The sequence below is a fragment of the Desulfosarcina alkanivorans genome (genome assembly GCF_009688945.1).
Taxonomy (GTDB): domain Bacteria; phylum Desulfobacterota; class Desulfobacteria; order Desulfobacterales; family Desulfosarcinaceae; genus Desulfosarcina; species Desulfosarcina alkanivorans.
Genome location: NZ_AP021874.1, coordinates 5,122,073 through 5,235,769 on the forward strand (window position 1 = coordinate 5,122,073; position 113,697 = coordinate 5,235,769).

Genomic DNA, 113,697 nt, shown 5'->3' on the forward strand with positions numbered 1-113,697 from the left:
CGCCACCAGGCAGGCGTCGTGGGCGGCAAATTTGTCCGACAGCCAGCGGGTGCGGTACCACACCGGCAGGTTGTCCCACAGCAGCCGGTAGCGTTCGCCGGGCACGGCGGCGATGCCGCCGGCCACGCGCGCCTTCATTTCGTCGAGCAGTCCGGTGTAGTAGTCGACCACGGTCCGGGTGCCGCGCAGGGTGACGATCAGGGCCAGGTGGAAAAAGGCGTCGAAGGCGCTCATGGGCGCCGGCCGGTGGACCGTGGTGTCCAGTACCTGCTGCCAGAGCCGCTGGCCGGCGATGGAGAGCCGGCCCACCTCGGCCAGGCGGTCGTGGTCGAAGGGTTTGCCGCAATGGGTTTCCAGGAAGGTGATGTACTCGTGCAACTGGTCACGCACGTAGCTGTGGGCCGCGATGCTGTATTGCCCGTGGACGACGGGCGTGTCCAGGATGAACAAGGGCACCTTGAAATAGCGGGCCTGCACCTCGTACCACTTGAGCACCGTGCCGCAGATGTTGTTGCAGCACACCAGCATGTCCGGACGGGGCAGCCCGCCGATGGGGCCGCCGTCCACGGTGGCGCAGGCGATGTCGGCCCGGGCGTAGGAGCACAGGTCGCTGGCGTAGCCCATCGCTTCGGCCTTTTCGCACAGGTCGACGCCCATCTTGGCGGCGCCGATCATGGCGCCGTGGTTTTCCGGGTAAACCGGGATCACGTCCATGGCGATGAGCGGTTCCACCGGCCCGCCGCTGGTGATCCAGGCCACTTTCCTGTTGTTCTGCCCGGCGGTCTTGGCGTCGATGTAGTAATGGGTCATGATCTCTTTCATGCGCCCCACCGACTTGATCTTGCGTTTTTCCTTTTCGGGGTCGACGGGTTTTTGCGGATCGTTCATTAGGTTCTCCTGTATCTCACCGGGATGACAACAGCGTATGTTCTTGATGATGATGAACAAGTAAAAAGCATCTTCGACGGCTTCGTAAGAAGCCTGAAATCAAGTCTTGCGGGCCGCGATAGCGAGCTTGAGCGAGCGAACGGCACATCGATCATTATTCTTTCTGCGAACATTCATGTTCCATCCCTAAAAACGAGGCGTACATGCAAGTACTCCGCAGTGACGAGGGATGACGCGTAACGCAGATATCGGGTTTCTTACGAAGCCGTTATATTTACAGCATTTCCATGAACGCCTCACACCGGGTCTGCAACTGTCCCAGTGAAATCGCCTGCTCTTCCAGCTCCACCAGTAAACTGGGGATGCCGGCATCGTCGAGCATGGATTTGAGATAGGGGTAGTCAAACGCATGCGGATCGCAGAATTTGAGGAAAATGAAGATGACCCCGTCGGCCCGGTGCGCCCTGGCCAGACGCACCAGCTCATCGCCCCGGCTGGTGATGCCGCTGTGCTTGGCCGGGCAGACGGCCCGCCGGGCGTAGCGTTCGGCAATGGCCGCAACGGGGTCTTTGTCGGTATCGATCGTGCCGGTCAGGCCCCGCGAACCGGTGCACAGATCGTCCCCCACCACGCTGCCGCCGGCCGACGCGATGGTGCTGTACACGTCGGGCAGGTTGCAGACCCCGCCGGAGAGGAAGATGCGCCTGGCGGCGGGATTGTCCGATGACGGGCCCAGTCGGTCCACCACCCGGGTCAGGTTGTCGAGAAAGTCCCTGCGGTCCATCACCATGGATGCGCGCACAATGGTGTGAACGTCACTGCCCGAAATGGCTTCCGGCCGCTCGGCGCGCAGGGTATACAGCCGCTGCATGGTTGTGCGGATGCCATTATAGATGTCAATGGCCTGCCGCAGACCGGCATCGCTGATGGGCCTGTCCAGCAAGGCCTCCAGCTCGGACCGGGCGTTGGCCATCACGGTGGTCATGTATTGCCGGGCGCTGGCGGTGTCGAGTTTGACCGGCAGGACCACATCCAGGTGAAAGCCGGTCTTGGCATTCATGCGCCAGATGTCCGACAGCCGCTGGATGGAGTCGCAGGTGTGCGGAAAGACGGCGCCGTCGAGGAAATCGAGCTGACCGTCCAGGGCATCTTCCAGGGCGCCGCGCACCAGGCTGCAGCTGTAGGCCTGAAGATGGGCATCGGCCCTGGAGATGCCGCCGCTGCCGCCGACAATGCGATAGGCCAGGGCGCTGCCGGCCAGGATCAGTTCTTCGGGGGCATAGGAGCACAGGGTGCCGACCACCTTGCCGCCGGTTTTCTGCCTCCATTTTCGTGCGTAGGCTTTGGGATCGGCGGCAATAGCTCTCAACGCTTGGATTGCGTCCACATCATTCTCCTGACTGTTTCAGTTGGGGTCGTTTTCCATCTTACAGATGTCGGCCGCATCACCCAGCTTCTCGATCTCCTCGGCGGCCAGCTCGGCAAAGGCCACCTTGCCCACCAGGGTCAGGGGCAGTGCGGTCCTGAATTCGATTTCCCGGGGGCAGCTCCAGACGATCAGGTCCCGGCGGCAAAAGTCGATCAGTTCCTTTTCCTTCGCCGGCCCGGCTTGGTCCGGCGCCTTAAGGACCACAAAGGCCTTGACCCGCTCCACCTGTTTCGGGTCCGGAACCCCGATGACACAGGCGTCGAGCACATCCGGGTGCTGGTACAGCCGTTCCTCCACCTGGGCCGGATAGACATTCATGCCCGAGGACTTGATCATGCGCTTCTGCCGCAGGCGGAAGTAAAAAAAACCGTCGGCGTCCATGGTGCCGATGTCCCCGGTGTGCAGCCAGACCCGGCCGTCCGGGTGGGTCTGCAGGGTTTTGGCCGTTTCTTCGGGGTTGTCGAGGTAGCCCATCATCACCGCCGGCCCGTGCAGGCAGATCTCGCCCTCTTCGCCGGGGGGCAGTTCTGCGGTGGTTCCGGCGCCGACGATCTTGGCTTCCATGTCCGGGAAAGGAATGCCGACACTGTTTTCGCGGTATTCGGTCATGGGCATGGCCATGATGGCGGTCACCGCCTCGGTCAGCCCGAAGCCTTCGCGCAACTGGGTGCGGCCGCCCTGCTGATGGACAATCGCTTCGAAGCGCTCCTTGACGCAGCGCGGCAGGGTGTCGGCGCCGGAAAAGGATGCCTTGATGCAGCTCAGGTCGGTTTTCCGGAAAAGCGGGTTGCGGTTGAGGGCCTCATACAGCGTGGGCACGCCGATGATGAAATTGGGGCGCTTGGACCGAATCAGCCGGGCCACGGTCTCCGGCGTGAACTGGGGCACCATGATGCTTTTGGCGCCGCCCATGAAGGCGGCATTGATGCAGACGCCCAGGCCGAATCCGTGGAACACGGGCAGAATCGCCAGGATGGCATCGCCCTGGGACAGATTGCCCCAGGCAGAGACCTGCATGCCCTCGCAGATGAAATTGCGGTTGGAGAGCATGATCCCCTTGGGCTTTCCGGTGGTGCCGCCGCTGTAGAGAATCACCGCCAGGTCTTCGAAGCCCGCATCGCTTTTGGGGGCCGGCGGATGGCTGGCAGCCATCATGGCCTTCCACCAGATCACCCGGGCCTCCGGCGGCACGGTGGCGATTTTTCTGCCCTTGGTGAGGTTGAAGCCCAGGCGCTTGAGCCAGCCCAGGTAGTCGGGAATGCGCGCCAGGATCAGTTTTTCCAGCCCCGTCTTTTCGCGGATCTCGGCAAATTTCCCGTAAAAAGCATCCAGGGTCAGGGCGAAACGGCTTCGGCTCAGGTTGAGGGTGAAGGCGACCTCCGTGGCCGTGGAGAGGGGATGGATCATGCTGGCGACACCGCCCAGCTTGTTGACGGCGTAAAAGCAGACCACGGCCTGGGGGCAGGTGGGCATGGCGATGGTCATGCGGTCGCCCGGCTTCAGGCCCAGGGCAGCCAGGGCATCGGCACAGTGATCGATCTCGTCGGCAAACTGCCGGTAGGTGGCGGTGGTGCCGAAAAAGTCCCAGGCCAGTGCATCCGGGCAGCGCGCGACGGTGCGGACCAGCGCTTCGTACATGGTGACCCGGGGGTAATCGATGGTGTGGGGAATGTCCGCGTAGTATGCGAGCCAGGGTTTGTCAGGGGTCATCACCGTTTCTCCTTCCCACCTGTCCAGAAATGTCCAGTTTGTCCGCTGCCTGTGTTGTGCTCAAAACGATGGTCTTGGATGGTTAACCCTGCGAGCGCCAGGGGGGCTTCCTGTGGAACGCCTGCGTGATTTTATTCCCCGTGCCGCATCGCAGCCCTTCTGCCCGTTTCCGGGGGGCTCAGGGCCCCTATTATTTCGGATCAGGGTCGGTGTTGCATGTATTGTTCTTAGTATCGAACGGTGGTCGACATGTCAACCGATAGTTGCAAGACTGACCGAATGATGATAACAAAGCGGGTATTATGGTAAACGATACCCTTAACAGACTCAAGCGGCAGGAACGGCAAATCCGGGAAGACCTGATCATCGATGCCGCCCGGTCGGTATTCGGCACCAAAACATACGATCAGGTCAGCATGAACGAAATCGCCAAGGCGGCCGGCATCGCCAAATCCTCCATCTATACCTATTTCCCCAATCAGGAAGCCCTGTTTGTGGAAACCGCCTTCCGGGATACCCAAAAATTCATCGCGTTGCTCCAACAACGGGTACAGAAGACGGATCGGATTTCCCTGAGCGCATTCATCAACGACTACCTGGATCATAATATCGAAAATGACGCCCATTGGCGCATGATCACGCATTTCGCCCTGCACGGGAACATCGGCGAGGCATCGGCCCGAAAGCTCAACCGGATATCCATCCAGGTCATGGACCTGCTGGAGACCGTGATGCAGAAGATCGGCTGCCAGGGAGATACCCGGCTGTTGGCCCATACCCTGTTCGCTGCCCTGAGCGGCATCATGATCAGTTTCCGCAAGTATCCGGGACGTTCCGAAGCGGAACGCATCGCCCATATGAAGCGCATTGCCGGCATGGTGGAACAGATGCTGCTGATTTTTATTCAAGAAAAGGGAATCGCCCCATGAAGCAACGGCTGCCCGGCCGGATGCCCCTGATGAAAAGCCGCGATGTCCGGGAAGGCATCAGCGCCTTTATCGAACGGCGGGAGGCCTCCTTTACCGGCGAACAGGGACAGTTGACGGCCGGCGAGGATCCTGTTACTGACTTTTACCCGGTGCCGGTTGCCCCGGGTCCCTGTCAGGCGCTGGGGCGACGCGGCTGACAACGGTGATGGTCTCTTTTGAAGGACGTGCCTATGTTCGGCATTCACGATTTTCCTTTGTTTTTAATTTCCTGCATCCTGCTCAACATCACGCCCGGCCAGGATACCCTGTACATCATCGGCCGCAGCGTGGCCCAGGGCCGGCAGGCCGGCGTCATGTCGGTGCTGGGCATCATGACCGGCGTGCTGGTCCACACCCTGCTGGCGGCCCTGGGGCTGAGTGTGATCCTGGCGACATCGTCGCTGGCATTCGCCGTTATCAAGTATGCCGGCGCCGCCTACCTGGTCTGGATCGGTATCGGATTCATCATCACCCGCCACGACGGCGCATCCCTGCCCGATGCGCCGGCCTCGACGCCCGATCCCCGCAAAATTTTCCGGCAGGGCGTGCTCACCAATGTGCTCAATCCCAAGGTGGCGCTTTTTTTTCTCTCTTTTCTCCCCCAGTTCGTTTCCGCTCAGACGGATCTGGTATTTCTGCCGTTTATGGTCCTGGGCCTGGTTTTTTTCACCACGGGAAGTCTCTGGTGCCTGTTTCTGGTTTACGGCGCTGCATGGCTGTCGGCACGTTTCCGCGGTCGGTCATCCGCCGGTGGTGCGCTCAAAAAAATCACCGGCGCCCTGTTCATCGGCCTCGGCATCCGGCTGGCCCTGTCCCAGGCCCGATAGCCGCTCTGGTGAACGACACCAGGTCATCAACCCACACCAAAGAGATTTTAATCATGCCGGACACTTTATTTGCGACCCTTCTTGAAACGCTCGGCGGTGCATCGCAGCGCACCCCCCTCCAACTGCCAGAAGACTGGATGCAGGGGCGTGCCGGATACGGCGGGCTGGTGGGCGCCCTGGCCCTCAAATCCATGCGGGGGCACGTTGCCGCAGAGCGCCGGGTGCGCAGTCTGCTGACCTCGTTTGTCGGCCCGGTCGGCCCGGGTGATTTTTCGATTCACACCCGGGTGCTGCGTTCGGGCAGGGCGGTCACCCATGTGGAGGCGACACTGGTCCAGCAGGACGCGGTGCGATGTGTGGCCCTGGGCAGCTTCGGCGGCGACCGGGACTCCGCCATCCACATCGACCCGGCGCCGCGGCCGGAAATGGCCGCTCCGGATCAGGCGCTTGAACTGCCCTATATCGAGGGGCTGACGCCGGCCTTCACCCGTCACTTCTCCTATCGGTGGGCACTGGGGGAGTTGCCGTTTTCCGGCAGGGGGGGGCACGAGATCGGCGGATGGATCCAGTTTCGCGAGCCGACCGATTGCCTCACCGAAGAATGGCTGGTGGCCCTGGCCGATGCCTGGCCCACGCCGGTATTGTCCATGCTGTCCGCCCCGGCGTCGGCCAGCACCGTCACCTGGGAGATGGGGTTCGTCCACCTGGACCGGCAGGCCTGCACGCCCAATGACTGGTGGGGGTATCACGCAACGGCGGCCAGTGCGGAAAACGGCTATGTTCATGAGCAGGGCGCCGTCTGGGACCCGGACGGGCGCCTGGCGGCGTACAGTCGGCAGACGTCTACTGTTTTTGCCTGAAACAGGTTTTTCATTCGAATAAGGGTCATGGAGTTCATCGTAATTACTTGAAGATATTTAAAAAATTCCCATAACCCAAAAAACAAATCCCCAACCAATCCCAATTTCCAATGTCCCAAACTACAAACAACTGCTGGTCTTGTTTAGGATTTGGCAGTTGTATTTTGGAACTTATTTGAAATTGGGTGCTTGTAATTTGTTAATTGTGTGGTGCCGCATGGTCTGATCACCGTCTCCGGTTTTCGGACTTCGGACTCCAGTTCTCAGGCCCCGGAAAATCCGTGCCGGCGGGCCAGCCGCTCAAACATCTGGGTCAGGCCGGCGCCCAGTGAGAAGACGGAGCCGATGTCCAGATTGCGGTCGGCGGTTTCGTCGAAGAAAATATTGAGGCTCGAGCCGAGCCCTTCGTCCACGCGCCAGTAGCAGATCATGACGGGAACCTTGGGCAGGGGGTGCAGCACCACGGAGATGTCGGACTGAAACTGCCGTTCCACCTGCCTGCCGGAAAACAGGTGGACCACATCGTCGAACAGGTCGGTGTAGGTGTCGGCCACCTGTTTCATGGCTTCCTCGCAGCGTTTTTGAAAAAGCGGGTAGCGGTCCTTGCCGTTTTTCAGCTCACGGAAGGAGGCCCATCGGCCGGTCGGGGCAACGCCCAGACCGTTGATCACGTAATCGAAAAAAGGGGCTGCCACCCAGGGGTTGACGTGAATGTCCGAAAAGAGGTTGCCCTGTCGGTCGACGCTGAAATCCTTGCCGAGGATTTTCAGGGTCAGCCGGCCGTTGTTAAATCGGCCACCGGTTCGCCCGGCCGCGGCCAGCAGATCGACGCCGGCCATTTTTTGTTTCACCATTGCCAGGAACGCCTCCCGGTTGGCGTCGAGGGTGTTGACTTCGTCGGGCGCTCCGGAAAAGCGGTCGACAACATCAGGGGCCAGTCGGGGGCATTGGTCAATTTTTTTCTGGCCCCGGTACACGGCTCCGGCAAAGGCCAGACAGGTTTTTTCACCGCAGTCACGGCAGTTGGATTTGTCCAGCAGTTTGAAGATTTCCATGGCATTTTTCGGTGCGGGCATCGACAACCTCCCCATTTTCAGTCATGCAAAGTGTGGGTCAACATAGCCGTACTATAACGACAGACCCGTGGTCTGTCATCCCTTCATCGATGCCCATCGGGGCAACGGGCCGCGACGCCGGGGTAAACGGATGACTTGGCATCCATCGATATCAGGAGAACAACCATGAGTGTCTGCGTCGAGGGAAACATTCTCGAAGAACTGCTCAAGCTTCTGAAGCTGGAGAAAATCGAGGAGAACATCTTCCGGGGCCAGAGCCAGGACCTGGGCTTCGGCAACGTATTCGGCGGCCAGGTATTAGGACAGGCCCTGTCCGCCGCGTCCCAGACCGTTCCCGACGGTCGGTATGCCCACAGCCTTCACGGGTATTTCATGCGGGCCGGCGATGCCGGCAAGCCGATCGTTTACACGGTGGACTGCATCCGGGACGGCAAAAGCTTCACCACCCGGCGGGTGGTGGCCGTGCAGAAGGGGCGCGCCATTTTTTCCATGGCCGCTTCCTTCCAGATCGAGGAACCGGGCTTCGACCACCAGGATGAAATGCCTGCGGTCATGGGGCCCGACGGGCTGGAGCCGGAGAGGGAGACGGCCCGCAAGCTGGCCGAGCACATACCCCCGGGCATCCGGGAAAAAATCCTGTGCGCCAAACCCATTGAAATCCGCCACGTCAATCCGGTCAATCCATTCAGGCCGGAAAAACGGACGCCGGAAAAGTATGTCTGGTTCCGCGCCATCGGACCCATGCCCGGAGAGATGGCCGTTCACCAGTACCTGCTGGCCTATGCCTCGGATTTCAACCTGGTGGGCACCAGCCTTTACCCCCACGGGCACACCTTCTGGGAACCGGAGATGCAGATGGCCAGCCTGGACCATGCCATGTGGTTCCATCGGGATTTTCGCATGGACGACTGGCTGCTCTACGCCATGCAGAGCCCCAGCGCATCCCGGGCCCGGGGGTTGGCCATCGGTCGTATCTTCACCCGGGACGGCCGGCTGGTGGCCACCGTTTCCCAGGAAGGCCTGGTGCGCTATCGGCCGCGTAAATAGCGGTTGACAGCCATGGCGCCGGTCTGAAATAATCGATCTTACAAGGTGCCCCGCATGGGGTGTAATAGGGAATCCCGTGAAATTCGGGAACGGTCCCGCCGCTGTAATCCCGCTTCGACGCTGATTCGAAAACTTTTTCGGCAATGAGAATGCCACTGCCCCCCCATGGCGGGCGGGAAGGCTGCCGCAAAAGGCGGGGAAGTCAGAAGACCTGCCTTGTAACGATCATCCCTGCGTTGCGGTGATTCAACTTCAGGGGTGAGAATGATACGGCCTCCGGCCGTTTCAGATTCAGGCAGAGGGTGCCGAAAACGGGTGCAGCCTTTTGAACCGGCAGGTTCACAAGGCTGTTTTGTTTCGAAGCGGTGTCATGGTCCGGTATAACGCCCGGGGCAGTGTCGCGGGCTTTTTCAAAATGCTCACATGCACTGAATATGCTGCGCTGTTTCATCAGCCGGCGCCTTTCCCTTGAACGCGATCCAGGGCCATGCGAACCCCTTCGCGGCACTGTGCGGGACCGTTTAGGAATCGTGGGATTGCCTTTCAACAACCGGAAGCGATCGCGACATGCAATGTCGAGGTGACTTCTGTCAAAAAAAGGAGATTCCGATGTCGAAGGTGTATCGCACAAAGGACGCAGGCATGGCAGATGCCCCGGATTACGTGATCCGGGACGGCAGGCTTTACCGGACGGTCCACCACCCGGCCGGCTGGTCGGATGCGGCCGATTTTGAGATCCGCAGCGACGGCAAGATCTATGCGCTGGGGGAAGGCGGCGAACACGCCCCTGTCTATGAGTTCAGGGAGATTATGCTTTACCGGACAGCGAGCCACCCGGACGGGCCGGGGACGCATCCGGACTATTATATCTTCGATTAATTCCTGAACGGCGGATTCGTAAGAAACCGGTACCTGCGCTGGGGCCGTGTTTCAGGTCCTTGGCAGTCGTCCTGACGCCTGCGGATAGAAACACGGTCCTGCCTCCATCGAGAGCCCGAAACCTATTTTCCGGGATTGCTTCCTCCCTGCATGCCGGCCCCCTTTATTTTGGGGGGGCTTTCGGCATGGGCGGCACCAGCAGGGACGGATCGAGGCGGGTTTCGAACCAGTTCATGCCCCAGTGCAGGTGGGGACCGGTGACGCGGCCGGTGGCGCCCACCTGGGCGATGACGTCGCCCTGTCCGACCGGATGCCCTTCCTTGACCAGAATTTTATGCAGGTGCATGTAGACCGTTGAAATACCGTGGCCGTGGTCGACGATCAGGGTGCCGCCGGAGTAGAACATGTCCTCGTGGGCCATGCTCACCACGCCGTCGGCCGGTGCCTTCACCGGCGTGCCGGTGGGCGCGGCAATGTCCACGCCGTAGTGGGGCCTTTTGGGCTTGCCGTTGAGGATCCGCTGGCTGCCATACACACCGCTGATCCTGCCGGTCACCGGCCAGATGAACGTCTGGGCAAAATCGGTTCGGGGCTCGTCCTTTTTACGGACTTTTTTAACCAGGGCGATATCCGCGTAGATGCGTTCCAGGTCCTCGGGCGACGGGCTGACCTTGCGCGGGGGCAGCCCGTCGATGCGCTGGATCCGGTAGGTGCGTTTTTCGATATGAACCGGGTGTTTTTCAACCGTTCCCGAGGACGCATGAAGTTCGATCTCAGACGCGAGCGCCGCGTCCCGGGCAAAACCGATGACGAAAAGGCCCTCCGGAGAGACCCGGACCGATTTGCCCTGGTAAACGACGGTGGCGCCGGGATCGGTTTTACCGATGGCCATGCCGCCTTGAACCAGGTTTCCCTCCAGTGTCAGCGCCCGGGCCGGCAGCGGCAGGCAAAGGATGGCGATGATGATGCCGATAAGGTGTCGTTGCATGAGCAGCAGCCTGTCTGTTGAATGGTTGGTTTTCATTTCGGTGGCGATGAATTCCCTTTAACGGAAAACCGGCGCCGGTTTCGCAGCCGGTCGCAACCTGTTGAATCGGCAGTTGAAGGAAACACTTTAACATGTGTATAGGGTACTATCAACTGAACTGACGACGTGCAGCATACACGGACTGTCATCAAGATAATAGGGGCGGGCCGGCAACCGGCCCGGACCCTTCGCTGCCATTCGGGAGGGGCATGATGCGACAACGACGGCTTGGCAACAGTGGTCTTCACGTATCCGTCATCGGTCTGGGGTGCTGGGGCATGTCCCATGCCTATGGACCGGCCGAGGAGCGGGAATCGCTGGCCACGCTGGAGAAGGCCCTGGACCTGGGGATCAACTTTCTGGATACCGCCGACGTGTATGGCCACGGACACAATGAACGGCTGATCGCCCGTGTGCTCAAAACCCGCCGCCCGGAAGCGGTGGTTGCCACCAAGTTCGGTTTCGTGGGCGAGGAGCACGGCGCCGTGGGCGTCTGCGGCCGGCCCGACTATGTCAGGACCGCTTGTGAAGGAAGCCTGAAACGGCTGGGCATCGATGTCATCGATCTTTACTACCTGCCCCGTCGGGACCCCGGGGTGCCCATCGAAGAGACAGTGGGGGCCATGCAGCGCAACCGGAGCCTGATCGACCGCCTGAACCGCCTCTCCCGAACTTGCGGCCACTCGCCGGCCCAGCTGGCCCTGGCCTGGCTGCTGGCCAGGGATCCGTCCATCGTTCCCATTCCCGGGATGAAGCGCAGGCCCTACCTGACGGAAAACGCGGCCGCCGCCGACCTCCGTCTGCGGCCGGAGACCCTGGCGGCCCTGGATGCGCTGGGCGAGGGGGTGGCCGGTGAGCGCCACAATGCGCAGAACCTGCGATTCGTCGAGAAGTGACGGTTTTTTAATGCCCATTGTTACCCGGCCAATTTGTCGGAGCAGTATTCAAGGCCCATGGGCGGGGTGCTATTTCTCACTCCTGGCATGGTTGGCCTTGAACCGGTTCAGGGCCACGGCGCTGCCGACGATCAGCAGGCCGCCGGTCCAGAACCGCCACGAGGCCGGATCCCCTAAAAAGGCGATGCCCACGATGGCGGTGAAGATCACCTCGCTGGACATGAACACGCCGCCCTCCCATCCCCGGCAATAGAAAAATCCCTGATTCATGGACAGCTGCGCGACGACCGAGGAAAATACGATGCCCAGGACCATGGCCCAGTCCATGGCGGTTGCGGGAATCAGGGGGGCCATGGCAAATTGGGGCAGCGTCACCAGCATGCCCATGGTGCAAAAGTATAGATAGATGATCACCGGGCCGTTTTTCTCACGCAGGGTTTTGATCAGGGTCACGGTGAGGCCGGCAAAGGCGCTGCCGGCAAGGGCCATGGCCTGGCCGGCCAGATTGCCGGACAGGCTGAAATCGAAGAGCACGCCGATGCCGACGATCACCATGACAATGCATCCGATTCCCTCCCTGGAGATGCGTTCCCCGTAAATCAGGCGGGCAAACACGGCGGAAAAGGCCGGAAAGGCGTAAAAGATCACCAGGGCCGTGGACACCGGCAACAGGCGGATGGCCGTGACGACGCACAGAAAGGCCGCCGAACCGGTGAATCCCCGGATGATCAGCAGCCGGGTATTATGGCCCCGATAGGCATTGCCGTGCCTGCCGAAAATCAGCAGCAGTACCACCACCCCGCCAAAGAACCGATAAAAACCGATGTGCCAGATGGTGTAAGCCGGGCCGATCTGTTTGACGATCAGGTTGAGCAGGGTGAACAGCAGGGCGGCGGCCAGCATGAACAGGGGGCCGGCGACGGCGGCATCCAGCTTGACCTGTCGGGACGGGGCGGGTTGTGGCATCGGATCGCCTTTTCAATGCGGGTTGATCACTCATGAGAGTAGTATGGCAGATTTCACAAAGTCTCAATAGCAAACATGGGGATGGGATTGGGGGATTAAGGGGGTTGGAACGGATGGCTGTTCGCTCAGCGGTCCTCATGTGGACGGGCACCCGTGTCGGGCATCCGTGGTTTCAGGCTGGTGGGCAGCAGCATGGGGACGGTTCGCTGGTAGGTGCGGTAGGCATCGCCGAAACAGTCCACCAGGTCCCGCTCCTCCATGGTGGCGCCGATGACGATCCAGACCGTCCAGAGGCCATTGTGCAGCAGCCGGTCCATTGTGAACACCGGGCCCGCCCAGATGATCACCAGGCTGAAGAGATAAAGGGGGTGGCGTACCCAGCGGTAGGGGCCGCGGACGGCAAACGGGGTGGCGGTTGCCGGTTTGTCGCTGTCGAACGCCTGCATGGCCGGCCTGACGCCCAGGGCATCGAATTCTCCCAACGACCGGGAACCCCACCAGGCGCCGGCACCGGCCGCCAGGAACAGTGCCAGCATGGCCCATCGGACCGTCCCTCCCGGGTGCCACCAGGTCAGGCCCACCGGCTGCCACAGGCCGACCACCATCAACAGGCAGCCGCCGGATGCTGCCGCATAGAGGGCGCCGTGAAAATCGGCGCGGACGGTTCGCGTCAGCCAGAGGCGAAAATTGCGCCGGACCATGATGCTGTGCTGGATGAAAAACAGGAGACACAAAAGCGTGTCGAGCATCAGGCCGCCGGCTATGCCGAGGCCCAGGTTTACAAGTACCGGCGGCCCCATGAGTAGAAAAGCCAGCCATGCCAGCATACCGCCGCCGCCCAGTACATAGGCCGCCGCCACCAGCAGGAGGGCTCCCGGTTTTTTTGAAATCAGCTGCCCGCCGGCCCCGTGGGCGGCCTGGGCCTCGTCTACGGCCGACAGCTTGCAGGAGGTGTCTTTTTCATGAACCATGGCGGGTTTTCCCCGGCGCCCGTCCAGAAATGATCAATTGGCCCGATATCTGCTTTTTGCCAAAAATTTCATTCCCGGAATATCGTTTATATGCCTGTGGTGAAAATTTTCGCATGCTTTGATCCCGACCCAATTTGCCTATTTCTGGACAGACACTCACGGTAGGAGGTCGGACCGATTGCCTGAACAGGTTTCTTTTTTCAGATGATAACCCCGAACATGCCGTTGTTCAAACCAAAATGATCGGCCATGCTCTTTTCAGCACCTTGATCTTATGGCATGATGAACCTGTTTTAGCTGCCGTCCTTCCCGATTTTTAGCGAACCAATCGGCACCAGATGTCCAACTGCAAAAGGAGCGCTACCATGGCCGACGCATCCCCACACCCCCTGTTCCGGTTTCGCTGGCTGATTTTTTCCATCCTGGCCCTGGCGTATTTCTTCGTTTACTTTCATCGCCTCTCTCTGTCGGTCGTGGCCGACAGCCTGGTCGCGGATTTCAACGTTTCGGCCGGTACCATGGGGCTGCTGGGCTCCATTTACTTCTACTGCTATGCGGCCATGCAGTTGCCGGCAGGACTGCTTTCAGATTCCGTGGGGCCGCGGCGGACGGTCACCGGGTTCCTGGTGGCCGCATCCATCGGCAGCATCCTTTTCGGGATGGCCCCCAACATCGAAACCGCCTTCGTGGGGCGGATCCTGGTGGGGTTCGGGGTCTCCATGGTCTTCATCCCCACCATGAAGATTCTCTCCCAGTGGTACTACCCCCACGAGTTCGCTTCCATGGCCGGTATTCTCAACGCCGTGGGCGGGGCGGGCGTCATGGCGGCCACCTGGCTGCTGGCCATGATGACGGTGGCCTTCGGCTGGCGGATCTCCTTTGAATTGATCGGCGGGTGTACTTTCGTCATCGCGCTGCTGGTGTGGCTGATCATCCGTGACCGGCCCCAGGACAAGGGCTGGCCCGCCATTGCCGACCTGGCCGGTAAAGCCGGCGCCCCCGCAGCACCGGTGCAGACGATTCCCCTGCTGGCGGGGATGCGGCAGGTCGTCGGCACTGTGCACTTCTGGCCCCTGGCCCTGTGGTTTTTTTTCGACTGTGGTATTTTTTTCGGATTCGGGGGGTTGTGGGGCGGGCCGTACCTGATGCACGTGTACGGGCTGTCCCGGGAGGCGGCCGGCGCCGTACTGAGCATGATCGCCTGGGGCATGATCATCGGCAGCCCCCTGCTGGGCCTGGTCTCCGACCGTGTTTTCAAGAGCCGAAAAAAACCCTTTATCGGCTGTACCGCGGTGCTGGTGGTCGAGCTGGGCGTGCTCTACCTTTTCCCCACCGGCCTGTCGCTGCCCCTGCTGTACGTGGCTTTTTTCATTTTTGCCGTGTGCGCGTCCTCCATCGTGGTGATCGGGTTCACGGCGACCAAGGAACTTTTTCCCGTAGAGATTGCCGGCACCTCCGTCGGCACGGTCAACCTCTTTCCCTTCCTCGGCGGCGCAGTCTATATGCCCATGCTGGGAAAGATCCTCGATGCCTACCCGCGAGACCCTTCCGGTGCCTACGCGCTGGAGGGGTATACCACCATGCTGCTGGTCCTGCTGATCTCCGCGGTCGTCGCTTTAGGGTGCGCATTGACCATGAAGGAGACGTATAAAGGGTAGGAGGCGCCGCCGCCCGTGCCGGGCCACGGGACGGCAAGGCTGCCATCGGATGACGGACCGGGAAAGAACGATGCGTCGGACGCCGTCTTTCCCGGTGGTTGCGATCAGGTGGCGCTCGGATTACAAGGGCAGGTGCAGATAGGCAAACACGCCGGTCATCTTCAGCCCCATGTAGAACATCACCACCACGAACAGGGTTTTGAGCTGTTTACCCGGCAGCAGGTGGGCGGCCCGGGCCCCGACCATGGCCATGGGGATGCTGCAGCCTGCCAGCAGAAGCCACTGGAGCCAGTTCAGGTAGCCGGTGGAATACGGCGGCAGACCATCCACGCCCAACCCATTGATCAGGTACGATATGGCCCCGCCCACGGCCGTGAAGATCATCAGGGCCGTTGATGTACCCACCGCCCGGTGCATGTCGAACTTCAGGAAAAAGACCAGGATCGGGATGATCAGCACGCCGCCGCCGATACCGATGATCCCGGAAACCACCCCCAGCGGCAGTCCCCACAGGATGTAGGGCAGGATGTCGGCCACCGGCCGGTCTTCAACGGCTGGCGGTTTGGCGGTGACCATGCGAATGGCGCCGAGGATGATGGCCAGGCCGAAGGCGACGGTGAGCACCCTGCCGGGCAGATGCGAGGCGATCCAGGCGCCGCCGAAGGCCCCGACGGCCCCGGTGAGGCCCAGAACGATGCCGGCCTTCCAGGCCACGGCGCCTTTTTTGTGGTGGGTGGCCGCACCGCTGATGGCGGTGGGCAGGACCACCAGCAGATTGGTGCCGAAGGCGATCCGGATGGCGATGGTCGGATCGACCCCGATGGCCTTCAGAGCCCAGAATTGAACCGGCACCATGATGAAACAGCCCCCGACACCGAGCAGGCCGGAGGCAAACCCCACGACGGCGCCGGTGGCCAGCAGGGCGATGATATGCATCGTTTCAAATGTCATTTTTTCTCCTTTTCCAAGTGGTTGTCGTTAGCGCGGGTGATGGTCGATTGGAAAAGAGAAAGTCCCTACCTGCCGTGCCACCAGCATTGACAGGGTTTTCTTTTATTGGTTTTTCGCTTTTGCATGGGGCCTGTTTCTGCCTGCCATGAACGTTTGCCACGGCGGCGGGGTTATGAAAATTTTAGAGTATATGCCTATAATCAGGGGGTGTCAAATTCATTTCCGGGACTTTAACGGCAGCGGGTGAATGGAAGGGCTTCCGGGGGAAGCACACCAGCGGGGAACGGGCCCGGCAGCGTACAGACGATGTCCCCGTCGGCAGCGTCCGTGGATATCAACGTTGGATGCCGATCAGAAATTGCTCAGGGGCATCAGGCCATAGGTGGCTCTGGCCCGGTCGCAAAGCGGATTGAAGGTGTTGTTTTCCCCTGCAGATAAAAACTGTCGACAGGTCGTCGGTCGCCGATCATAGATCGCACAGTGGACGGACATGCCGATGATACCGATCAGGGCCGCGCAGCGGATCGGCCTTTTCTCCGTGCCCTTCATGGCCGATCGCGTTCCATTGAGCGCAAAGACCAGGTGAAAAGGAACAACACCGCCCCGAAAATTGTCCGTTTCATGGCAGTCGAAGGAGACCCGGAAAAGGGCGCAGCAGGCGCCGCACCGCATGCATGGATTCATGGGTTACCATCTGATTGTGAGGGGGTATGGCTCGCAGTCGTACCAACTGCCGCCGAAATCAGGTGGTGACCCGGGACGTCAGGGGATTGGGGTCAGGCCGATTCGGATGTATCGTTGCCTATGTGCACCAGGAACGATAGGACATGTCGTGCGCGAAAGCAACCGGTTTCACCGCCGTCGCGGTGATCGGGGCCGGTCGGTCTGAAAGGACGCGATATGCAAATCCATCAATACTTATGGCAGGTAATCCTCCCGAACCGGCGAAAAGACCTCGATGACGACCGAGTCCGCCAGCGCGGTGACCGAATGTTCGACGCCGCCGGGCAGGCACCAGCTGTCGCCGGCTTCCACATCCAGCACTTCGCCGCCGGCGTTGAAGCGCAGCCGGCCGGAAATCATGATCCCGGTCTGTTCGTGGGGATGGGAATGGGCCGGGATAACGGCACCCTCGGCTAATTTGAACCGACCCATCAGGGTCTTGTCTCCGTGGACCAGGGTCGTTAACTCAACACCATCCAGCAGTTGCCGTGACGTTCCGCTGTCTTTTTTTCGAAACATGGATAATCTCCCATCGCGTAATAACGATCATTGTTGACGTTTCATGACGGGTTAGCGCAGGCCGCGGTAAGGAATGCGCATGCTGAGCCGAATTTTAACGGCGTATGGCCGAGCGCAGCAGGTTTGCAACACCCTGTTAAAGCAGCCCGCGGTAGTTTCCACCGTCGACCAACAGGTTCTGGCCGGTAATGTAGCGGGCCTGCATGCTGGCCAGAAAGGCGGCGGCCGCCCCGAAATCGGACGGGTCTCCGATGGTCTGGGTGGGATTGGCCAGCATCATTTCCCGGATGATGTCGTCAGGCGATTTATTCTCCTGGTCGGCACGGTGCCGGGCCAGCTGGTCGATTCGCGATGTCTTGTGGGTGCCCGGGAGAAGCGCATTGACAGTGATGCCGTCGGGGCCCAGTTCCGTTGCGATGGTTTTCAGAAAACCGGTCAGTCCGGCCCGGGCCATGTTGGACAGCAGCAGCGTGCCGATGGGCTGCTTGACGGAGATTGAGGTGACGGCAATGATCCGGCCCCAGCCGGCGGCCTTCATGGCCGGCGTCACGCCATGAATCAGATGTACGGCGCTCATCAAGGTGAGGTTGAGGGCTTTTTCATACTCCCCGATGGCGGTGCTGGCGTAGGTTCCCGGCGGGGGGCCGCCGGCGTTGGTCACCAGTATTTCCGGTTCTCCCATGGATTGGCGGACGTTTTCCAGCAGGCGGTTGATCGCCCCGGTTTTGCCCACATCGGCCCCAAAGCCCAGCACCTGCGATCCGGTTCGGGACGAAATGGTTTCGGCAGCCTGTTTGACCGCGTCGCTGTCGCGGGAGCAGATCGCCACCCGGCATCCCTCCGCGGCCAGCTGTTCCGCACACCCCCGCCCCAGCCCCCGGCTGGCGGCGGTCACCAGGGCAATTTTGCCACCTATTCCAAGATCCATATTGATACCTCCTTGATCGTGCAGGGTGAACAGTAATTCCCCGGGGCCCGCATCCGGAGAGCTGTCGAAAGGAGCAGCATTTCCGATGGGGTTTTCCCGGCAGGATCCCATGCGATCCGGGGAGAACGATGTCCTCCATTTTTCAAAGGACCGGATGGACAGTGGGCGAAGTTTATTTTGGACCCCGCCTGAAATCAAGCCCTTTTGCTTTGTGGATGCGCGCCTTTAAAATTATGTGGGATCATGAGTTGCCGTGTGCCGGGATGCCGTTTCAACCCGGCGGCGCAATCCATCCCGTTTTTCGGAACCGTTGGGAGAATGCGGTCACGGACCGTCCTTCCCAAAAGGGAATGATCTTATCCTTGACACGCTTTTGGTTTTTTGCGGAGATGCCAAAGGCGGTTTCAACATGCTGCCGTCTGGCCAGAATCAGGGGCCCGCGATCATTCCGACCGGAGGCATACACGAAGCGCTCCGGGGATAGGAACCGTCGCCCGACGCAGATATGGGTCGAAGCAGGGCGTTTTGAAATGGCCTCGCACGCCAGGCCAATCAGCAATTGTCATACATCCTGATGATTTCTCCGTTGCCGCTGCCCAGGACGCTTTTTACATAGCCATTAACCACTTTTTTCATCGGGATGGGGTTGTGCCCCGGAAAATAGGATTCATACTTCTCCACGGCATCCTCGACGAGTCCCGATGAGACGACGTTGATACGCATACCGTTTTGCAACTCCAGGGAGACGGCTTTGACAAAACTGTGAATGCCGCCGTTGACCATCGCGGCACTGGTGGTCATGGCCACGGGATGGTCGGCCAGGATGCCGGTGGACAGCGTAAACGAACCTCCCGGGTTCACATAATCCCTGCCGATTCTAACCATGTTGACCTGGCCCATCAGTTTGCTTTTCAGCCCGATATGGAAATCGTCTTCGGTCATGGCGGCAAACTCGGCCCATTTTGCGTCTCCGGCAATACAAACCACCGCATCGACCTTCCCGATGGTTTCAAACATGGTTTTTATCGACCGGCTGTCTGTCATGTCGACGATCACATCGCCTGACTGTCTTGCGCCGACGATCACCTCGTGATTTTTCGAAAAATGTGCACTGACCTTCCTGCCAATGGTACCCTTGCCTCCGATGATCACAATTTTCATGATATCCCCTTTGGTGTAATTCGTTTCTTAATTGCTTGACGGGCAAGATAGGCCTGTTAAAATCATTTGTCCAATGAATAGTTTTGATATAAACAATCAAAAAATGTGATTATTATGAATCTGCAGACGGATTATTTGAGAACGTTCATTGCCCTGGCCGAGACCAGAGGATTCACCAGGGCGGGGCGCCAGGTCAATCGGTCGCAATCTGCCGTAAGCATGCAGATCAAGCGGCTTGAGGACGAAATCGGAAAGAAGTTGTTTGAACGAATCGGCAAGACCGTCAAACTGACTGCCGAAGGCAACATTCTGATCAAACATGCCATGAGAATTATAAAGGAGCATGACGATGCCGTTCGGGCCTTGTCCAAACCCGACCTGGAGGGGTTCGTCCGGTTTGGTTCGCCGGAGCATTACACCATCGGCGTGCTGCCGAAGCTGCTGGCGCGTTTCGCCGCGGCCTATCCGGATGTGGTCGTCGAAATGCGATGTGAAAACAGCGATGAAATCAAAGCAGATATCGAGCGGGGAGAGCTGGACGTCGGCATCTGCACCCAGATCAGCGATGGCGGGCAGGTGATCTCCCATGACCCGGTGGTATGGGTGGCCGATCCGGGATTTGTCATGCAACGCCACCAGACGGTATCCATTGCGGTCTTTGAAGAGGGCTGCATCTTCCGGACCTGGGCATTGGAGGCATTGGAAAAATCCGGGATCAGCTACCGGATCGTCTATGTGAGCCGCAGCATATCGGGGCTCATCGATTCGGTAAGAGCCGGGCTTGCCGTGGCTCCGATCATTCGCAGCAACGCGCCGGCCGATTTGAAAATTGTCGGGCTGGAAAATGGCCTGCCCGTATTGCCGGTCTCAAACATCGTTCTTCATAAAACCAAAAAGGTGGCATCGGAAATTATAGAATGCTTTTCCGAGCACATTATCCAGTCCTTCGGAGAAAAAGCCCAAGCCTTGCCGTAAGCGTCAACAGGGGGCCGCATCGGCTTGGCTCTGAACGGCCCCCGGTTGTGTTTGCCGCCGCAATCGTCTAATTAGAAGGCATGGACAGTTCCCAGATCAAGCGGTTGTTCCCCGACGTCGATCCGGCCTCGGTCTCCCTGGTCGATGTGCTGGCCGATTTTCACGAGGGAATCATGATCACCGATGCCGAAGGCGTCGTCCTTTACATGAACGCCGCCCAGGCCCGCATCGATGACCTGGAGATCGATGCCGCCGTCGGCAAAAAGGTGACGGACCTGTATCGCGTGGACGAAGGCTTCAGCCCCACCATGGCCTGCCTGAAGGCCGGGGCGGCCGTAAAGAACCTGGCCTGCTACTACCGCACCCACCTGGGGCGGGTGGTCAATTCCATCCACAACATTTACCCGATTACCTCGGGGAAACGGGTGGTCGGCACCATCTGCTACATTACCGATTACCGCAATATCGAGAACACCTTCGATACGGTGATGCAGTCGACCCCGCCCCGCTCCGTGCCCACTTACGGGATCGCCCAGCCCGTGGATGCGGCCAAACCGAAAAAAAACGGGACCCGCTACACTTTCAGGGATATCGTCGGCCGGTCGCCGGATTTGCTCACGGCTGTCAAAGCGGCCAAACTTTCCGCAGAATCGCCGTCCCCCATTCTCATTTATGGAGAGACCGGCACCGGCAAGGAGCTTTTCGCCCAGGCCGTCCACAACCGCAGTCCCAGGAAAACACATCCCTACATGGCCATCAACTGCGCCGCCATCCCCGAGAACCTGCTTGAGGGGATCCTGTTCGGCACCTCCGCCGGCGCCTTTACCGGTGCCATCGACAAGCCCGGCCTGTTCGAGAAGGCTGCCGGCGGCACCCTGCTGCTGGACGAAATCAACTCCATGCCGCTGACCCTGCAGGCCAAACTGCTGCGTTTTCTCCAGGAACGCAAAATCCGGCGCATCGGTGCCATGGGGGAGATCGATGTGGATCTGAAGATCATCAGCTCGATCAATGTCCCGCCCCACCGGGCCATCGAATCGGGAGGGCTGCGGTCCGACCTGTTCTACCGCCTGGCCGTGGTGTTCATCCAGATACCGCCGCTGAGGCAGCGCATGGGCGACCTGAACCGGCTCGTCCTGCATTTCCTGGCCCGCAAGAACCGGAAACTGGGCAAACAGGTCTCCGGCATCGACATGAAAGTGATGGAGGCTTTCGAACAATACGCCTGGCCGGGCAATGTCCGGGAACTGGAGCATGTCATCGAGGGTGCCATGAACCTGGCCGGGGCGGCAAAGGTGATCGAACTGAGCCACCTTTCCGTACCATTGGATAAAAAAGGCGGCGGTCATGCCCTGCCGCAGCAGGCGCCCGGGGGATCGCGCGGCCGGATCCGACTGCGATTGCCGGCGGCCCGTGAAGGAGAAACCCCAGGGGGGAAAACCCTTGCGGAGATGAAGACCGACCAGGAGATGGTTTCGATCGTCAGCGCCTTGCAGGAAACCCGGGGCAACGCCGCCCGGGCAGCCCGTAAACTGGGAATCTCCCCCCAGTTGATGAATTACAAGCTCAAGCGGTTCAACATCGACCGCAAAGACTATCGATGACCGGAACGGCCCTCCTTCTTCGGCAAAAATAAAATTTTTTTTATAAAAACCCGCAATATTTTTTTCTTTACATACAAAATATTTTATTTTTGCCTGTCCCTATTTCTCGCCGTTAAACACTAATAGTACCTTAAAACAATATATTGTGTCGATTTGCATTCATGCCAAAAAGCGATGGCATATCATTTGCTGAATGTAGTTAATTGTTTGGCGAGACACCTTTTTCCCATGTACGCTTTACAGCTGAGTAATCCACAGGAGGACGCGTGAAAACCAATCAATTGCTTTATCTGAGTCAGGACGATGTGGCCAACGTCGGCCTCACCATGGCGGAGATCGTCGATGCCGTCGAAAGGGGATTTGCCGAAATGGGGCACGGCCGCGTGGAGATGCCGCCCAAGCCGGGAATTCACCCGGGCGAAGGAGGAGACAACTTCATCCACGCCATGCCGGCCTATATTCCGGCCATGCAGTCGGCCGGCGTCAAATGGGTCAGCGGCTATCCCGGCAACCATGCCAAGGGGCTGCCCTATATCACCGGTCTGCTGATCCTCAACGATCCGGATACGGGCATTCCCAAGGCGGTGATGGATTGCGCCTGGATCACCGCCATGCGCACCGGCGCGGCCTCGGCCGTTTCAGCCAGGTATCTGGCCCGGCCCGCCTCCTCGACTATCGGCATCCTGGCCTGCGGTGTCCAGGGGCATACCAACCTTGAAGCCATGAATGTCCTTTTTCCGCTGGAGAAGGTATTCGCCTTCGATCCCAACAAAGATAACGCCAGTGACCTTGCGGATTTTGCCCGCCAGCTGGGACTGAACGTCGAAATCGTCGACGATCCCAAAAAGGCGGTCGCCGGCTGCGACATCGTGGTCACTTCGGGGCCGATTCTGAAAGTGCCCCATGCCACCATCCAGGCCGGATGGGTGGATCCGGGCACCTTTGTCTCCCTGGTGGATTTCGATTCCTTTTTCTCCCGGGAGGCGTTGGGCGAGGCGGCCAAGTGGACCACGGACCACATCGGTCAGTACAACTACTACAAAGATGCGGGCGGCTATTTTCAGGACTGCCCCGAGATTTATGCCGAACTGGGCGAATTGGTGACCGGAGGAAAAACCGGGCGCGAAAATGCGGACGAAATCACCATGGCCGCCAATCTGGGGCTGGCCATGGACGACATGGCCGTGGCGCCCCTGATTTTCCAGCGGGCCGTCGAGAAAAGCATCGGCACCTGGCTGCCCCTGTGATTCGGCTGGCAGCGATACACGCTTAAAAAATCTTCCAAAGGAGGAGAACCATAATGGGAATGACAACCGATGAATTATACTTCAAACCGCGCCTTCAGGTCGTCAGCGAAGACCAGATCGCCCAGATCCATATGGCCACCCTGGACGTGCTGGAGCGCACCGGCGTCAAGATCACCCACCCCAAGGCCCTGGAAATCCTTGCAGGTGCCGGTGCCGCCGTCAACGGCGACCGGGTCAGGATTCCCGCCTGGCTGGTGGAAGACGCCATTCGCAAGGCGCCGTCGCGCATCGTGTTGGGCACGCGTACCGGCGAACGCAACGTGTTCCTGGAACGGGACAAAAGCTATTTCGGTCCCAGCCTGGACTGCGTCGACTACCAGGATCCCAGGACCCACAAACGTTCACGGTTCATCAGCGAGCACGTCAAAACCACGGCGGCCCTGTGCGACGCCCTTCCCCACTTCCAGTGGTGCATGACCATCGGCATGGCCGATGATGTGCCCGCCGACATCGCCGACCGGATCATTGCCCGCAACGTGTTCGAAAACTGCGTCAAACCGCTGGTGTTCTGCTGCAAGGACACCAACAGCATTAAAGACACCTACGAGATGGCCCTGCTGCTGTGCGGCGGCAGGGAGGCGTTCGACGCGGCCCCCACCATCGTGCATTATTCGGAACCCATTTCACCCCTGGTCTATTTTGACCCGGCCATCGAGAAGGTCATGTACTGCGCCGAGAAGGGCATCCCGCTGATCAACTTCCCGGCGCCCCAGTGCTGCGGCAGTTCTCCGGCCACCTTCGCCGGCGCCCTGGTCCAGGCCAGCGCCGAGTCCCTCAGCGGCCTGGTGGTGCATCAACTGGTCAACCCCGGTGCGCCTTTCATCTACGGGGCGTTCACCACCATCATGGACATGCGTTCCACTATTTTCTCATACGGTGCCGTGGAGATGAGCCTGATGACCGCGGCCATGGCCCAGATGGCCCAGAGTTATGGCCTGCCCTTTTTCGGCACGGCCGGCGCCACCGACGCCAAGTTCTGCGACGCCCAGGCCGGTGCCGAGGCGGCCCTGCAGATCCTTTCCGCCGCCGCCGCCGGTTCGGGCCTGGTCCACGACTGCAGCAGCTGGATGGATCACGGCTCCGTGGCCTCGCCGGAATTCATGGTGCTGGTGCACGACATCGTCGATTCGGTCGATCACTACATGCAGGGCATCCCGGTTACCGAAGAGACCCTGGCCCTGGACGTCATCCACCGGGTGGGGCCGGGTGGGCACTACCTCCAGGACCCCCACACCCTCAAGCATTTCAAGACGATCAAATATTCCGACATCTTCGAACGCATGGTCTACGATCAATGGAAGACAGCCGGTGCCAAAACGTTTGAACAGCGGCTCCAGGCGGAAACCTTGAAGAAGATGGAACACCGGCCGGAACCGCTGCCTGCTGATACCATCAAGCTGCTGGACGAGATGCAGGCCGGCTGGGAATAAGAGGTCTTTTTAAAATCAGAACCGCCAATTCACACAGGAGAAAACATCATGACCACCCAGGACATTTTCAACGCCGTGCTGGCCTTTGACGAGGCCACGGTAACGGCCAGAACCCAGGCGGAAATCGACGCCGGCACGGCCATCGACACCATATTGAACGACGGCCTGATCAGCGCCATGGACGAGGTGGGCGAGCGCTTCAGTGCCGGCGAACTCTTCGTGCCCGAGATGCTCATGGCGGCCCAGGCCATGAAGGCCGGCCTGGGGCTGCTCAAGCCCCACCTGGCCGAGGGCCAGGGCCAGAGCAAGGGGGTCGTGGTCATCGGCACGGTCAAGGGCGACCTGCACGACATCGGCAAGAACCTGGTGGCCATGATGATGGAAGGCGCCGGGTTCGAGGTGGTGGACCTGGGGGTGGACGTGGACAGCGAGGCCTTTGTCCGGACGGCGGCGGAAAAGAAGGCCGACGTGATCGCCCTGTCGGCCCTGCTGACCACCACCATGCCGTCCATGGAGAGCACGGTCAAGGCGGTGAAAGAGGCCGGCATGGCGACCCGGACGATCATCGGGGGCGCCCCGGTGACCCAGGCCTTCGCCGACCAGATCGGCGCCGACGGATACAGCGCCGACGCCCCGGGGGCGGTCAAGCTGGTCAAGCAGCTGGTGGCGTAACCGCAGGCTTCAGGCTGAAGACCGATAGGAGCGGCTTCCAGCCGCGAATCTTGAACCGTTAACGATGGGTTTGTCGGCCGTAAGAAAAAAGAAGAACCAATGGGGATACTATCGTGCGTGTGACGGTTTCAGGTATCATCGCCGTGCTGCTGGCCGCCTCCTGCTGGGCCCTTTCCGGGATCTTCGTCAAGCTGATTCTGGCCGGGGCGGGAATCTCCTCGCTGGCCCTGGCGTTCTGGCGCGATACGATCTCCTTTGGCGCTTTTTTCTTATGGGGGCTCGCTGCCCGGCGGGACCGCATGTCGATCCGGCGGGCTGACTGGCCGGTGATGGCCGGTATGGGCATCTGCCTGGGCGTATTCCACGTGGTCCTGAACCTGGGCTATCAGCTCAACGGCGCCGCCGTCACCACGGTGCAGCAGGCGGCCATGCCGGCCATCGTACTGATCGTTGCCCGAATGGTCTGGAAAGAGCCGCTGACCGGACCCAACCTCTTTTCCTTGTTCCTGATTGCATCGGGAACCGTTCTGATATCCGGGCTTCTGCAGGCCGGGGCACCGGATGTCAGCGCGGCCGGTATCGCGGTGGGCTTTTTCGTTCCGGCCCTGTATGCCGGGTGGAGCCTTTTCGGCAAGGCGCTGCGCAGCGGGTACAGCCCCGTGGCGACCCTTGCCTGGGCCTTCGGCATCGCCGCCCTGGTGCTGCTGCCCTGCCAGGCCGTTACGGGCAGCCTGATGCCCCCTCCTGCGCCTGCCCGCACCTTCCTGTGGTTTGCCGGTCTGACCGGCATCTCCACGGTTTTCGCTTTTTTCGCCTATACCTTCGCCCTGGGGCGCCTGCCAGCCGGCATCGCCTCCATCCTGGTGATGTCGGAAATCGCTTTCGCCGTTGTCTATGCCCGCATCTTTTTAGGTGAGGTCCTCGACGCCATCGAGATCCTGGGCGCAGGCGTCGTGGTGGGCGGTGTCCTGGTGCTGCTGGCGCCGAAGGTGGCGGCCATGTCCGCTAACCCGGCCGCGAAACGTCCACCCGCTTCGGGTTCTAACTGACAAAATCGTTCCGTTTTGAGCGGAAAAGCTTTTCCCTGAGGCGTCTGTATTCCACCAGGGCCCCCAGCGCCCGGGCGGCCCGCTCCGGGCTTGGCAGCACCGGCACACCTTTATCCTGGAGCCCCGATATAAACTGATTTTCCCGGGTCAGAAAAGAAAAACCCAGCACCGGCTTGTCATGGGATGTCATCAGGGCGGCCATGGACGCACACTGTTCGTCGACGATCTTTAACACCTGGTCGTCAATCTCTTCCTCCGGAACGCTCAGGCCGGCCAGGGCCCGGCGGATCATGGCCGCCGAGGCCAGGAAATAGACGAGCATGCTGTCCGCCCCCTCTTCTTCCAGAAGGATCCTGGGGATGGCCTGGAAAAAATCGAGCGGGTTCTTGGTATAGGTCAGGTCCACGGGATTGTTCACACTGCCGGTGTGGGGAACATACGGTCCGAGCTTCTCCAGGGTCACCGTGGACAGGGCGGGCAGTTCGATGCCGGATCGGTCGCAGGCGTCGGCAGCGGCCGCGCCGGGTCCGCCGGAATGGGTCTGGATCACGGCGCGGTTTCCCTTCGGCACGGGACAGGCGCCCAGGGCATAGCAGAAATCGAACATCTCTTCCACGGACCGGGCCCGGATGATGCCGCTCTGTTTGAATACGCCGTCATAGAGCCGGTCCGGGCCGGCAAGGGATCCGGTGTGGGAAAGGCAGGCTTTTTTGCCGTTCTCCGACCCCCCCACGTAAAAGGCCACAATGGGTTTGGTCCGGGAAACCTCCCGGGCCGCTTCGATGAACGCCCGCCCCCTGCGAATGGACTCGATATACAGGGCAATGGCGCGGGTATTCGGACAGGCGCCCAGGTACCGGATGCAGTCCACCATATCGATATCGGCCTCGTTGCCCAGGCTGAAACCCGTACTGAACCCCCGTCCGAAGCGGGTGCCCAGGTAATCGAACATCTGGGTGATGAAGCTGCCGCTCTGGGAGGCCATGCCGATGAAGCCGGGCCGGCAGGTGGAGGGAATGAAGGTGGCGTTCAATTTCATGTGGGCGTTGACCACGCCGATGCAGTTGGGACCGGTGAACCGGATATGGTATTTCCGGGCAATGGCCTTGATCTCTTCCTGCCTGGCCATTCCCTCCGTCCCCACCTCGCTGAACCCGGCCGTCACGATGACGGCACGGCGAATCCCCTTTTGCCCGCAGGCACGCAGGGTTTCGGCGACGATTCTGGTCGGCAGGACAATATAGGCCATGTCCGGCACCCGGGGCAGATCACCAACCCGGGGATAGGCCTCAATGTCCATGACCCGCTTCTCTTCAGGGTGGACCGGAAAGATCCGGCCTTCATATCCATCGCCGAGGATGGCGTTGAGGATGCTGGATCCCATGGCGGAAAAATTATTCGAAGCCCCGAAAAAGGCAATGCTCTCGGGGCAGGCGATCTTGTACAGCGGGCTTTGGGTAATCGTGGACATCAACACCGTTTTTCTCCTTCCAGAACAATCAGGGCGTCCACCGCCGTGACGGCGCCGTCCGGGGAAATGATCAGGGGATTGATATCGATCTCACCGATTTCAGGTCGTTTTATGCCGAGGTGTCCCAGGGACGTGAGAATCCGGCAGAGGGTGTCCGAATCGGCCGGAGCCTGGCCCCGGAACGCATCCAGCATGGCCCGGTATCGTAAATCCCGGATCATGTCCATCGCTTCGACCTCGTCAAAGGGGGCCACCCTGAACACCGTATCTGCAATCACCTCGGTCATGACCCCGCCGAACCCCAGCATGACGCAGGCGCCGAACTGGGGATCCCGGCTCAGCCCCGCCACCAGTTCCCGGCTGCCGGCAACCATTTCCTGAACCAGAATGCCCTCTATGGGGGCATTTATCTTTTCACGGATCCGGCCAAAGGCCTGCCCCACCTCATCCGGTCCCGACAGGCCCAGTTCGATGCAGTCCAGTTCGCTTTTGTGCATCAGGTCCCTGGCACAGGGCTTGAGCGCCACGGGATATCCAATCTCTTGCGCAGCCGTTTCGGCCTCCTGGATATTTTGGACCAGTGCTTCCCGGGTAACAGGGATGCCCCACTCTTCCAGCACCTGTTTGGAGGTATGTTCGGATAATGAGGTCCACCCCTTTTCAACTGCCCTGTCGATGGGATCCATAGGTTTTCCCGTCCTTTGATCTGACAACATTCAACTATATGTCCATGTCCCGGATGGCTTTCAGCCCCCGGATCATGGCAGCCATATCTTCTTTTCCCACAGCCTTTTCAATCTCTTTTTCAAGGGCTGCCCCCGTGGCCAACAATTCAGGGGACAGTGTCCGGGCCCTGGGGGTCAGATTCAATACATTCAGGCGGCCGTCCGTGGGATTGGCGGCTTTGGTGACCAGATCCATGCGTTCCAAGCGTCGGATCATGGTCACGGCAGCGGCCTTGCCCATGCCCGCCCGCCGGGCGAATTCTCCCAGGCTGATTCCGTCCTCCTGCCAGAGCACCCCAAGGGCCATTGCCTGCTGAGCCGTAAACCCCAAGGGTTCAAAAGCCCGGTTATAGTAGGCGACCATCCGGCGGACAGCCCGGGTGGCAAACGAACAGATAAAATATTGTGGCTGATGGTTTTTCATTAGTATGCGAACGTTCGCTAACAAACTAAAATTTCTCTGTCAAGTTGAATTTTCTTCAAATGGGCGTGCCCTGATCAGTTTCCCTGTTACCCCTTTTGATGTTTGCTGTAAAAAATCCTCTATGGGCCTTGCTGCCCGTTCTGTTTTTTTCTTCATCGATTCACATCGAATTTACGGACACCAAACTGAACGGCAGCGTTGTCCTTTCATCCTGCTCCTTTGCGATACCTCAACCGGTGTCTGGATGATTTTTCTCCGAGAAAATATAAAATAGCGTTTAGCGTTCGCCATCGTTGCCATGGTCGTGTACGGAAACGATGGCGAACGCTATAAAAAACCCATCTTTACTTTGCCACCATCAGGGCAGTATCAGTCCGTCTGCTTCCACGGAGGCGGTTGCGCCCGCCGGAACGCTGAAGGTCCCATTGCTGCCAATCCAGATCCAATCGCCATCAGAACCGTCTATCGAACCACTGATAGCGCCGTATTCAAACGTCAGCGCAGATGCGGGGGACGCAACCCACACCGTCACGCCCCAGATGTTGTCGCCGGCCACGGCATCAGAAGGCTCGTGCCCGCCGGTATTCCAGGGACCGTCATCGTACAGCATGGGGAAAGGCCCAGTCCATGAACCGTCCAGGGTCAGGATCCGTGTGGTCGAATTAAAGCTGAACGAGCCTTTCCAGGCATACCCCGGGTCTGTGATCGGACTGCTGGTGTCGTCTATCCTGAAATTAACCAGAACATGCCCTGAAGGCGGTGCAAAACCGGCTGTGATGGTCACCTCATCGGCCACACTGTCTTCGGTGCCGTCGTTTACGATCAATTCAACAATATATTCTCCTGCCGTATCAGCGGTGAAACTCGGCTGGCTGGCCGTCTCATCGAGAATAACCGCGGCACTGCCCGTGGGAATACTGACCATTGTCCAGTCATACTCAATCGTGTCACCATCCGGGTCGCTGCTGGCTGTGCCGTCTAGGGTCACGACATCACCGATATTGACGGTCCGGTCCGATCCGGCAATGGCCTCCGGTGGTTGATTGGCTTCTCCAGATGAATTGTCGGAGGAATTGCTGCTTCCACATGAGATCAACCCAATAAAAAGACAACTGGTCAAGAACAGAGCTAAGCCTCGGCGCATTACCCACTCCTTTCAGAAAGATGAACCATTACAGACAAAAAGCCTGAATCAATACCAATATTCAGGTATTGAGGCTGGCAGGAGAAAATGATTATAAAATTATATGAGAAAAAACAACTGAATATGAGATAAACTCAAAAATATCCGGAGCGGTATGTGAATGTAAATATTAGATAGTGTCGATCCAAAAACACCAATGATTAACACGTTCAGCGATCAAAAAAATTGGTGTTACTTCTCATCATCAAGTCATTCTTCATCGTGAGAAGAAATTTAGAACAGAAGTTCGTATGGGCCGTTTTGCGACACACGAATCCAGCAAAATACGAGTGTGCCGGCACCATCCGCAATCTGGTTTGGCGCAAAGAGCTTAAAGAAAACGTCCACTACGTCAAGTCAACGTCCCATCCTTCAGGACAAACTCAGCGCGGTGTGGGCATGGATATATCGACCGAATCACAACATCTGAGAGGAAAAGGCCAACCACTATATGTTGTGGTTGGCCAAGTCTTCCAAAATTATTCAAATAGTAGATATCTACATTGAGCCCTGTTCGGCTTCGTTCAGACAATCCGCATATCTCTGGTCGTATCCAAAGCAAATGGACGCGGCCTATTTTAAACTCAAGACCTCTGTGTGCCCAAAGCGATTTTTAGATTTTGTCCAGGGGACTCCTGACACCATCGAAATTGACGGATGCAACGTGGGTATAGAGCATGGTCGTTTTCAGGCTGCTATGCCCAAGCAGTTCCTGAATGGTTCGAATATCCGTGCCGTTTTCAAGTAAATGGGTCGCAAAACTGTGGCAAAGCGTTTGGACGATGACCCTTTTGGAAATGGATGTCCTTCTTACAGCTTTCCGTAGGTTTCTCTGCAAATTGCTGAGGTATAGGTGATAGCGCCGAATAATTTTTGTCCGGGGATCCATAGACAGCGATTTCGAGGGGAAGACCCACTGCCATTGCCATTCTTTGCCGGCGTTTGGGTATTTCCTTTCAAGAGCATATAGAAGATATACGCCTGGAATTTCGTTTTTTCGGTCTTGCAGATAAATGTCCCATACACGTTGTAGATGGCGATGAAGATCCGCGCGAACCGATTCCGGTAAGAGGGTTTCCCTATCCTTGCCTCCTTTTCCATTGATTATCGATACCCGATTCCTTTTGAAATCAATATCCTTTATTCGAAGGCCAAGGCATTCCTGCAGACGAAGTCCCCCACCGTAAATGACTTTGGCCATAAGCTGATTGGCACCCTTCATCTGTTTGATCACCGTGCGAACCTCATTTTGGGTCAGCACAACGGGCAATCTTTTCTTTCTACGAGCGCGCATTGTGTTATCGAGATCTTCGATCTCTTTTTCGAGAATATGGCGATAGAAAAATAAAATTGCATTGAAAGCCTGGTTCTGGGTGGACGGTGATACGTGGCGATCTGCTGCAAGATGGGTAAGAAAATCTTTAACGTCCTTACAGGTAAGGTCTTCCGGCGATTTTGGCATAACGAAACGGAAACAGGATCGCAACCATGTGAGGTAGGTTCTTTCGGTATTTATTGATAGCTGTTTGAGTCTGATCATTCGGACCATATCATCGGCATTGAGTTTCCATTTCTCTTTTGATGAGGCATCTTGTAATTCTGGTGCAATCAATTTTCGCCTACGGAAAAAGAAAAATAGTTGTATGGCTTCGCCTGCCTGCTCTACCTGCCATTGCTTACAATTTTTTGATAGTTGGGTTAGAAAAGTACTGATATCCTGGTCGTTTATGTAGGTTTCTGCAGGCTTGTCATGGTAGTGATAGAGCTGTTGGACCCACTTCACGTAATAATGGATTTTTTTTGTTGGATCACTTTCTGGGTGGACAAATACCGCTTGAATTCCTGAATCATATTCACCTCCATTTAGTGTTGTAATGCTCACCGCAAAATACGATGAGCAACCCAAATTGGGCTCTAACCAGGCTCTTTTTTGCAATTTGCAAAAGTTTCAGTTTAAGGCAGATAAAGGAAAAATCATTTATTTATCAAGGAGATATGGTAGGTAAAAGGAAATTACGGTAGAAATTAATATTTTGATCATAAGACCTAAAAAAACTCAACCCGCTGCTCATCGTATTGCGGTGAGTAACTAATGTTAGACCCCGATGATAATTATGAAGAGTATCCTCTTCACACGTAAGAAAAAAATCATAATCATAGCGATAGTATTATTGTCTATTCTTTTATTAAGAAAGCGACATACGATAATGAGGAGTTCCTTGTAATTATAGCCGAAGGATTTGACGATCCGTCATTTGGATATTTTTTTGTTCTTGAGAGGATCTACAAGATAGCCGAAACGAAAAAATTGAAGATACCTTTGCCGAAAAGATTCTTAAAAACGAAAATTCACATTTACATGGGCAATATTTGAGAATTTGCGGTGTAATCGGCAAATCAGATTCGACCGATTTTTTGATTAAGATATTCAATCAGAATTATAAAGATAGGACGCAATGGAGAAATAAAAACACATGGGGAATTCTATATGAAGCTATAGATTCAATGGGCATGACCGGTAATCCCGCATACGTACCTTATTTAGAAGAAGTGCTTAATGAAAAGGGCTCATATCATCCGTTAATATCGCAATTCCAAGTGGCTCGCTCTCTATATCTAATAACGGGGGAAAGGTACAAGATCGAAAGCAATGATGGGGGCAAGAAACCTGTGCACATCTCAAGTGATGTTCAAGCGGCACGAATTGCAATAAAGATATCAAAACACAAGAGAAGAGATTTAGAAAACATGCTTGTTATTGACAACATTTTAAGGGCTCCAAATTTCAAAAACAAGGTCTAACATTTCGCTGGAGATTCGACGGGAAAACGCTGGCGCGTTTCCCGCGTCTCAGCTCCGCGTTAAACATCATCAAATATGAGAATTTCTAAAATCATTACACCAAAACTTGTATCTATTCTTGCCCTGATATTTATTTCTGTCGAAGCAGTCCCAGATATCTGGGACAAGCCAAATTTCATTCTTATTTTCAAAACACTTCTCTGGGTTATTGCCTCTGTCTTTGTTTGGTTGAATAAAGATTCGGCTCTAATCCAAAATCCCCCGTAACAATGCGTTAAAATATTCAACGACACGGTCATAGGACTCTCTTCGCATTGAATCCTGGCTCAACACATTCATCGCAATTTTGTGTCCTTGCTCTGAGGCGGCTTCCCGTTTTAGTATGTTGATAAGCTTTGTTTTAGTTGCCGGACTGGCCATTTTCACAATGTCTCTTCCAAGAAAACGCGCAGAAGCCAGATCATAGTCGGATGCTTCCTTTTGCAGGATGTCATCCTGCTCTTCAAAGAAACGTTCCATATTTCCGGCTTCAATGTAATTTCGAATTATGAAATATAGGTCGGCCGCGTCCTTGCCGCGCCTTTCTACGTTGTCATCCCAGGATACGATTTTCAGAATGACCAGTCCCGCCAAGCTTGCAACCTTGACCACACAGTCTGGATTTTCGCGAATCAGAACCGAAATTGCGTGTTGGTAACAATCCTGGAATCCGACCACGCTCATTTCAAAATCATACTCAGGTGGCCATGATATCGACCCATCATCTGAAGAGATTTTTCCAAAGGGAACGATATCGACGGGGAAGCTTTCTTTGTAAAGCAGGCGATGCGTCTCTTTAGAAGCCGTAAACAAATTGCTGTTTAACAGCTCATCCTTAAGGGCCTGAAACCGGTTCCAGTCCGACACTGATACACCGATATCAAGATCTATCGTTGCCCGAGTCGAAGGAAGGTCATGGGCATGCTGCAGTAGGATATCCCGTGCTGTGGCACCGACGACAAAAAAAGGAATTTCCAGATTGTTCGCTATCTCATTGAGGGCAGATAAAAAATTGATGATGTTGCTGTCGAGCTTTCCAATCAAGCTATGCGAGATAGTTGTCATAAATAATCCCAGCTGTTTCAATATTTCGATCATCGCCGGTTGCCATCAAATCGGCATAAACCAGAAGCGGCGGCACAATTCCTTTGTCCGTGAGAACATGGGCAAATTTCCAGAATGGCTCTAAGAATTCGATTTTTCCCGCATCGGTTTTACGAAGCTTATTTTGGATAATCAATTTTCCGGGTAGTTTTCTTCCGTAAATGATGATCTTTTCGGGCTTTAGGTGCTGGGTGAGGTTTGCCGCAGCCACTTCACCACCCCAGCAAATTCCGTAGTCCATTGGGTCGATGGTTTTCCACCATTCGGGATTGTCCGCATTAAACCGACCGATGATGAGCTTGGGTCGCAATTGATCAGGATAAGCCTCGACCCATCTTTTTTGCAGGTCTTCCAGTTTGAGGAGCTTTCTCTCCCGTTTATCCATTTCAATTAGAAACCCCATCTCCTTGAGGTCTCGAAATATCCATTCAACCGTTCCCAATGCCACATCGGTCATCTCAGCGATCTTGCGGTAGGGAAGGTTGGCAATGTCCGGCGCATTCAACAGTGTGAATATGACCTTTAATCCGGCAGGCTTGAATAAACGTCTTGTTGTGGGAGCCCTTTTTCTTTTATCAGGGAGAGGATTCCCTTTGATAAATACAAATAGCGGCGGCTTGTTGATGTACGCATTGCCTGCCGTATCCATGAAGAACATGCCTGCCCTCTTCATCAGATCCGCCAAAGGGGGTGTTACATAAGTGGTAACCAGAAGGTGGTCTTTCTGTGGGAGAAGGGGTTGTACCTTTTCTAAAAGGACAGCGGCCCGAGTCAAATTTTTCTTAACCTGCACGGCAAGTTCAATTGGCGCAGCCTCATGATTTATCTGTATCCAACCATCAGGACATTGATTTTTTTCTCTTCCTGGGTTCCGGAAAATTGCTTTTATTCCTGTCTGCTGGTAGAAGAATTCCGTCGCGTTATCAATCAGTTTCTGGATTTCCGGTTCCATTCTTAATTCCATTTGTTCAAATATATTGAATGTTCATATTTTATGAACATATTATAAAATTGAACAAATGGCAATATGCTTTGGACCTTTTTGTACAAAAAACTTAAATGTTCATAATTTATGAACAAAAATAATTATTGTACACTGCGGATTGTTTTTCGGCAGAATCAATAGGGAAAAAGCGGGGGTGGCAGAGTAAAATAGGTGGTCCGTGAGTGAGGTCGAAATCGGATCACCAGAAAAAAACTGTGCTATCCAAAAAAATCTAAAGTTATGGATCGAAGTGCCGGTAATAAAAGTCCCGGAGCTGATTCCGGGCTTGATGTAGTTAAAAACGCCCTTTCGGGGGATTCATATTTTCTTACTATGCAACGCCTATAGGTCTTCCCTGAACTTCAGGGATAACGGACACGCAAAAGCATCTTTGCGGAGCCCGAGAACCATCAGACAGATGCGGTTTGTTGGCGGATCTAAATTCCCTTGATCCGGTCCAACGCCTGATGTGATGCTGCTGGCTTTGGCCTGGGAGATCGTGTCTGTCTCGGAATGGGGATTTAAGAATTGCGGGAGTCGTGTTGTGGGCTTAAGTGCGCACCTATCTTGACGACGACCGCAACCAAGAAACCTCGTCATTGATATTTCAACGGCGGGGAACATGTACCGGATTGGTGCGCCATCTGGCAACGAAGCATACGGCAGAACCTGGGCAAGGTCTGCTTTTTTTTGTCCCGATGGTAGCTCAACCGGCATGTCAGATTGTAAGACAGGCGAACTGCGTGCAGCCTTCTTGATGCTGCAATATCCAGTTTAGCCGGTGTCGGCCTGGCACCCCCTGTCAGGCAGGGCATCTACAGCTTGTCCGAATGCATCGCCAACCAACCGATGCGTTTTGCGGATGCTTTAAGAGGCGGTATTCTCCGCCGTTCCAGTTAATCCATTCAAAAATAAAAAAAATGGCCGCGGTAGCAGCGCATGTGTCGTTGCGTAATCCGGGCAGCCCCGGTAGACGGGTCTAAACTCGACCGGCGGTGCCTTATGGCACTGCTGCGGCCGTATGGCCCGGTGCGGTATCCGGCAGGAACACTACGACGGGTTCATGGCCCACATCACCAAAGGGCGGAGTCCGTCAACGGTGAAGGATTGGAAATGTGCGCTCGCCGAGTTGGTGCAGCGGGCTCACCTCAACATAACGGTCCAGACCTCACCTGCCAATCAGCAGGCCAAACGGATCCAAAGGACCTACCGGCGCCTGGCCGGTCACTTTGACGCGGAGACCGCTAAAAGAATCGTGTCGCTATTGGAGGGACTCATATGATGGCAAATCGGAATGATCGCAACTTCGGCAACGGTAAGACCCTGAACGCCTTTACGACCCGGAAGGGCTCGCTAATTCCTTCGGGAAGCACTACAAGGCGTTCAAATCATGGGCTTACGATCAAGTAGAGACTTTCCGGAACGTTCGCGTGTACCGACATAGTACAGACTGGCGCTGCGGCTGGTTCTAAGTGGTAATCGTCAAGCCAGTTTCCGGGTCCAGGGGATTGAATTTGCTTGGCAATATGAACTGGGGGTGTCAGAAATAGATTTGATTTGATTCAAATTAGGCTGAACAACCCGAACAACATCCGAACAACAAAAAAAGGATGTCAAAGTTAATTAACATCTTGGTTTTATTTTTAAATAATGGTGGAGGCGGCGGGAGTCGAACCCGCGTCCGAAAATATTCCACACGGATATCTACATGCTTGTCCTGATCTCTAAGTATCGCCTCTGACAGTCTCCATCAGGCAGGGTAATGCAAAGGCTATCCTGCTAAAGTTTCGCCGCTGCTGTAGCAGGCATTCAGCATCGGCTATCCCACTAGTCGACGCTCTATCCAGGTCCGCGGGAAAAACCCGGTAGAACGGTAGCACTAAGCTGCTACGGCGTAGTTATAATCGTCAGCGATTATATTTAGTTCCCACCAGTTTTACGAGTCGGTGAGAGCTCGGCATGCAATCAATGCTTCTTTATCCCCGTCGAAGCCGTTTCGCCCCCAATTTTTTAAAGAACAATCTTAGCTGTATACTAACTCTCCGGCCTATTGATGTCAAGCAATGCCGCAAATATAAAACGCCCCTGAAACCCTTTTTAACAAAGGGCTCAGCGGCGTTTGGGGCTTGGTTGATGAAGTCGGAAAAAACACATTCCAGGCGGATTCGTCAGTTATTCGCCCAGATAGGCTTTTCGTATCTCCGGGTTGTCGAGCAGTTCCTGGGCATTATCCTCCAGGGTGATGTTGCCGGTTTCCAGCACGTAGCCCCTCGAGGCGGCCTGCAGGGCCAGGTTGGCGTTCTGTTCCACCAGCAGGATGGTGGTGCCCTCTTTTTTGTTGACGTCCTTGATGATATCGAAAATCTGCTGCACGATCAGCGGGGCCAGGCCCAGCGAGGGTTCGTCCAGCAACAGCACCTTGGGGCGGCCCATCAACGCCCGGGCGATGGCCAGCATCTGCTGCTCCCCGCCGGAAAGCGTGCCGCCATGCTGTTTGTGGCGGTCCTTGAGGATGGGGAACAGGTTGTAGACGTGCTGGCGGTCGGCTTCGATGGCCTCCGTGTCCTTGCGGAAAAAGGCGCCCAGGGTCAGGTTTTCGTCCACGGTCAGGCGCGGGAAAATGCGTCGCCCCTCCGGGACCTGGCACAGACCGGATTCAGGCAGGGCCTCGGCCGCTGTCCCGTGAATCGCCTTGCCGTCGTACCAGATTTCACCCTGGTCGATGGGGATTACGCAGCAGGTGGTCATCAGCGTGGTGGATTTCCCGGCACCGTTGGCGCCGATGATGGCCACGATTTCCCCCGGGTACACCTTGAGGGAAATCCCTTTGAGGGCCTTGATGGAGCCGTAGCTGGAGTAGACGTTTTTCAGTTCAAGAATCGGTTGGTCGGCCATCGATCACTCCTTCTCCTCGCCCCGGGTGCCCATGCGTTTGGCCGGGATGAGACCGGCGGGCCGGAACAGCATCATCACCACCATGGACATACCGAAAACCAGCATGCGGTAGGTTTCAAATTCACGGAAGACTTCCGGCAGCACGATCAGCGCGGCCGCGCCCAGTATGATGCCGGGGATGGAGCCCATGCCGCCCAGAACGACCATGCTCAACACCATGGCCGATTCTAAAAAAGTGAAGCTCTCCGGGCTGACGAATCGCATGCGGGCACAGAAAAAGGCGCCTGCCAGGCCGGCGAAAAGCGCGCCCATGGCGTAGGCCAGCAGCTTGAGCTTGAAGGTGTTGACCCCCATCAGTTCGGCGGCGGTTTCATCTTCGCGGATGGATTCCCAGGCCCTGCCGATTCTGGAAAAATTCAGATGTCTGACCGCGATGATGGTGACGATGGCCAGGGCCAGGGCGATGTAGTACAGGAAGTGCAGTTTCTTCAGGTAAAACACCTCGAAACTGATACCGCCTTCAAAACTGGGGATCAGGATGCTGGGCGGTTTGACACCCAGAAGGCCGTTGGGGCCGTTGGTCAGTTCCATCCAGTTGTTGAGCAGGATGCGCACGATCTCCCCGAATCCCAGGGTCACGATGGCCAGGTAGTCGCCGCGCATGCGCAGGGTCGGGTATCCGATGATGCAGCCGGCGGTCAGGGCCAGGGCGGCCGCAAAGGGCAGGCAGACCCAGAAGGACATGCCGAAATGGATATTCAACAGGGCGTAGGTGTAAGCACCGACTCCGTAGAAGGCGATGTAGCCCAGGTCCAGCATGCCGGCCAGCCCCACGACCACGTTGAGCCCAAGGCCCAGGCAGACATAAATCAATACGTTGGTGGCCACGTCCTGGGCGTATCGACCGGTCAGGAACGGGTAGCAGAAGGCCGCGGCCAGCAGGAGGACGATCCATACCCAGGTGGGCACCTTGCCCGACGCCTCGCCGACCGTATCCCGAAGCCCGGCCATGGGCCGGCTGACGGCGTCCAGGCTGCCGCTTTTGTTCATGATGTAAAGCAGCAGGCAGGTGGTGGTGCCGGCGGCGATGTAGAGCCAGACGGTAAAGGTCGTGCCGAAGGACAGGGTGCCGTCCGGGTGAATGCCCAGCAGGGGCCACAGCAGTCCCAGCAGCCACAACAGGCCGATGGTGTAGGGTTTCCAGACTTTTTTAAACTCGTGTATCATCGATATTCTCGCCCATGATTCCAGTCGGTTTGAAGTACAGCACGGAGATCAGGATAATAAAGGCGAACACGTCTTTATACTGACCGGAGATGTATCCCGCACCGAAAATTTCTACCATGCCGATGATCAATCCGCCTAGCATGGCGCCGGTGATATTGCCGATTCCGCCCAGAACGGCCGCGGCAAAGGCCTTGATGCCGGGCAGAAATCCCATGTCGTAGCGCACCGAACCGTAGTAGAGGCCCACCATTATGCCGGCGGCGGCGGCCAGGCCTGCGCCGATGGCAAAGGTCAGGGAGATGATCCGGTTGCTGCTGATGGAGACCAGGCTGCTCATGACCTTGTCCTGGGCCGTGGCCCGCATGGCCATGCCGATCTTTGTCCTGAACACCAGGATGTTGAGTCCGATCAGCAGGAAGATGGTCATGCCCACGATCATCATCTGCAGGTAGCCGATGGTGATGTCTCCAAAATTGACACCGCCCTGGAACAGCTCACCGGGGTAGGCTTTGTCATACACCCCCTGGGTCAGCATCAGCCCATTGGACAGGAAGATGGACATGCCCAGCGCACTGAGCAGGGCGGCCAGGCGTGACTGTTTGCGCAGGGGTTTGTAGGCCACCTTTTCGACGCCCACGGCCAGAAAGGCGCAATATCCCATGGTGAGGACGAAGGCGCCCGCCAGGCAGAGAATGGGGTGGGTGTCCATGTATCCCAGTCCGGTAAAGAAACTGAGCAGGATCACCCCCACATAACCTCCGGTTGCAAAAAATTCACCGTGGGCGAAGTTGATCAGCTGGATGACCCCGTAGACCATGGTGTAGCCCAGCGCGATCAGGGCGTACAGTCCTCCCAGCGTAATTCCGTTAATCAATTGCTGTATGAAGTATTCCATAGAATCGCTTTTCACATTGACGTATACAGTGGACACGAAACCCGTGGCGGCCCGGCCATCACGGCCGGGCCGCCACATCACATCTGCGGTTTATTTGAGCAGTCCCTTTTCAGGATGCCAGTAGGGCTTGAACTCGCCGTTGGTCACCTTGAAGGCGATGTAGGACGATCCGGAGTCGCCATTGGCCTTGAACTTGATGCGCTTGGCCACACCGTCGAAATCCATTTTCATGATTTCGGCCTTGATCTTGGCCGGATCGGTGGACCCTGCGGTCTTGATGGCCTGGAGCAGAACGGTGGCCGCATCGTAGGCGTAAGTGGCGTAGGCGGCGATGGGTCCGTACTTGGGCACATAGATTTTTTCGAAGGCCTTGTATTCCGGCGTGGTCTTGTCGGTAAAACCGTAGGTCAGGTAAACGCCTTCGGCGGCATCCTTGGCCACGTCCATGAACTTGGGCTGGAACATGGCGTCCTGGGTGACGATCTGGGAGGTCATACCCAGCCGTTTGGCCTGCAGTGCCATCAGCGCGCCGGGGGAGTATCCCTGCAGGGACATGTAGAAAACATCGGCCTTGGCCTTTTTGGCCTTGGTCAGCACGGCGGCGAAGTCCTTGTCGCCCTGGTTGACATGGTCATGGTCGACCACTTCCATCCCCAATTCCTTGGCGGCCTTGCTGACGCCGTCGGCCAGGCCCTGGGAGTAGGTGGTCTTGTCGTCGACGATGAAAATGGTCTTGGCCTTCAGGGCTTCTTTCAGGAACTTGGCGGCAGCCGGGGCCTGGTCGTCGTCACGGCCGCACAGGCGGAACATGTAGGGCAGGCCGCGGTCGGTCACCTTTTCATTGGTGGAGGCCGGGGTCAGCATGGGAATGTCTTCCTCGTCCAGGGTCTCGGAGCCCGGGATGGTGGAAGAGGAGCAGTAGGCGCCGACGACGCCGGCGACTTCCAGGTTGATCAGCTTGTTGGCGGCGGCCACGGCCTGTTTGGGATCGCAGGCGGTATCCTGGGCGAACAGTTCGATCTTGTCATAACCGGGGATGCCGCCGGCTTCTTCGAACACCTGGATGGCGGTCAACACGCCGTTTTTAATGTCCGTTCCGTCTGACGCATAGGGGCCGGTCAGCGGACTCATGGAGCCGATCTTAAGGGTTTTTGCCGTTGCCGTTCCCATGATAAAGGGGACGATCATCAGGCCACATACCAGTGCGACGAACAGTTTCTTCCTCATTTGACGCTCCTCCTGCTTGTTAGTGTTTTTGACTTGCCGGTTGACCCAGGTACGCCTCGATCACCTGGGGATTGGACTGGATTTCTTCCGGCGTTCCCTCGGCGATTTTCACGCCATGGTCAACACAGACAATACGATTGCACACGCCCATCACCACTTTCATATCGTGCTCGACCAGCAGCACGTCGATCCCGAGTTCACAAATCCGGGAAATATCTTTCATCAGGGCCGAGCTTTCCGACGGGTTCATGCCGGCAGCCGGTTCGTCCAGCAGGATCACCTTGGGCTGGGAGGCCAGGGCCCGGGCGATTTCCAGACGCCGCTGCAGGCCGTAGGGCAGGTTGGAGGCCACGGTGTCCGCATATTCGTCCACACCCATGAACTTGAGTGCCTCCAGGGCCTTGCCACGGATCTGGCGTTCTTCCCGGCGTTGGGAGAGGGTGCGGAAGATGGCGCCCACGACTCCTTTTTTTGAGCGGCAGTGCCTGGCCACCATGGCATTTTCAACCGCCGTCATGGCCGAAAACAGGCGTATGTTCTGGAAAGTGCGGGCCACTCCCTTTGAAAAAATCTGGTGGGGCGGTTTCCCCAGGATGCTGTTGCCTTCGAAGCGGACATCGCCGCTGCTGGCTTTGTAGACACCGGTGAGCACGTTGAACACCGTGGTCTTGCCGGCACCGTTGGGACCGATGAGACCCACGATCTCACCCGTATTGATTGAAAAGCTCAGCTGGGACAGGGCCACCAGCCCACCGAATCTCACCGTGATGTTGTCCAGTTCTAAATGCGCCATAACACCAAACCATTTATCCCGTTGTCGTATTGAAACCTATATGTTGCCCGATGTTCTGTCCGCGGGCGATCCGCGCATTATTTTTCATGCTGCTGTTCCCGGATTTCCATGTACCCGTTGAATCGCCTCACATGGGTCCGGGCGATCTTGCCGGCCTTTTGTATGTCTCCCTTTTCCATGGCGGCCACCACATCTTCAAGGTCAGCCAGATTTTCCCTCATTTCCGGCTTTTCCATCACTAAAAACGCGTCGTAGTAACGGCGGATGTTTTCGTGGATGGTTTTGAGGATGGAAATATAGATGGGATTGCCGGTCATTCTGGCAAAACAGAGATGGATGTTTTTATCGGCGTTGAGAAAATCGGAAACCGCTTCATTCCCCCGCGTCGCGCATTGGCGGGCGTCGTCCAGCAGCTTTTTGAGGATTTCTTTATCCGATTCCTGCATGCGCGAGGTGGCCAGCCGGACCACATCTTCCTCAACCCGCTCGCGGAATTCGGCGATGTGCCGCAGGGACACCTGGTGGGACCGGATCAGCAGATCCAGGCTTTCGGTCACCAGATCCGAGGAGACGGCTTGGACCACGGCACCTCCGCCCATACCCAGTTTGATCTGGATGAGGCCCTTCTGTTCCAGTACGCGAAGGGCTTCGCGAAGGGTGCTGCGGCTGGTTTGAAGCATCTCCTTGAGTTCACGTTCGGCGGGCAGCCGGTCTCCCACCTTCAGGTGACCGTCGATGATGGCCTCCTGGATCTGTTCGACCACATCCTGGAAGATCCGATTTTGTTTGGCGGCACGAAACAAATGGGTCATCGATCAGCAGCTCGATCCTGGGTGAACATAAAATTGGAAAAGAAAAAAGTGACTGAATTCGTTATTCCGGGTGGGCACGCAATTGTTTTCGGAATGGTCAGACCATTTATTATAATCGATTTCATCTGTCAAGACGAATTTTTTTTCAAAATGACATTTAGTATATATGGTTCAATAATCATCGGGTCGGATGTCATGTCGGCCACAGTCCCTTGATTGAAAATGGGTTTCAAATCAATTGTCGTGCCAATGCGCAGGAGGGAATTTATATAATATGAAAACGGGTGGTTGCGTTTACTCTAAGGGGAGGTTTGGCTGGGGTGATTTATTACATTTGTGTAGTTTTAAGGCCAAAATTATGCTGTTATTGTCATTTCGGCTGCCAGTCATTGGCTTTTGAAGGATCGTCCGGCCGCGGCCCCGGACCGATGCCATTCGCGGCCCGGCGTCCGGGTCGAGCGCATCGTCACGGCCAGCAACAAAAGGTCTTTCCGCCATGGCGGAAAGACCTTTTGGGTCCCCGGTTTGAGGATAATGGCGGGTGCCGTTCTAAACCCGCTAATCGGCGATCAGGGTTTCAACAGGCGTGTATGCCATGCCGAACGCCTCGGCCACGGCCCGGTAGGTGACCTTGCCGTCGATCACGTTGGCGCCCGGCTTGATTTCGGCGTTCTCCTGCATGGCCCGCTTCCACCCCTTGTTGGCGATCTCCACCGCATAGGGCAGGGTGGCGTTGGTCAACGCCAGGGTCGAGGTCTTGGCCACCGCACCGGGCATGTTGGCCACGCAGTAGTGCACCACCCCGTCCACCACGTAGGTGGGGCTGCCGTGGGTGGTGGCCCTGGAGGTCTCGAAACAGCCCCCCTGGTCGATGGCCACATCCACCAGCACCGACCCCTTCTTCATGGTTCCCAGCATGTCACGGGTCACCAGCCGCGGGGCCTTGGCCCCGGGAATCAGCACGGCCCCCACCACCACGTCGGCCTCTTTGACCAGCTTGCGGATCGTCGCCGGGCTGGACATCAAGGTGAAGCAGTTGGCCGGCATCACGTCGCTCAGGTAGCGCAGCCGGTCCAGGTTCATGTCCAGCAGGTAGACCTTGGCCCCCAGGCCGCAGGCCATCTTGGCCGCGTTGACCCCCACCACGCCGCCGCCGATCACCACCACCGTGCCCGGGTCCACGCCGGGAACGCCTCCCAGCAGCACCCCGTGGCCGCCCTGGGCCATCTCCAGGTACTTGGCCCCCTGCTGGATGGCCATGCGACCGGCCACCTCGCTCATGGGCGTCAGCAGCGGCAGGCTGCCGTCGGCCTTCTGGATGGTCTCGTAGGCGATGCTGACACTGCGGCTCTTGATCAACGCCCGCGTCTGGGTCTCGTCGGCCGCCAGGTGCAGGTAGGTGAACACGATCTGTCCCTCCCGGATCAGGTCGTACTCGGGGGGCAGGGGCTCTTTGACGTGCATGACCATGTCGGCCGCATCGAAGATCTCCTTCGGGGTGTCGACGATACGGGCCCCGGCCCCGGCGTAAGCCGCGTCGGCAAAGCCGCTGCCGGCGCCGGCGTCTTTTTCCACCAGTACCGTGTGCCCGTTGTGGATCATCACTTCCGCCCCCGCCGGAGTCATGCACACCCGGTTCTCTTCCGTCTTGATCTCCTTTAAGATGCCGACAATCATGGTCCCTCCTTTTCAAATCCAGTTAAATGGTTAGGTAGTGTTCATCCGGAAATAGGAAAATTGGGTCGAGATCAAGGCGCGCGAAAAATTTTACCGCAGGCATATGGCTGATATTCCGAGGATAAAATTTTGAGCGCAACGCAGATATCGGACAAATTGGCCATTTATGGATGGGCACTAGGCAGCGGTCAGTCGCTGGAGCATAAATCCTTATAAACAGCAAGATGCCTGCCAAGTATAGGGCTGCCGGCGATCGATGTCCTGGCTGACCCCAGTCTGTCGGGCGGACGTCAGATCATGGATAGGACGAATTGGATGAAAATCTAAGGGGTTGGATCTGTTGCCAGCCATGTTCAGACGGTGAGGCAAGGGCCACGGATGAAAACAGCATGGCTGGATGCCTGCACAGGGTAATTCCTCTGAATGGTAATATTTATTTCCAAAATATGTTCAAAAATCTACGTAACAATTTAATATATATGTTTAAATAAAATTTTGGCAATAATTGTTTCAATAGAACGATATGTTTCCATTTTAGTGTGCCCCGGCATGAAGCGAAGGCGGGAAGATGCCTCCAGGGTCATCGCTGCCGGTGTGCATTGGACGAGCGCCCGGCATGCCGGGCAAAATCCCCAAAGGCGCTTCGGCTGTCATATCGGTAGGAAAACTTGGTCCGGTCGATAAACCGTTGGGGGGAGGCCATCCGTGAATAGCGAAACAGCCCCAGGGCAACGCTGGGAAAGCGGGTGATAAAATGAAGCCGCAAGGTCCAGGCGATGTGATTCAGCGGGTAGAGGATCCGGCTGGGCACCCATGCCGGCCGGTTGCCCATGAGGCCACCCATGTCGTCCAGCGGGATGGTCCCTTTACCGGCAATGTTGAACGCTCCCGCCACTTCAGGATTCTGGGCATGGGATGCCGTTGTCAGGCGCTTTTGACCGGGCAGGGCAATCCGCCGGCAAGGGCAACCGCCACGGTCGCCCATGACGTCGTCTGCCTTACGGATCGGTTTTCAGATACGCGGGGCGGATTCGGTCGACGTCCCCGCTTCCGGTTCCAGGGATGGCTCGCTCCCGGCCGGCCTGGTTTTGCGGCGCCATTTGATCGGCTTCCACAAGCAGGTTCTGGAAAAACATCCCCACCCCCAGCGCAGCCATGACACGAGGCTGAAGGCCAGCCAGATGGACCAGGACAGCATGAGCAGGCGATAGGCCCACAGGGGCGCGCTCACCACCCAGGGCCTGGGCAGGGTACCGTCGATACGATCCTGGGTCCAGTTCAGTTCCATGCGCGTGGAGTGGTTGCCGGCGATCTGCATGTCCGGGATGCCCAGCAGGCCGCGTTCGATGGCGCTGTAAAGACCGGCCAGGGCCGCCAGGGTAATGATGACCAGAAGCACCTGGATGAGGTTGAATGCCACGGGGGTGTGCGGTTGCTCCTTCCGGCACCGGAAACCCAGGGCCAGCAGCCAGCCCACGATCAGGATGGCAATCCCCGCCGGTACCTGGGTCAGGCCGAGGCCGAGCAGCATCCACTGGTGGGGCCTGAGCGGCGTCACGTCCGTTTTTCCCAGGCCCGTCGCCGCGATGATCACCACGATGACATAGCTCCAGAAGAGCACTGCCGGACCCAGCTGCGGACCGCCGGCAAAAAGAATCCACCGCTGGTCCGGCATGCGGAAGGTGACGGCGGCATTGACGGCGGCCGCACCGACATTCACCACGGGGCCTCTGATCAGGTTCATGGATTCGTTGAGCTGCAGCCATTCGGCACCCACCGTCTGGGCCCCCGGCTCCAACGGAACCGTCACCAGACGGCCATCCTGGCGAATGGGCAGGTTGCTGCCGTTGACCGTCACCGCCTGCAGGTTGGCCTGTTCCGGCAGTTCGATCTGATGGTGTCCGCCCTTGCTTGACCGGAGCCCCAGGATCAATGCCACCCGGGAAAGGCGCTGTCCCGGCGTCAGGGCCAGTCGGGCGCTGTCCAGGGTGATGGTCCGGCCGGCCACCGGTTCGGGCCGGCTCACACGGATGGCGACCTGCTCTCCCGGCCAGGGGCGCCATTGCGGCTGCCAGTTGCGGTCGGCATCCTGGTGATGCACCACCGTCAGGCCGGACGTGACGCAGCGCCATATCGTGGCGGCATCCAGGGTCCAGGTTTCCGTCCAGGGAACACCGGTTGGCGCAGTCAACCGGATGGTGGCACCGATGGGGATGACGGTTGAAAACTGCGCTTGCATCTCCTGCGGACCCATAGAGAGCTGGGCCGCTCCAGCTTTCACCGTGATGCCGGCCGTGGTGAGGGATGCATTTTCCAACAGCGGGATCGCAAGTACCGCCGGTTCTCCCGGTGCGGTGAGCCGTCGGATGCGCGTGGTCACCGACCACTGGATCCCCAGATGAAGGGTGCGGTCCACGTGAAAAAAGGCCGGTATATCGAGTTTCTTGACTTCTACTGCGGATGGATTGCTTTTTAGAACACGGGTCAGGGCAATGCTTTCGCTGATTCTGCCGTCAGGTTCAATCCCGCGGGCCCGCCACCCCACGCCGGCGTAGGTGCCGATGCGGGGAACCATGGGAAAGGCGAGGCGAATCTCATCGGCCCGGCCGGTCGGTCCGGTCATCTTGACCTGATGAACGCCGTTAGGTACAACCATCCACAGGGCGCCCCGGTTGTCCCGGGAGAGGCTTTTTACCGGTTCGTTGTCCATGGTGATGCGATCCGGTTGCCAGGTTTCCCGGGCGGCCGGCAAGGGGATGGCCGTGTCTGTCTGGGCATGGACCTGCATGATCAGGCGAAGCTGGTCAGGTGTGGCGGCCAGCTCCAGGCGGCTTACGTCGGCGCAATGGGGAAGGCAGGGCGGTGGCTCGAGCAATCGCTGCTGGAGATCGTTTAAAAGGGATGGGGGCGGAAAGCCGTCGCCGCCGGTTTCGGCCCGGGCCTGCTGGGCAGGTGGCAAAAAAAACAGAATGCAAGCCAGTGCCATCGCTCCGGCCGCTGCCGGGGCGGGCAGGTGGCGGCGCCAGTTGCGCAGGTCGAGGAAAACCACGATCAGCACAACCAACAGGGCGACGCGGGCCAGTCCGAGGGCCCGGTTAAGGGTCGGTGAAATCAGCCACAGGCGAAGTTGCTGGTTGCGGTCCACCGGCCCGTTCCAGTGAAGTCTGGCGGAACGCCATTGCCAGGACGGCAATCCGGGGCCGGTCTGGATCAGGGCATCGGGGTCCGCTGCCAGCCGTGGACGCCGGGGCATCGGTTTCTGTTGCTTCAACCGGGTCGTGCCAACCGCTTCCATCGCCTTTTTGCCGATCGAAGCGGGCGACGGTGCGGCAGCTTGCTGTTCATCCTCGACCATGCTGCGTTCCGGGACCGCCGGCCGGAGGTAGCCCTTATCGATATGCTGTGCCAGCTGCGGATAGATGGCCGTTCGGACCTGCTGTACCATGAAGGGAAGTGCGATGACGGCCAGGGCCGTTACCGCACCCGCCCCCCACAGTGTGACGAGTTTTCTGAACCAGCCGCCGGGAAGGTATTTCAACAGCGCCCCGACTGCCAGCAGGTGAAGCCACACAAGACGTGGTGCACCCGGTTCGTGGAAGGTCAACACCAGCGTCAGCAGGGCCAGCAGGCCGGTCGCCCGGTTTCGTATTTTGCAGGCACTGACGGCCACCATCAGCACCAGGAAAAAATCCAGCAGGGTCCAGCGCTGGAGCCAGGCCCCCGGAGGCACATCCACGCCGGTGGTGGAAAACAACGTCCATCCCGGGGGAAGGTGGAGCACACCGCGCACGCTTTGGAAGCCGTGGTCCCAACCCACGGCCGGCAACGCGGCGGATGTGCGTTGCAGGCGACTGTCCGCCTCGAGGGAAAGGCGGCCGCGGCGCAGTTGGACACCGGGGGTCGGCCGATCTCCCTGCAAGGTGATCAGCTGGTCGCGGCCATCCACCGCCACCCGCCCCAGCTGCATGGGGCTGCCCATGGACAGGTGCCAGGTCCGATTCAGTGTGCCGCTGATGCGGTCATGGACGGTAAATCCCGTTCCGTCGAAATCAAGCCACCAGGACCGTTCCAGGTGCAGTTGATCAGGTGCCGGATCAGGATCCCCCCTGCGAATGACCTCGAAGGACAGCGCCTTGCCGGGTTCGAGCAGGTAAGCGGGGAATCCTTTCCATTCCTCCGGCATCCGGGTTCGCGACGGTTCGATCGTCGGCGCCCCCAGTACTTTCACCATTCGCAGGTGATTGAGGGCCTTGAATGACCAGATTTCATCTCCATAATGGCCTTCGCCCATGGACAGGGATGTAACCGGTCCGTCCAGCCGGACCGTAACCCGGACGTCCCATCGGCCGGGACGGGCCTGGACGAGCAGGTCCCCCGTTCGGGTCATGCGGACAGGCAGAGGGCTGTCGAGCCGCATCACGGCGGCGCTGTCGGGCAGCAGGCCGTCGATTTGAATCTCCCGGGGGCGTCCGGCGACCTGCAATATGATCCGGGTGACCACCCGCATGGGGATATCGTCCTCGATGAGCCGGAAAACGGTGGCCGTCATCGTATCTTCCCGCCGGACGTCACCGCCGCTGCCATGGAGTCGAAGCCGGCCCTCGCCGTCCAGGTCCGGTTCGAGGATCTCCCGGCCGTCAACGGTCAGAGAAAGAAGACCCGTTGCCGCCGGCACCCGGATGGTTTCAGGCAGCGCGTTCCAGACAAAAGCGCCTTTGATGGTGTGCTCACCCGCTTCCAGCCAGAGGCATGGGCGGCCCTTGCGGCCCGCCACCGGAGCCGCCTTGTCTTCGATGGCGACGGATTCCGGCCAGTGGGCCTCGCTGCCGGGCAGGGTGATCCAGGCGGGCGCAAACACCGTCACCTGCTGTTTGAACAGGCCTCCCTGCTCACCGACCTCCAAGGCGAGCCGGGAGGGCCACCAGCAGCGGCGAACCGTTCCATCGTCAAAGTGAGCCGGACAGTGCCGGTCCGATTGATCGTGAAGTACCCATTCGGTCCAGGGTGCCAGCGGGGCGGGTATATCCGGCATCTGGGCATGCGCTGCGGTGTTTGCCCAAACGTTTGCAAGAAACAGGGATGACAGGATAACGACGACCGATACGGCTCGGTTCATGGCACCTCCTGGCTGGTGGCGATAGCGTGGGGCGCCCTGCCCGCCAAATGCCTTTTTTTCGGGTTCCCGCACACGCCCAGAGGCAACATTCAGAGGCGGCGATCACGTGAAGGCCTGTTATCGGGCCGCGTTGCCGTATTTCAGGGTGCGTTCGGGCGGTCGATCCGATACCGATCCTTTACCCGTGGCGGGACTGGCCCGGTAAGTACGAGCCTGGCGCAAGGCAAAAAAATCAAATAACGGTAACTTGTTGGGCAGAATTTTGCAATTTTAAAAGACGGGTTCGTAAAAAAGCCGATATCCGCGATACGCTTCAACCCTCGTCACTGCGGCGCACTGTCAGTAAGCCGCATTCCTCGGGCCTGGCAAGCCCTGACCCCGAATTTTTTACGAATCCGGCGGAAATGCGAATTCTGGCTGGGGCCGCCTGATTCGGGCGTCCAAAAAAGGAAACGGTTAATCGGGATGAAGCCGATTAACCGTTAAGGAGGAGAACAGATGAAAAATTATTAGGTTGACTATCCAAAAAGCAAACACCTTGCCAAAATCAGTTTTCCGTCGTCAAAAAACATTTTATTTTAAGAATACGTCATAATTCAGAATGGATATAAATGATGCCGGCCATCATGCGGTTCGTTTGGCCGTCGGGTTGAGGGCTCGACCACCGGGGGAAAGTTCAAAATTATAAACCCTCTGTTTTTTTATTTGAAGCATATTATTCTGAAATCGTTTAAAAAATAAGCATATTCCGGCAAAGTTCAAAATTTTGAACCGTTTTCCGGGAGGCGCGTTATTCATTTTTAACTTCCCGAAATAGAATGAAATATTAGAGTTTTTATTTTTGAACCCCGCTATTGAAGCGGTCTCCATTTCCGGGCGCATGTCGCTTAGGACCATTGATGCCGGCCTTGGACCGGAATATCCGGGTACAGGCGGTGGGCAAGCGGCGCATTTTTGTTATTTCAACCGGTTCCCCTGCCTTGACAAACGGCAAATCGCACCCATAATTGTTCATCGTTGAGGTCGAACTAATTATAACCATTGATAAAAGCTTGATCAAGGAGCATTCAGGAGAGCCCATGGAAGCAAAGCAGGAAACCTATCAGTTTAAAACCGAAGTGCAGCAGATTCTCAACCTGATCATCAATTCCCTCTATTCAAACAAGGATATCTTTTTGCGGGAATTGATTTCCAATGCATCGGATGCCATCGACAAGGTCCGATACAAGGCCGAGACCGAGCCGGGCATCCTGGGTGACGATACGGAATTCAAGATTCAGTTGAAGCCGGATGCCATCAAGCAGACCTTCGAAATCTCCGACAACGGCATCGGTATGACCTACGATGAGGTGCTGGAGAATATCGGCACCATCGCCAAAAGCGGCACCGCCGGCTTCCTGGAAGCCCTGGAACATGCCAAAGGGCAGGAGACGCTCATACCGGAACTGATCGGGCAGTTTGGTGTTGGTTTTTACAGTGCCTTCATGGTCGCCGACAAGATCACCCTGGTGACCCGGGCTGCCGGGGCGGATGCCGACCAGGCCGTCAAATGGGTCTCTGCCGGGGACGGCTCCTACACCGTCGAGGCGGCCGAGAAAGCGAACCGTGGCACCACCATCACCCTGGATTTGAAAAAAAAGGAGAAGGACGACAAGGACTTCACCGAGCAGTGGACGATCCGTAACATCGTCAAACAGCATTCCGATTTCGTCAATTACCCCATCACCATGGAGGTGGAGCGCGACGAGCCGCTGCCCGATGAAGAGATTATCAAGGATAAGGATGACAAGCCCATCGGCGCGACAACGCGCAAGGTGATGCGTGAAGAGACCCTCAATTCCATGAAGGCCATCTGGACCCGCCATTCAAGTGAGGTCAAAGATGAAGAGTATGAAGAATTCTACAAGCATTTGAGCCACGACTGGAATCCGCCCATGGAGCGGCTGCACCTCAAGTTCGAGGGCACCACCGAGTACGATGCCCTGCTCTACATTCCTTCCAAGGCCCCCTTCGACCTGTTCACCCCGGACCGCCGCCATGGGATTCACCTCTATTCCAAACGGGTGTTCATCATGGACGACTGCAAGGAACTGATGCCCGAATATTTCCGTTTTGTGAAAGGCGTGGTGGATGCATCGGATCTGAACCTGAACGTGAGTCGTGAAATCCTGCAGCAGGATCGCCTGGTTCTCAATATCCGCAAGAATCTGGTGAAAAAGCTTTTCGACCTGCTGGGAAAAATGGATGCGGAGAAATACAATCCGTTTTACGATGAGTTCGGCGCCGTGTTGAAGGAAGGGATGTACACCGATCCGGCCAGCAAGGACAAGATCGCCCCCCTGGCCCGTTACAAGACCACCAAGTCCGACGGCAAGTGGGTCTCTCTGGACGACTACGTCAAGAATATGAAGGCCGACCAGAAGGAGATCTTCTACATTACCGGCGACAAGCTCTCCGCGCTGCTCAACAGCCCTCACCTGGAAAAGTTGAAAGAGAAGGATTATGAGGTGCTGCTGATGACCGACCCGGTGGACGAATGGGTGGTTCAGTCGTTGAACGAATACGACGGCAAGCCCCTGAAGAGCGCCGAAAAGGGAGATCTGGACCTGGACGCGGTGGACGACGCCAAAAAAGAAGCCTACAACGCGCTGTTCGGCTTCATCAAGGGGCATCTGGAGAGTGACGTCAAGGAGGTCAAGCCCTCATCGCGTCTGAAAGATTCCGTGTCCTGCCTCTCCGGGAACAGCGGGGACATGAGCGCGTACATGGAAAAACTGCTCAAGGCATCCGGCCAGCCGGCACCCGACGTCAAACGCGTCCTTGAATTGAACATGGACCACCCGGTGGTGGAAAAGATCAAAACGCTTTTTGAAAACGACCGGGAAAATGCCGCGCTGAAAGATTACAGCCAGCTTTTGTTTGATATGGCCGTGGTGGGCGAAGGCGGAAAGCTGGACAACCCCGCCCGTTTTTCGAAGATGGTGGGTGATCTGATGTCCCGGGCCATGGAATAATCGACTAAGCTACCGGCCAGCCGGCCCGATATCGGGCCGGCTGGCCGGCTCAAATCCCTTCACCGCAGGTGCTCAGTCCGTGACATACTTGAAAGAGAGATTTACACGGGCTCGAAAAGCGGTCACTTTCCCCCCTTCCACCTTCATGTCGAGTTTTGAAATTTCCGCGACCCGCAGGTCCTTCAATGACTTTGAAGCGGTTTCCACCGCATTTTTTGCCGCCTCCTCCCAGGATGTGGGGCTGGTTCCCACCAGTTCGATGACTTTGTAGACACTCTCTCCCATGATTTCCTCCTTTAGGTTACCGGTTAATGAAATGGAGATCCGCTGAAACCATCCGTGGGTCGACAACGATGGTCCTTTGGCCAAACAAGAGATGGACACGGCATCAGCGCCTCAGACGGAGCGGTTCACGGGAATCGCAACAATGGAAATCGATATACAGGCTCAAAAAAGCAGGAAGGAAAAGGCTGTATATAGCCTATTATGGGCGGGTCGGCCGGTCAAGCATATTTCCTGTTGCGGCCTTTGCCGCCGCATTGAAATCTGCGCAAAAAAACGGTAATATCATTCGTCCGTATCGGCCTCGACCGATGTGGCCCGCTCGCCGCGACCCAAAAATAATAGGGTTTCCCATGAAGCAGGTGAAGTGGCTTTTTCATCCCATACTGGTGTTTGTTTTCTCCGTCACCGCCCTGGTGGCCTCTCTTTTTTTATATATTTACTGGTACATCGGCGTAAGCAGCGGTCTTCGCTCGGCCATGGAACGATTCAACCTGGAGCAGGACCAGGTGTTTGCCGCCGACACATGGGTGGTGATTCTCGTTCTGAGCCTGCTGATCGGTACCATTTTGCTGGGCATTTTCATTATTTTTGTGTTCAGCCAGAAAACCATGCAGCTGTATCGGATGCAGAACAATTTTATCAACAACTTCACCCATGAGCTCAAGACGCCGGTGACATCCCTCCAGCTTTATCTGCAGACTTTTTCGAGGTACGAATTGTCCCGGGAGGATCAACTGAAATACATCGGGTACATGCTCACCGATGTGAACCGGCTGACCGAAAACATCAACCGCATGCTCAACCTGGCCAAACTGGAAGGCAAGAGCTACATGGGCGAGTTTGTGGTGCGTGATATCGTCAAGACGGTGAACCGGTTTCTGGAAGAAAATGCCCACCTCTTCAACGACTGCCGAATCAGCGTCCACAATGAGGCGGACGGCGTCGTGTACCAGCGAATCAACCACCATCTGTTTGAAATGCTGTTGATGAATATCCTGACCAATGCCCAGAAATACAATGCCGCTGAAATGCCGCAAGTGGATATTCGTATCGAGGCCAAACACCGCAAAACGCACATCAGCTTCGCGGATAACGGCATCGGTTTCGACCACAAGGAAATGAAAAAGATTTTTCGCAAGTTTTACCAGATAGGCCGGTCGGACAACATGACGGCCAAAGGAAGCGGATTGGGCCTGCACCTGGTGCAAAACATCGCCCGTCTCCACAGGGGAAAGGTGCTGGCCGAAAGCCCGGGGCGGGGTCGGGGATCGACCTTCACCCTGATTCTGCCGGCCCTGGAATAGTGCCCATCCACAAACGGCATCTTTCGGCCCAGGCCGGCGTTCTCGCTGTTTTTAAATCCTCAACGTAGCGCTGCTACGCATGCGGTTTAAAACGTGCTGCGGCCTTGGCCTGAACCAAAATCTACCATTTGTGAATAGGCACTAAACAGGCGTTAATACCGTGCAATGTAAGTTATATGGATGATACAGGAGCAACCATTATGGGAACCCCCAAAAAACGCATTCTCATCATCGAAGACGATCGCCACATTGCCGAGGGCGTCCAGCTTAACCTCACGCTTCAGGGGTACGAGGTGATCATCGCCAGCGATGGCGTGGCCGGCCTGACGAAATGGAAGGAGACCGGACCGGACCTGGTCATCCTGGATATTATGCTGCCGGGCATAGACGGCCTGTCCATTCTCCAGAGCATCCGGCTGGAAGATGAACGGCTGCCCATATTGATCCTTTCGGCCAAGGGCGACCCCGACGACCGGATCAAGGGCCTAGCCTTCGGGGTTGACGATTATCTGACCAAGCCCTTCAACCTCGAGGAACTGCTTCTTCGCGTCGAGCGCCTGCTCAAACGGGGCGGCTGGAACCAGGAAAACGGGGCACCGATCCTCCCATCCTTCGACACGTATCAATTCGGTGACAATTACATCGACTTTAAGACCAATACGGCGCGCTGCCAACTGGGTGAGATTTCCCTGACCGAGCAGGAGTCCAAGGTGCTCAAACTGTTTATCGCCAATCGGGGCCAACCGCTTTCCCGTGAAAAACTGCTGCAGATCGGTTGGGGGTATGCCCGTAAAACCACCACCCGCACCGTGGACAATTTCATCGTCCGTTTTCGCAAATATTTTGAGTCGGATCCCCGAAGCCCCATCTTTTTTAAAAGCTTGCGGTCCATTGGCTACCTTTTCGACCATGACCATTGATTCGCCTGCCCCCCTGTCAGGGCCTGGCAGGCACCGGTCAACTTCTGTCCCAGGGCTTTTGTATCAACGGCAATGATGGGCCGGAAGACGGCTGCGGCGATGCGGGATGAGGGCATAAGAATCGGTTGGCGCCATGGCGGCGGCCGTCGGTTTTCTGTCGAACGCATGCTTTTGCCACGTACCGTTTGACAAACGGGACGGCAGCCCATTAAAAAGCAACTGGCATGGGATCGGAGTTTGCACCTCTGATTTCCCGGCGCCATCTCAACCAGTGAATGCCGGTACGATTTCGGCGGACCGTCGGTCCGACCTGCAGGGGGCTGCATCAGTGGGCGCGTGGTCGATATCCGGCCGACAGGCTATTATTGAAGCGGTTGCCACCACTGATCTGACGCAGAGCGAATCATGCACTGGATGACCCATCCCTACACGGTTTCGTTGTTTGCCGCATCCTTGATTTCGCTTGTTCTCGCCGGTTCGGCATGGAAATCAAGAACCACGATCGATACCCGGTCCTTTGCATTACTGATGCTGGCCGTGTCCGCCTGGGCGTTCATGCATATTTTTGAGCTGGCCGCCTCGACCCTGCAGGGCAAAATCTTTTGGGCCAATCTGCAATTTTTTTGCATCGTTTCGGCTCCCCCGGCGCTATTGAATTTTGTCATCAGGTATACCCGCCGGGATCACCTGATCACCCCCTTTCGAACTGCGCTCGTCGCTTCCGTTCCCCTTCTCATCCTCCTCCTCGTCTGGACCAATGGATTTCACGGTTGGGTTTTCAGCGGGGTGGAGATGGTTCACAGGGCCCCTTTCACCCTCCTCTATCGGCATTTCGCACCGGGCTTCTGGCTGCACACGGGGTATTGTTATACGATGATGATGATGGCGACCATCCTGCTCGTGCGGTCCCTGGTTGCCGCCCCCGCCGGGTATAAAGAACAGGCGATCTCCCTGCTGATCGGGGTTGCCACGCCCTGGATCGGCAATGTGTGCTATCTATTTGATATACCACCGTTTTCTGATTTCGATATGACCCCGGTCGTGTTCACGGTCAGCGGTATCGCTTTCGGATGGGGGATCTATCGATACCGGCTCCTGGATATCGTTCCCATCGCCTATGATTTGATGCTCGACAACATGCAGGATGCGGTATTTGTTTTTGATCGCAATCAACGCGTTCTGGACCTCAATCCCGCCGCCGCCCGGTTGACCGGACAGAATCGAAAGCAGGCGCTTGCCATGCACGCCGACCGGTTGATTCCCGAATGGTCGGGTATGGTTGTCCAGATGGGAAAAGACGGCGGCCGGCAACAGGTGCGTCTTACCAGGAATGATCAGGATCGTTATTTTGACCTTGTCGGCACGCCCCTGAAACATGATGATCAGCTTTTCGGCTATCTGGCGGTACTTCGTGATATCACCCGATACCGCCACACCCAGCTGGCGCTGGCGGAGAGTGAAAAACAGTTCAAGTCCCTGAATGAAAATGCGCCTATCGTGATCTGCACCCTGGATGCCCGGGGCCGTTTTACCTATGTCAACCCGGAGTGGGAAAACCTTCTTGGCCATTCGCGCAAAAACACCATCGGCCGACATTTTTCAGATTTTGTACCACCACACCACATTGACCTGTATGAACGGTCTTTCCGGCGGGTCAGCGACGAGATGGAAATCCTGTCCGGCGAACCGGTTAAATTGCGCCACAATGATGGCTCAGCGCTTTTTTTCAGCCTCAGCGCATCACCGAACCCGGATGGGAAGCGTGATATGAATAATGTCATCTGTCTGTTGAAAGATATGACCGGGGAGCGGGAACTGCAGGCTCAGTTGTTCCAATCTCAAAAGATGGAGGCCATTGGTACCCTGGCGGGAGGGATCGCACATGATTTCAACAATCTGTTGATGAGTATACAGGCGAACATCTCCCTGCTGCGCATGGAAGACAATCCAAACAAAACGTTCGTCCGGCGACTCGACTGCATCGAACGCCACATCCAAACCGGTGCATCTTTGACCCGACAGCTTCTGGGATACGCCCGGAAAGGGAAATACCGCCCGATGCCCCTGGATTTGAACCCGCTGATTCGGGAGGCGCTGGCCACCTTTGGCCGGACCCGGAAAGCGTTGACCCTTCATTCTGAAATTAGGGAGGACCTGCCGAGAATTCAGGCGGATCGGGGACAGATGGATCTGGTCTTGCTCAATCTGTTGATCAATGCGTCAGACGCCATGCCGGACGGCGGCGTGTTGACTGTCAAAACCGATGTGTGCACGATTCCCCCGACCGGAATGCCATCCCTGTCGCTTGCGCCCGGCGACTACGTTCACCTGCGGGTCACCGATACGGGTATGGGCATGGATAAAACAACACAAGCCAGAATTTTTGAACCATTTTTTACCACCAAGGCAATGGGGCGGGGGACCGGTTTGGGCATGGCGTCGGTCTACGGCGTGGTAAAAAACCATAAAGGCGCCATCACGGTTTCTTCGACGCCGGGGGAAGGAACTGCATTGGATCTTTACTTTCCGGCGGTAAGGGATGCATGTGATGCTCCTGCCCGACAACCGTCTTTGCATACCGGAAAGGGTCGCATCCTCTTTATAGATGATGAACCGGACCTGCTGGAGGCGGAAGCCGAACTCATGGAGCGTATCGGCTATCAGGTGGTATGCAAGAGAAGCGGGTTCGGGGCGCTCAAGATTCTGACTGAAAATACAGATTTGTTCGATCTGGTCATCATGGACATGGTGATGCCCGCCATGGGAGGGCGGGAGTTATACGGTTACATTCGCCGCATCACGCCGGAAATGCGGATTCTGTTGTCCACTGGTTTCAGTGATGCTCCCGGAACGGCAGACCTGTTGTCCCACGATCAAACCGAGATGATTCGCAAACCCTACACGGTTGAAGCCCTTTCAGAAAAAATTATCGACATGCTCGAGGGTGATGACGCCCAAGCCATGGTCTCATGTCCCGGGTCGCCATGATTGGGCGCACCGCCTTTTTTTTGGCCGCCGGCCTTTTGTGCTGGGGCCGTCGTTCGATTGAGAACTTTTTTCATATGTGGAAAAAAGATTACCCATTCCCCTATTCATTTTTTTCATACTTACATTTTTTGCCGAATCGATATGGCGTTATAAAACATTGAAATAAAGGCATATGTGAAAAAATTTGATGCCAAGCGCGATTCTTGCATGATATAGTAGATTGGCCGACTGCAGCCTGCGCCGGGCAGATGCAACCAACAAGGATCCCTGGCGGGATTGTTCTGATTCCGCCACAACCGCGGGTTCACCGGATTCAGATGAAGAAGATGACCGTTTCTGACAATGGTGGAAGGCGTTCCGGGATAGACCGCCGGCGGTTTGCCTATGCGGTACATCTCCCTGAGCGCCGCAGCGGCAAAGAACGCCGCAGCGGCAGGGACCGCCGGCAGCCCCGGTAATCTGCCGGGACGCGGCCCTTGACCGCGCTCCGGCCCCGGGATCGCCGCGTTCCGCCCGTCCTTCGGTTCCATTCTGCCCGAGACAATGCCTGCTATCGGTTTGGTGTTCCTGCCGTTGACCATCGTCTTGCCGGTGAGCAGGTGCCCCCGGCAAAAAAAGGCCGCGCTGCCATCTGTTAAGGACCGCGCGGCCGAAATCAGATAAGCGATGGTTCGCTTCCCGCCTGACCGGAATTCCCGGCTGATGGTGTTACGGAAGTATCGCCACCAGATGGTCCAGAATGAAGGCGTCCCTTTTCTCCACCATTTTTTTCAAGGCGATAAAGTCGTCCAGGGGCATTTCTCCTGTGCCGATATTGACCATCTGAACCGGTTTTATCTTCGATTTGGCCTCAACGATGACGCTGCGGCCGGCGACCTTGTCCCGAAGGGCTTCAAAATCTGCCCGGGCCATTTCCACCATGCCGTAACGTTCCGGGCGGTATAACGGCGTTGAAACGGCAGCGCTGCTGCTGGATTGATTTCCCTGGACCATTGATTTCAGGGCCATAAACTCGGAATGTGCCATCTGGCCGGTTCCGATGTCCACCATTTGTGCCGACGCACTGGTGACTGCCATTACCACCACGATTGCGACCCCCGCCGCTAGTATTGAATTTTTCATCATTCCTCCCTTTTCGACCTCTCTTTAATGTGAATGTGACGTTTTGTTCGCGTTATTGCAAAATATGAACTTCTATTCAGGTTGTCAAGAAAAAATATGAACTTTTATTCAACTTGAGGGCTGGCAGAGGGGGGATGGCAGGTTACGGAGGGTTCACAGGTCCGGTGACCCCGACTCGAACCGTTTGGATATTGAAAAAAAACAGACCTGATGCATTCATGCACCAGGCCTTGGGTGTACCGCTTGGTTCAATCTCCGGGGGTGTGCCGGTTGTGGCGGCACGCGACTACGGACAGATAAAATTGAAGCCGCCACTGCGGTTGGCGCTGTTGCTGGCCACCAGTTTGTTCAGGTCGCAGAACTCACTGGTTGCCATGGAGCCGGTGCCTATATCCACCATCCGGCCCTCGGATGCGTAGGCGGTTGCCGGTCCCTGGTCGCCTGTGTTCACCATGGCCTGCCGGATGGCATCTACAACGTCCTGGTCGAATTCAGCGATCCGCGTTTGCCGGGGTTTTTCTGTGGCGGCACGCGCAGTGGGTTGAAACGTGCCGTTGACCATCTGCCGCAGTGTGTCAAACTCGGACTGATCCATTCTTCCCAGGCCAATATCAACGGTTCCCGCCATTGCCACTGCCGCCGTCATGACCATCGCCATCGTTATCGTCGCCATAAAATGTAATTTTTTCATAGTACCCTCCGTGTGGTTTCAGATCAGAATGCCACTTTGTGGTATTAATATTTATAATTGGTACGAATGACGGCGTGTCAATCTGAATTCGAACTTTTTTTCGCTTTTATTGACCGGGCTGCGGGAATTGGGTATGAAACCCAGGCACAAGGAGGGATAGAAATGTCAGAGATGGAGCCAAAAGTCCGAATTCCCCAGCAAAAGCGGAGCATCGAAACCAAAAACCGTATCTTTGTGGCGGCCAAGGACCAGTTTGCAAAAAACGGTTTTCACGGTACCAACACCAAGGAAATCGCATCGGCGGCCGGCGTCTCTGTGGGCAGCTTCTACTCTTATTTCAAGGATAAAAAAGAACTGTTCATGGCGATTTTCCGGGAGCACATCGAAGAGAAGATCGTACGGATTCTGGGCGAGCACCAGGTCGACCCGAACAATCGGAAAGAGAGCGTCTACCGTCTGATCAAGGCCATGCTCGAGGCCCATGAGCCCTACCCCCAGTTCCACCGGGAAGTGCTTGCCATGCGCTATTCCGACCCGGAAGTCGATGCCGTGTTCACCGAAATGGACCAGCACAGCCTGGGCCACGTGGTCCGCTTCATCGAGCAGTTTCGCGATAAACTCAGGATTGAGGATATCCATACCGCCGCCCGCATCATTTCCGCCGCCGTTGAAGAGATCATCTGCTCAATCACCATATTTGGCGAGGACGGGGATGCCGATCGGCTTATCGACGGCCTGGCGGATATGATTCATCGCTATCTTTTCGATTAGACGGCGCTGGCTGCCAGCAGGGCGCCGCATACGGCCAGCACAATGGCGACCATCCTCGGGAGGGTGACCGGCTCCTTGAGAAAAATGGCAGCCAGAACAAAAGTGAAAATGGTAGACAGCTGGTTCAAGATGGCCGCTACGGAGACCAGCGTGTATTTGAACCCCGCCAGCCAGGCCAGCATGGCCAGGTAATTGCCCACGATGGATGCCGGCAAAGCGGTTTTCCATTCCGGAGACGGCTTCAGCGCCCCCAGAATCGGCCCCCTTTGGGGATGAATCAGGGCGATGATCAGCAGCCCGGCGACGCCGGCAAGGAGCCTGGCAAAACTGGCCCACAGGACGTGCGTCTGTTCCAGAAGCGGTTTGACCATGACGATGCTCGCCGCGATCAGGGCCACGGCCAACACCCCGTAGAACAATCCGACGATAAAATCATGCCGGGATATCGCCACCGCTGGACCGGACCAGGAACCGGCGCCGATGGCAGCAACCACCAGCAGGGCGCCCAGCATTCCCTTCAGCCCGATGGCCTCATCGAGAAACAGGGCGGATATGAGGATAATCAGCGGGAGGTAGAGGCAGTCCACCACGGCCCACAGGCCGGCGCCGAGCCGTTTGAGGGCCATGAAAAAAAAGGTGTCGGCCAGGGTGATGCCCAGCACGCCCGAAATGCAGAACATCATCCAGTCGTGGGAAGGGCGCAAGGGGAACAGCGGTACGCCAGCAATCCAGAGCGTGGGCACCAGTAAAATCAGGGTGACCACGCCTTTGAACAGGTTCAGGGCCATCGGAGAGAACGACTCGCCGCTTTTCTTGAACATGATCACGGCGGAGGCCCAGAACAGGGCGGCGCCTGTCGAGCAGACGATGCCGATCAGTTGCATGAAGGAACCTTACGGTTAATGATCGATTCAGGACCGGAGCAGAAAAAGATGAACATGGCGCGGGTCAAGGTTGCCGGACCGAACCGGCGCCAGTTCGTTTTCCAGTTCGTCGAAAAGGGCCTCGAATACCCTCCCCAGGCGATCGGAGAGATCCGCGGGCGGCTGACCCGACGCCCGGGCTGCCCAGTGCAGAAAATTGGCCTTTTTTTCATCGCCAATCACCCGAAAGCCCTGCCGGTCGGTCCACAAGGCCTTGAAAAAGTGTCTGAAATCGGAAAGCGGAACGGCGATGCTCCGCGTTTGTCCATCCATCGGCGGCAATTTGAGCGACGCCCTGGCCCACAGGGTGAGCAGGAGGTTTTTGTAGGTCACCAGACGCTCCTCCTCGATGCCGGCCATGGGGGTGTCCATGTCCGCCAGAAGTCCATCGATGGCCGCCACCTGATCCAGACTTCGACCGGTTGCCCTGATTTCATCCTGGGTCTGAAAATCGCGGTAATTGGACCCGGTGCTTGACGGGTCGTAGAACTTCGGGGCATCGATCAGCAGCCCTCCCAGCAAGCCCAGCCAGGCCTCGTCCCAGAAGGTGAGCGCCACCTGCTGGGCCTGGCACCAGCTCTTTCTGCGCCAGCGGCCGGCCCGCCATTTAAGCTGCAGGGCGCCGGCGAAACCGGTCCTGAAGATGTCAACCAGCAAATGGCGCCGCAGCCGTGCCGATGCCTCCATTTCGAGAACGCCACCGGCGTTTTCAGTCATCACCTCAAGCCCGATGGACAGGTAGCCGGCGACCTTGGCCACCACCGCCTTCAGCTGATCGCGGCCCCGGATGACGGTCTGGTCGGCCGAGATGACCTGGTTGCAGAGGCTGGCCAGCTCGATCTGGAGCTGCTGGACCACATGGGCGTCGCGGATCGTTTTCAGGGCGCGCACGAAGAGGCTGTCCCCCTCTAGAAAGGTGTCGGTAAACTGGGGCACCGGAAAAGGGACCCCCTCCGGCGACACAGGGGGCATCGCTTTTTTTCCCCTGGTGGCCAGGTCTCCCGGCCTCAAGGGTTGATAAACGCCGACTGCCTCGTAAAAAGGCAGAAACCCTTTTTCGCCAAGCCGGACATTGCGCAACCGGAACAGCTCCTCTTCGATTTCACCCGGAATCACGCTGGCCGCCTCCAGCAGCAGTCCCTGATAGCGCGGATGATCGAAAAGCGACAGCCGCCGAAGCAGCTGGGAAAGCATTTCATCGCGCCTGCGTTTGACCGTTTCCTCTTCCGGGGTGGCGACGGGATAGTCCACGAAGCGGACGTAGAAGGTGTCGTCATCGGTAAAAAAACCGTCTCCCAGATCCGATGGGGCCTGGTCCGCCTCCCTGACCCGCAGTTCGATATTTCTGAACAATACTATTTCCAGGAATTCAAGTTTTTCGTCAAAACACCACTTGACCAGCCGATCAGGGTCCGCCTGCAGCATCAACTGCAGCCAGGTGACCGCCTGCTGATAGTTCAGCTGATCTTTATTCCAGACCTCCATGTCCAGAAAATAGTCCCACTGGCGGTTGGAGGCCAGGGCAACCAGCGGGAGGGCATCCGCCGGGCCGATGTCATGAATCAGAAAATGCAGGTCCTCTTCGGGAAACGAATGGACAAGCGCTGCCGGTTGGGGGTGGCCGAGAATCGCTGCTTTCGCATGCTCTGCAGACCCGGACAGGATGCGACGGCGTTCGTCGGCCAGCTGTCTGAGCCGATCGGCATGGGTGCGGACGGGGGGTTGGTGTGGCGCCACGGGATGGGTGTTCCTCCTGGTTGATGGTTTGGCCTACAATAATCAGAAAAATATAAAAAACAAGCGGTTCAATGGGCGTCAACTTCGGGCCCGGCCGGTAATGCGCAACAGCAGCAGAAGGCCGGGGATGGCGATCAGGGTGCAGAAGATGAAAAAGCCCTGCCAGCCCATGAGGGTGGCCAGGTAACCGGTGGGAGCTGCGGCCAGGACCCGGGGGATGCCCATCAGGCTGGTCAGCAGGGCGTACTGGGTGGCGGTAAAACGCTTGTCCGTGATGCTGGCCATGTAGGCGGCATAGGCCGAGGTGCCCATGCCGCCGCTCAGGTTTTCGAACGCGATCACCGCCGACAGGGCCGCCAGGCTCGGGCCGATGGTTGCCAGCAGGAAAAATCCCGCGGTAGAGAGGGCCTGAAGGATGCCGAAGATCCACAGGCTGCGGACAATGCCCAGGCGGATCATGGCAATCCCTCCGGTAATGGTGCCGCCCACGGTGGCCCAGAATCCGAACAGCTTGACCACGGCTCCGATCTGGGTTTTGGAAAAACCGATGTCCAGGTAGAATGGGGTCGTCATGGCCGCGGCCATCGTGTCGCCGATTTTGTACATCAGGATGAACGCCAGAATCCACAGGGCATGTGAACGACTGAAGTATTCCACCAGCGGATCCACCACGGCGGCCTTGAGGGAGACGGGAAAAGACGGCACCCGGGGTTCAGGCGTCAGCACCGTGGTGATCACCCCCGGCAGCAGGCACAGGGCCATGATCAGGTAAACCAGGGAATAGGGGATGTGGTCGGCCAGAATCAGACCCCCTCCGGAGGCCAGGAGCATGCCGACCCGATAGCCGTTGATGTACAGGGAGGACCCCAGGCCCAGCTCCCGGTCGGGCAGGTCCTCCCGCCGGTAGGCATCCACCACGATGTCCTGGGATGCACTGAAAAACGATACCGCCAAGGCGGCCAGGGCCAGCAGTTCGGGGTGAGCCGCCGGATTGTTGAATCCCAGCCAGACCAGGGAGGCCATCAGCGCCAGCTGCGAAACCAGCAGCCACCCCCGCCGGCGCCCCAAAAACGGAAGCGCGTAGCGATCGAACACGGGCGACCAGAAAAACTTGAGGGTGTAGGGCAGGCCGACCAGGGACATGAGCCCGATGGTGGTCAGGTCCACCCCGGCCTCCTTCATCCACGCCTGAAGCACGCTCAGGGTGAGCAGGAGTGGCAGGCCGCAGGAAAACCCCATCACCAGCGCCACCAGCATGCGCCGGTTGATTACGGTGGTGGCGAGTCGCTGTGGGTTCATAGAATTCACATGCCTTGGGTATGATGTAAAAAGGGCGGCAGAAAGAATCTCAGCCGCCCTTACAACTATCTTCATAATATGGTTTTGTTCAAGTATTCAGGTTTTGGGGGTGCTTTCTCAACTGATGGAAGAACAGCAAAATGATATTCAGCTCTACGCACCCAACGATGAAAAAGTTAAGAATGACAAAATGGTTTGGGGCCAAATTCTTATAGAACGAGATCCCGGCGATCATTCCAAGGATGACCAAGCTCAAAAAGCAGCTGCTGGCGAATGTAGCCTGACGAATTACCGAAAAGGCCGTTTGAAGCGTTCTTTTTTGATCGTTCATCGGGTACCCTCCTTTCAGTATTCATCAGTAGTTTTTACTTTTCAAGCTGCTCCGGCGTGACGACGGGGCCGAATTGGGTTTTCAGGGCGATCAAGCCATCGCGCTGTTCCCGAAGGACATCGAACAATTGTCCGGGTATGTTTTCCTCCCTGCCGTAGGCAGCGGTCTGAAGGTCGATTCGGGCCAGGATGTTATCCACGTAAAGGGAAAATTGCTGGTCGTAGAGCGTTTTGGGGTAGGGTTTGTCGATCAGGGTTTCAAAAAGGGCCTTCAAGTCGTCATAGCGGGGAAGGAAACCGATCGGCGTCTCGATGGCGTCCACGTCGCCGTGGGTGCGCCGCTCCAGCCAGCCCAGCCAGACCTTGACATCCTTTTTTTCTCCCAGCAGTTTTCTGCTGCTGCCGCCCCGGGCTTCATGAGTGAGAAAATAGTTCAGCCCGGCCAGGATCGGCCGTTTGTCGTCGGCAATGGCGGAACTGCCGAAAAAATCGAATTGCGCCTTCATGTAGTCGCCCAATGCGCCGGGAATAAATGGCGCGTTGGCCCATGGCGCCCGTTTCACGCCGCTGGCGCCCACTTCCGTGGCCGTGGCCGCCGAGACGATGCAGGCCCCGATGACGACGCCATGCTCGGCATTTTTTGCGGCCCATACCGGCGGCATGGTGTCGCTGTCCCGGCCGCTGTAAGTGATCACGCGGGTTTCCACGCCTTCCGGCGCTTCGGTTTTCTCCGAGTAGTTGGCCAGGGCGGTTGAGGAGATGGTGCACCGGGCGTTGGGATGGGAGATGGGGATCTCATTGCCGCCGGCATCCTTCAGCCCTTTTTTCCAGGGGCCTTGAAAATTGCGGCCACGGATGGGTTGGGCCTCGCCGTTTCCGGTCCAGTGGGGGGTGCCGTTTTCATCGATCAGCACGTTGGACCAGATGACTTCGGAACCGGGATTCCTCAGCCGGTCCATGAGCATCGGATCGCCTTCCCGGTTGACATCTTCCACGATGCCGAAGATGCCGCATTCCGGGTTGATGGAACGCACACTGCCGTTGCTGTCGATCCACATCTGGGCCAGGTCATCCCCGACAAAATGGTTGCCGGCCATGGCGGTCGTGGTTTTACCGCAGCCGGACGGTGCGGCGCCGGCCACCCAGGTCACCCGGCCGCCGGGGCCGCTGATGCCGGTGATGAACATGTGTTCGGCCAGTTCTCTGCCGCCGCCTTCATAGACCGCTTTGTCCACCGAAAAACGGTGGTTGCCTTTTTTCAGGAGCAGGGTGTTGCCCGCATACGTGCAGTTGAACGAGTAGGTCGTGCGGTGGCTCCGGTCCATGAAAACCCGCGCATTGGGCAGGTCCTCGGGGCGGTTGAGGCCTTCACTGTGGACGTTGGTGTAAAAATGTCCCAGCCGTTCCACCTCCTTTTCGAAATCCGAAAAAGCATTGCGATAGAGGATTTCGGCACTGTGGGAGACGTATGCGGAACTGGTGATTTCAAGGGCGGGATTGGATGCTGCCGCTCCCACGGGGCCGCGGATATAGAGTCCCACCACCATGGTACTGCCGGCCATGATGCCGCCCATTTTTTCCCGGACGTCAACCAGGGCATCCTCCCTGAGGATTTTGTTGGCCAGACTGCTGATTTTTTCATCGGGGTTGGCGATGTAAAAGGTGCGGTCGATGATGCGGCCCTGCTCCTCTTTCAGGTCATGGTGAATCGTATGCCCTTCCATGGGCAATATGGCCTCTTCACCCTTGTAAAGGGCCAGCCGGCGGATAAACTGGCAATCCGCTTCGGACCCCGTGTTGATAAAAACCCGGGCCGGATCACACATGGCAATGGCGTTGGCGATTTTTAACAGGATCTCCGGGTGGCTCAGGGTTCGTATGCGGGACAGGTGCTCCCCGTCCAGCCTTTTTTCGAACAGGGCCTGGGCCTGTTCGATGGTCTGGATCCCCCCGATCTCACGTACAATGTCAATCCCCTCATTTTTTTTCAACATGCCGTTCATCCCTTCTCGACGGTAAACAATTAAAAACCGGCGCTCACGAAGTCAGCCCTGTTGCGATGGGCTCTGGCAACCGACAATTTCCGGCGCCGGCATTTGCTGGTCAATCCATTTCAACACCTTGTCAAACTCGTCTTGAACTTCACGCAGCGCCTTGCCCCGGTGGCTGACACGGCTTTTTTCGGCCATGGTCAACTGGGCGAATGTCTTGTCCAGCGGCGGATAAAAGAAAATCGGGTCGTAGCCAAACCCATTGGTGCCGGCAGGCGCATGGGCGATCGTTCCTTCGCAGCGTCCCTCATAGGTCAATGCCGGTCCGGTGGGAACGGCAATGGAAATCACACATTCAAAAGCGGCCGACCGGTCGGGTTGGTCTTCAAGTTCCCCGAGCAGTTTGCTGCAACGCTGGGCATCGCTGGCATCGGGACCGGCATAGCGGGCGCTGTGGACACCCGGAGCGCCGTCTAACGCCGTTACGACCAGTCCCGAATCGTCCGAAAGGGCCGGATAGCCCAGTACCCTGGCGGTGAAGCTGGCTTTCTTGTAGGCATTTTCATCAAAGGTGTCACCGTCTTCGACAACTTCCGGGATGGGACCGAAATCATCCAGATTTTTGATGCTGATCGGAAAGGCGTCCAGCAGATCCCGGATCTCGGCAGTCTTGCCTTTGTTGCGCGTGGCAATCACAAGTATCCTGTTTCTTTTCATAATACCTCTAATCTGGTGGGAAGAAACTTAAATGCATTAACACAAAAGCGGGTAAACATCCAGCACTATCCGGCCGGCCGGAAGGGCCCGTCGAGCCACTGCGGTACGATGGCAAAACGCCGTTTGATGATTATCATTTTTATGATGGATCGCAGGCGCGGCCCTTGTTTTTCCGAAAGGGGACCCGCGTTCCATCGACCGGTCAACATCGTTTTCCGGAACGCCCCAAATCATCATGCGCCCCGGAAGAAGGGGACTGTATGGCACATACAGGAGGTTTCATCATGTCCGAAAAGAGATCCGACGAACGAAAAACGGATGGCAAGAACAGGTCGAATCCCGGCGACCATCGCGTTGCCGATAGCTGCGGTTGTTTTTACGTGGTCGACCCATGCGGCTGCCGGGTCGTGGATCCCTGCGGTTGTTATGTGAGTCAGTGCTGTTCTTAGCCACCCTTGCCGTTATTGATGGCATATCCAAATCCTTAGGGGCTTGTCCATCGGGCAGCCCCTTCCATTTTCAGGGGATCAACACGGTGCTGGCCGTGGTTTTGCGATTCTCCAGATCCTGGTGTGCCCGGGCCGCGTCTTCCAGCCGGTAGGTCTGGCCGATAGAAATCGTCACCGCACCTTTGCCGACCACGTCAAAAAGGTCCCTGGCATGGTCCAGCAGATCCTCCCGCCTGGCCGTGTATGCCATCAGACTGGGCCGGGTGAGAAATAAGGACCCTTTTGCCGCCAGCACCCCGATCTCCAGCGGCGCCACGGCGCCCGATGCCTGGCCGAAGGAGACCATGGTTCCCATGGGCCGGAGGCAGTCCAGGGATTTCATGAACGTGGCCTGGCCGATACTGTCATAAACCACGTCCACACCCCGCCCCCCGGTAATGTCCTGAACCTGTTCTGCAAAATCGACATCCCCATAACGTATGGGGTGGGCGCAGCCATTCGCTTTGGCAATCTCGGCTTTTTTCGCCGAGCCCACGGTGCCGATCACCTCGGCGCCCAGGTGGCTGGCCCATTGGGAGACAATGGCGCCCACACCGCCGGCCGCCGCATGAATCAGGATGCGGTCGCCGGCTTTTACCGGATAGCAGCCGAACAGCAGATATCTGGCCGTCATGCCCCGGAGCATCATGCCTGCCGCCTGCCGGGTGGTGATGCTGTCGGGCAGCCGGACCAGGCGGTGGGCCGGTATGCAGCGCACCTGGGCATAGGCGCCCGGCGGAATGCCGGCATAGGCCACCCGGTCTCCCGGCTTGACGTCGGATACACCGGCGCCGACCGATTCCACGACGCCGGCGCCTTCCAGTCCCAGTACGCCGGGCAGTGCGGGCAACGGGTAAAGCCCCGTGCGGTGATACACATCGATGAAATTGAGTCCAACGGCCTCCTGGTTCAGCCGCACCTCCCCGGGGCCCGGTGCACCCGGATCATAATCTTCCCACCGCATGACCGCGGGACCGCCCGTTTCATGAATTCTGACCGCCTTGAACATGGTGACCTCCTTGTGTTCCATTGCATCTGGGGGGTGGAAATATTTCCCACTATAAGCATGAGCCCGTTGAATTCAAAAAACGATATGACTTCAGTGGAATTCAGACAGTCCGGGAATACCATCTCCGGGTGTCCGGCTTTCCAGGCGAAGCCGTCGGGGGCCAGCAGCTCGGGCGGCCCTGTTGAAAACAGGGCGCCCGGATCCGGGCCGGCTGTTCCGGTCAATCCTCATCCCGTTTTATTCCGGGGATTGAAATCGATAGGCAGGGGCCCATGGAAATGAAGGGCAGCGAACCGGCAATGGAGGCGGGAGGCGCAAGCGGATCGGGGAGCCTTTTTGTACGGCCCCATCCGGCGCTTCCGGGCCCTCCCGTCAGCAGCGAAGACGTCCCGGCGCAGTCACAGCGGGCAGGCCTACAGGTAGTCTTTCCAGGACCAGCAGATCAGGCCCTTGGCGTTGTTGCGTTCCAGGTATCGGTTGTCGACGGCAAATTCGATGGCCGCCCGGATTCGCGTCTGTGGGTGGTCAAGCTCCCCGGACACCCGGCGGATCAGCCGTTCGACCCCACGGGCGTCCGCGGTATCCGATGCCCCGGCCCGCCAGAAACCTTTTTTTTCGACAAGGCCTTTCATCATCAAATCGTAAATCACCACCGTGTGCTCCAGCCGGACCAGGGGCCATACTGCTACGTCGGTGGCCTCTCCCGTTTCACGGCGTCGGCCGATATCCGCCAGCCACCGGTCGAATTGCCGCTCGCCGTCGATCACGATGGCGTCCATGGTCTCCGGGGCCACGCCGGCCGTACGGATGATGGCGCGATTGGCATGGTATTGCCGCCAATCGTCGGACAGAATCGACAAGTCGTAGTCATCGATCCGTTCCCGGACGTCGGTACCGGGGAAGGGGGCCAGAATGTGGAACCCATGGTTGACGCCCATGGCCTTGAGGCGCTCGCCGAATGCAAGCGTTTGAGCAAGGGTTTCCGGGGTTTCACCGGGCAGGCCGAGGATAAATGACGTGTGGGGGTCGAGGCCGCAGTCCAGGCAGAGCTGAACGGCCTGCACCACCTGGTCCAGGGTGATGCCTTTTTTGATCCGCCTGAGCATCTCGGGGCTGCCGGATTCCACGCCGAAGCTGACCGTGGTGCAACCGGCCCGGCGCATCCGTTCAAGCGTCTGGCGGGAAACCGTGTCCACCCGGGCAAAGGAGGTCCAGTTGACCTTCAGCCCGCGCTCCAGGATTTCGTCGCACACCGCCAGGCAGTGCCGTCGATTGGCCGTGAACAGGTCGTCGGCCAGGTTGATCTGGTGAAATCCCAAGGTGCTCAGGCCTTGCATTTCGTCCACGACCCGAACGGGATCGCGATAGCGGACGGTTGCCCCCACCATTTTCCGTCCCACACAGAAGATGCACTTGAACGGGCATCCCCGGCTGGTGGTCATGCTCACCGGCATGCCCAGGGCCCGATAGCGCCCCAGCGCGATCAGGTGGCGGGCCGGCGGTGCCAGTTCGTTCAGGTCTGCCAGCGGCGGCAGGGCCGTCATCTTCAGCTGCCTGCCTTCACGGAAGGCGATGCCCGGCACCTGCTTCCAGGGAACTCCGTTCTCGAGGGCCCTGACCATGGCCACAATGGTCTCCTCACCCTCGCCGCAGGCCACCACGTCCACCTGATTGCAGGATTTCAGGATTTCTGCCGCGCGAAAGGTGGCGTGGGGGCCGCCGATCATCGTGGTGACGGACGGATCCAGCGCCTTGACCCTGTCGAGGACGTCGAGGGCGTGGTCGACCGTCATGGTCACGGCGGTGGCCCCGGCCAGATGCGGTTTGAATTCCCTCATCAGGGTCGCCAGAACGTCCTGGCTGAAGGGAAACACGACGCAGTCCAGAATCTTGACTTCGTTTCCGGCCCGTTCCAGCGCGGCGGCCAGGAAGGCCAGACCCAGCGGCGGGGACGGTGTCTCGGAGATGGGGTAAAAGGGATTGATCAATACGATGCGCACGGATGAGGGTCCTTTGTCGGTACCGCTTGGGGTCAGGGACGGTTGGCGAAGTCGGCCAGAATCACCTCGTACAGTTCCTGGCCGATGGCAATGCCCATGTCGATGAACTGTGGGCCGAATCGTCGGCCGGTGCGGGATCGGAAGGTGTTCCGGATTTTCTTTAACAGGGCCATGCCTTTGGGGTAGTGGTTCATAAACGTGTCCAGGGTGGGGTTGAGAAAGCCGACCATGTCCCAGATCGTGTGGGTGAAGTTGTCCGGGCCCCAACGGAACTTGTCCGCATCGTAGAGGCAATCGGATATCATGCGGGCCTGGGGTGTTGGCGGCCGGTCCAGGCGGGCAAAGGCTTCGTGGTTGCGAATCGCCGTGCAGACAAGACCGATTTCCCTGGAAACCAGCGGATAGGTCCCCAGGATCTCCCGGGCCCTTTCGGCCCCTTTGTCGGCATGGGATTTCTCTTTGCGGCAGATGTCATGCAGCAGGCCGGCGCACTGGGCCAGCATCAGGTTTCGTCGGGTCCGGTCATCCGTCTGGTTGGCTTGCCGGCTTTCGATAATGACCAGTGTGCCGGCGTCGATGGCCACTTTTTCCACGTGGCCCATCCCGTGGCCGAAATCGTCATCCAGGCATTCGGCCATGTCCTTGCGCAGTCTGGTGATGGTGGTGTCGGAGCGGTAGAATTGTCTGGCATCCCTGGCCTCGGATGGATGCGCCGTGTAAAAATCGGGCCGGGGATACCGGGCCACGATTCGGCGGGCAACTTCTCGAATTTCCAGGTATACAGCGTCCATCGGCAGACACCATCGCCAGGGTGCAGACATAAAAGCGCCGGTTCCACGATGGGGTGAAACCGGCGGCGGACGATCATTATGAAGTTGACGGGGGCGACAACCATGCCTGATCAGGCGCCGCCATTTTCCCGTTGTCTTTTTTCAAGCGGGGTTCCGCTGGCTAAACCTCCGGAGAAAGGCCGTAGGGGGCGCCGCAGACTTTCCACTTGCCGTCCTCTTTGATCAGATCCAAGGTTCCTTCGAACGTGTTGGTCCGGCCCAGCTGAAACAGTTTGGCCACATAGGCGAAGACCGGATGGATACAGGTCCGGCTGTACCCCTTCAGGTGAATGGTCGCGGACTCGGCGTCCTGGGCCAGGGTTTCCGTTTTTACATGGTAAATGGTCTGTCGCACCATGCCGGTGCCGAATCCGCGTTCTCGGGCCTCGTCGGTCATGGTCAGGAGATAGGTGGCTGCCGCCGATTCATCCGCATCGCCCGCCAGGTCGCTGCACATATACTTTTCCATATCGGGGTCCAGGAGGAAATAAGCCCTGGAAAAGTCGACGGCCGTTCCCGTGGCCGTCTGTTTGCAATCTGCAAAGACAAACGCCACCTGAAGACACACCGCCAGAATTACCACCAGAATCCACACTGAATTGCCGCTCCGGTTTGCCATGCTCAACGCCTCCTTGCCAAATCGTCCCGGCCGCCTGCAAATTGCATTGCCCGCGTCCATTGGTCGTATCCGAATTTCAGGGAATTGAATGAAAAGGTCAGAGATGGCTGATACCACGGATCACATGATTAAACAAGTCCAATATGCTTGTGGCCGGGGCGCGGCCATGCGACTTGACAGCTTTTGGACCATTGGTATACAACTGATAAAACTTAAAGTGTACTTGCGTTGAGAATCTGGCGCCGACATGCCCCATACCGCCTTGAATCCTACCCCCCGGCCTGGAGTCGAGATCTGTAGGCGTCCGGGCGCCACGTGTGCATGCGGGTTTGCGGCCTGGTTCCAGCGCAGAATCGCTGCTGCGGCATTCTTTCGGGGGGGCGCACAACCATGGATTCGCGGCCTTGTCGGGGTGCCATGCGGCGGCCATGGGGCGGAGACCCGCGGCCATGATGAAGGATGATCCCCATTTTCATTGTCGTTCTCTTGTTTTTAATGGTAAATCAGGCTATTGAAAGTTTTTAAACACCATTTCATCCATGTGTCGCATTTCCTTGTCGCCATTGGCACAACCTGATTGAAAAAGAGGGGAAAATCCATGACCAAACATGAAGCGATTGAATTTGACGTTTTGTTCGTCGGCGCCGGACCCGCCAACCTGGCCGGCGCCATCCGGTTGATGCAGCTGGCTGCGGAAAAGGGCCGGGAACTGGAAGTGGCGATCATAGACAAGGGGGCCGCCATCGGCTCCCATGCCATCAGCGGGGCGGTGATGAATCCGGTGGCCATCGCCGAACTCTACCCGGACTATCGGGAGCAGGGGTTTCCCGTCGAACAGACCGTGCGCGGCGATGGCTTCTTTTTCCTGACCCAGGGCCGCAGCTTTAAAATGCCCCTGGTGCCGCGGCAGATGCACAACACCGGTTTTCCGATCGTCAGTCTCGCCAGGGTCTGCCGCTGGCTGGGAGATCGGGCCGAAGCCCTGGGCATCAATATTTTTCCCGGGTTTGATGGTAAAGAAATCCTGCTGGCCGAGGACGGCATTACGGTGACAGGCGTACGCACGGGGGACAAGGGGCTGGACAAGGACGGCAGGCCCAAACCCAATTTCGAGCCGGGTATCGACCTGCTGGCCAAGGTCACGGTGCTGGGCGAAGGCGCCCGGGGAAGCCTGATGAAAGAACTGGCCGGTAAACTGCCCATCCGTTCGAACCGTCTGCCCGAGGTGTTTGAAACGGGGATCAAGGAAGTGATCCAGCTGCCCGAAGACCATTTTTTCACCGGCAGTCCCTTCAACGATATTCACACCATGGGATTTCCCCTGGACCTGGACACTCCCGGCGGTGGTTTTGTCTATGAGATGGCCGACAACCGTATCGCCCTGGGGTTTTTGGTCGCACTGGGCTACGAGAACCCGTCCCTGGATCTTTACGACACGTTCATGCGTTTCAAGCGTCACCCCATGATTCAGCAGATCATCCGGGGCGGCAAGGTGGTGGAGCAGGGGGCGCGGGCCGTCTCCACCGGTGGCTGGTTCAGTATGCCCCAGCTGGCCGTGGACGGTGCCCTGTTCACCGGAAACGGCGCCGCCATGCACAGCACACCGGCCATCAAGGGCATCCACCTGGCCATGAAATCCGGCATGCTGGCCGCCGAGACCATTATGGACGCCCTCGCGGCGAGCAGCACCTCGCGCGGCACACTGGAGGGCTATCACCGGCGGCTCGCTTCCAGTTGGGCCGGTGCGGAACTTCGTGAAGGCCGCAACTTTGCCCAGGCCCTGGCCAAGAAGGGGCCGCTCAAATGGATTCACCTGGCCGCCCAGTATGTCTCCAAGGGCAAGGGCCTGGTCGATCGACTGCCCGCCGTGGACGATGCCGAAACGCTCGCGCGCCTGCACCCGGGAGACCCGGCCGCTTCGGCGGAATCGGAAAAGCCGGCCGCGGACGACCCGGCGATGGTGGATAAACTCACCGGTGTATACCTGTCCGGCACCCTGCACCGCGAGGACCAGCCCAGCCATGTCCTGATCCATGACCAGCGGGTCTGTGTGGAACGCTGTTATCCGGCCTATGGCTGCCCCTGTACCCGCTTCTGCCCGGGCGATGTTTATGAAATGGAAGGCGGTGAGGGCGGCAGCGGCATCAAGGGCATCAAGTTGAATTTTACCAATTGCCTGCACTGCAAGACATGCGACATCAAAGACCCCTTCCACAACGTGACCTGGACCTGTCCGGAGGGCGGGGAAGGGCCGAACTACAAACAGGCCTGACCGCTTCGGGCCACCCCAAGGAGAATGCCAGACCATGGACAGCAAGCAGCCTTATGACGTGATCATCGTCGGCGGCGGGATAATGGGTTCCACCACCGCCTTTTACCTGACCCTAAAAGACCCCGGGCTGCGCGTGGCGGTCATCGAGCGTGATCTGGCCTATACCCGGGCGTCCACCACCCTGTCCATGGTCAATGCCAGGATCCAGTTCAGCCTCAAGCAGAACGTCCGGATTTCGCAGTACGCCTTCGATGTGCTGGAACGCTTCGAAGACGACATGGCGGTGGCCGGCAACCGCCCCAGCATCGCCTATCACCGGGAGGGCAACCTGTTTCTCCATGATCCCGCGGCCGTGGATGATGCCAAAGCCCAGATGGCCATGCAGCAGGGGTTGGGGTGTCAGGTTGAATGGTGGACGCCGGACCAGATCAAGGCCCGCTATCCCCTCTATGCACCGGAAGGATTTGCCGGCGGCACCTTCGGTGGGCAGGACGGGCATTTCGACGCCTACGCCGTGCTGATGGCATACAAGGCCAATGCACGGGCCCAGGGCGCCGTTTACATCGAAGACGAGGTGGTCGAACTGATGGTGGACAACCGACAGCTGACCGGCGTCAGGACCCTTTCCGGCGAGGTCTACACGTCTTCCGCCGTGGTCAACTGCGCCGGTGCCTGGTGCACCGAGCTGGCCCGAACTGCCGGCGTGGCGCTGCCCGTCGACCCGGTCAAGCGCCAGTGCTTTTGTGTGGATACGGCCGTCAAGCCCGAAGGGCCGCTGCCCCTGACCATTCTGCCCTCGGGGTTTTACTTCAGGACGGAAACCGGCGGCATGGTGCTGATCGGCAAATCCCTGGACGCGGACCCCGTGGGATTTGATTTCACCTGGGACCAGAACCGGTTCATGGATGAGCTGTGGCTGGAGCTGGCTGAATTCGTGCCGGCCTTCGAGCGCCTGAAGCTGGTCCGGGGATGGGCGGGGCTGTATGCGGTCAACCGGCTGGATGACAACGCTATTTTGGGCGAATGGCCGGAACTCAAGGGCTTCTACCTGGCCAACGGCTTCTCCGGCCACGGCCTTCAGCAGGGTCCGGCCGTGGGCCGCTACATGAGCGAACTGATCCTCGGCGAGACACCGGAGCTGGATCTGTCGATCTTTCATCCCCGGCGTATACTCGAGGGTAAACCGATAGGGGAGGTGGGGATTGTTTGATCGATCCAGGAATGATGGATTTTTTTGTTTACACTGCGATCCATTAGGTGTTTAAAACCATGCCGGATGATGTTTCGAGGCATTTCAGGAAACAGACAGGGCGGTGTCATTGCTGACCGGGTTGGGACCGCCGGACATCGTCGGATCCTTACATTGCCTCCTGTTGACGAGCCATTGCCGGTCTCATCGCGGATCGGCATACCTGTTGAGGAAATAGATCGATCATGGAAACTCCGATTGCCGGCACTATCGTCCGGGACAAGATTCGTGAAAGCAAACTCGCCTGCGTGGGGCTGGCCTCCATTCGAGAACTGAACCGCCTGGTCGGTGAAATCGAAGAGGAATCAGGCCAGCGGTTTATCCGTATGGAGATGGGCATTCCCGGACTGGATCCCCCCGAAATTGCCGTGGACGGCGAGATCTGCGCCCTGAAAAAGGGGGTGGGGGCCATCTATCCGCCTTTTGACGGCATTGCCTACCTGAAATACGAGATCTCCCGTTTCGTAAAGCGGTTCCTGGACACCGACGTGCAGCCGGCCCACTGCCTGCCCACCGTCGGGTCCATGCAGGGGTGCTTTCTTTCCATGATGATGGCCGGCCGTCGCATCAAGGGCAGGGACGGGATTTTGTTCATCGATCCGGGATTTCCCGTGAACAAGAAGCAGGCTCAGGTGCTGGGGCTGCCCCGGGAAAGTTTTGACGTCTACGATTATCGGGGCGACCGTCTGCACGACAAGCTGGAACCCTACCTGTCCACAGGACGAATTGGCGCCCTGATGTACTCCAATCCCAACAATCCCGCCTGGATCTGTTTCACGGAAAAAGAGCTGGGCATCATCGGCGAGCTGTGCACCCGCTACGATGTTATCGCTCTCGAGGACCTGGCCTATTTCGGCATGGATTTCAGGCAGGACACCTCCCGGCCGGGGACGCCGCCCTTCATCCCGACGGTGGCGCGCTATACGGACAATTACATTCTGCTGATTTCCAGTTCCAAGTCCTTCAGCATGGCCGGCCAGCGCATCGGCATGACCGCTATTTCCGATCGTCTCTTCGATTCGACCGGCGACGGTCTGGCCACCTGGTTCGGCAGCGACCGATTCGGCTACGCGTATATTTTCGGAGGCATGTATTCGTTGAGTTCTGGGGTCTGTCACAGCAGTCAGTACGGGCTGGCCAAACTGCTCGAGGCGGTCAACGACGGCCGGTACAATTTTGTCGAGGCCGTCAAAGAATATGGCGATCGGGCCCGAACGATGAAGCGCCTGTTCACGGAAAACGGGTTTTCCCTGGTCTACGACAGGGACGAAGACCAGCCCCTGGCCGACGGTTTTTACTTTACCGTTGCCTACCCCGGTTTCACCGGCGCCCAGCTGGTGGAGGAACTGCTCTACTACGGCATCAGTGCCATTTCCCTGGAAACCACCGGCAGCAGCCGCACCGAAGGCGTGCGGGCCTGCGTATCGCTGACCGGAAAAGACCGCTTTGAGGAACTGGGGGATCGCCTGGCCAAGTTCGATGCCGACCACCAATGCGGTCGACGTGCCATGGGTTGAACCGGTCTGATCGGGGGACATGACTGCCGGCTTCCGCCCGGGGCCCCGGTCTTGCATCGCCCCCTAAGAAATAACCTTCCTTTGGCGTCGCTGGCGGGCTCCGGTCTTGGGACCGTCAGCGGTTTCCCCGCTTTACAACCGCCCCTCTTCCACGCCATGACAGGCAACGATTACTTTGTTTTCAACGGTTCGTGCCCGGGGGGGGTCCTCGACACAGCGCTGGTTGGCGTGAATGCACCGGCCGTGGAACACGCACCCGGTGGGCAGGTTGATGGGGGTGGGCACCTCGCCTTTGAGCCGGATGTGATCGCTTTTTTTTCGGCCCAGGCGGGGGATGGCGGAGAGCAGGGCCTGGGTGTAGGGGTGCCGGGGGGCTTCGAAAAGGGCCCTTGCCGGTGAGAGTTCGCACAGGGTGCCCAGGTACATCACGGCCACCCGGGTGCTGATGTGCTCCACCACCGACAGGTCATGGGTGATGAACATGTAGGTGAGGCCCCGCTGGGCCTGGGCGTCCATGAGCAGGTTGAGGATCTGGGCCTGGATGGAAACGTCCAGGGCCGACACGGGCTCGTCGGCCACGATGAACTCGGGATCCACCATCAGGGCCCTGGCAATGCTGATGCGCTGCCGCTGGCCGCCGGAAAACTCGTGCGGGTAGCGGGTGGCCCACTTGGGGTCGACGCCCACCTGGGACATCACTTCCGCGACGCGTTCCTTCACCTGGTCCGACGAGATGGTCGGGTTGTGAAACACGACCGGTTCTTCGAGTGTTTGCATCACGGTTTTGCGCGGATTGAGGGATGCATAAGGATCCTGGAAAATCATCTGCATCTTGCGGCGGAAGGGCAGCATTTGCTGGGCGTTTTTGTTGTCGATCCGTTCTCCGCCGTAGAGAATTTTCCCGCTGTTGGGCGGGTAGATGCCGATGGTGGTGCGGGCAAGGGTGGATTTGCCGCAGCCGCTTTCGCCCACCACGCTGAACGTCTCGCCGGGGGCGATGGTGAAACTCACCTCGTTGACGGCCTTGACGGTCGTTCGGCGGCGGGTGAGCTTGCCGTTTTCAAATCGAATCTGGTCCAGCAGGCCTCCGGAAATATCGAAGTGCTTGACCACCTTATCGAGGGTCAACAGCCCGTTATCGTCGCTTTTCATCTGTGTTGTCATTTGGTTACCATGTGGCAGGCCACTTTGCAGGCATCATCGCCGACGGCCTTCAAGGGCGGTTCCTGTTCCCGGCAGATCGTGTCGCAAAGACTGCACCGGGGATTGAAGGCGCAGCCGGGCGGGATGTCTGTCAGGGTTGGCATCATCCCCGGGATCTGGTTGAGTCGAGCGCCGGGCTGCAGGCTGCCGGGAAGGGCCTTGATCAACCCTTGCGTATAGGGATGTCGGGGGTTGCTGACCACCCGGTCCGTAGGGCCCGTTTCCACGATTTTGCCGGCGTACATGACCGCGATTTTTTCGGTGACCTGGGAAACCACCCCCAGGTCGTGGGTAATGAGGATCAGACCCGTATGTTCGGATTCGCACAACTGCTGCAAAAGGTCCATGATCTCGGCCTGGATGGTAACGTCCAGGGCCGTGGTGGGTTCGTCGGCAATGATGATTTCCGGATCGGTGAGCAGGGCGATGGCAATCACGATGCGCTGGCGCATGCCGCCGGAAAATTCGTGAGGATACTGGGCCAGGCGTTTTTCGGGTGAGGGGATCTGCACCTTTTTCAGCTTTTCAAGGGCGATGGCCTCGGCTTCGGCCCGGGTGATGCCGCGGTGGGCCAGCAGGGTTTCGACCATCTGGGTGCCGATGGTCAGCACCGGATTGAGGGTCATCATGGGGTCCTGAAAGATCATGCTGATCTGATTGCCCCGGATCTCGCGCATGGCCTCGTTGGAGAGCGTCGTCAGGTCCCGGCCGTTGAACATCACCTGGCCTCCGGAGATGAATCCCGGCTTGCTGATCAGGTTGATGATGGCAAAACCGGTGACCGATTTACCGGCCCCGCTTTCGCCCACCAGCCCCATGCGTTCGCCGCGATCCAGCGCGAAGCTGATGCCGTTGATGGCGGTCAGATCCCCGAATCGCAGGGCGAATTTGACTTCAAGATTGTTGACTTCCAATAAGTGAGACATAGATAAACCAAACAGTGTCAAGTGTTAAGTGTTAAGTTTAAAGTGTTAAGTTGCGGTGTTCCTCTGTCTCTTAACCCTTAACACCCTTTTCCATTTATCCTTTGTACAATTTGGGGTTCAATACATCCCGCAGCCAATCCCCCAGCAGGTTGATCACCAGCACAAAGACCACCAGCCAGATGCCCGGAAAGACCGTAATCCACCACGACCCGGAGAAAAAGAACTCCTGGCCGGCCCGGATCAGCGATCCCAGGGAGGGTCTGGTCACCGGCATGCCCAGGCCCAGAAAAGAGAGCGCCGCCTCGCTCATCACCGCATTGGCCACCTGAATGGTGGAAATGACCATGACCGAGGTCAGGGAGTTGGGCAGGATATGGCGGAAAATAATGGTCCAGGTGGGCAGGCCGATGACCCGGGCGGCCTCCACATACTCCTTGTTTTTCTCACCTATGACCGAGGCACGGATGGTCCGGGCGAACATGGGCCAATTGGACAGGCCGATGATGACGATCAGCAGGGGCACGGCCAGGCGCTCAAAACTGCCCAGGCCGAAGGCCACCTGGAAGATGGCCGACATTAAAATGGCCACCATCAGGTAGGGGAAGGAGAACTGGATGTCGGCCAGTCGCATGAGGACGGCATCCATTTTCCCGCCCATGTAACCGGCAAACAGGCCCACGATCACCCCGATGATGCCCTGCAGGGCCACGGCGCCCAGGCCGATGACGATGGAGGTCCGCAGTCCATACAGCATGGTGGAGAGCATATCCCGGCCCTGGTTGTCCGTTCCCAGGAGGAATTCGCTGCTCCCCTCCTCCATCCAGACCGGGGGGATCTCCGAATTCATGATGTCTATATTGACAGCGTCATAGGGGTCCATGGGGGCCACCCACGGCGCTGTTACGGCCAACAACAGGAATATCGTCAGGACAATAAAGGAGAAGATCGCCACCTTGTCCCGCTTGAAACTGTAGAGGAAATACGACGCTTTGAATTTCTGGAATTTTGTTCTCATTTTGTACCGGCGATTCTTACGGTGGGATTGATAAAGCCGTAAAGGATGTCAACAATCGTATTTACAAATGTGAAGATGGTGGCCACCACCACGAGATAGGCAATCAGCAAAGAGATGTCGGCACGGTGGACGGCCTCCAGAAACATGAATCCCATGCCTGGCCACTGGAATACCAACTCCGTGAGCAGGGTAAAGGCGAACATGATACCGATCTGCACACCGAAGACCGTGATCACCGGCAGCAGCGTGTTTTTAAAGGCATGCACCATCCACACCCTGGCCGGCGACAGGCCCTTGGCCCAGGCGTATTTAATGTATTCGGTTTCCAGCACCTCCATCATTTCGGACCGGATCAGGCGGATGAACAGCGGCAGCATGAGGGTGGACAACGATACACAGGGCAGAATCAGATGCATCAGGCCGTCTATGGTGAGCATCCCGGTCTCCCACCAGCCCAGGCCGAAGAGGTCCACGGTCTCTCCCCTGCCATAGGATGGCAGGATCTGCCATTGGATGGCAAAGAGAAAGATCAGCAGGATGGCCGTCAAAAACACCGGCATGGAGACCCCCAGGGTGGAAAAACTCATGGTAAAGCGGGAGAGGATGCTTTTGGGCCGCAGGGCGCAATAGACCCCCAGGGGCAGAGAGACAACGATGATAATCAGGGCGGTACCGAAAACCAGTTCAATGGTGGCCGGCGCATGCCCGAGAATGACTTCCAGGTTGGGTTTGTTGTACAGGAAAGAGCGCCCCAGATCCCCTTTGGTGACGGCGTTTTTCACAAACCGGAAATACTGGATGAAAAAGGGGTCATTGAGCCCCATCTGTTCAGCGATCTCGGCCCGCTCCGCAGGGGTTACCCGCTCACCCACCAGGTCTCTGACCGGATCCCCGATCTGATCCTTGATGGAAAAGCCCACCAGGCTGATGATCAGCATGACAAAGATGGCCTGGACCAGTCTGCGTACGATAAATACAACCATTTGTATTTACATTTCTTTTATGAATCGTCCCCCGAGCCGTGGGGCCCGGGGGACGATGGTTGGATGAATGCCAAACGATACAACCCCCTACTTGATGACCAGGTCTCCAAAGTAGGGGAAGTTCATGGAGTTGAGGATCGGCTTGATCATCAAATTCTGCTTGGCGCCATAGGCGTGGTTTTGCCAGTGAAACGGCACGAAGGCCGCATCGTCATAGAGGATCTGCTCAACTTCCTGGAGAATTTTGGCGCGCTTGGCCAGGTCTGTCTCGGACTGGGCGGCAATCACCAGTTCATCCACATCGGGGTTGCAGTAGCCGGAGTTGTACTGGCCGTATCCGGTCTCTTTGTTTTCGCACATCATGAGGAATTCAGAGAAGTTGCCGGAGTCTTCGGTGTCGGAGTGCCAGCCGATCATCATCATGTCGGCTGCCCGGGCGTCGAACTCGTTCCAGTACTGGGCCTTGGGCATGGTCTTCAGGTTGACCTTGATACCGATCTTGCCCAGCATCTGGGCGGTGGCTTCGGCGATTTTGGCGTCGTTGACGTAGCGGTTGTTGGGGGCCATCATGGTTATCTCGAAGCCGTTGGCAAAACCGGCCTCTTTCATGAGGGCTTTGGCTTTTTTAAGGTCGTACCTGGGTACCAGGCTCTCTTTGTAACCGGCGTAGCCCTTGGGGCCCTGCTGGGCGGCGAGGGTCGCCTTGTTCTTCATGATCTTTTTGACGATGCCGGCGTTGTTGACCGCGTGGACAATGGCCTGGCGTACCTTTTTCACCCGGAATTCGGGACGGCGCTTCTGGTTCATCTGGAAGGTAATGATGCGGCCGCCGTTGATCATAACCAGTTTGAGTTTGTTGTCTTTTTCAATGCGGTCGAAATCCTGGGGGGGAACCGGAGAGATAAAATCCACGTCGCCGGAAAGCAGGGCGGCCACTCGGGTGGCGTTCTCCTTGATGGGGGTCAGGATGAACTTGGTGACATTGCCCGGCGACTGGGTATCCCAGTAGTCCTTGTTTCTTTCCATCTCAAGAACCACATTGTGTGCTCTTTTGGTCACGATGAAGGGACCGGTGCCGGAGGCGTTGTTCAGGGCAAACGATTCCCCGATTTTGAGGATCATGTCCTTGGGCTGACCGTTCTTATCGGTGCCGGTGTAGAACTTGGAATCCATGGCAAAGAAGTAGGTGGCCATGTTCAGGACCAGGGGGTAGGGTTTTTTGGTTTTGACGTCGACGGTATAGTCGTCAACGATGTAGCAACCGTCGAAGGGCTCCAGCAGGCCTTTGAAGTCGGCCGATTTTCTCATGCGGTCAAAGGACCATTTGACGTCCTTGGCGGTAAAGGGATTGCCACTGTGGAAGCGCACCCCTTCGCGCAGGTAAAAGCGCATGGTCAGGTCGTCGAGACGCTCCCAGCGGGAGGCCAGACGAGGCTCGAAGGTCATCTCCTGGGTCCAGCGGACCAGGGGATCGAATACCCAGTGGGAAAGCTGCAGCATACCACCGGACAGCTGAACCTGGGGGTCCAGGGATACCGGATCAGCGTCCAGGCCCACCTTTAGGGTGACGGCATTGGCAGCGGTGCCAAATCCGATAAACACGGCAAGGGTCAAGATTACTGCAAGACATTTTTTCATTTCACTCCTCCTCCTGGTTGTGTGATGTTGAAAACGGCAACGTTGACGGTTCCGTATACAGTCCGACCCGCCTGAGGCCAATCTATATAGCGTTTCCATTCATTCCTCATCACGGGGAACTAGGGTCACTATGCCTCATTTCCGGTGGATTCGTAAACCTCGATCTCGGACCGGCTGCGAAATCGTCCATGTTGCGATGTTTCATGGGTTCCTGAACGCGGCAACCGGGTGCCTCCACCGGTTGCCGCTTCACCTGCACGGTCATTGCAATTGCATCCGGCCGGACGTCGACGTTCAGATGGATCCGGGCCGATGGACGCCTTCCATTGCCACCGGGCCGGCAAGGTCCGGCCGTTCCATGAACGATTCAAACTTCCGGTCACAGCCGTAGGGGGCGAACAGATTTTTGAAATAACCAATCAGGTTCTGTGGATAATTTTGTTCCAGCTGCGGATCAATGGCGCTGCGGCACAGCCTGGTTTCATTTCTGAAGAGCTCGATCATGGACGATGAATCCGAGGTGAATCCCTGCAGGTTGATCTGTTGGCTGGAGGCACCGTAATCATGCTTTTTTTTGCCGAAGAAGAACACCTTCGGATCCTCGCGGTCGTCGCCCTGGATCATGTAGTCGAACCAGGGGCAGCGCTCCATGATCCACGTCCGATGCTGGTCGGGGGTGGCCCGGATGGCCGCCGCCGCATTGGCGAAAAATCGCAGCACCAGTTCCTGTTGCCCCCCCTTGCCGGCAGCCATCGCTTTTTTTACGTAGTCCTCCAGACAATCGCGGCAAATAAAGGTTTCGAAACGGGCGCCCGCATCGCAGCTTTTTTTAAAAATAGCTTTGCGCTCCCTGAAAAGGGCCCGGGTAAAGGCCCGGTGGAAATTCTTGTCCGGCGGATCAGCCGGGTCGGCTCCGGGTTTGTATCCCAGATAGAATTCGTCGGGCATGAACAGAACCGACGGCGCTTCTTTCACCAGAATCTTGGTGCCGCCCATGCGCTCCATGGGGGACAGCAGCAGCTTGACGTGGATGTCGTCATAGAGCGACAAGGTGTTTCCCTGGATTTTCCGTTTTCGGTTGTTCTCCAGTATTTCCGGAATATCCGGCTCATCCAGCGCCTGGTAATCGTATCCGGCCAGCACCGTGTTGATTTCATCAATGGAGTGGTTCAGGGCCAGCATGATGGAGGCGATTTTGTCCTTGCCCGGCCGGTTGATATGGTCGTTCACCAACTTGGTCAGGTAGGTGTGGGAGATGCCGGAGCTCTTGCTGATGGTGTTCAGCTTCAGCCCGCTGCGTTCAATGATGCGGCGGATGATGTTTTCAAAAATGCGCATGCGCGATGTGGGGGCTGACGGTTTGCCGTACGTTAATTAATGGTGAGACGGCTATAGCTAAATTGCAATAAAGTTGCAATAAGATTTTTAATTCGAGTTGGAATATTAATGAAACAATGGTGTGAAAATAAAATTATCATTTTTTGGTGAGGGCATGCCATCGTTGGTGGGCGGCTCCCGGCGACCCGGATCGCTGCCCGGGACCAGGAACGCCCGGCAATCGTTATCGTCGAATCAAAAAAAACTAAAGTCCGGGCCGGAAGGTGCCGATGCTGGTTTTACAGCGGCACATCGGGGGATTGTCGCTGGAAAGAAAACTCCTCTTCTTTCATCCAACTCCTTCTGCCTGCGGGGCGGTCATTCGACCGCCCCGCATCTTTACAGGTCCCCTTTTGTCCGTATCAAGGTGTAAAGCAGTTCCAGGCGGTTGCTCCGATAGCCCGGTTTTTTGTCGATGATGACCTTCCAGGACGAGTGTTCCTCCAGTTTCCACATCATTTCATGTATTTTTGCCAGAACGCCATCAGTCTCGCCTGCCCTGGCGTTGATCGATTCCGATTCCTGGAATGAAACGTCGTCGTTTTCATTGGTTCCGGGCCCCAGCCCAACGAGCACGGAGCCCTCTCCGATATCCACCAGCGCGCGGTTGATGGCGGCTGACAGCCTGGGGGCAACGGGTGACAATTCCATGTGGATCAGTTTGGCCAATTCATAAGGGGTCATCGTTCAAGTCGCTCCTGTATTTTAATTTCAACCGGCCCGCCCTTCAGAGAACTGCCAGCAGGCCGTAAATATTCTCCTTGCGGGAAAAAAAATCGGACATGATCCGGTTTGCCGCCGCCTCTGACATGCCGAGTTGGTCGCAGATCCGATCATAGTGGGCGTAATGTCCACAAAAAAGGTCTCCGTTGATGCCGGACATGGAACACATGCTGTCGGCCAGATAGACCATCGCGGCTGCCTCGGGAATATCGTCCACCCCATCGGTTAGATGGTGATTTTGGATCGTGCCGACCAGCGCCCGGCTGAAGTTCCAGTTGCCGGCAATTCGGCCGCCCAGATGCGCATGATCGATACCCAGTGCCAGGCGCTCGGCTTCGACCAGGCTCAGGCCCTCGGCCGCCATGGCCCTTCGGATGGTCGGCATGGCCTCACCCGTGTGCCGATCCAGTACGATAACGCCGATATCTTTTAACAGGGCCGCCGTGAAAACGATGTGTTTTTCCGAAACCCCGACTTTTTCGGCGATGGCCCTGGCCATGAGTGCGCAGGAGACGGATTGTTTCCACAGTCGGCCCGTTTCGAGTCCGTAACCCTTTTGGGCTGCTTTGAGCGGTTTGGTCACGCTGTTGAGCAGCACCATTTCAACCACCCGTTTGAGCCCCAGCAGAACCACCGCATCATGAACCGAGTCCACTTTTTTTTTGAACCCGAAAGCGGCTGAGTTGGCCAGTTTCAGAAGGTTGGCGGTCACCACGGGTTCGTAAAGAATCAACTCCGTGATCTCCGAGACAGGGACTTCCGGGTCGTCGGCCAGATCCATCAGCTGGTGAATCACCTGGGGTACCGGCTCGATCCGTTCGCTTTCTTTCAGTAACAGATCCAGTGACAGCATGCCGTCTTTCCTTTTTTTTACCTCTACCCTTTTTCGATCATCAGTTCAACCTCAGTCCATGGCGGTGACCCGTATTCGACGACGCTTCCCGCAATGAGCCGGCCTGTCCTCCCGGACCTCAAGGGGTAAAAGGCCCTCGGCCAGTGATAGAATGACACTCCTAAATCCTCCCCATCCGATTGCAGTTGAAACATGCATCGAAGCCCTTACCCTATTGCTATATCTTCATTTCTTTTCATTTCGTGGTGTGCGCGAAGCGGACGCATCACACGAAAGCAGCCATTAACGTGTGGCGTCCCGGCTTCAGCTTTTCACGTAAACCCAAAAACTGAGGTTGGCGGCAGACGCGGCGAAGCAGGGAAACCGACCCGGAATGATTACGCGTCGAGGGAAGGTGCGGATTCGAAACAAAGGGGGGGCGTGCATGATCGATGATACACCTTATCTCATTGTGGACAATCAGAAACTTGTACCCGTCAACCGCAGATCGGGAATCAGCCGGACATCTGCCGACTTTTCAAATCCGGCGGATCTGCCATTCGGTGTGGTCGATCGGGTCACGATCTCAAGGGAGGGGCTGGAAAAAATCAGGCGGCAGCGAACCCTTTTCGAAGCCGAGCCGTCCCCGTTGTCGCCCGCATCCGGGAAAACGTCAGCTGCCGGGATTTCCCTTCCGGCAGAGGCGAGGAGACCGCGTGGCTGACCCATATGGCCCTGCCGCCGGGATACGACTGGCCCCGATGTCCCGGCCCATGGAGGCACCCCCGGGCAATGTCCGCCCCGTGGACTTCCTTCGCGCCCCGGTTCTTTTTCCAAAGTGTAAAAAGAGCTGACATCGGGCCCATGGTTCAGCGGGGGCCTCGCTCCTTGAAAGCACAAAAAAACACACAAAACCGGATAGATATATTCATTCTTATCCTTGGCACAGCCATTGCGATTCGCTTGGTAATGACCGTTGGTGGCAGCACATTCATTTATATGTGAACAGATAAAGGAGGTCGCCATGGCTGGAAATTACGTTCCGGGAACCTATGCCAAGCGAAAACCCGGCTCCGAAAAACTGGTGGGGCATTATGTCCGCCAATGGGAAAAACGGCAGTTGGCCCTAAATGCATCCGAACAGGCGGCTGCGGCACCGCTTGAACTGCCGCCCTGTATTGCCTTTTCCAGGAAGATTGGTGGAGGCGCGCTGGAGATTGCAGACATCGTGGCCGAAAAGCTGGGATACCGGGTGGCGGACCGGGAACTGATCGAGCAGATTGCCAGCCAGTCCAACATCAGCGAAAAGGCCATCGCCTATTTTGACGAACGGTTTCCGGGATACGTCAACCGGACACTGAAATACCTGTTCGGTGAAAAGGCGTTTATCGACAGCGACTATTCCAGGCATCTGATCAGTGCCGTCATTGCCATCGCGGGCCTGGAACCGACCATATTCGTCGGCCGGGGAACCCATCTGATTCTTCCGCGTGAACGGGTTCTGGCCGTGCGCTGTATCTGCTCCGATGCACGCCGGGCCGGTCGCATCGCCGATATCATGAAGATCGGCAAGGCTGAAGCCGAAAAAAAATTGTCCGGCATCGACAAGGAGCAGGCGGCCTTTTTCAAAAAAGTGTTCGGTAAAAAAGCGGCTTCGCCATACGAGTTTGACATGGTGATGAACCTGGATCATTTTTCAAGACCCGGGGATGCGGCCGACATCGTTGCCCTGGCATTCGATAAAAAATTCAAGGATGCCGGTTGATCGCCTCCCGCCGGAGAGCCGTTCCGCCCTGACGGCAGTGACCACCGACGAGGCCATTTCGCAGCGCGTCGCCACCTGGTTTCCGAGTCTTGCCGATCGCCGCCGGTACCGGTGCCATACCGATGCCACCGATTTTTACCGGGTGGATTACGGCGATGTGCTGATCCTGGACGGTCGTCCCTATCTGATCCTGAACAATGCCAAAGAAGGCCGTTTTGGGCTGGATGACCAGGAAAAGTTCTGGGTAAAGCGCGCCGTGGACCTGGAAAGCGGTCAGCGAAAAATAATCAAGCTGGTATTTTACGAACAATTCACCGCCCACATCGGAAACATCGCCTTCGACTGCTTTCGCAGCCCCCGCAAAGAGGCGCGGATCCTGGGCCGGGTGGCTGGCCATCCTCATTTCATGCAGGGCTTCGCCACCTTCGACAGCCGGGGAAACATTATTCGTGTGCTGGATTTCATCTACGGGAAATCCTTATACGACACCATCGAAGAGATGGCCGGCAGTCACCGGACCTATTTTTATAATGACTTCCCGGTAATTTTCGATCGGTTCAAAGCATGTATCGAAGCGATCGGCTATCTTCACGCCCGGGGAGAGAAGCACGGCGACATCAGGCGGGATCATATCATTATCGACCGTGAAAGCGGCCATTACCGATGGATCGATTTTGATTTCAACTACCGCCCTCGTGAAAACATATATGGGTACGATCTGTTCGGCATCGGCAACATCCTGATCTACCTGACCGGCAAAGGGGATCTGCTTGTGCCGGACCTTTTTCGACGGGCCCATCCGTCCATCGGCAGGCTCACCTCCCGGGACCGCAACATTGTCTTCCATCATCGGCTGGCCAACCTGAAAAAAATCTATCCGTATGTGCCTGAATCGCTGAATCGCATTCTGTTGCATTTCTCGGTGGGCGCCAACTGGCATTACGAACACGTCGATCAGCTTCTTGAGGATCTGGCCCGGGTTTCTCTTTGAGCGGTTATCGGCGGGTCAAACCCGTTTTGAGGACGTTGAATGGACCGTTTAATGCGCCATCATATGGTCATTGCCGTAGACGGATCGGAAAATTCCCGGCGCGCCGTGGAATATGTCGGGTCGTTCCTGGGCGGGCTGGCAGGATATACCGTAACCCTGCTGAACATCATTCATGCACCGGAAGGGGATTATTTTTCATCACCACAGGAGCGCGAACGCTGGATCGGGGCTGGCCGTGAGAAAGCGGAAAAATGGCTGGCCGGCTATCGGGACCTGCTGGTTGCAGAGGGGTTTTCTCCCGGTGACGTGGCCATCCGTATCGCCCAGCGGGACGGTCCTTCACTGGCACGGCTGATCCTTGAGGAATTGGCGTCGCTGGATGCCGGAACCATCGTTGTGGGCCGACAGGGTCTGTCTCCAAAGGAGGAGTTCCTTTTCGGATCCGTTTCCAGGCAAATTGTCAGCCATGTCCGCAGGCGCACCGTTTGGGTGGTTCAATAACACCACCTGGCATCACTTGTTTATTGGTTCGCATTGATGATATCCTGCCTGCCATCTTCTTTGCATTTTCAGCAGGATTGCCTGCAAGGTCTCACAGCCATGAATATCGAACTTGATCTCACCCGCCATTGTATCGAAACGGCACTGAAGCGCCGCAGCAATGCCGCCATGTCCCGCTATTTCAAGGCGAAAGCCGGGAAGATCAACCTGGAAAAGGAACTTGAACTGCTCGAACAGGCCCTTCTCGCCTTTGATTTTCAACAGTTGAGAAGCCGGTGGCCGGTTCTTTCCGGCGGCAGTGACGCCCGCGTTGTTCTCGCCCGGGATGGCGCCGGACAACCCGGTCTGATTTTTGAGAACACCGTCATCACCCCGCCGGCCACCCTGCGTTGACCGGCGACGCCATCACCCGGGATGGTTTTCCACCGCCGGTTCCCGTTTCGAAAAACCGATCTGGACCGGCCGGGGGATGCCGCCCCTGCGACGGTACCCGCAGGGGGGGGGGCGATGGGTTGTGCAGGCTTTCCCGGCAGGTCCAACGGCGACCCGCCGATGGGCAGATATGGCCCGGTTGGGCAAGAACGACCGGGGAAAAAAAACAACCCGCCGAAAAAACCGGTGTCGTATCTGCTTTTTTAACAAAAATTTTAAGTGGTTATGATTTTGTGCCGTGTGTGTACGGTAGTTGCATGTAACCTCTTGGTTCTTAATTTTAAATGGTATGAAAGCCAGAACATGTCGGAATCCACTGCACTGGTGCCCGTCCCCTTTTTTGCCCCGGTTCGGGCCGGCGCCGATTCGTCTTTCAAGTTCGGTGAACCCACCGGCGGCCCCTTGCTGCTGGAGCAGGGGGGCCGCACGGTTGCATCTGAACCGGACGATGGAATGGCCTACCGACGTGACGGCCGTCTCGTCGGTGATGCCTGCATCGGCATGATCGTCAACCTTTATGTTTGAGCCGACGCAAACCTTTTCCGATGCGCGTCGGCGATTAGCGTTGACCCCGCGTTTCATTCCCGCTATTAAGCCCACGATTTCGGACGCTGTCCCGCTGACCAACCTCTGAACGGCATCACAGGCTGTCAATGGAATCCTTGTCCCTTTATGCACTTTTCTGGCTGTGGCTTGCCGGCCTGCTTGCCGGGTTCGTAGACAGTATCGCCGGCGGCGGCGGAATCATTTCCCTGCCGGCGCTGCTCGCCGCCGGCATGCCGCCCCACCTGGCCCTGGGCACCAACAAACTCCAGGGCACCTTCGGCAGCATGACCGCCGCCTTTACCTATTCGCGCAAGGGGCTGGTCAGCCTGCCTGAAATTCCCGCGGGCGTCATCTTTACCGCCCTGGGCGCACTGGCCGGGACGGTCACGGTCCAGGTGCTTTCCCCGGATTCCCTCCGGCACATTATCCTGATCCTGTTGGCCGGTGTTTTTCTCTACACCCTGTTTTCACCGGATCTGGGCCGGCTGGACCGACGGCCATCCATGGCCGCACCCGTTTTTTTCGGCTGTGCCGGACTGGTTCTGGGGTTTTACGATGGATTTTTCGGTCCGGGAACCGGGGCGTTCTGGACGATTGCCCTGGTCGCTGTCCTGGGGTTGAATCTGAAAAAAGCCACCGCCCACACCAAAATATTCAACTTCACCAGCAACATCGTGGCATTGGGGGCTTTTTTTGCCGGTCATCAGGTGGTGATTTCCGCGGGCTTGCTGATGGGCGCGGGGCAGATGCTCGGGGCTTTTGCCGGATCCCGGCTGGTGATCCACAAAGGAACGGGGTTTGTGCGCGTTTTTTTTCTGGTTGTGGTGGCGGCCACCATCATCAAGATGGCCCATGCGACCTATGCCGCCCAATGAGGGCCAGGACGTCCGAACCAGAACAACATCTGCCTGGCTTCCCTGTCTCTATGGGCTGATCCTCAGCCGATGGCCTGCCTGCCGATCATTTTCTGCCTCGAATTGAATCACGCCGGCGTTATTGAAAAAAATTCATGTTGGGCCGGACAACCGTCTCCGGATTCCCGCTGAAAAATGAATCCAGTTCTCCCCGCAACGCCTTTAAATCGGCTGCATTGCCGATGCGTTTGAAAAAACTGTGGGCGAACTTGAAATTGGCGCTGTAGTAGAGGGCGAATTTTTTGTACCGCCGCAGCGCCCGACGGGCATCGAAATGCCGCTCCATCAGATCCAGCAGCGCAATGGCCGTGCGCCGGTAGATGCCGGGATCGGGAACCCGCACCCCGGCCATCTGGGCCATGATCCAGGGGCGGGCGATGGCCATCCGGCCGATGGCCACGCCGTCGCACCCCGTGGACGTCAGCATGCTCAGGCAATCGGTTTCATCAAACACGTTGCCGTTGCCCAATACCGGAATGGATACGGCCTTTTTGACCTGCCTGATATAGTCCCAGCGGGGCGGTCGGGAGCGCCGATCCGGGGCGACCCGGGGATGAAAGGTCAGGGCATCGGCCCCGGCACGCTCGAACCGGCGGGCCAGTTCCACCGGAATGGCCGGGTCGTTCTTCCATCCCGTGCGAAATTTGACGAACAAGGGGATCGATACGGCCCGGCGTACCGCGTCCACGATGCGGGCGGCCTGGTCCGGCGACTTCAGCAGGGCCGCGCCGCACTGCTGTTTGCAGATGGCGGCCACGCTGCAGCCGAAGTTCAGGTCCACCCCGTATACGCCGTTGTCTTCGACAATGCGGGCCGCCGTGGCCATGATCGCCGGGTCCGCGCCGAAGATCTGCATTACCAGATGGTGACGCTCCGCCTCCCGCCAGCGGAAATAGGCGGAACGGCCCGGTGTTTCCCGGGGGATTCGGCGCGCACTGCACATCTCCCCGAAGAGAAGGCCATACCCGCCGAAACCGGCCAGCAGTTCACGAAAGGCGATATGACCCAAAAAGGTCATGGGCGCCAGAACCAGCCGGCGATCAATGGTGGTCCCCGCGATGGCCAGGGGGCGATTGAGTCGTGAAACCAGCTCTGTCATCATCGTCGGGCCGGCCCTATTGCGGCCAGGCCAGGCGGTGGGGATGGCAATAGACCATGAGGCTGTCGTCTTTTCCCAGCGAGGCCAGGGTCATGTTCAGCGCCTCGGCCAGCCGGACAGCCAGTGCGGTGGGTCGTGAAATGGCCAGGATAACGGGAATTCTCGCCCGGGCGGCTTTTTGAACCAGCTCGTAGCTGATGCGTGAACTGAGGGTCAGCAACCGTGCCTGATCGAGATTCCCGTCGAGAAAAAGGCTCCCGATGGCTTTGTCCAGCGCGTTGTGACGGCCCACATCCTCGGCGACGGAAAGCGGGTTGAGGGCATGGTCATAGATAGCGGCGCCATGGGCGGCCCGGGTTTTATCCCGCAAGGGCTGGTGGTCGCCCAGCCGCAGCAGGCAGCCCAGCGTCCCCGTGCCGTCCAGCGGGTCGAGGTCCGCCACGGGGGAGAGCGCCTGGACCAGATCGGCGACGATCGTTTTGCCGCAGATGCCGCAGGAGGTCTGGCTGATATAGGTTCGCCGATCCAGATGGTCGGCGATGCGCCTTCGCCTCGCGTCGGTCACGGTGACGGTGACCACATTGGTGTCTTCACCGTCACAGAAAGCAATGTTGGCCAGGTCCCCGGGGGCGTCCACGATGCCTTCTCCCAGGCAAAAGCCGGCCACGTGGGGCTTTTCGGCGCCCGGGGTGCGCATGACGACGGCATAGGGCGACCCCTGGACACGGATGGACAGGGGTTCTTCGCCCACGAGGGCGATGGCTCCGGATTCGGTCCGCCCGTTTTTTACAATGCGGATTCGGCGATCATGACTGTCCACCATAAGATTTTCCTTCAGCTGTGTGGGGTTGTTGCCGCCGGTCGCCGGCTGATGGTTCCGTCTTTCCGGGCAGACCCTAATTATAAGGATTCACCCATGGTTGTCCACGTCTTTTGCCAAAAGGGCCCCGCACAGTTTTTTCTTGACAACGGGATGGGAAAGTTTAATATTTCTTATTTTTTGAATTCAGGATGATGGATTTGGTATACACAGGAGGGCAGGAACATGTACGCAGTGGTTGCCACAGGCGGTAAACAATATAAGGTCGAGGAAGGTGACATTCTCAGGGTTGAAAAGCTCGCCGGGGACGTGGGGTCATCGGTCGATTTCGACAAAGTCCTTATATTTTCCGACGGCGAAAATGTCAAGATCGGCCAGCCCGATGTAGACGGGGTAACGGTTCACGGGCAGATCGTGGCCCAGGGCAAGAGCAAGAAAATCATTGTTTTCAAATATAAACGCAGAAAACGGTATCGCCGCAAGCAGGGTCATCGCCAGCCGTTCACGGCCGTTCGCATCGACCGCATCGAGGCGTAATTCTTTTTCCGAAACACCTGCAAGGGTTGCCGTTCGATCGTCATTCGGTTCGGCGCCCTTTTGTTATTGAGGAGAAAACCATGGCACATAAGAAAGCAGCCGGTAGTTCCAAAAACGGTCGGGATAGTAACTCCCAGCGCAGGGGAATCAAGCGCTATGGCGGGCAGGATGTTCTCGCCGGCAATATTCTGGTCCGCCAGGTTGGCACCCGGATCCATCCCGGGGTCAATGTGGGAATGGGAAAGGACTACACCCTGTTTGCCCTGATCGACGGTGTCGTTACCTATGAACGGAAAGGCCGGGACCGTAAACAGGTCAGCGTCTATGCCGCGTGAAATTCATTGACGAAGCACGCATTACCGTCCAGTCGGGCAACGGCGGCGCCGGATGCGTAAGCCTGAGGCGGGAAAAATACATTCCCAAGGGCGGACCGGACGGGGGTGACGGGGGGCGCGGCGGAAATATCATTTTCAGGCCGACCACCAAAAAACGCACCCTGTACCATCTTCAGTTCAACCGGCATTACAAGGCCAAAAACGGGGCCGGCGGGCAGGGAAACAACCGGTCCGGCAAGGGCGGTGATGACCTGATCATCGAGCTGCCGCCCGGCACCCTGGTGATCGATGCCGACACCGGAGAACTTCTCAAAGACCTCGTCGACCCTGACGAGGTCTTTGTCGTTGCAAAAGGCGGCCGGGGAGGGCTGGGAAACGCCCGATTCAAATCATCGACCAACCGGACGCCGCGCTTCGCCCAGCCGGGTGAGCCGGGCCAGACGCTGAACCTGCGGTTGGAGTTGAAACTGCTGGCAGACGTGGGGCTCGTGGGGCTGCCCAACGCCGGGAAGTCAACGCTGGTGTCGAACCTGTCGTCGGCCCGGCCCAAGATTGCCGATTATCCGTTTACCACCCTGACGCCGAATCTGGGTGTGGTCCGGACCGGCCGCCGGGAACCCTTCATCGTCGCCGACATTCCCGGGCTGATCGAGGGGGCCCACACGGGCACGGGCCTTGGCATCCGGTTTTTGCGCCATGTGGAGCGGACCCGCATTCTGCTGCATCTGGTGGATGTGGCCGCTGTCAATCCGGACCATCCGTTGAAAGACTTCGAGACCGTCAACCGGGAACTGCATCGCTACAGCCCGGCCCTGGCCGAAAAACCCCAGGTCGTCGTACTGAACAAGATGGACGTGGACTGGGCGGAGGATGCGGCCACATTTTTCAAGCACGCCTACGGCAAGGATGACCTGATCCGGATTTCCGCCGCCACCGGCCAGGGTCTCGATCATTTGACGGCAACCCTTTGTACCCTGCTGGATCAACTCGATGAAGCCGAATCGGAAGAAAAAGACTAACGCCATTCAACGGGCCGTGGTGAAGGTGGGCAGCAATGTGTTGACCGCCCGGGCCGGTCTGAACATCGATGCCATCGCCTCCATCTGCAGCCAGATCTGCCGGCTTCTCGACCAGGGCATCCAGGTCATTCTCGTCTCTTCGGGGGCCATGGCGTCGGGCATGAAAAAAATGGGTTTTTCCACGCGACCCGAAGCCATCCCCAAGCGTCAGGCCATTTCCGCCATCGGTCAGGCGGGGCTTATCCGGGAGTGGGAGAAGGCCTTTTCAAGGTTCAACCGCAAAGTGGCCCAGATCCTGCTCACCAGCGATGATCTCACCAGCCGCAAACGTTACCTGAACGCCAGGAACACCATGAACACCCTGCTCGAATGGCAGGTGGTGCCCATTATCAATGAAAACGACACCATCATGGTGGAAGAGATCAAGCTGGGCGACAATGACAACCTGGCCGCCATGATCGCCCTGCTGCTGGATGCCGACATTTTCATTAATCTTACCGATATCGACGGCCTGTACGACAAGGACCCCCGGGTCTGTCCGGACGCCCGGCTGATTCCCCGGGTGGCCACCTACAGCAAGCGCATCGAAGCATATGCGGGAGACATTCCCGGCGCCCTGGGTACGGGGGGGATGCTGAGTAAAATCAAAGCCGCACGCAAGGTTACCGCCTCGGGGATTCCCATGGTGATTGCCCAGGGCTACCGGCCGGACATTCTGATCCGTCTGGCAGCGGGTGAGCCCCACGGCACTTTTTTCGTTCCCCGGGAGCACAAATTGAACCGCAAGAAATGCTGGATCGGATACACGGTCAACCCCCAGGGAACGCTCCGTGTCGACGACGGTGCGGCCGCGGCCTTGCTGAACAACGGAAAAAGCCTGCTGCCCAGCGGCATTGTCGAGGTCCGGGGGCAGTTCCCCGTGGGCGCCGTTGTCGCGGTCGTCACCGACGGATCCCAGGTGATCGGAAACGGGCTGGTGAACTACAATGCCGACGAGATTCGAAACATCATGGGGCTCAAGACCAGCCAGATCAAAACCCGCCTGGGCCAGAAAACCTACGACGAAGTGATCCACCGGGACAACCTGGTCATTACCGGGGAACCGGAAGCTGCCTGAAGCGCGACCCCTTTGGAAAGGAATTCGAATGGATATCCACCGCACCATCGGACAAATGGCCCGGGATGCCCGGCAGGCCGCCGGCGTGATCGGCCGGAGTGATGCGGCTCGAAAGAACCGGGCCCTGACAACCATGGCCGATCTGCTGGAACAGCAGGCGGAACGGATTTTCCGTGAAAATCGCAAAGACCTGCAGCGGGCGGAGGAAACCGGCCTTTCCGCTGCCATGGTGGACCGGCTCACCGTCACGGAGAATACCATTTCTGCCATGGCCGGCGGTCTGCGGGAAGTGGCCGCCTACCCCGACCCGGTGGGCACCATGGGCGAAACCCGGGTCCGGCCCAACGGGCTGCGGGTCTCCAGGATGCGCATCCCGCTGGGCGTGATCGGTATCATTTACGAGTCCCGGCCCAATGTCACCATCGATGCCGCCGGACTTTGTCTGAAGTCCGGAAATGCGGTCATCTTGAGGGGCGGGTCCGAGGCGCTGCATTCCAACCGGGCCCTTGCCGGTGTCATTGCCCAGGCCCTGGAATCGGCGGGTTTGCCGTCCCGGGCCGCCCAGGTGGTGCCCACGGATGACCGGGCGGCGGTCACCGCCCTGCTGGCCCAGGAGGAATTCGTGGACCTGGTTATTCCCCGCGGCGGTGAAGGGTTGATCCGATTTGTGGTGGAAAATGCCAAGATGCCCGTGCTCAAACACTACAAAGGGGTCTGTCATGTCTTTGTGGACCAGACGGCCGACCTTAAAATGGCCGAGGCGATCTGCTTCAATGCCAAGGTTCAGCGGCCGGGTGTGTGCAACGCCATGGAGACCCTGCTGGTCCACCGGCAGATGGCCCGGGAGTTCCTTCCGGCCATGGCCCGGCGGTTCGATGCAGCGGGCGTGCAGTTGCGGGGCTGTCCGCTGACCTGTGACATCCTGACCGGCATCACCCCCGCCACCGATGCGGACTGGCCCCAAGAATACCTGGACCTGACACTGGCGGTCAAAGTGGTCGCCGATATGGAAGCGGCCATGGCCCATATCGCCCGATACGGATCGCTTCACACCGAGACCATTGTCACCAGCGATTTCGGCCGGGCGCACCGATTTGTCCGTAACGTCGATGCCTCGGTGGTGATGGTCAACGCATCGACACGGTTTAATGACGGCGGCCAGTTGGGCCTGGGTGCTGAAATGGGCATCAGCACTTCCAAATTGCACGCCTTCGGCCCCATGGGGATCAAGGAATTGACCACTCAAAAGTTCGTGGTACTGGGCGACGGGCAGGTCCGGGAGTAGCACCGGCCCCCTCGGTAACCGTCAGGCACGGGAAGCATCCATGCGAGCAGGACTTTTCGGCGGAACGTTCAATCCGATCCACCGGGGGCATCTGATGGCCGCGGAACGGGTTCTCGATCATTTTTCCCTGGATCGGCTGTACATCATTCCCTGCCGGGTGCCGCCGCACAAATTCCCCGCCTACCTGGCCCCGGCCGGGGAGCGGATGCGGATGATCCAGCTGGCCCTGCCTGCAGACCCCCGCTACCAGCTGTCGGATGTCGAAATCCAGCGCAGCGGCCCATCATACACCATCGACACGGTGGTCCATTTTCGCACCCGGATCATTCCCGGCGCCGAGCTTTTCCTGATTACGGGGATGGATGCGTTTCTGGAGATCCACACCTGGAAAAACCAGCGCCGACTGCTGGAGTTGATCCAGCCGGTGGTGGTTTCCCGACCGGGGAGCGGCCCGACGCCAGCCCGCGACGATGCCGGCCGGCTGGACGGCTATATCCGGTCCCGGTTGTCAGGCGTTTATCATTATTGCGAGCTGGGGACGTGCTGGCGGGAAGCCGGCGGGAGCTGCATCCATCTGCTGCCGACCGCTCCGGTAGACATCTCCTCCAGTCGGGTACGTCAGCGGATCAGGGCGGGAAAAACCATTGGTGACCTTGTTCCAGACACGGTAAACGCTTATATTGAACGAAAAGGACTTTATCGATGACAGAGACGAGTGACGCCGACCTGGACATTTATGTCAAAGCGGCTTTAGGGAAAAAAGCCAAAAACCCGATCCTTCTGGATGTTCGCCACCTCACCAGCCTGGCGGACGCCTTTCTGATCTGCCACGGGACCTCCAACCGGCAGGTGAGCGCCGTAGCCGAACATATCCAGCGTGTTCTTAAAAAGCAGGGCATCCATGCCCTGAGTGTGGACGGCCTCAAGGAGGGCCACTGGGTGCTCATGGACTACGGGCATGTCGTGATCCATGTTTTTTACGAAAGCACGCGCAGCTTTTACGACCTGGAGGGGTTGTGGTCGGATGCCCGCCGTATCCGTACGGAAAGCCTGGCGCAGGCGGCCGACTATCCGGATGAGGATATGGATGTCGACGAATCGGTTTTCATCGAATAGCCGGACAGGCATCGGAGCGATGGTTTCAGCGGCATTATCGGTCGTCGCAGCAATAATCCAATTTTGGGGGAAAGATGAGGCGGAAAAAAACCCACATGCTGATCATCCTTGATGGATGGGGGATCGGTGCCGATGAACCCACCAATGCCGTCCTGATGGCCCGTACGCCCTTTCTGGACCGGCTCCAGGCCGCCTGTCCGTCGACACAGCTGCGCTGCTCGGGCCAGGATGTGGGCCTGCCCGCCGGCATCATGGGCAACAGTGAGGTGGGGCATATGAACATCGGTGCCGGGCGCGTCGTCTACCAGGACCTGATGCGGATCGACACGGCCATCGACGACCGGTCCTTTTTTGATAACGCGCCGCTATGCGGCATCATGGATACGGTTGCCGGCCGTGGCGGGGCGCTGCACCTCATGGGACTCGTCTCCGACGGCGGTGTTCACAGCCAGCTGACCCATCTTGTCGCCCTGCTGGACATGGCCCGTCAAAAGGGGCTTTCCAGGGTATTCGTGCACGCCATTCTCGACGGCCGGGACACCCCGCCGGACAGCGGGGCCGGCTATCTGAAGCAATTGCAGGACCACATCCGGACGACCGGTAACGGATCGGTCGCCTCCGTCTGCGGCCGTTACTACGCCATGGACCGCGACCTGCGCTGGGATCGGGTGGAAAAGGCCTACCGGCTCTATACCGAAGGCCGGGGCCGGCCGGCAACCGATCCGGTGGCTGCCGTCAAAACCGCCTACGGCCGCGGGGAGACCGACGAATTCGTCGAGCCGGTGGCGGTTGTCGGGGAAGACGGCCAACCGGTGGGAAGGGTGACGGACGGTGACGGTATTGTCTTTTTCAATTTTCGTGCGGACCGTGCCCGGGAGATCACCCGCGCATTTAACGATAAAGATTTTGCCGGATTTGAGCGCCGGATGGTTCCGGCGCTTTGCGGGTACACCACCATGACCCTTTACGACGAGGGGTTCGACCTGCCCGTGGCTTTTGGCCCCGTTCATCTGGATAATATTCTGGGGGAGGTGATCAGCCGGCAGGGGCTCCGCCAACTGCGCATTGCCGAAACCGAAAAGTATGCCCATGTGACCTATTTTTTCAACGGCGGCGAAGAGACCCCGTTTGAAAATGAAGACCGCTGCATGATTCCCTCCCCCCGGGAGGTGGCCACCTACGATCTGAAACCGGAAATGAGCGCCCCCCAGGTGGCCGACGAAGTGGTCGCGCGGCTGGATGCGGAGAAATACGATTTTATCGTGCTGAATTTTGCCAACATGGACATGGTTGGGCATACCGGCGTGATGGCCGCCGCTGTCAAGGCCTGTGAAACCGTGGATCGCTGCCTGAAGAAAGTGATCGACACACTTCTGGGGCAGGGCGGCGTGGCCCTGGTCACCGCCGATCACGGCAACTCAGAAAAGATGGCCGGTTCGGATGGAAAGCCCTATACGGCCCACACCACCAATCCGGTCCGCCTGCTGCTGGTGGACGACCACCTCAAGTCGGTCCGGCTGAGGGAGGGCCGTCTGGCTGACATCGGGCCTACCCTGCTGGAACTGATGGGTGTGGACAAGCCGGCACAGATGACCGGCCGGAGCCTGCTCGAGCGCTGATCGATCCGCGCCGGTCAGGTTCAATCCGCTGACAGGGCGATATCGACGTTCAGGCTGTCGGCCACGGCCGACAACCCTTTCTCCACCGCATCCAGGTCCGTATCGGTGGAAATCTGAACCAGAATGTCCATCACGTACAATGCCGTGCCGCTTTGCGGCGAGGCCGTGACGGTGGATTTGAGGTCGGCGATATTGATGCGCTGGTCGGCCAGAAAGCGGCTGATCTTGTAGACGATACCCGCCTGGTCCAGCCCCTCCACATGCAGTGTCCGGGAGATGAACCCGTTGCCGGACTTAACCGTTTCCTTCGGTTCGATGGGGCGGAGAAAAGCGGAGATGCCTTTTTCCTGTTCCAGCCGGCGGCAGGCCTTGAACAGGGGGTCCGCCACGTCTGCCGACCCGGCCGTAAACAGCAGGATCAGGGTGAATTGACCGGCCAGCAGGGTCATGGAGGTCTCCTCCAGGTTGCAGCCGTTTTCATACATTATCTCAGTGACGTCGGCGGCAATTCCGGGCCGGTCTTTGCCGAAGGCGGTCAAAATGAATCGCTGTCCCATAAAGGCTCCTCTCTGCGGGGATGGGGCACCCCCTGGCTGTGCCAACCCGCCGATTCGATTGATTACCGGGGTTGGCCGTTAATTCCATGAAAAACGATCGTCTGCGACAATCTGACAGGTCTTCGCGCCAGGCCGCCGCCGCTGCCCTGGAGACGGCTTTCCGGTTGCTGGCCCGGCGGGACCATACCAGCCGGGAACTGGCGGTTAAACTCCGGCAAAAGGGCTATGGCCGTGTCGCCATCGACGGCGCCATGGCACGATGCCGCGAACTGGGGTACCTGGACGACATGAAAACCGCCACGGCCATGGCCGGCCACCTGGTCCGAAGCGGATACGGCCCGTTGCGGGTTCGCCAGACGCTCTCCCAAAAAGGACTGGATGACCAGGTGGTCGAAAATGCCCTGGGCTGCTGCGGGGACGAAGATGCCCAGGTCCGCCTCGCCGGGCGCGTGCTGGAAAAAAAAAAGCCCCGCCTGGCCCGTGAGGCCGATCCGTGGAAGCGGCGCCAGAAGGCCTATCGGTTTCTGGCCGGCCGCGGGTTTGCCCCCATCGTCATCAACCGGGCCATCGGCGACGTCTGAAGTCCGTCGCTCAGCGGCGCAGGTAGGTGAAACCGGCGTTCGGCCGGCCCACGAAACAGGAATGGCTGAATCCGTAGCGCCGGATAACGGACAGGGCCCGGCGTGCCTCGGTTTCGCTTCGGACGAAATCAAACAGCCATCGCCGGCCGGACAGGATCTTCCAGCGGCCCTGGATTTTGCTTACCTTCAGCGTTCCCGGATCGAAGGCCACGCAATTCTCACCGGCCATGGCGCCCGATGGGCTTCCGCCTTTGGCCAGCATATAGGTAAATGAGGCCTGCGGCCGGCCAACGACGCAGGATCGGTCGAAACGGTAGTGCCTGATTACCTTCATTGCCCGGCGTGCTTCGGTTTCACCTCGACCGAAATCAAACAGCCAGCGACCCCCGTCAACGATTTTCCATCTTCCGTTCACGTATTGAACGCTTGCCGTGGCCGGGTTGAATCTCGTGCAGCCATCCTTCCCCGAGGGCTTCAAGGGGGGAAGCGGCCGGCTGCCGGCGGCTTGCCCTGCCAGGCGGGTCCAGCGCGAACCCACGAATCCGCCTGTCTTTTTTATGATCCGCAGGGCGTTCCCCTCTTTTCCAATTTCCAGTTCCAGGGTTCCTGAACCGGCGGCTCGTCCCTTGGGCACATCGGCCCAGTGGCCCTTGATACGGTTGCCGCTCGCCTGGCCGGAAAATACATTTGACCATGCCGGTTTAACCTCGGTGGATTCCCCGAACCAATACACCCGGCTGCCGGTCTGGCGCAGATAGTAAGTGCCCCCATCGTTGCCGGACCACCTTCCGGTCAGGTCGCCCCGGGCATGTGAGACCAGCACGGCAACCAGAATCAGGCCTGCACCTGTAATGGTTCTCATCCGAAGCCCCGCACCACGGGACAGGGAATGCCGGAGGAGGGGTTTCAACCCGTTACCTGCCGGCATGCTGCCGGTTTATCCCAGCGGATAACACCATGGTTTCCAATGCCGCGTAGGACTGGGCGCCCACCAGCCGGTGGTCATCCAGAACAAAGGTCGGCACCGCGGTAATTCCCATCCGGCGGGACCGGCGCCAATCCTCGTCCACGGCCTCACGGCAGGAGCGTTGATCGATTACCGCCTCTGCGGCCGCCGGGTCCAGGCCCACGGCGGCGCATATCTGCAGTAAGACCGGTTTGCGGGCGATATTTTCCCCACGCTGGAAATAGGCCAGGAACGCGGCGCGGTGAAAGGCATCGCCGCACCCCTGGTCCTCGGCCCATTTCCCCAGTTCTTGTGCCAGGCGGCTGTTGAAGGTCATTTTTCGATCCCCGAAGGGCAGGTCCAGCTCCCGGGCCACACCCCTCAGGCGAGCCAGCATCCCTGCAATGTCCACCGGCTGTCCGGCAAACAGTTCTTCCAGGGTCTGGCCCCCTTCGGGCGTTTCCGGGTGCAGTGGAAAAGATGTCCATTTCACGTCAATGGGAAATGCGGTCTGAAGCCGTTCAATACGCCCGGTACTGAAGTAGCACCAGGGTCAGATGTAGTCGGAATAAACTTCCAGGGTGGCGCGTTTCATTTTTTCGGCCTTCCTTTCCTCCACTTGGCGGCACGGCCTCGTGGTTTGCGGTCGCCGGCAGCGCTTACACCGGCCGGCGGATGTACGTGCTGTAATCCTTGATTTCCTGCTCATAGGCCCTGTTGAAACTGGGGCTGGAGATGATGAAGTCGGCCGTGGCCCGGTTGCAGGCGGTCAGGATATTGTAGAGAACGGACATCCGAAGCAGGGCCTTGACATCCACGTCGTGGGGCTGGGCGGACATGGGATCCCAAAAAAAAACGAGCACATCCAGATCTCCCTTGGCAATCATGGCCCCGAGCATCTGGTCACCTCCCAGGGGGCCGCTTTTCATGCGGCTGATGGAGAGGCCACACTGGTCGGCCAATAGCTTGCCGGTCGTTCCGGTGGCGAAAAGCTGGTGCCTGGCCAGGGTGGACGTGTTCCGGCGGACCCACATCAGAAGGTCTTCCTTGCGTTCGTCGTGGGCCACCAGGGCAATTCGTTTGGTTTTTTTCATGCTCGTTTTCCAGGTTGTGGACGGTGGGAAGGCATCTTATCCGTTGAGCCGTTTCCGGAACCGCCCATCACCGTTTTGACAATCGCATCGACACTGAATCCTCTATTTTTTCAACAGAATCGATTTGAGGATGCTGTTGACAATCTTTGGATTTTCCTTGAGGCGCCGGGTCGAGTAGCCGAACCAGTGGCGGCCGTAAGGCACATACACCCGCATGGTGTGTCCGGCCTCGATGATGGTGCGTCTCAGTTCTGGCGTGACCCCGTACAGCATCTGGAATTCGTAACCGTCACGGGCAACCTGGTACCGGTCGATCAGTGCCAGGGCCCCGTCCACCAGGGCGCGATCATGGGTGGCGATGCCCGGGTAGACACCGTTTTGGAACATGAACTCCAGGTCTTGCAGAAAATGGGCGTTGATTTCATCGCGGCGCTGGTAGGCAATGCGGCCCGGTTCTGCGTAGATGCCCTTGCAAAGCCTGAAATTGAGCGGTACCGACGGGGTGTGAAGATCCATGAGCGCCTTCAGGTCGTCGCGGGTGCGGCGCAGGTAGGCCTGGAGCACCAGACCCACATTTTCCGGGAATTCGGTTTTCAGCCGGCGAAACACGTCCAGTTCCAGATCCACGCAGCCGGAATCTTCCATGTCGATACGGATAAAATTGCCATGACCGGCGGCCCTGGCCACGATTTCCCGGAGATGCCCGTAGCAGGATTCGGCGTCGATAAGGAGGCCGAACATGGTGGGCTTGACCGAATAGTTGCCGTCAATGCCATGTCTCTGGGCCACGTCGATGAGGGCCAGGTATTCCTCGCAATTTTTTTTGGCCTCATCCATGTTCCGGATGAACTCACCTAAAATATCAATGGTTGTCTTGATGCCGGCTGCGTTCAGGTCGGTGCATGCCGCCATGGCATCATCAACCGTCTCTCCGGCAATATAGGATCGGGAAAAGAGCCAGACAAAGCGTTTGGGCAGCAGGGGCAAGGTGCCGGCGATCAATCGATTCAACATTTTTTCGTTTCCTGTTGCCTGATCATGCCGGGGCATCCGTTTCTGCATAACGGGTCTGAATGGCGCGAATGAAGGCCAGCCGGTTCACAAAAATTTCGACCAGTTCAGGATCAAAATGGGAGCCTGCTCCCCTGCTGATGATCTCGATGCTCCGGGACTCGTCCCACGGCTCCTTGTAGCTTCGCTTGGAACTGAGCGCATCGTAAACGTCGGCGATGGCGACGATGCGGCCAAGAATAGGAATCTCTTCTCCCCGTTTACCGGGCAGTGTCCCGTCGGTGCCTCTTTCGTGGCCCGGCATCGGCTCTCCCGTGGCCGGATTGACGTGGCCGGGGTAGCCGGAACCGTTCCATTTCTCATGGTGATTCAGGGCAATGATGGCTGCGGCCTCATCGTAATCCGACTGCAGGTTGGAAAACAGCCGGGCACCCTGGACCGTATGCTGTTTCATGATTTCGAACTCTTCAAAGCTCAATTGCGCCGGCTTTTTCAGGATCAGGTCGGAGATGGCCACCTTGCCCACATCGTGGAGCATGGCGCCCATGCGCAGCACATCCCGGGTTTTGTCGATTTCCTTTTTGTCGATATTTCGCCGCTTGGCCCAGTGCTCGTAGATTTCAAGGGAAAACCCGGCCACACGGTTGACGTGGGCACCGGTCTCCTTGGGGTCCCGCATTTCCGCCATGCGGATCATGCGCAGGATCATGGCGCGGGTCATCTGGGCCCGTTCCAGCGCCACGGCGGCGATGCCGGCAAAGTGGAGCATGACCTTTTCGTCGGTCTGGCTGAAGGCCCGAATCCGATTTTCCTGGTCCTGTGCATTGATGATCTGAAGGATGCCGAGCACATCTTTTTTGGAACTCATCAACGGGATCGTGAGCATGGACCGGGTGACATACCCCGAAGCCTTGTCGAATTTTTTGCTGAAATGATAGCTCTTGGCAGGCGACAGCTGATAGACGTCAGGGATGCTGAGCATTTTTCCCGTAGCGGCCGCATAGCCGGCGATGCTGGTCTGGTCGATGGTTACCGAAAAGGTCGAGTAGATCAGTTTTTCTCCCGCAGGAAGCCGTTTTTGCAGGGTGGCATTCTGGGAATGGGCGAAATTCAGACGATCACCTTCACGGATATAGATGGAACCGGCATCGGCGTTGACGAACTGGCGCGCCCTGGTGAGCACCCGCTCCAGAAGAATATCCAAGTCGAGGATCCGGTTCAATTCGATCCCCAGCACCATCAACGTGTCCAGTTTCTGTTTTTCATTGAGCATGGCAGCGTCCGTAAGAGTAGATTACACGCTAATCTATACGGCTGGCACCCTGCCCGTCAACTCTAAATAAGAACAGCGGTTTCAACCCGGCGGGCTTCCCGGGCCGGCCCATACGATGAAAGCGGTCATTTGTAATTAATCGTTGCTTCTGGTTGGTTTCGGTCTTTTTTGCGCAGGGGGGGCAAGGAAAATATTGACAGCCCCACATACGGCTCTTAATAAGTAGACCTTTATGGTGAAGATTTCCGTTGCCGAAAACGCCGTTGATGAAGGGGACGATATGACCCAGATGCTTTCCACCAAAGAGGTGGCCAAATTCCTTGGGATCAATGAAAAAATGGTTTACACCCTGATTTCCGAGAAAGGCCTGCCGGCATCCAAGGTCACGGGCAAATGGATTTTCCCCCGGCATCTGGTGGAACAGTGGGTGGAATCCAATACGGTCAATTATCCCCAGAACCACAAAGTATTACCACCCTATGAGGGGTTGCTGGTCATTGCCGGCAGCAATGACATCCTTTTGGAAAAGACCCTGTCCCTTTTCAACCTCCGCCATTCCGGACATTTGGCCGTGTTCGGAAATTTAGGCTCCGTGGGCGGCATCAGCGCCCTGCGGCGGAACCTGTGCCATGTGGCCACCAGCCACCTGCTTCAGGAGAACGGCGACGAGTACAATTTTGATTTCCTTCAGCGCCAGTTTGACCGCATGCCCGTCGTTGTGAATTTCTGCAGGCGGGACCAGGGGATCATTCTTCCCAAAGGAAATCCCAATAATGTCAGGGCGGTGAAGGACCTGGCAAAAGAGGGCGTACGGATCGTCAACCGGTCGCTGGCCACGGGCACCCGCCTGCTGTTCGACCGGGAATTGAAGCAGGCGGGCATTGCCGGCGAACGGATCATCGGTTACGATCGCGAGGTGGGTCGGCACATGGACGTGGGGTTGGAAATCTTGAGCGGTCGTGCCGATGCCGGGCCGGGCATACGGCCGGTGGCGTCCCTGCTGGGCCTGGATTTCCTCCCTTTGCGGCAGGAACGCTACGACCTGCTGGTGACCCGGGAACGGTTTTTTGACCAGGGGATCCAGTACTTTCTGAGCCTGGTCCACGAAAAGGCCTTCATCCAGTCGGCGGAAAAACTGGAAGGATACGACGTGTCCACCAGCGGAAAAATGATTTTTCCCCATGAACTGGAAGCTGAAGCCGAACGTAACCCCTCCTGAACCCGTTTATGGGGCCCGGCACCACGCGGGCCTTCCAGCACACTGAATCAACAATCGAGGAGAAACCATGCAGAGAAAAAAAGCAGTGATAAGGGGATGTGCCATCATGGCGTTAATCGTCTCGATGGCATTTCCCGCGGCGGCTGCCGACAAGGTGCTGATGATGGCCACCACCACCAGTACGGACAACACCGGCCTGCTGGATTATCTGGCCCCTTATTTTACCAAGGCCACGGGTATCGAGCTCAAATGGACCTCGGTGGGCACCGGAAAGGCCCTTAAAATGGGAGAAAATTGTGATGTGGACGTCCTGCTGGTCCATGCACCGCCGGCGGAGAAGGCCTATGTGGAGAAGGGCTTCGGGATCAACCGCCGGGAGATCATGTACAATGACTTCGTGATTATCGGCCCCGGGGCCGATCCGGCCGGCATCAAGGGGAAAAACGTTGTCGATGCCCTGGGTGCCGTCCGCGCCAAAGGGGCCGTCTTTGCCAGCCGGGGCGACAATTCAGGGACCAACAAAAAGGAGATTTCCCTGTGGAAGGCCGCCGGTGGGGCCGTGCCGGAGAAGGACGCCTGGTATGTTCAGACCGGTCAGGGCATGCTGGCCACCATTAACATTGCCGCCGAACGCGACGGCTACACCATGACCGATCGCGGTACTTACATCAAGTACGCCGATACCATGAAGGGCAACCCGCCGTTGAAGGTCCTCGTGGAACAGGACCAGATTCTGCTGAACCAGTACAGCGTGCTGGCCATCAATCCGAAGCGCTGCCCGAAGGCCAAAATTGATCTGGCGACCGCTTTTTCGGACTGGCTGGCCGGCGCCGAAGCCCAGGGACTGATCCGGGATTTCAAACTGTTGGGCAAAGCCCTTTTCGTTCCCAACGCAAAATGACAATCAGACGATAGCGCAAGCGCTAAACCACAACGATACCGTTGCCTCCGTTTCCCTCCAGGGGTGGCATGGGCGATGGTGGGACCGGAAAAGGGGGCGGATGCCCCCTTTTTCGATCATGCTAAGGTCAAATGGATTTTATCTTTGCCGGTTTCATAGAGGCGATCCGACTGCTGTGGGGAGGGGACGGCCAGACCTGGTCCGCAGTGGCCGCCACGCTCAAAGCGTCCTCCGGTTCAATGGCCGCCAGCCTGACCCTGGGCATCCCCTTGGGATTTCTTCTGGGCTATTTTGATTTCCCGGCCAAGCGGCAGGTTCGGCTGCTGGTGGATACGGCCCTGGCGCTGCCGACGGTTTTTATCGGGCTGGTGGTCTACGCCTTTATCTCCAGTCGGGGGCCCCTGGGAGAAATGGGGTTGCTTTTCACCATTCCCGGCATCGCCATCGGGCAGACCATTCTGGCCCTGCCCGTGGTGATTGCCCTGAGCGCCACTGCCGTGGAAAGCATGGACCGCCACCTCAGAACACTCCTGATTTCTCTGGGGGCCAGCCGGGGTCAGCTGCTGTTGAGCAGCTTGTGGGAGGTGCGCTACGGTGTGCTGGCCGCCGGGCTGACTGCCTATGGGCGGGTGATGACCGAAGTGGGCATTTCCATGATGGTGGGCGGCAATATCAAGTGGCACACCCGTACCATCACCACCGCCATCGCCCTGGAGACGGGCAAGGGGATGTTCGCCACCGGCATCGCCCTTGGGCTGGTTCTGGTTGCCATCGCCTTCGGCGTCAATGTGGGGCTCTCTTTTTTAAGGAAAAAATGACGGCTTCGTATACCGTCCAATAATTGACTATTAACCGGCACCACGAGAACTGATGGGAGACGTCCACCGTGCCCCCCTCCATTTACCGGATTGAAAACCTGGTCCATCGCTATAACCGCCAGCCGGTGCTGACGGTGGACCGCCTGGACATCGAGCCGGCATCCATTGTGGGGCTGGTGGGACCCAACGGCAGCGGCAAGAGCACCCTGCTCAAGCTCATGGCGTTCATCCTGCGGCCCTCCGAAGGGCGCATCCTGTTCGACGGGCTGCCGGCGGCGCCGTTCGACGATTCGGTCCGCTTCCAGGTGACGCTGCTGACCCAGGAGCCCTACCTGATGAAGCGCACCGTGTTCAACAACATTGTGTACGGGTTGAAGGTGCGCGGGGATCGCGGGCGTTGGCGCCAGCCGGTACGTGATTCCCTGGCCATGGTGGGGCTGGATCCCGATGCCTTCGTCCGGCGCCAGTGGGATGAACTGTCCGGCGGCGAGGCCCAGCGGGTGGCCCTGGCAGCCCGGCTGGTGCTGAAACCCCGGGTGCTGCTGCTGGACGAACCGACCGCCAGTGTGGATGCCCGCTCGAGTGAACTGATCCGGAACGCTTCCCTGCGCGCCCGCAGTGACTGGGGCACCACCCTGGTGATTGCCAGCCATGATCGGGAGTGGCTCTATGATGTCTGTGACGACGTCCTTCATCTGTTCAGGGGGAAACCGGCCGGCACCGGAAGAAGCAATATGATTTTCGGTCCATGGGTTCCCCGGGCCGGCGATCGCTTTGGCAAATTGATCGGCGACGGCAGCTATCTGGACGTGTCAGCGCCGCCGGGTGAGGGCGCCACCGCCTTCATCGACCCGGCCGCCATCCGTATCCTGGCCAAAGGGGAGGTGACCGTCAGCGCCGACACCGTGACCGTCGACGGCAGGGTCACGCGCCTTTCCCTGGAACGTCAGAGCGGCGACCTGTTCGCCGACGTACGTGTCGGTCCCCTCACCCTGGTCGTCCGGGTCGCTGAATCCCACCTCGCGGCCATGACCCTTCACCGGGGCTGGCCTGTCACCCTGGCCTATCGGCCGGACAGCATCCGATGGCGATAGACGTTCAGATAAGGCATTTGGACTGCGTTATCGGTCGTCGCAGTACCCATCATACGGCTTCCTCCCCCTGGCCTTTCCAAATGAATTATCTTAACGCCTATGTCACGGCTTAATTTCTACACCCCCATCTTTAGGTTTGACTTCAAACTATTGGGCAGGGATAACCTTTTTCCGCAACCCATTGAACTGGAGCCCGATAGATGATCGATCGCGACAATCTGTTCACCTGGCCCCCGGCCGTATTTTTCTGGGCGCTCGTATGCGCCCTGCTGTGGGGCAGCGCCTTTCCCATGGTCAAGACCGGGTTCGTCATGCTGGACATCCAGCACAACACCGGCGGCAAGCTCTATTTTGCCGCCTACCGGTTCCTCCTGGCCGGGCTGATGATATTCGCCGGTGTGGTGGTTTCCGGGAGATCCCTCCTGCTCTCCCGTCATCGCGATTACGGTGCCATGGTCCTGACGGGCCTGCTTCAGACAACGCTGCAATACACCTTCTTTTATATCGGGCTGTCCAACACCACAGGGGTGAAGGCCTCCATTATCATCGCTTCGGGTTCTTTTTTTCTGGCCCTGTTTTCCCACCTGTGGTTCAAGGACGACCCCATCTCCGTTCGAAAAAGCACCGGGCTGATTCTGGGCTTTCTGGGCATCGTCCTGGTCAACATACGGGGCAGCAGCCTGGATTTCCACATGACCCTGACCGGAGAAGGCTTTATCCTGCTCACGGCCCTGTCCTCCACCCTGGCCCTGGTGGTCGTCAAGAAAACCGCCCTGCGCGTCTACCCGCCGCTCATGTCTGCCTACCAGCTGGTTACCGGCGCCGCGGCATTGTTTTTATTGGCCTTGTTTTTCGAATCCCCGACAGTGCTGACCTTCAGCGGCCCGTCGCTGGTGCTGCTGCTGTATCTCAGTTTTCTTTCGGCCGCCGCTTTTTCCTTGTGGTACCTGCTGATCAAGCACAACCGGCTTTCCAGCATGGCCGTTTATCGTTTTCTCATACCGGTGTGTGCGGCCCTGCTTTCCGTTGCCATCATCGACAGCGAGCACCTGCAATGGCCGGCTCTGGCGGCCCTGGTCATGGTCTGTCTGGGCATGGTGCTCACCGCCCGTGAATAACCGTCCGTGGCCATCTGCCCTCGTTTAGAAACTGTACCCGATGGACAAATGAAAGCGGCCGGCCGGCTCGTCTTCCTCCCGGTCCAGCTTGTGGCCGTAGAGAAGCCCCATGGGGCCGATAGGAGTGATGTAGCGCAGGCCGACGCCGACGGACGAGCGGAACCGGTCCGAGCCGTCCGGAACCAGGGCGTCCTGGACGCTGCCGATGTCGAAGAAGGTGGTCAATTCCAGGTTCATTCCCAGATCGATTCGGGCCTCCAGGCTGCCGGTCAGCGCTGTTTTGCCGCCCACGGGATCACCGGCGCTGTCGAAACGCAGCAGGTTTTCCTTAAACCCCCGGACGTCCCGGATGCCGCCCAAAAAGAACAGCTGGTCATCGGGAACCAGATCGCTGTCCGAATAGGGGAGCACCTGACCGACCCGGACCATGCCGGCAAGCGTGAGCCCTTCAAGGGGGGTGCGGTAGTAGCGGGTATCGAACAGATAGCGTACAAAATCATCCAGCCGGTTTTCGACGCCCCTGGACACGTCCACACTCAACGATGAGAAGACACCACGGGTCGGCCGGACGAAGGAATCCCGGCTGTCATAACGAAGGTAGGGCGTGGTGACGAAGATGGTCCGGGTCTCCTCTTCCGCCCGGGTGGCCGGGCGGTTGTCGACGCTGAACTGGTCCCGTCTTTCCAGGCGGAAGCTCAGGGCCGATGTCAAGTGCGTTCCCAGACTGCGGCCGAACGCCAGCGAGCCGCCGGTGGTGCGCGTGCCGAAGGGCTGGTTGAATTCAGTCAGTTCTTCGGTAAAGGCGCCGATGCTGGCCGTCGTGCGTGACCCCAGAAACCGGGGCTCGGTCAGCCGGGTTTCCACCCGGTAGCCGGTTTCGCTGACTTCCCCCCCGGCCCACAAGTCCTTGTTCAGCCCGAACAGGTTGTGGTCGCCGATCCGGATACGGCCGAATCCGCCGCTGTCCGATTCGTAGCCGCCGCTGGCCTGGGCATAGTAGGGCTTGTTCTCTTCGATCTCAACGAACAGGTTTACCGTCTCCGCCTTTTCCTTCAATCCGAAGGTGCGGTATTTCACCCCGTGGAAGATGTCCAGATCTCTCAGTCTGCGCTGGCCGTCGTGAAGTGCCCGCAATGACAGCGGCATACCGGGCTTGACTTCCAGTTCTCGGCGGATCACTTGTTCCCGGGTCCTCAGGTTCCCGGAGATAAAAATTTCTCCCAGCGTCACCAGCGGGCCGGGATCGACGTCGAAGACGATATCCGCCCGGGTGTGATCCATGCTGGTCGTGACTCTGGCTTCGACCGTGGCGTGGGGGTATCCTTTTTCGGAGACCAGGCTGGCGATGGCTTCTTTTTCAACCGCCAGTGCCGCGTTGCGGAACGGGCCGCCGATGTGGTGAACCAGCACCTGCCTGGCCGTTGCTTCCGGCAATACGGCCAGGCCCGTGATGGAAATGGAACGGACCGTCGTCCGGGGCCCCTCGTTTATGTTCAGGGACACGGCAGCGGCGGTCTTGTCCTGGCTGAAGGTCACTTCGGAATCCACGGTGCGCTCACGGAAACCCTGCTGCAGGTAAAGGGTGGTGACGGCGTAGGTATCCGTATCCAGTGTCTCGGGCACAAAGGCGCCGTCGTGGAAAACCGCAGGTGGACGCGTGAGCAGCTGTTTTTTGATTTCCGCTTCGGCCAGGGTCCGGTTGCCGGCGATGGTGACCTCCTCGACGACGGTCCGGGGACCTTCGTCGATGGCGAGTCGCACCTGGCGGACCGTTTCACGGTCGCCCGGGGCATCCGTTGCCGCCACCTCGATCCGGGTGTCGAGATAACCCGCCAGCCGATACCGGTTTTTAATGTTCTGGATACTTTTTCGCATGCCGATGTTGTTCCGGTTCCCTTCGGTGAAGAGGGTCACCTCTTTTTTCAGGGTCATGTCCCAGAACCGCCGGTTGCCCTCGAAGTCAATCCGGTAGCGGTGCCCCTCCTGAATCCGGACGGTCACGTTTACCCGGTGGGACTCACCCGGATCGTCAATGCGGTAGGAAAGCGCTGCATCTGCAAATCCTTTGCTGCGGTAGTACGATAGCAGCGACTCCATGTCTTTTTTAAGGCGGTACTCACTGAACCGCCCGATCCCCGGTATCAGTGCCGTTCGCCAGACACCCATCCGCCATTGAAGGGCACTCGAGGAAATCCCCCGATTGCCCTCGAAGGTCAGTTCGCCAAGCATGTAATGGGGGCCTTTTTCGATATCCACGAGGATCACGGCGTTTTCCTCGCCCGGTTCCGCCAAGGCCTTCACCGATACCCGGGGGGTGATG

The 113,697-nt window shown here is 57.9% G+C and carries 104 protein-coding genes, 1 other RNA gene and 1 riboswitch (2 of these 106 only partly in view); of the genes, 45 read left to right on the plus strand and 60 right to left on the minus strand.

Going from position 1 to position 113,697, the window contains the following annotated elements:
- The 3 genes from DSCA_RS22480 to DSCA_RS22490 form a co-directional block, all read right to left on the minus strand.
- On the minus strand, nt 1-888 hold the 5' portion of the coding sequence (locus DSCA_RS22480; RefSeq protein WP_155318578.1) for a 2-hydroxyacyl-CoA dehydratase subunit D. The gene continues 354 nt to the left of window position 1, outside the view; the window shows 888 of its 1,242 coding nt (coding positions 1-888); the start codon lies at nt 886-888; its stop codon lies beyond the left edge, outside the window.
- Between the two features lie 274 nt (nt 889-1,162).
- On the minus strand, nt 1,163-2,275 hold the full coding sequence (locus DSCA_RS22485) for a 2-hydroxyacyl-CoA dehydratase subunit D (protein WP_155318579.1): 1,113 nt from the start codon (nt 2,273-2,275) through the stop codon (nt 1,163-1,165).
- An 18-nt stretch (nt 2,276-2,293) separates the two neighbouring features.
- Nucleotides 2,294-4,027: a class I adenylate-forming enzyme family protein gene (locus tag DSCA_RS22490; protein WP_155318580.1), complete on the minus strand. Its 1,734-nt coding sequence runs from the start codon at nt 4,025-4,027 to the stop codon at nt 2,294-2,296.
- Between the two features lie 302 nt (nt 4,028-4,329).
- On the opposite strand from DSCA_RS22490, the gene DSCA_RS22495 reads away from it, so the two are divergent.
- The 4 genes from DSCA_RS22495 to DSCA_RS22510 are packed head-to-tail and all read left to right on the plus strand — an operon-like array spanning nt 4,330 to nt 6,682.
- A complete protein-coding gene (locus DSCA_RS22495; RefSeq protein ID WP_155318581.1) occupies nt 4,330-4,956 on the plus strand; it encodes a TetR/AcrR family transcriptional regulator in 627 nt (208 codons plus the stop codon).
- On the plus strand, nt 4,953-5,153 hold the full coding sequence (locus DSCA_RS22500) for a hypothetical protein (protein WP_155318582.1): 201 nt from the start codon (nt 4,953-4,955) through the stop codon (nt 5,151-5,153). The genes DSCA_RS22495 and DSCA_RS22500 overlap by 4 nt, the downstream gene beginning before the upstream one ends.
- Nucleotides 5,154-5,186: 33 nt before the next feature.
- A complete protein-coding gene (locus tag DSCA_RS22505) occupies nt 5,187-5,822 on the plus strand; it encodes a LysE family translocator (protein WP_155318583.1) in 636 nt (211 codons plus the stop codon).
- A gap of 53 nt (nt 5,823-5,875) precedes the next feature.
- Entirely contained in the window at nt 5,876-6,682 is an 807-nt protein-coding gene (locus tag DSCA_RS22510; RefSeq protein WP_167527917.1) for an acyl-CoA thioesterase, read from the plus strand.
- A gap of 263 nt (nt 6,683-6,945) precedes the next feature.
- Here the strand turns inward: DSCA_RS22510 and DSCA_RS22515 are convergent, their stop codons facing one another.
- Nucleotides 6,946-7,758 carry a DUF3786 domain-containing protein gene (locus DSCA_RS22515; RefSeq protein WP_155318585.1) on the minus strand — a complete coding sequence of 271 codons (813 nt, stop codon included), beginning with the start codon at nt 7,756-7,758 and terminating at the stop codon, nt 6,946-6,948.
- 165 nt (nt 7,759-7,923) lie between these two features.
- Here DSCA_RS22515 and tesB point away from each other — a divergent pair, with 165 nt between their 5' ends.
- Entirely contained in the window at nt 7,924-8,805 is an 882-nt protein-coding gene (gene tesB / locus DSCA_RS22520; protein WP_155318586.1) for an acyl-CoA thioesterase II, read from the plus strand.
- Nucleotides 8,806-8,831: 26 nt separating this feature from the next.
- A riboswitch (cobalamin riboswitch) is annotated at nt 8,832-9,038 on the plus strand.
- On the opposite strand, the gene DSCA_RS22525 is transcribed toward tesB, so the two are convergent.
- Complete coding sequence (locus DSCA_RS22525; RefSeq protein WP_155318587.1) at nt 9,008-9,256, minus strand: hypothetical protein; 249 nt, start codon at nt 9,254-9,256, stop codon at nt 9,008-9,010. It overlaps the preceding riboswitch by 31 nt.
- A gap of 191 nt (nt 9,257-9,447) precedes the next feature.
- Between DSCA_RS22525 and DSCA_RS22530 the strand changes: the two genes are divergently transcribed.
- Nucleotides 9,448-9,684, plus strand: a complete 237-nt coding sequence (locus tag DSCA_RS22530) for a hypothetical protein (RefSeq protein WP_155318588.1) — start codon at nt 9,448-9,450, stop codon at nt 9,682-9,684.
- 163 nt (nt 9,685-9,847) lie between these two features.
- Here the strand turns inward: DSCA_RS22530 and DSCA_RS22535 are convergent, their stop codons facing one another.
- A complete protein-coding gene (locus DSCA_RS22535; protein ID WP_155318589.1) occupies nt 9,848-10,672 on the minus strand; it encodes a M23 family metallopeptidase in 825 nt (274 codons plus the stop codon).
- A gap of 248 nt (nt 10,673-10,920) precedes the next feature.
- Between DSCA_RS22535 and DSCA_RS22540 the strand changes: the two genes are divergently transcribed.
- Nucleotides 10,921-11,607 (plus strand): aldo/keto reductase, encoded by a 687-nt coding sequence (locus DSCA_RS22540; protein ID WP_231716249.1) that lies wholly within the window; start codon nt 10,921-10,923, stop codon nt 11,605-11,607.
- A 69-nt stretch (nt 11,608-11,676) separates the two neighbouring features.
- Here DSCA_RS22540 and DSCA_RS22545 read toward each other — a convergent pair whose 3' ends face one another.
- Complete coding sequence (locus DSCA_RS22545; protein ID WP_155318590.1) at nt 11,677-12,573, minus strand: DMT family transporter; 897 nt, start codon at nt 12,571-12,573, stop codon at nt 11,677-11,679.
- 125 nt (nt 12,574-12,698) lie between these two features.
- A complete protein-coding gene (locus tag DSCA_RS22550) occupies nt 12,699-13,544 on the minus strand; it encodes a methyltransferase family protein (RefSeq protein WP_155318591.1) in 846 nt (281 codons plus the stop codon).
- Nucleotides 13,545-13,909: 365 nt separating this feature from the next.
- Here DSCA_RS22550 and DSCA_RS22555 point away from each other — a divergent pair, with 365 nt between their 5' ends.
- A complete protein-coding gene (locus DSCA_RS22555) occupies nt 13,910-15,202 on the plus strand; it encodes an MFS transporter (RefSeq protein WP_155318592.1) in 1,293 nt (430 codons plus the stop codon).
- 120 nt (nt 15,203-15,322) lie between these two features.
- Here the strand turns inward: DSCA_RS22555 and DSCA_RS22560 are convergent, their stop codons facing one another.
- The 5 genes from DSCA_RS22560 to DSCA_RS22580 all read right to left on the minus strand — a co-directional run bounded on the left by DSCA_RS22560 (nt 15,323) and on the right by DSCA_RS22580 (nt 19,484).
- Nucleotides 15,323-16,153, minus strand: a complete 831-nt coding sequence (locus DSCA_RS22560) for a sulfite exporter TauE/SafE family protein (RefSeq protein WP_155318593.1) — start codon at nt 16,151-16,153, stop codon at nt 15,323-15,325.
- Nucleotides 16,154-16,504: 351 nt separating this feature from the next.
- Entirely contained in the window at nt 16,505-16,837 is a 333-nt protein-coding gene (locus DSCA_RS22565; RefSeq protein WP_155318594.1) for a YkgJ family cysteine cluster protein, read from the minus strand.
- Nucleotides 16,838-17,071: 234 nt separating this feature from the next.
- Nucleotides 17,072-17,395, minus strand: coding sequence for a cupin domain-containing protein (locus DSCA_RS22570; RefSeq protein ID WP_155318595.1), 324 nt, complete (start codon nt 17,393-17,395; stop codon nt 17,072-17,074).
- Between the two features lie 136 nt (nt 17,396-17,531).
- Complete coding sequence (locus DSCA_RS22575) at nt 17,532-18,323, minus strand: SDR family oxidoreductase (RefSeq protein ID WP_167527918.1); 792 nt, start codon at nt 18,321-18,323, stop codon at nt 17,532-17,534.
- 552 nt (nt 18,324-18,875) lie between these two features.
- On the minus strand, nt 18,876-19,484 hold the full coding sequence (locus tag DSCA_RS22580; protein WP_155318597.1) for a short chain dehydrogenase: 609 nt from the start codon (nt 19,482-19,484) through the stop codon (nt 18,876-18,878).
- Nucleotides 19,485-19,598: 114 nt separating this feature from the next.
- Between DSCA_RS22580 and DSCA_RS22585 the strand changes: the two genes are divergently transcribed.
- The 6 genes from DSCA_RS22585 to DSCA_RS22610 all read left to right on the plus strand — a co-directional run bounded on the left by DSCA_RS22585 (nt 19,599) and on the right by DSCA_RS22610 (nt 26,521).
- A complete protein-coding gene (locus DSCA_RS22585) occupies nt 19,599-20,459 on the plus strand; it encodes a LysR substrate-binding domain-containing protein (protein ID WP_155318598.1) in 861 nt (286 codons plus the stop codon).
- Between the two features lie 80 nt (nt 20,460-20,539).
- A complete protein-coding gene (locus DSCA_RS22590) occupies nt 20,540-22,063 on the plus strand; it encodes a sigma-54 interaction domain-containing protein (protein WP_155318599.1) in 1,524 nt (507 codons plus the stop codon).
- Nucleotides 22,064-22,329: 266 nt separating this feature from the next.
- Entirely contained in the window at nt 22,330-23,310 is a 981-nt protein-coding gene (locus DSCA_RS22595; RefSeq protein WP_155318600.1) for an ornithine cyclodeaminase family protein, read from the plus strand.
- Nucleotides 23,311-23,363: 53 nt separating this feature from the next.
- Nucleotides 23,364-24,800 carry a trimethylamine methyltransferase family protein gene (locus DSCA_RS22600; protein WP_155318601.1) on the plus strand — a complete coding sequence of 479 codons (1,437 nt, stop codon included), beginning with the start codon at nt 23,364-23,366 and terminating at the stop codon, nt 24,798-24,800.
- Nucleotides 24,801-24,848: 48 nt separating this feature from the next.
- On the plus strand, nt 24,849-25,472 hold the full coding sequence (locus DSCA_RS22605; RefSeq protein ID WP_155318602.1) for a cobalamin B12-binding domain-containing protein: 624 nt from the start codon (nt 24,849-24,851) through the stop codon (nt 25,470-25,472).
- A 113-nt stretch (nt 25,473-25,585) separates the two neighbouring features.
- Entirely contained in the window at nt 25,586-26,521 is a 936-nt protein-coding gene (locus tag DSCA_RS22610) for a DMT family transporter (protein WP_155318603.1), read from the plus strand.
- Here DSCA_RS22610 and DSCA_RS22615 read toward each other — a convergent pair.
- From DSCA_RS22615 to DSCA_RS22635, 5 genes are all read right to left on the minus strand, one after another.
- Entirely contained in the window at nt 26,514-27,992 is a 1,479-nt protein-coding gene (locus DSCA_RS22615; protein WP_155318604.1) for an acetate--CoA ligase family protein, read from the minus strand. The two genes, DSCA_RS22610 and DSCA_RS22615, sit on opposite strands and share 8 nt — an antisense overlap.
- Nucleotides 27,992-28,678 (minus strand): acetate--CoA ligase family protein, encoded by a 687-nt coding sequence (locus tag DSCA_RS22620; protein ID WP_155318605.1) that lies wholly within the window; start codon nt 28,676-28,678, stop codon nt 27,992-27,994. The genes DSCA_RS22615 and DSCA_RS22620 overlap by 1 nt, the downstream gene beginning before the upstream one ends.
- A gap of 34 nt (nt 28,679-28,712) precedes the next feature.
- Nucleotides 28,713-29,141, minus strand: coding sequence for a MarR family winged helix-turn-helix transcriptional regulator (locus DSCA_RS22625; protein ID WP_155318606.1), 429 nt, complete (start codon nt 29,139-29,141; stop codon nt 28,713-28,715).
- A gap of 358 nt (nt 29,142-29,499) precedes the next feature.
- On the minus strand, nt 29,500-30,285 hold the full coding sequence (locus tag DSCA_RS22630) for a PKD domain-containing protein (RefSeq protein WP_155318607.1): 786 nt from the start codon (nt 30,283-30,285) through the stop codon (nt 29,500-29,502).
- Between the two features lie 652 nt (nt 30,286-30,937).
- The gene (locus tag DSCA_RS22635) at nt 30,938-32,260 is read right to left on the minus strand and encodes an integron integrase (RefSeq protein WP_197904648.1); all 1,323 of its coding nucleotides are present in this window, start codon (nt 32,258-32,260) and stop codon (nt 30,938-30,940) included.
- Nucleotides 32,261-32,739: 479 nt separating this feature from the next.
- Between DSCA_RS22635 and DSCA_RS22640 the strand changes: the two genes are divergently transcribed.
- On the plus strand, nt 32,740-33,126 hold the full coding sequence (locus DSCA_RS22640) for a hypothetical protein (protein WP_155318608.1): 387 nt from the start codon (nt 32,740-32,742) through the stop codon (nt 33,124-33,126).
- A gap of 246 nt (nt 33,127-33,372) precedes the next feature.
- On the opposite strand, the gene DSCA_RS22645 is transcribed toward DSCA_RS22640, so the two are convergent.
- Nucleotides 33,373-34,263: a nucleotidyl transferase AbiEii/AbiGii toxin family protein gene (locus tag DSCA_RS22645; protein WP_155318609.1), complete on the minus strand. Its 891-nt coding sequence runs from the start codon at nt 34,261-34,263 to the stop codon at nt 33,373-33,375.
- A complete protein-coding gene (locus DSCA_RS22650; RefSeq protein WP_167527919.1) occupies nt 34,211-35,221 on the minus strand; it encodes a type IV toxin-antitoxin system AbiEi family antitoxin in 1,011 nt (336 codons plus the stop codon). Before DSCA_RS22650 ends, DSCA_RS22645 begins: the two co-directional genes overlap by 53 nt.
- Nucleotides 35,222-36,275: 1,054 nt before the next feature.
- Between DSCA_RS22650 and DSCA_RS22655 the strand changes: the two genes are divergently transcribed.
- Nucleotides 36,276-36,536 carry a hypothetical protein gene (locus DSCA_RS22655; RefSeq protein ID WP_155318611.1) on the plus strand — a complete coding sequence of 87 codons (261 nt, stop codon included), beginning with the start codon at nt 36,276-36,278 and terminating at the stop codon, nt 36,534-36,536.
- Between the two features lie 369 nt (nt 36,537-36,905).
- Here the strand turns inward: DSCA_RS22655 and ssrA are convergent.
- The 10 genes from ssrA to DSCA_RS22705 form a co-directional block, all read right to left on the minus strand.
- Nucleotides 36,906-37,258, minus strand: a transfer-messenger RNA (tmRNA) gene (gene ssrA, locus DSCA_RS22660).
- A 168-nt stretch (nt 37,259-37,426) separates the two neighbouring features.
- Entirely contained in the window at nt 37,427-38,149 is a 723-nt protein-coding gene (locus DSCA_RS22665; protein WP_155318612.1) for an ABC transporter ATP-binding protein, read from the minus strand.
- Nucleotides 38,150-38,152: 3 nt separating this feature from the next.
- Nucleotides 38,153-39,376 (minus strand): high-affinity branched-chain amino acid ABC transporter permease LivM, encoded by a 1,224-nt coding sequence (gene livM, locus DSCA_RS22670; RefSeq protein ID WP_155318613.1) that lies wholly within the window; start codon nt 39,374-39,376, stop codon nt 38,153-38,155.
- Nucleotides 39,360-40,271, minus strand: coding sequence for a branched-chain amino acid ABC transporter permease (locus DSCA_RS22675; protein WP_155318614.1), 912 nt, complete (start codon nt 40,269-40,271; stop codon nt 39,360-39,362). Before DSCA_RS22675 ends, livM begins: the two co-directional genes overlap by 17 nt.
- 90 nt (nt 40,272-40,361) lie before the next feature.
- Nucleotides 40,362-41,498: a branched-chain amino acid ABC transporter substrate-binding protein gene (locus tag DSCA_RS22680; RefSeq protein ID WP_155318615.1), complete on the minus strand. Its 1,137-nt coding sequence runs from the start codon at nt 41,496-41,498 to the stop codon at nt 40,362-40,364.
- Between the two features lie 19 nt (nt 41,499-41,517).
- Nucleotides 41,518-42,291 (minus strand): ABC transporter ATP-binding protein, encoded by a 774-nt coding sequence (locus tag DSCA_RS22685; RefSeq protein WP_155318616.1) that lies wholly within the window; start codon nt 42,289-42,291, stop codon nt 41,518-41,520.
- 77 nt (nt 42,292-42,368) lie between these two features.
- On the minus strand, nt 42,369-43,103 hold the full coding sequence (locus DSCA_RS22690) for a FadR/GntR family transcriptional regulator (protein WP_155318617.1): 735 nt from the start codon (nt 43,101-43,103) through the stop codon (nt 42,369-42,371).
- Nucleotides 43,104-43,661: 558 nt separating this feature from the next.
- On the minus strand, nt 43,662-44,780 hold the full coding sequence (ald, locus tag DSCA_RS22695) for an alanine dehydrogenase (RefSeq protein WP_155318618.1): 1,119 nt from the start codon (nt 44,778-44,780) through the stop codon (nt 43,662-43,664).
- A gap of 580 nt (nt 44,781-45,360) precedes the next feature.
- Nucleotides 45,361-45,765 (minus strand): Rossmann-fold NAD(P)-binding domain-containing protein, encoded by a 405-nt coding sequence (locus DSCA_RS22700; protein WP_155318619.1) that lies wholly within the window; start codon nt 45,763-45,765, stop codon nt 45,361-45,363.
- 27 nt (nt 45,766-45,792) lie between these two features.
- Nucleotides 45,793-49,896 (minus strand): hypothetical protein, encoded by a 4,104-nt coding sequence (locus DSCA_RS22705; RefSeq protein ID WP_155318620.1) that lies wholly within the window; start codon nt 49,894-49,896, stop codon nt 45,793-45,795.
- Nucleotides 49,897-50,975: 1,079 nt separating this feature from the next.
- Between DSCA_RS22705 and htpG the strand changes: the two genes are divergently transcribed.
- Complete coding sequence (htpG, locus tag DSCA_RS22710) at nt 50,976-52,910, plus strand: molecular chaperone HtpG (protein WP_155318621.1); 1,935 nt, start codon at nt 50,976-50,978, stop codon at nt 52,908-52,910.
- A gap of 72 nt (nt 52,911-52,982) precedes the next feature.
- Here the strand turns inward: htpG and DSCA_RS22715 are convergent, their stop codons facing one another.
- Nucleotides 52,983-53,195: a dodecin family protein gene (locus DSCA_RS22715; protein ID WP_155318622.1), complete on the minus strand. Its 213-nt coding sequence runs from the start codon at nt 53,193-53,195 to the stop codon at nt 52,983-52,985.
- Nucleotides 53,196-53,545: 350 nt separating this feature from the next.
- Here DSCA_RS22715 and DSCA_RS22720 point away from each other — a divergent pair, with 350 nt between their 5' ends.
- The 3 genes from DSCA_RS22720 (at nt 53,546) to DSCA_RS22730 (ending at nt 58,407) form a co-directional block, all read left to right on the plus strand.
- Nucleotides 53,546-54,499 (plus strand): sensor histidine kinase, encoded by a 954-nt coding sequence (locus tag DSCA_RS22720; RefSeq protein WP_155318623.1) that lies wholly within the window; start codon nt 53,546-53,548, stop codon nt 54,497-54,499.
- 200 nt (nt 54,500-54,699) lie between these two features.
- Nucleotides 54,700-55,419 carry a response regulator transcription factor gene (locus DSCA_RS22725; RefSeq protein ID WP_155318624.1) on the plus strand — a complete coding sequence of 240 codons (720 nt, stop codon included), beginning with the start codon at nt 54,700-54,702 and terminating at the stop codon, nt 55,417-55,419.
- Between the two features lie 405 nt (nt 55,420-55,824).
- On the plus strand, nt 55,825-58,407 hold the full coding sequence (locus tag DSCA_RS22730) for a histidine kinase N-terminal 7TM domain-containing protein (RefSeq protein WP_155318625.1): 2,583 nt from the start codon (nt 55,825-55,827) through the stop codon (nt 58,405-58,407).
- A 119-nt stretch (nt 58,408-58,526) separates the two neighbouring features.
- Here DSCA_RS22730 and DSCA_RS22735 read toward each other — a convergent pair whose 3' ends face one another.
- The 3 genes from DSCA_RS22735 to DSCA_RS22745 all read right to left on the minus strand — a co-directional run bounded on the left by DSCA_RS22735 (nt 58,527) and on the right by DSCA_RS22745 (nt 60,220).
- Nucleotides 58,527-58,937 carry a hypothetical protein gene (locus DSCA_RS22735; protein ID WP_155318626.1) on the minus strand — a complete coding sequence of 137 codons (411 nt, stop codon included), beginning with the start codon at nt 58,935-58,937 and terminating at the stop codon, nt 58,527-58,529.
- A 178-nt stretch (nt 58,938-59,115) separates the two neighbouring features.
- Entirely contained in the window at nt 59,116-59,532 is a 417-nt protein-coding gene (locus DSCA_RS22740; RefSeq protein ID WP_155318627.1) for a hypothetical protein, read from the minus strand.
- Nucleotides 59,533-59,815: 283 nt separating this feature from the next.
- Entirely contained in the window at nt 59,816-60,220 is a 405-nt protein-coding gene (locus DSCA_RS22745; protein WP_155318628.1) for a hypothetical protein, read from the minus strand.
- Nucleotides 60,221-60,382: 162 nt separating this feature from the next.
- Here DSCA_RS22745 and DSCA_RS22750 point away from each other — a divergent pair, with 162 nt between their 5' ends.
- A complete protein-coding gene (locus DSCA_RS22750; RefSeq protein ID WP_167527920.1) occupies nt 60,383-60,991 on the plus strand; it encodes a TetR/AcrR family transcriptional regulator in 609 nt (202 codons plus the stop codon).
- Here DSCA_RS22750 and DSCA_RS22755 read toward each other — a convergent pair.
- The 3 genes from DSCA_RS22755 to DSCA_RS22765 all read right to left on the minus strand — a co-directional run bounded on the left by DSCA_RS22755 (nt 60,988) and on the right by DSCA_RS22765 (nt 64,950).
- A complete protein-coding gene (locus DSCA_RS22755; protein ID WP_231716250.1) occupies nt 60,988-61,875 on the minus strand; it encodes a DMT family transporter in 888 nt (295 codons plus the stop codon). The two genes, DSCA_RS22750 and DSCA_RS22755, sit on opposite strands and share 4 nt — an antisense overlap.
- Nucleotides 61,876-61,902: 27 nt before the next feature.
- Nucleotides 61,903-63,651, minus strand: coding sequence for a DUF6178 family protein (locus DSCA_RS22760; RefSeq protein WP_155318630.1), 1,749 nt, complete (start codon nt 63,649-63,651; stop codon nt 61,903-61,905).
- Between the two features lie 78 nt (nt 63,652-63,729).
- Nucleotides 63,730-64,950: an AmpG family muropeptide MFS transporter gene (locus tag DSCA_RS22765; RefSeq protein ID WP_155318631.1), complete on the minus strand. Its 1,221-nt coding sequence runs from the start codon at nt 64,948-64,950 to the stop codon at nt 63,730-63,732.
- Nucleotides 64,951-65,074: 124 nt separating this feature from the next.
- Between DSCA_RS22765 and DSCA_RS22770 the strand changes: the two genes are divergently transcribed.
- Entirely contained in the window at nt 65,075-65,341 is a 267-nt protein-coding gene (locus DSCA_RS22770; protein WP_155318632.1) for a hypothetical protein, read from the plus strand.
- Here the strand turns inward: DSCA_RS22770 and DSCA_RS22775 are convergent.
- The 6 genes from DSCA_RS22775 to DSCA_RS22800 all read right to left on the minus strand — a co-directional run bounded on the left by DSCA_RS22775 (nt 65,316) and on the right by DSCA_RS22800 (nt 72,934).
- A complete protein-coding gene (locus DSCA_RS22775; RefSeq protein ID WP_155318633.1) occupies nt 65,316-67,274 on the minus strand; it encodes a phosphoenolpyruvate carboxykinase (GTP) in 1,959 nt (652 codons plus the stop codon). The two genes, DSCA_RS22770 and DSCA_RS22775, sit on opposite strands and share 26 nt — an antisense overlap.
- 51 nt (nt 67,275-67,325) lie before the next feature.
- The gene (locus DSCA_RS22780; protein ID WP_155318634.1) at nt 67,326-67,988 is read right to left on the minus strand and encodes an XTP/dITP diphosphatase; all 663 of its coding nucleotides are present in this window, start codon (nt 67,986-67,988) and stop codon (nt 67,326-67,328) included.
- A gap of 519 nt (nt 67,989-68,507) precedes the next feature.
- Nucleotides 68,508-69,485, minus strand: coding sequence for a quinone oxidoreductase family protein (locus DSCA_RS22785; protein ID WP_155318635.1), 978 nt, complete (start codon nt 69,483-69,485; stop codon nt 68,508-68,510).
- Nucleotides 69,486-69,898: 413 nt separating this feature from the next.
- On the minus strand, nt 69,899-71,485 hold the full coding sequence (locus DSCA_RS22790) for a B12-binding domain-containing radical SAM protein (RefSeq protein ID WP_155318636.1): 1,587 nt from the start codon (nt 71,483-71,485) through the stop codon (nt 69,899-69,901).
- A gap of 32 nt (nt 71,486-71,517) precedes the next feature.
- The gene (locus DSCA_RS22795) at nt 71,518-72,276 is read right to left on the minus strand and encodes an HD domain-containing protein (RefSeq protein WP_167527921.1); all 759 of its coding nucleotides are present in this window, start codon (nt 72,274-72,276) and stop codon (nt 71,518-71,520) included.
- A 160-nt stretch (nt 72,277-72,436) separates the two neighbouring features.
- On the minus strand, nt 72,437-72,934 hold the full coding sequence (locus DSCA_RS22800) for a hypothetical protein (RefSeq protein WP_155318638.1): 498 nt from the start codon (nt 72,932-72,934) through the stop codon (nt 72,437-72,439).
- 598 nt (nt 72,935-73,532) lie between these two features.
- Here DSCA_RS22800 and DSCA_RS22805 point away from each other — a divergent pair.
- From DSCA_RS22805 to DSCA_RS22815, 3 genes are all read left to right on the plus strand, one after another.
- Entirely contained in the window at nt 73,533-75,206 is a 1,674-nt protein-coding gene (locus tag DSCA_RS22805; RefSeq protein WP_155318639.1) for an electron transfer flavoprotein-ubiquinone oxidoreductase, read from the plus strand.
- A 34-nt stretch (nt 75,207-75,240) separates the two neighbouring features.
- Nucleotides 75,241-76,416 carry an NAD(P)/FAD-dependent oxidoreductase gene (locus DSCA_RS22810; protein ID WP_155318640.1) on the plus strand — a complete coding sequence of 392 codons (1,176 nt, stop codon included), beginning with the start codon at nt 75,241-75,243 and terminating at the stop codon, nt 76,414-76,416.
- 224 nt (nt 76,417-76,640) lie between these two features.
- On the plus strand, nt 76,641-77,972 hold the full coding sequence (locus DSCA_RS22815) for an aminotransferase class I/II-fold pyridoxal phosphate-dependent enzyme (RefSeq protein WP_155318641.1): 1,332 nt from the start codon (nt 76,641-76,643) through the stop codon (nt 77,970-77,972).
- Between the two features lie 132 nt (nt 77,973-78,104).
- On the opposite strand, the gene DSCA_RS22820 is transcribed toward DSCA_RS22815, so the two are convergent.
- The 8 genes from DSCA_RS22820 to DSCA_RS22855 all read right to left on the minus strand — a co-directional run bounded on the left by DSCA_RS22820 (nt 78,105) and on the right by DSCA_RS22855 (nt 86,690).
- On the minus strand, nt 78,105-79,124 hold the full coding sequence (locus DSCA_RS22820) for an ABC transporter ATP-binding protein (RefSeq protein WP_155318642.1): 1,020 nt from the start codon (nt 79,122-79,124) through the stop codon (nt 78,105-78,107).
- A gap of 8 nt (nt 79,125-79,132) precedes the next feature.
- A complete protein-coding gene (locus DSCA_RS22825) occupies nt 79,133-80,101 on the minus strand; it encodes an ABC transporter ATP-binding protein (protein ID WP_155318643.1) in 969 nt (322 codons plus the stop codon).
- Nucleotides 80,102-80,195: 94 nt separating this feature from the next.
- The gene (locus tag DSCA_RS22830; RefSeq protein ID WP_155318644.1) at nt 80,196-81,116 is read right to left on the minus strand and encodes an ABC transporter permease; all 921 of its coding nucleotides are present in this window, start codon (nt 81,114-81,116) and stop codon (nt 80,196-80,198) included.
- Nucleotides 81,113-82,099, minus strand: a complete 987-nt coding sequence (locus tag DSCA_RS22835) for an ABC transporter permease (protein WP_155318645.1) — start codon at nt 82,097-82,099, stop codon at nt 81,113-81,115. The genes DSCA_RS22830 and DSCA_RS22835 overlap by 4 nt, the downstream gene beginning before the upstream one ends.
- An 87-nt stretch (nt 82,100-82,186) precedes the next feature.
- Nucleotides 82,187-83,737 carry an ABC transporter substrate-binding protein gene (locus tag DSCA_RS22840; RefSeq protein ID WP_155318646.1) on the minus strand — a complete coding sequence of 517 codons (1,551 nt, stop codon included), beginning with the start codon at nt 83,735-83,737 and terminating at the stop codon, nt 82,187-82,189.
- A 294-nt stretch (nt 83,738-84,031) separates the two neighbouring features.
- Nucleotides 84,032-85,075, minus strand: coding sequence for a helix-turn-helix domain-containing protein (locus DSCA_RS22845; RefSeq protein WP_155318647.1), 1,044 nt, complete (start codon nt 85,073-85,075; stop codon nt 84,032-84,034).
- A 378-nt stretch (nt 85,076-85,453) separates the two neighbouring features.
- A complete protein-coding gene (locus DSCA_RS22850) occupies nt 85,454-85,798 on the minus strand; it encodes a hypothetical protein (RefSeq protein ID WP_155318648.1) in 345 nt (114 codons plus the stop codon).
- 43 nt (nt 85,799-85,841) lie between these two features.
- Nucleotides 85,842-86,690 (minus strand): HDOD domain-containing protein, encoded by an 849-nt coding sequence (locus tag DSCA_RS22855; protein WP_155318649.1) that lies wholly within the window; start codon nt 86,688-86,690, stop codon nt 85,842-85,844.
- 1,003 nt (nt 86,691-87,693) lie between these two features.
- On the opposite strand from DSCA_RS22855, the gene DSCA_RS22860 reads away from it, so the two are divergent.
- From DSCA_RS22860 to DSCA_RS22885, 6 genes are all read left to right on the plus strand, one after another.
- Nucleotides 87,694-88,434 (plus strand): cytidylate kinase-like family protein, encoded by a 741-nt coding sequence (locus DSCA_RS22860; protein WP_155318650.1) that lies wholly within the window; start codon nt 87,694-87,696, stop codon nt 88,432-88,434.
- Nucleotides 88,424-89,425 carry a protein kinase family protein gene (locus DSCA_RS22865; RefSeq protein ID WP_167527922.1) on the plus strand — a complete coding sequence of 334 codons (1,002 nt, stop codon included), beginning with the start codon at nt 88,424-88,426 and terminating at the stop codon, nt 89,423-89,425. Before DSCA_RS22860 ends, DSCA_RS22865 begins: the two co-directional genes overlap by 11 nt.
- A 39-nt stretch (nt 89,426-89,464) precedes the next feature.
- Nucleotides 89,465-89,926 (plus strand): universal stress protein, encoded by a 462-nt coding sequence (locus tag DSCA_RS22870; protein WP_155318652.1) that lies wholly within the window; start codon nt 89,465-89,467, stop codon nt 89,924-89,926.
- A 99-nt stretch (nt 89,927-90,025) separates the two neighbouring features.
- Complete coding sequence (locus DSCA_RS22875; protein ID WP_155318653.1) at nt 90,026-90,319, plus strand: hypothetical protein; 294 nt, start codon at nt 90,026-90,028, stop codon at nt 90,317-90,319.
- A gap of 342 nt (nt 90,320-90,661) precedes the next feature.
- Nucleotides 90,662-90,883: a hypothetical protein gene (locus DSCA_RS22880; protein ID WP_155318654.1), complete on the plus strand. Its 222-nt coding sequence runs from the start codon at nt 90,662-90,664 to the stop codon at nt 90,881-90,883.
- 128 nt (nt 90,884-91,011) lie between these two features.
- On the plus strand, nt 91,012-91,779 hold the full coding sequence (locus DSCA_RS22885; protein ID WP_155318655.1) for a TSUP family transporter: 768 nt from the start codon (nt 91,012-91,014) through the stop codon (nt 91,777-91,779).
- A gap of 118 nt (nt 91,780-91,897) precedes the next feature.
- On the opposite strand, the gene DSCA_RS22890 is transcribed toward DSCA_RS22885, so the two are convergent.
- Nucleotides 91,898-92,920, minus strand: a complete 1,023-nt coding sequence (locus DSCA_RS22890; RefSeq protein ID WP_231716251.1) for a tRNA dihydrouridine synthase — start codon at nt 92,918-92,920, stop codon at nt 91,898-91,900.
- Between the two features lie 13 nt (nt 92,921-92,933).
- Complete coding sequence (gene fdhD, locus DSCA_RS22895; RefSeq protein ID WP_155318656.1) at nt 92,934-93,740, minus strand: formate dehydrogenase accessory sulfurtransferase FdhD; 807 nt, start codon at nt 93,738-93,740, stop codon at nt 92,934-92,936.
- A gap of 222 nt (nt 93,741-93,962) precedes the next feature.
- Here fdhD and rplU point away from each other — a divergent pair, with 222 nt between their 5' ends.
- The 8 genes from rplU (at nt 93,963) to gpmI (ending at nt 100,765) form a co-directional block, all read left to right on the plus strand.
- Nucleotides 93,963-94,274 carry a 50S ribosomal protein L21 gene (gene rplU, locus DSCA_RS22900; protein ID WP_155318657.1) on the plus strand — a complete coding sequence of 104 codons (312 nt, stop codon included), beginning with the start codon at nt 93,963-93,965 and terminating at the stop codon, nt 94,272-94,274.
- Nucleotides 94,275-94,354: 80 nt separating this feature from the next.
- On the plus strand, nt 94,355-94,609 hold the full coding sequence (rpmA, locus tag DSCA_RS22905) for a 50S ribosomal protein L27 (RefSeq protein ID WP_155318658.1): 255 nt from the start codon (nt 94,355-94,357) through the stop codon (nt 94,607-94,609).
- Nucleotides 94,606-95,628, plus strand: coding sequence for a GTPase ObgE (gene obgE, locus DSCA_RS22910; protein ID WP_155318659.1), 1,023 nt, complete (start codon nt 94,606-94,608; stop codon nt 95,626-95,628). The genes rpmA and obgE overlap by 4 nt, the downstream gene beginning before the upstream one ends.
- Nucleotides 95,600-96,745: a glutamate 5-kinase gene (gene proB, locus DSCA_RS22915; RefSeq protein WP_155318660.1), complete on the plus strand. Its 1,146-nt coding sequence runs from the start codon at nt 95,600-95,602 to the stop codon at nt 96,743-96,745. Before obgE ends, proB begins: the two co-directional genes overlap by 29 nt.
- Nucleotides 96,746-96,773: 28 nt before the next feature.
- Nucleotides 96,774-98,030, plus strand: a complete 1,257-nt coding sequence (locus tag DSCA_RS22920) for a glutamate-5-semialdehyde dehydrogenase (protein WP_155318661.1) — start codon at nt 96,774-96,776, stop codon at nt 98,028-98,030.
- Nucleotides 98,031-98,070: 40 nt separating this feature from the next.
- Complete coding sequence (nadD, locus tag DSCA_RS22925) at nt 98,071-98,736, plus strand: nicotinate-nucleotide adenylyltransferase (RefSeq protein WP_155318662.1); 666 nt, start codon at nt 98,071-98,073, stop codon at nt 98,734-98,736.
- Nucleotides 98,733-99,146 carry a ribosome silencing factor gene (rsfS, locus tag DSCA_RS22930; RefSeq protein ID WP_155318663.1) on the plus strand — a complete coding sequence of 138 codons (414 nt, stop codon included), beginning with the start codon at nt 98,733-98,735 and terminating at the stop codon, nt 99,144-99,146. Before nadD ends, rsfS begins: the two co-directional genes overlap by 4 nt.
- A gap of 74 nt (nt 99,147-99,220) precedes the next feature.
- The gene (gene gpmI / locus DSCA_RS22935; RefSeq protein WP_155318664.1) at nt 99,221-100,765 is read left to right on the plus strand and encodes a 2,3-bisphosphoglycerate-independent phosphoglycerate mutase; all 1,545 of its coding nucleotides are present in this window, start codon (nt 99,221-99,223) and stop codon (nt 100,763-100,765) included.
- A 20-nt stretch (nt 100,766-100,785) separates the two neighbouring features.
- Here gpmI and DSCA_RS22940 read toward each other — a convergent pair whose 3' ends face one another.
- Nucleotides 100,786-101,322, minus strand: a complete 537-nt coding sequence (locus tag DSCA_RS22940; RefSeq protein ID WP_155318665.1) for a glycine cleavage system protein R — start codon at nt 101,320-101,322, stop codon at nt 100,786-100,788.
- A gap of 86 nt (nt 101,323-101,408) precedes the next feature.
- Between DSCA_RS22940 and DSCA_RS22945 the strand changes: the two genes are divergently transcribed.
- Nucleotides 101,409-101,903, plus strand: coding sequence for a regulatory protein RecX (locus DSCA_RS22945; protein ID WP_155318666.1), 495 nt, complete (start codon nt 101,409-101,411; stop codon nt 101,901-101,903).
- 10 nt (nt 101,904-101,913) lie between these two features.
- Here the strand turns inward: DSCA_RS22945 and DSCA_RS22950 are convergent, their stop codons facing one another.
- From DSCA_RS22950 to DSCA_RS22970, 5 genes are all read right to left on the minus strand, one after another.
- Entirely contained in the window at nt 101,914-102,765 is an 852-nt protein-coding gene (locus tag DSCA_RS22950; protein WP_155318667.1) for a hypothetical protein, read from the minus strand.
- Between the two features lie 52 nt (nt 102,766-102,817).
- On the minus strand, nt 102,818-103,444 hold the full coding sequence (locus tag DSCA_RS22955) for a DsbA family oxidoreductase (RefSeq protein ID WP_331457123.1): 627 nt from the start codon (nt 103,442-103,444) through the stop codon (nt 102,818-102,820).
- Between the two features lie 64 nt (nt 103,445-103,508).
- The gene (locus DSCA_RS22960; protein ID WP_155318669.1) at nt 103,509-103,943 is read right to left on the minus strand and encodes a methylglyoxal synthase; all 435 of its coding nucleotides are present in this window, start codon (nt 103,941-103,943) and stop codon (nt 103,509-103,511) included.
- Between the two features lie 102 nt (nt 103,944-104,045).
- A complete protein-coding gene (locus DSCA_RS22965; protein ID WP_155318670.1) occupies nt 104,046-104,957 on the minus strand; it encodes a proline dehydrogenase family protein in 912 nt (303 codons plus the stop codon).
- Nucleotides 104,958-104,979: 22 nt separating this feature from the next.
- A complete protein-coding gene (locus tag DSCA_RS22970) occupies nt 104,980-106,227 on the minus strand; it encodes an HD domain-containing phosphohydrolase (RefSeq protein WP_155318671.1) in 1,248 nt (415 codons plus the stop codon).
- 232 nt (nt 106,228-106,459) lie between these two features.
- Here DSCA_RS22970 and DSCA_RS22975 point away from each other — a divergent pair, with 232 nt between their 5' ends.
- The 5 genes from DSCA_RS22975 (at nt 106,460) to DSCA_RS22995 (ending at nt 111,377) form a co-directional block, all read left to right on the plus strand.
- On the plus strand, nt 106,460-107,446 hold the full coding sequence (locus DSCA_RS22975; protein ID WP_231716253.1) for a helix-turn-helix transcriptional regulator: 987 nt from the start codon (nt 106,460-106,462) through the stop codon (nt 107,444-107,446).
- A 67-nt stretch (nt 107,447-107,513) separates the two neighbouring features.
- Nucleotides 107,514-108,347: a substrate-binding domain-containing protein gene (locus tag DSCA_RS22980; RefSeq protein ID WP_155318672.1), complete on the plus strand. Its 834-nt coding sequence runs from the start codon at nt 107,514-107,516 to the stop codon at nt 108,345-108,347.
- Nucleotides 108,348-108,478: 131 nt separating this feature from the next.
- The gene (locus DSCA_RS22985; protein WP_155318673.1) at nt 108,479-109,165 is read left to right on the plus strand and encodes an ABC transporter permease; all 687 of its coding nucleotides are present in this window, start codon (nt 108,479-108,481) and stop codon (nt 109,163-109,165) included.
- Nucleotides 109,166-109,233: 68 nt separating this feature from the next.
- Nucleotides 109,234-110,259 carry an energy-coupling factor ABC transporter ATP-binding protein gene (locus DSCA_RS22990; RefSeq protein ID WP_155318674.1) on the plus strand — a complete coding sequence of 342 codons (1,026 nt, stop codon included), beginning with the start codon at nt 109,234-109,236 and terminating at the stop codon, nt 110,257-110,259.
- A gap of 200 nt (nt 110,260-110,459) precedes the next feature.
- Nucleotides 110,460-111,377, plus strand: a complete 918-nt coding sequence (locus DSCA_RS22995; RefSeq protein WP_155318675.1) for a DMT family transporter — start codon at nt 110,460-110,462, stop codon at nt 111,375-111,377.
- A gap of 24 nt (nt 111,378-111,401) precedes the next feature.
- Here DSCA_RS22995 and bamA read toward each other — a convergent pair whose 3' ends face one another.
- A protein-coding gene (gene bamA, locus DSCA_RS23000) for an outer membrane protein assembly factor BamA (RefSeq protein WP_155318676.1) crosses the window boundary here: on the minus strand, nt 111,402-113,697 show its 3' portion. Its footprint extends 521 nt past the window's final position; the window shows 2,296 of its 2,817 coding nt (coding positions 522-2,817); its start codon lies off the right edge, out of view; the stop codon is at nt 111,402-111,404.

What these genes read in the sequence shown, in the direction of transcription:
- DSCA_RS22490 (WP_155318580.1), bottom strand. Translation starts at nt 4,027, where the DNA reads ATGACCCCTGACAAACCCTGGCTCGCATACTACGCGGACATTCCCCAC.
- DSCA_RS22495 (WP_155318581.1), top strand. Translation starts at nt 4,330, where the DNA reads ATGGTAAACGATACCCTTAACAGACTCAAGCGGCAGGAACGGCAAATC.
- DSCA_RS22500 (WP_155318582.1), top strand. Translation starts at nt 4,953, where the DNA reads ATGAAGCAACGGCTGCCCGGCCGGATGCCCCTGATGAAAAGCCGCGAT.
- DSCA_RS22505 (WP_155318583.1), top strand. Translation starts at nt 5,187, where the DNA reads ATGTTCGGCATTCACGATTTTCCTTTGTTTTTAATTTCCTGCATCCTG.
- DSCA_RS22510 (WP_167527917.1), top strand. Translation starts at nt 5,876, where the DNA reads ATGCCGGACACTTTATTTGCGACCCTTCTTGAAACGCTCGGCGGTGCA.
- DSCA_RS22515 (WP_155318585.1), bottom strand. Translation starts at nt 7,758, where the DNA reads ATGCCCGCACCGAAAAATGCCATGGAAATCTTCAAACTGCTGGACAAA.
- tesB (WP_155318586.1), top strand. Translation starts at nt 7,924, where the DNA reads ATGAGTGTCTGCGTCGAGGGAAACATTCTCGAAGAACTGCTCAAGCTT.
- DSCA_RS22525 (WP_155318587.1), bottom strand. Translation starts at nt 9,256, where the DNA reads ATGAAACAGCGCAGCATATTCAGTGCATGTGAGCATTTTGAAAAAGCC.
- DSCA_RS22530 (WP_155318588.1), top strand. Translation starts at nt 9,448, where the DNA reads ATGGCAGATGCCCCGGATTACGTGATCCGGGACGGCAGGCTTTACCGG.
- DSCA_RS22535 (WP_155318589.1), bottom strand. Translation starts at nt 10,672, where the DNA reads ATGCAACGACACCTTATCGGCATCATCATCGCCATCCTTTGCCTGCCG.
- DSCA_RS22540 (WP_231716249.1), top strand. Translation starts at nt 10,921, where the DNA reads ATGATGCGACAACGACGGCTTGGCAACAGTGGTCTTCACGTATCCGTC.
- DSCA_RS22545 (WP_155318590.1), bottom strand. Translation starts at nt 12,573, where the DNA reads ATGCCACAACCCGCCCCGTCCCGACAGGTCAAGCTGGATGCCGCCGTC.
- DSCA_RS22550 (WP_155318591.1), bottom strand. Translation starts at nt 13,544, where the DNA reads ATGGTTCATGAAAAAGACACCTCCTGCAAGCTGTCGGCCGTAGACGAG.
- DSCA_RS22555 (WP_155318592.1), top strand. Translation starts at nt 13,910, where the DNA reads ATGGCCGACGCATCCCCACACCCCCTGTTCCGGTTTCGCTGGCTGATT.
- DSCA_RS22560 (WP_155318593.1), bottom strand. Translation starts at nt 16,153, where the DNA reads ATGACATTTGAAACGATGCATATCATCGCCCTGCTGGCCACCGGCGCC.
- DSCA_RS22565 (WP_155318594.1), bottom strand. Translation starts at nt 16,837, where the DNA reads ATGAATCCATGCATGCGGTGCGGCGCCTGCTGCGCCCTTTTCCGGGTC.
- DSCA_RS22570 (WP_155318595.1), bottom strand. Translation starts at nt 17,395, where the DNA reads ATGTTTCGAAAAAAAGACAGCGGAACGTCACGGCAACTGCTGGATGGT.
- DSCA_RS22575 (WP_167527918.1), bottom strand. Translation starts at nt 18,323, where the DNA reads ATGGATCTTGGAATAGGTGGCAAAATTGCCCTGGTGACCGCCGCCAGC.
- DSCA_RS22580 (WP_155318597.1), bottom strand. Translation starts at nt 19,484, where the DNA reads ATGAAAATTGTGATCATCGGAGGCAAGGGTACCATTGGCAGGAAGGTC.
- DSCA_RS22585 (WP_155318598.1), top strand. Translation starts at nt 19,599, where the DNA reads ATGAATCTGCAGACGGATTATTTGAGAACGTTCATTGCCCTGGCCGAG.
- DSCA_RS22590 (WP_155318599.1), top strand. Translation starts at nt 20,540, where the DNA reads ATGGACAGTTCCCAGATCAAGCGGTTGTTCCCCGACGTCGATCCGGCC.
- DSCA_RS22600 (WP_155318601.1), top strand. Translation starts at nt 23,364, where the DNA reads ATGGGAATGACAACCGATGAATTATACTTCAAACCGCGCCTTCAGGTC.
- DSCA_RS22605 (WP_155318602.1), top strand. Translation starts at nt 24,849, where the DNA reads ATGACCACCCAGGACATTTTCAACGCCGTGCTGGCCTTTGACGAGGCC.
- DSCA_RS22615 (WP_155318604.1), bottom strand. Translation starts at nt 27,992, where the DNA reads ATGTCCACGATTACCCAAAGCCCGCTGTACAAGATCGCCTGCCCCGAG.
- DSCA_RS22620 (WP_155318605.1), bottom strand. Translation starts at nt 28,678, where the DNA reads ATGGATCCCATCGACAGGGCAGTTGAAAAGGGGTGGACCTCATTATCC.
- DSCA_RS22625 (WP_155318606.1), bottom strand. Translation starts at nt 29,141, where the DNA reads ATGAAAAACCATCAGCCACAATATTTTATCTGTTCGTTTGCCACCCGG.
- DSCA_RS22630 (WP_155318607.1), bottom strand. Translation starts at nt 30,285, where the DNA reads ATGCGCCGAGGCTTAGCTCTGTTCTTGACCAGTTGTCTTTTTATTGGG.
- DSCA_RS22645 (WP_155318609.1), bottom strand. Translation starts at nt 34,263, where the DNA reads ATGATCGAAATATTGAAACAGCTGGGATTATTTATGACAACTATCTCG.
- DSCA_RS22650 (WP_167527919.1), bottom strand. Translation starts at nt 35,221, where the DNA reads ATGGAACCGGAAATCCAGAAACTGATTGATAACGCGACGGAATTCTTC.
- DSCA_RS22655 (WP_155318611.1), top strand. Translation starts at nt 36,276, where the DNA reads ATGGCCCGGTGCGGTATCCGGCAGGAACACTACGACGGGTTCATGGCC.
- DSCA_RS22665 (WP_155318612.1), bottom strand. Translation starts at nt 38,149, where the DNA reads ATGGCCGACCAACCGATTCTTGAACTGAAAAACGTCTACTCCAGCTAC.
- livM (WP_155318613.1), bottom strand. Translation starts at nt 39,376, where the DNA reads ATGATACACGAGTTTAAAAAAGTCTGGAAACCCTACACCATCGGCCTG.
- DSCA_RS22675 (WP_155318614.1), bottom strand. Translation starts at nt 40,271, where the DNA reads ATGGAATACTTCATACAGCAATTGATTAACGGAATTACGCTGGGAGGA.
- DSCA_RS22680 (WP_155318615.1), bottom strand. Translation starts at nt 41,498, where the DNA reads ATGAGGAAGAAACTGTTCGTCGCACTGGTATGTGGCCTGATGATCGTC.
- DSCA_RS22685 (WP_155318616.1), bottom strand. Translation starts at nt 42,291, where the DNA reads ATGGCGCATTTAGAACTGGACAACATCACGGTGAGATTCGGTGGGCTG.
- DSCA_RS22690 (WP_155318617.1), bottom strand. Translation starts at nt 43,103, where the DNA reads ATGACCCATTTGTTTCGTGCCGCCAAACAAAATCGGATCTTCCAGGAT.
- ald (WP_155318618.1), bottom strand. Translation starts at nt 44,780, where the DNA reads ATGATTGTCGGCATCTTAAAGGAGATCAAGACGGAAGAGAACCGGGTG.
- DSCA_RS22700 (WP_155318619.1), bottom strand. Translation starts at nt 45,765, where the DNA reads ATGGGCGACCGTGGCGGTTGCCCTTGCCGGCGGATTGCCCTGCCCGGT.
- DSCA_RS22705 (WP_155318620.1), bottom strand. Translation starts at nt 49,896, where the DNA reads ATGAACCGAGCCGTATCGGTCGTCGTTATCCTGTCATCCCTGTTTCTT.
- htpG (WP_155318621.1), top strand. Translation starts at nt 50,976, where the DNA reads ATGGAAGCAAAGCAGGAAACCTATCAGTTTAAAACCGAAGTGCAGCAG.
- DSCA_RS22715 (WP_155318622.1), bottom strand. Translation starts at nt 53,195, where the DNA reads ATGGGAGAGAGTGTCTACAAAGTCATCGAACTGGTGGGAACCAGCCCC.
- DSCA_RS22720 (WP_155318623.1), top strand. Translation starts at nt 53,546, where the DNA reads ATGAAGCAGGTGAAGTGGCTTTTTCATCCCATACTGGTGTTTGTTTTC.
- DSCA_RS22725 (WP_155318624.1), top strand. Translation starts at nt 54,700, where the DNA reads ATGGGAACCCCCAAAAAACGCATTCTCATCATCGAAGACGATCGCCAC.
- DSCA_RS22730 (WP_155318625.1), top strand. Translation starts at nt 55,825, where the DNA reads ATGCACTGGATGACCCATCCCTACACGGTTTCGTTGTTTGCCGCATCC.
- DSCA_RS22735 (WP_155318626.1), bottom strand. Translation starts at nt 58,937, where the DNA reads ATGGAACCGAAGGACGGGCGGAACGCGGCGATCCCGGGGCCGGAGCGC.
- DSCA_RS22740 (WP_155318627.1), bottom strand. Translation starts at nt 59,532, where the DNA reads ATGATGAAAAATTCAATACTAGCGGCGGGGGTCGCAATCGTGGTGGTA.
- DSCA_RS22745 (WP_155318628.1), bottom strand. Translation starts at nt 60,220, where the DNA reads ATGAAAAAATTACATTTTATGGCGACGATAACGATGGCGATGGTCATG.
- DSCA_RS22750 (WP_167527920.1), top strand. Translation starts at nt 60,383, where the DNA reads ATGTCAGAGATGGAGCCAAAAGTCCGAATTCCCCAGCAAAAGCGGAGC.
- DSCA_RS22755 (WP_231716250.1), bottom strand. Translation starts at nt 61,875, where the DNA reads ATGCAACTGATCGGCATCGTCTGCTCGACAGGCGCCGCCCTGTTCTGG.
- DSCA_RS22765 (WP_155318631.1), bottom strand. Translation starts at nt 64,950, where the DNA reads ATGAACCCACAGCGACTCGCCACCACCGTAATCAACCGGCGCATGCTG.
- DSCA_RS22770 (WP_155318632.1), top strand. Translation starts at nt 65,075, where the DNA reads ATGGAAGAACAGCAAAATGATATTCAGCTCTACGCACCCAACGATGAA.
- DSCA_RS22775 (WP_155318633.1), bottom strand. Translation starts at nt 67,274, where the DNA reads ATGTTGAAAAAAAATGAGGGGATTGACATTGTACGTGAGATCGGGGGG.
- DSCA_RS22780 (WP_155318634.1), bottom strand. Translation starts at nt 67,988, where the DNA reads ATGAAAAGAAACAGGATACTTGTGATTGCCACGCGCAACAAAGGCAAG.
- DSCA_RS22785 (WP_155318635.1), bottom strand. Translation starts at nt 69,485, where the DNA reads ATGTTCAAGGCGGTCAGAATTCATGAAACGGGCGGTCCCGCGGTCATG.
- DSCA_RS22795 (WP_167527921.1), bottom strand. Translation starts at nt 72,276, where the DNA reads ATGGACGCTGTATACCTGGAAATTCGAGAAGTTGCCCGCCGAATCGTG.
- DSCA_RS22800 (WP_155318638.1), bottom strand. Translation starts at nt 72,934, where the DNA reads ATGGCAAACCGGAGCGGCAATTCAGTGTGGATTCTGGTGGTAATTCTG.
- DSCA_RS22805 (WP_155318639.1), top strand. Translation starts at nt 73,533, where the DNA reads ATGACCAAACATGAAGCGATTGAATTTGACGTTTTGTTCGTCGGCGCC.
- DSCA_RS22810 (WP_155318640.1), top strand. Translation starts at nt 75,241, where the DNA reads ATGGACAGCAAGCAGCCTTATGACGTGATCATCGTCGGCGGCGGGATA.
- DSCA_RS22815 (WP_155318641.1), top strand. Translation starts at nt 76,641, where the DNA reads ATGGAAACTCCGATTGCCGGCACTATCGTCCGGGACAAGATTCGTGAA.
- DSCA_RS22820 (WP_155318642.1), bottom strand. Translation starts at nt 79,124, where the DNA reads ATGAAAAGCGACGATAACGGGCTGTTGACCCTCGATAAGGTGGTCAAG.
- DSCA_RS22825 (WP_155318643.1), bottom strand. Translation starts at nt 80,101, where the DNA reads ATGTCTCACTTATTGGAAGTCAACAATCTTGAAGTCAAATTCGCCCTG.
- DSCA_RS22830 (WP_155318644.1), bottom strand. Translation starts at nt 81,116, where the DNA reads ATGAGAACAAAATTCCAGAAATTCAAAGCGTCGTATTTCCTCTACAGT.
- DSCA_RS22835 (WP_155318645.1), bottom strand. Translation starts at nt 82,099, where the DNA reads ATGGTTGTATTTATCGTACGCAGACTGGTCCAGGCCATCTTTGTCATG.
- DSCA_RS22840 (WP_155318646.1), bottom strand. Translation starts at nt 83,737, where the DNA reads ATGAAAAAATGTCTTGCAGTAATCTTGACCCTTGCCGTGTTTATCGGA.
- DSCA_RS22845 (WP_155318647.1), bottom strand. Translation starts at nt 85,075, where the DNA reads ATGCGCATTTTTGAAAACATCATCCGCCGCATCATTGAACGCAGCGGG.
- DSCA_RS22850 (WP_155318648.1), bottom strand. Translation starts at nt 85,798, where the DNA reads ATGACCCCTTATGAATTGGCCAAACTGATCCACATGGAATTGTCACCC.
- DSCA_RS22855 (WP_155318649.1), bottom strand. Translation starts at nt 86,690, where the DNA reads ATGCTGTCACTGGATCTGTTACTGAAAGAAAGCGAACGGATCGAGCCG.
- DSCA_RS22860 (WP_155318650.1), top strand. Translation starts at nt 87,694, where the DNA reads ATGGCTGGAAATTACGTTCCGGGAACCTATGCCAAGCGAAAACCCGGC.
- DSCA_RS22865 (WP_167527922.1), top strand. Translation starts at nt 88,424, where the DNA reads ATGCCGGTTGATCGCCTCCCGCCGGAGAGCCGTTCCGCCCTGACGGCA.
- DSCA_RS22870 (WP_155318652.1), top strand. Translation starts at nt 89,465, where the DNA reads ATGGACCGTTTAATGCGCCATCATATGGTCATTGCCGTAGACGGATCG.
- DSCA_RS22875 (WP_155318653.1), top strand. Translation starts at nt 90,026, where the DNA reads ATGAATATCGAACTTGATCTCACCCGCCATTGTATCGAAACGGCACTG.
- DSCA_RS22880 (WP_155318654.1), top strand. Translation starts at nt 90,662, where the DNA reads ATGTCGGAATCCACTGCACTGGTGCCCGTCCCCTTTTTTGCCCCGGTT.
- DSCA_RS22885 (WP_155318655.1), top strand. Translation starts at nt 91,012, where the DNA reads ATGGAATCCTTGTCCCTTTATGCACTTTTCTGGCTGTGGCTTGCCGGC.
- DSCA_RS22890 (WP_231716251.1), bottom strand. Translation starts at nt 92,920, where the DNA reads ATGATGACAGAGCTGGTTTCACGACTCAATCGCCCCCTGGCCATCGCG.
- fdhD (WP_155318656.1), bottom strand. Translation starts at nt 93,740, where the DNA reads ATGGTGGACAGTCATGATCGCCGAATCCGCATTGTAAAAAACGGGCGG.
- rplU (WP_155318657.1), top strand. Translation starts at nt 93,963, where the DNA reads ATGTACGCAGTGGTTGCCACAGGCGGTAAACAATATAAGGTCGAGGAA.
- rpmA (WP_155318658.1), top strand. Translation starts at nt 94,355, where the DNA reads ATGGCACATAAGAAAGCAGCCGGTAGTTCCAAAAACGGTCGGGATAGT.
- proB (WP_155318660.1), top strand. Translation starts at nt 95,600, where the DNA reads ATGAAGCCGAATCGGAAGAAAAAGACTAACGCCATTCAACGGGCCGTG.
- DSCA_RS22920 (WP_155318661.1), top strand. Translation starts at nt 96,774, where the DNA reads ATGGATATCCACCGCACCATCGGACAAATGGCCCGGGATGCCCGGCAG.
- nadD (WP_155318662.1), top strand. Translation starts at nt 98,071, where the DNA reads ATGCGAGCAGGACTTTTCGGCGGAACGTTCAATCCGATCCACCGGGGG.
- rsfS (WP_155318663.1), top strand. Translation starts at nt 98,733, where the DNA reads ATGACAGAGACGAGTGACGCCGACCTGGACATTTATGTCAAAGCGGCT.
- gpmI (WP_155318664.1), top strand. Translation starts at nt 99,221, where the DNA reads ATGAGGCGGAAAAAAACCCACATGCTGATCATCCTTGATGGATGGGGG.
- DSCA_RS22940 (WP_155318665.1), bottom strand. Translation starts at nt 101,322, where the DNA reads ATGGGACAGCGATTCATTTTGACCGCCTTCGGCAAAGACCGGCCCGGA.
- DSCA_RS22945 (WP_155318666.1), top strand. Translation starts at nt 101,409, where the DNA reads ATGAAAAACGATCGTCTGCGACAATCTGACAGGTCTTCGCGCCAGGCC.
- DSCA_RS22950 (WP_155318667.1), bottom strand. Translation starts at nt 102,765, where the DNA reads ATGAGAACCATTACAGGTGCAGGCCTGATTCTGGTTGCCGTGCTGGTC.
- DSCA_RS22960 (WP_155318669.1), bottom strand. Translation starts at nt 103,943, where the DNA reads ATGAAAAAAACCAAACGAATTGCCCTGGTGGCCCACGACGAACGCAAG.
- DSCA_RS22965 (WP_155318670.1), bottom strand. Translation starts at nt 104,957, where the DNA reads ATGTTGAATCGATTGATCGCCGGCACCTTGCCCCTGCTGCCCAAACGC.
- DSCA_RS22970 (WP_155318671.1), bottom strand. Translation starts at nt 106,227, where the DNA reads ATGCTCAATGAAAAACAGAAACTGGACACGTTGATGGTGCTGGGGATC.
- DSCA_RS22975 (WP_231716253.1), top strand. Translation starts at nt 106,460, where the DNA reads ATGGTGAAGATTTCCGTTGCCGAAAACGCCGTTGATGAAGGGGACGAT.
- DSCA_RS22980 (WP_155318672.1), top strand. Translation starts at nt 107,514, where the DNA reads ATGCAGAGAAAAAAAGCAGTGATAAGGGGATGTGCCATCATGGCGTTA.
- DSCA_RS22985 (WP_155318673.1), top strand. Translation starts at nt 108,479, where the DNA reads ATGGATTTTATCTTTGCCGGTTTCATAGAGGCGATCCGACTGCTGTGG.
- DSCA_RS22995 (WP_155318675.1), top strand. Translation starts at nt 110,460, where the DNA reads ATGATCGATCGCGACAATCTGTTCACCTGGCCCCCGGCCGTATTTTTC.